Origin of the sequence: Pseudomonas grandcourensis (genome assembly GCF_039909015.1) — a bacterium.
Classification (GTDB): domain Bacteria; phylum Pseudomonadota; class Gammaproteobacteria; order Pseudomonadales; family Pseudomonadaceae; genus Aquipseudomonas; species Aquipseudomonas grandcourensis.
Window position 1 is genome coordinate 3824647 of record NZ_CP150919.1, and the last position, 115343, is coordinate 3939989.

At 58.3% G+C, this 115343-nt stretch carries 94 protein-coding genes and 6 pseudogenes (2 of these 100 only partly in view); 45 read left to right on the forward strand and 55 right to left on the reverse strand.

Features of this window, described 5'->3' with window-relative positions; genetic code table 11:
* Together AABM52_RS17050 and AABM52_RS17055 are read left to right on the forward strand one after the other, a co-directional pair.
* Positions 1-222, forward strand: a pseudogene (locus AABM52_RS17050) (group II intron maturase-specific domain-containing protein); it begins 473 nt to the left of the window's first position.
* Positions 223-326: 104 nt separating this feature from the next.
* Positions 327-548, forward strand: a pseudogene (locus tag AABM52_RS17055) (transposase domain-containing protein); the annotation flags it as partial.
* A 180-nt stretch (positions 549-728) separates the two neighbouring features.
* On the opposite strand, the gene AABM52_RS17060 reads toward AABM52_RS17055, so the two are convergent.
* The 7 genes from AABM52_RS17060 to AABM52_RS17090 form a co-directional block, all read right to left on the reverse strand.
* On the reverse strand, positions 729-1037 hold the full coding sequence (locus AABM52_RS17060; RefSeq protein WP_347907049.1) for a hypothetical protein: 309 nt from the start codon (positions 1035-1037) through the stop codon (positions 729-731).
* A gap of 44 nt (positions 1038-1081) precedes the next feature.
* Entirely contained in the window at positions 1082-1795 is a 714-nt protein-coding gene (locus AABM52_RS17065; protein WP_347907051.1) for a YafY family protein, read from the reverse strand.
* Positions 1788-2042 (reverse strand): helix-hairpin-helix domain-containing protein, encoded by a 255-nt coding sequence (locus AABM52_RS17070; RefSeq protein WP_347907053.1) that lies wholly within the window; start codon positions 2040-2042, stop codon positions 1788-1790. Before AABM52_RS17070 ends, AABM52_RS17065 begins: the two co-directional genes overlap by 8 nt.
* Positions 2043-2283: 241 nt before the next feature.
* On the reverse strand, positions 2284-2895 hold the full coding sequence (locus AABM52_RS17075; protein ID WP_237235708.1) for a hypothetical protein: 612 nt from the start codon (positions 2893-2895) through the stop codon (positions 2284-2286).
* A gap of 786 nt (positions 2896-3681) precedes the next feature.
* Positions 3682-4218 carry a dihydrofolate reductase family protein gene (locus AABM52_RS17080; protein WP_347907055.1) on the reverse strand — a complete coding sequence of 179 codons (537 nt, stop codon included), beginning with the start codon at positions 4216-4218 and terminating at the stop codon, positions 3682-3684.
* Between the two features lie 491 nt (positions 4219-4709).
* Complete coding sequence (locus AABM52_RS17085) at positions 4710-6248, reverse strand: IS3 family transposase (RefSeq protein WP_347907057.1); 1539 nt, start codon at positions 6246-6248, stop codon at positions 4710-4712.
* Positions 6249-6484: 236 nt separating this feature from the next.
* The gene (locus tag AABM52_RS17090) at positions 6485-7075 is read right to left on the reverse strand and encodes a helix-turn-helix domain-containing protein (protein ID WP_347912642.1); all 591 of its coding nucleotides are present in this window, start codon (positions 7073-7075) and stop codon (positions 6485-6487) included.
* Positions 7076-7242: 167 nt separating this feature from the next.
* On the opposite strand from AABM52_RS17090, the gene AABM52_RS17095 reads away from it, so the two are divergent.
* The 6 genes from AABM52_RS17095 to AABM52_RS17120 all read left to right on the forward strand — a co-directional run bounded on the left by AABM52_RS17095 (position 7243) and on the right by AABM52_RS17120 (position 12649).
* A complete protein-coding gene (locus AABM52_RS17095) occupies positions 7243-8343 on the forward strand; it encodes an alkene reductase (protein WP_347907059.1) in 1101 nt (366 codons plus the stop codon).
* A gap of 74 nt (positions 8344-8417) precedes the next feature.
* Positions 8418-9206: an SDR family oxidoreductase gene (locus AABM52_RS17100; RefSeq protein WP_347907061.1), complete on the forward strand. Its 789-nt coding sequence runs from the start codon at positions 8418-8420 to the stop codon at positions 9204-9206.
* Between the two features lie 96 nt (positions 9207-9302).
* Positions 9303-10172, forward strand: coding sequence for an alpha/beta hydrolase (locus tag AABM52_RS17105; RefSeq protein ID WP_347907063.1), 870 nt, complete (start codon positions 9303-9305; stop codon positions 10170-10172).
* A 45-nt stretch (positions 10173-10217) separates the two neighbouring features.
* Positions 10218-11216: an NADP-dependent oxidoreductase gene (locus tag AABM52_RS17110; RefSeq protein ID WP_347907065.1), complete on the forward strand. Its 999-nt coding sequence runs from the start codon at positions 10218-10220 to the stop codon at positions 11214-11216.
* 276 nt (positions 11217-11492) lie between these two features.
* Complete coding sequence (locus tag AABM52_RS17115) at positions 11493-11876, forward strand: efflux RND transporter permease subunit (protein ID WP_347907067.1); 384 nt, start codon at positions 11493-11495, stop codon at positions 11874-11876.
* Between the two features lie 143 nt (positions 11877-12019).
* Positions 12020-12649 (forward strand): LysE family translocator, encoded by a 630-nt coding sequence (locus AABM52_RS17120; RefSeq protein WP_347907069.1) that lies wholly within the window; start codon positions 12020-12022, stop codon positions 12647-12649.
* Positions 12650-12709: 60 nt separating this feature from the next.
* Here the strand turns inward: AABM52_RS17120 and AABM52_RS17125 are convergent, their stop codons facing one another.
* A complete protein-coding gene (locus tag AABM52_RS17125) occupies positions 12710-13261 on the reverse strand; it encodes a DinB family protein (protein WP_347907070.1) in 552 nt (183 codons plus the stop codon).
* Between the two features lie 114 nt (positions 13262-13375).
* Positions 13376-14272, reverse strand: coding sequence for a LysR family transcriptional regulator (locus AABM52_RS17130; protein WP_347907072.1), 897 nt, complete (start codon positions 14270-14272; stop codon positions 13376-13378).
* A 116-nt stretch (positions 14273-14388) separates the two neighbouring features.
* Here AABM52_RS17130 and AABM52_RS17135 point away from each other — a divergent pair, with 116 nt between their 5' ends.
* From AABM52_RS17135 to AABM52_RS17150, 4 genes are all read left to right on the forward strand, one after another.
* Positions 14389-14808, forward strand: a complete 420-nt coding sequence (locus tag AABM52_RS17135) for a nuclear transport factor 2 family protein (protein WP_347907074.1) — start codon at positions 14389-14391, stop codon at positions 14806-14808.
* A 3-nt stretch (positions 14809-14811) separates the two neighbouring features.
* The gene (locus AABM52_RS17140; RefSeq protein WP_347907076.1) at positions 14812-15879 is read left to right on the forward strand and encodes an SDR family oxidoreductase; all 1068 of its coding nucleotides are present in this window, start codon (positions 14812-14814) and stop codon (positions 15877-15879) included.
* A gap of 170 nt (positions 15880-16049) precedes the next feature.
* Positions 16050-16592, forward strand: coding sequence for a histidine phosphatase family protein (locus AABM52_RS17145; protein WP_347912643.1), 543 nt, complete (start codon positions 16050-16052; stop codon positions 16590-16592).
* Positions 16593-16784: 192 nt separating this feature from the next.
* Complete coding sequence (locus AABM52_RS17150; protein WP_347907078.1) at positions 16785-17978, forward strand: MFS transporter; 1194 nt, start codon at positions 16785-16787, stop codon at positions 17976-17978.
* Between the two features lie 283 nt (positions 17979-18261).
* Here the strand turns inward: AABM52_RS17150 and AABM52_RS17155 are convergent, their stop codons facing one another.
* Positions 18262-19170 carry a carbohydrate kinase gene (locus AABM52_RS17155; protein WP_347907080.1) on the reverse strand — a complete coding sequence of 303 codons (909 nt, stop codon included), beginning with the start codon at positions 19168-19170 and terminating at the stop codon, positions 18262-18264.
* 160 nt (positions 19171-19330) lie between these two features.
* Positions 19331-20896 (reverse strand): carbohydrate porin, encoded by a 1566-nt coding sequence (locus tag AABM52_RS17160; RefSeq protein WP_347907082.1) that lies wholly within the window; start codon positions 20894-20896, stop codon positions 19331-19333.
* A 167-nt stretch (positions 20897-21063) separates the two neighbouring features.
* On the opposite strand from AABM52_RS17160, the gene AABM52_RS17165 reads away from it, so the two are divergent.
* The 6 genes from AABM52_RS17165 to AABM52_RS17190 all read left to right on the forward strand — a co-directional run bounded on the left by AABM52_RS17165 (position 21064) and on the right by AABM52_RS17190 (position 27901).
* On the forward strand, positions 21064-22338 hold the full coding sequence (locus AABM52_RS17165) for an ABC transporter substrate-binding protein (RefSeq protein ID WP_347912644.1): 1275 nt from the start codon (positions 21064-21066) through the stop codon (positions 22336-22338).
* Between the two features lie 21 nt (positions 22339-22359).
* On the forward strand, positions 22360-23322 hold the full coding sequence (locus AABM52_RS17170; RefSeq protein WP_347907084.1) for a sugar ABC transporter permease: 963 nt from the start codon (positions 22360-22362) through the stop codon (positions 23320-23322).
* Positions 23319-24161: a carbohydrate ABC transporter permease gene (locus tag AABM52_RS17175; protein ID WP_347907086.1), complete on the forward strand. Its 843-nt coding sequence runs from the start codon at positions 23319-23321 to the stop codon at positions 24159-24161. The genes AABM52_RS17170 and AABM52_RS17175 overlap by 4 nt, the downstream gene beginning before the upstream one ends.
* A gap of 27 nt (positions 24162-24188) precedes the next feature.
* On the forward strand, positions 24189-25334 hold the full coding sequence (locus AABM52_RS17180) for a sn-glycerol-3-phosphate ABC transporter ATP-binding protein UgpC (RefSeq protein WP_347907087.1): 1146 nt from the start codon (positions 24189-24191) through the stop codon (positions 25332-25334).
* Positions 25331-26833, forward strand: a complete 1503-nt coding sequence (locus AABM52_RS17185) for a glycoside hydrolase family 32 protein (RefSeq protein ID WP_347907089.1) — start codon at positions 25331-25333, stop codon at positions 26831-26833. The genes AABM52_RS17180 and AABM52_RS17185 overlap by 4 nt, the downstream gene beginning before the upstream one ends.
* A 75-nt stretch (positions 26834-26908) precedes the next feature.
* Positions 26909-27901: a LacI family DNA-binding transcriptional regulator gene (locus AABM52_RS17190; protein ID WP_347907091.1), complete on the forward strand. Its 993-nt coding sequence runs from the start codon at positions 26909-26911 to the stop codon at positions 27899-27901.
* A gap of 285 nt (positions 27902-28186) precedes the next feature.
* Here AABM52_RS17190 and AABM52_RS17195 read toward each other — a convergent pair whose 3' ends face one another.
* The 8 genes from AABM52_RS17195 to merR all read right to left on the reverse strand — a co-directional run bounded on the left by AABM52_RS17195 (position 28187) and on the right by merR (position 37275).
* The gene (locus AABM52_RS17195; RefSeq protein ID WP_347907093.1) at positions 28187-29599 is read right to left on the reverse strand and encodes an aldehyde dehydrogenase family protein; all 1413 of its coding nucleotides are present in this window, start codon (positions 29597-29599) and stop codon (positions 28187-28189) included.
* Positions 29600-29603: 4 nt separating this feature from the next.
* On the reverse strand, positions 29604-30653 hold the full coding sequence (locus AABM52_RS17200; RefSeq protein ID WP_347907094.1) for a homoserine dehydrogenase: 1050 nt from the start codon (positions 30651-30653) through the stop codon (positions 29604-29606).
* Positions 30654-30829: 176 nt separating this feature from the next.
* Entirely contained in the window at positions 30830-31267 is a 438-nt protein-coding gene (locus AABM52_RS17205; protein WP_008003746.1) for an Lrp/AsnC family transcriptional regulator, read from the reverse strand.
* A gap of 22 nt (positions 31268-31289) precedes the next feature.
* A complete protein-coding gene (gene thrC / locus AABM52_RS17210) occupies positions 31290-32669 on the reverse strand; it encodes a threonine synthase (protein ID WP_347907097.1) in 1380 nt (459 codons plus the stop codon).
* A 16-nt stretch (positions 32670-32685) separates the two neighbouring features.
* Entirely contained in the window at positions 32686-33576 is an 891-nt protein-coding gene (locus AABM52_RS17215) for a LysR substrate-binding domain-containing protein (RefSeq protein WP_347907099.1), read from the reverse strand.
* A gap of 60 nt (positions 33577-33636) precedes the next feature.
* Positions 33637-35067, reverse strand: a complete 1431-nt coding sequence (locus tag AABM52_RS17220) for an amino acid permease (protein WP_347907101.1) — start codon at positions 35065-35067, stop codon at positions 33637-33639.
* A 151-nt stretch (positions 35068-35218) separates the two neighbouring features.
* Complete coding sequence (locus tag AABM52_RS17225; protein WP_347907103.1) at positions 35219-36496, reverse strand: cystathionine gamma-synthase family protein; 1278 nt, start codon at positions 36494-36496, stop codon at positions 35219-35221.
* 380 nt (positions 36497-36876) lie between these two features.
* The gene (gene merR, locus AABM52_RS17230) at positions 36877-37275 is read right to left on the reverse strand and encodes an Hg(II)-responsive transcriptional regulator (protein WP_347907105.1); all 399 of its coding nucleotides are present in this window, start codon (positions 37273-37275) and stop codon (positions 36877-36879) included.
* Between the two features lie 76 nt (positions 37276-37351).
* Between merR and AABM52_RS17235 the strand changes: the two genes are divergently transcribed.
* Positions 37352-37504 (forward strand): heavy metal-associated domain-containing protein, encoded by a 153-nt coding sequence (locus tag AABM52_RS17235; RefSeq protein ID WP_347907107.1) that lies wholly within the window; start codon positions 37352-37354, stop codon positions 37502-37504.
* Between the two features lie 85 nt (positions 37505-37589).
* Complete coding sequence (locus AABM52_RS17240; protein ID WP_347907109.1) at positions 37590-37814, forward strand: GDCCVxC domain-containing (seleno)protein; 225 nt, start codon at positions 37590-37592, stop codon at positions 37812-37814.
* Between the two features lie 297 nt (positions 37815-38111).
* Here AABM52_RS17240 and AABM52_RS17245 read toward each other — a convergent pair whose 3' ends face one another.
* The 4 genes from AABM52_RS17245 to nirB all read right to left on the reverse strand — a co-directional run bounded on the left by AABM52_RS17245 (position 38112) and on the right by nirB (position 42200).
* A complete protein-coding gene (locus AABM52_RS17245) occupies positions 38112-38633 on the reverse strand; it encodes a DUF3016 domain-containing protein (protein ID WP_347907111.1) in 522 nt (173 codons plus the stop codon).
* A gap of 76 nt (positions 38634-38709) precedes the next feature.
* Positions 38710-39150 carry a CBS domain-containing protein gene (locus AABM52_RS17250; RefSeq protein ID WP_347907112.1) on the reverse strand — a complete coding sequence of 147 codons (441 nt, stop codon included), beginning with the start codon at positions 39148-39150 and terminating at the stop codon, positions 38710-38712.
* Positions 39151-39252: 102 nt separating this feature from the next.
* Positions 39253-39639, reverse strand: coding sequence for a nitrite reductase small subunit NirD (gene nirD / locus AABM52_RS17255; protein WP_347907114.1), 387 nt, complete (start codon positions 39637-39639; stop codon positions 39253-39255).
* Positions 39639-42200, reverse strand: a complete 2562-nt coding sequence (nirB, locus tag AABM52_RS17260) for a nitrite reductase large subunit NirB (protein WP_347907116.1) — start codon at positions 42198-42200, stop codon at positions 39639-39641. The genes nirD and nirB overlap by 1 nt, the downstream gene beginning before the upstream one ends.
* A 935-nt stretch (positions 42201-43135) precedes the next feature.
* On the opposite strand from nirB, the gene AABM52_RS17265 reads away from it, so the two are divergent.
* The 5 genes and pseudogenes from AABM52_RS17265 to AABM52_RS17285 all read left to right on the forward strand — a co-directional run bounded on the left by AABM52_RS17265 (position 43136) and on the right by AABM52_RS17285 (position 49851).
* Complete coding sequence (locus tag AABM52_RS17265; protein ID WP_347907118.1) at positions 43136-43696, forward strand: lipid-binding SYLF domain-containing protein; 561 nt, start codon at positions 43136-43138, stop codon at positions 43694-43696.
* A 224-nt stretch (positions 43697-43920) separates the two neighbouring features.
* On the forward strand, positions 43921-45135 hold the full coding sequence (gene gltS, locus AABM52_RS17270) for a sodium/glutamate symporter (RefSeq protein ID WP_347907119.1): 1215 nt from the start codon (positions 43921-43923) through the stop codon (positions 45133-45135).
* Positions 45136-45301: 166 nt separating this feature from the next.
* Positions 45302-45610 (forward strand): hypothetical protein, encoded by a 309-nt coding sequence (locus tag AABM52_RS17275; RefSeq protein ID WP_347907120.1) that lies wholly within the window; start codon positions 45302-45304, stop codon positions 45608-45610.
* 160 nt (positions 45611-45770) lie between these two features.
* On the forward strand, positions 45771-47510 hold the full coding sequence (locus tag AABM52_RS17280; RefSeq protein ID WP_347907122.1) for a dipeptidase: 1740 nt from the start codon (positions 45771-45773) through the stop codon (positions 47508-47510).
* Between the two features lie 942 nt (positions 47511-48452).
* Positions 48453-49851: pseudogene (locus tag AABM52_RS17285) on the forward strand (glutamine synthetase family protein).
* Between the two features lie 164 nt (positions 49852-50015).
* Here AABM52_RS17285 and AABM52_RS17290 read toward each other — a convergent pair.
* The gene (locus AABM52_RS17290; protein ID WP_347907124.1) at positions 50016-54425 is read right to left on the reverse strand and encodes a response regulator; all 4410 of its coding nucleotides are present in this window, start codon (positions 54423-54425) and stop codon (positions 50016-50018) included.
* A gap of 51 nt (positions 54426-54476) precedes the next feature.
* The gene (locus tag AABM52_RS17295) at positions 54477-55634 is read right to left on the reverse strand and encodes a two-component system response regulator (protein ID WP_347907125.1); all 1158 of its coding nucleotides are present in this window, start codon (positions 55632-55634) and stop codon (positions 54477-54479) included.
* Between the two features lie 270 nt (positions 55635-55904).
* Here AABM52_RS17295 and AABM52_RS17300 point away from each other — a divergent pair, with 270 nt between their 5' ends.
* Complete coding sequence (locus tag AABM52_RS17300; protein WP_347907126.1) at positions 55905-56606, forward strand: EthD domain-containing protein; 702 nt, start codon at positions 55905-55907, stop codon at positions 56604-56606.
* A 57-nt stretch (positions 56607-56663) separates the two neighbouring features.
* Here the strand turns inward: AABM52_RS17300 and AABM52_RS17305 are convergent, their stop codons facing one another.
* The 5 genes from AABM52_RS17305 to AABM52_RS17325 all read right to left on the reverse strand — a co-directional run bounded on the left by AABM52_RS17305 (position 56664) and on the right by AABM52_RS17325 (position 62697).
* Positions 56664-57662 (reverse strand): 3-hydroxybutyryl-CoA dehydrogenase, encoded by a 999-nt coding sequence (locus AABM52_RS17305; RefSeq protein WP_347907128.1) that lies wholly within the window; start codon positions 57660-57662, stop codon positions 56664-56666.
* Positions 57662-58768 (reverse strand): NAD/NADP octopine/nopaline dehydrogenase family protein, encoded by a 1107-nt coding sequence (locus AABM52_RS17310; RefSeq protein ID WP_347907130.1) that lies wholly within the window; start codon positions 58766-58768, stop codon positions 57662-57664. The genes AABM52_RS17305 and AABM52_RS17310 overlap by 1 nt, the downstream gene beginning before the upstream one ends.
* Before the next feature lie 96 nt (positions 58769-58864).
* The gene (locus AABM52_RS17315) at positions 58865-59839 is read right to left on the reverse strand and encodes an AraC family transcriptional regulator (protein WP_347907132.1); all 975 of its coding nucleotides are present in this window, start codon (positions 59837-59839) and stop codon (positions 58865-58867) included.
* 85 nt (positions 59840-59924) lie between these two features.
* Positions 59925-61286 carry an MFS transporter gene (locus AABM52_RS17320; protein WP_347907134.1) on the reverse strand — a complete coding sequence of 454 codons (1362 nt, stop codon included), beginning with the start codon at positions 61284-61286 and terminating at the stop codon, positions 59925-59927.
* Positions 61287-61446: 160 nt separating this feature from the next.
* Complete coding sequence (locus tag AABM52_RS17325) at positions 61447-62697, reverse strand: OprD family outer membrane porin (RefSeq protein ID WP_347907136.1); 1251 nt, start codon at positions 62695-62697, stop codon at positions 61447-61449.
* 553 nt (positions 62698-63250) lie between these two features.
* Here AABM52_RS17325 and AABM52_RS17330 point away from each other — a divergent pair.
* The 3 genes from AABM52_RS17330 (at position 63251) to AABM52_RS17340 (ending at position 67215) form a co-directional block, all read left to right on the forward strand.
* Positions 63251-64288: an AraC family transcriptional regulator gene (locus AABM52_RS17330; protein WP_347907137.1), complete on the forward strand. Its 1038-nt coding sequence runs from the start codon at positions 63251-63253 to the stop codon at positions 64286-64288.
* A 428-nt stretch (positions 64289-64716) separates the two neighbouring features.
* Positions 64717-65736, forward strand: a complete 1020-nt coding sequence (locus AABM52_RS17335) for an AraC family transcriptional regulator (RefSeq protein WP_347907139.1) — start codon at positions 64717-64719, stop codon at positions 65734-65736.
* A 447-nt stretch (positions 65737-66183) separates the two neighbouring features.
* A complete protein-coding gene (locus AABM52_RS17340; protein WP_347907140.1) occupies positions 66184-67215 on the forward strand; it encodes an IS110 family transposase in 1032 nt (343 codons plus the stop codon).
* A 696-nt stretch (positions 67216-67911) separates the two neighbouring features.
* Here AABM52_RS17340 and AABM52_RS17345 read toward each other — a convergent pair.
* The 3 genes from AABM52_RS17345 to AABM52_RS17355 form a co-directional block, all read right to left on the reverse strand.
* Positions 67912-68676 (reverse strand): DeoR/GlpR family DNA-binding transcription regulator, encoded by a 765-nt coding sequence (locus AABM52_RS17345; RefSeq protein WP_347907142.1) that lies wholly within the window; start codon positions 68674-68676, stop codon positions 67912-67914.
* A gap of 83 nt (positions 68677-68759) precedes the next feature.
* Positions 68760-69674 carry an ROK family protein gene (locus AABM52_RS17350; RefSeq protein WP_347907144.1) on the reverse strand — a complete coding sequence of 305 codons (915 nt, stop codon included), beginning with the start codon at positions 69672-69674 and terminating at the stop codon, positions 68760-68762.
* Positions 69671-70855: an SIS domain-containing protein gene (locus AABM52_RS17355; RefSeq protein ID WP_347907145.1), complete on the reverse strand. Its 1185-nt coding sequence runs from the start codon at positions 70853-70855 to the stop codon at positions 69671-69673. Before AABM52_RS17355 ends, AABM52_RS17350 begins: the two co-directional genes overlap by 4 nt.
* A gap of 71 nt (positions 70856-70926) precedes the next feature.
* Between AABM52_RS17355 and AABM52_RS17360 the strand changes: the two genes are divergently transcribed.
* From AABM52_RS17360 to AABM52_RS17380, 5 genes and pseudogenes are all read left to right on the forward strand, one after another.
* Entirely contained in the window at positions 70927-72420 is a 1494-nt protein-coding gene (locus AABM52_RS17360; protein ID WP_347907146.1) for an APC family permease, read from the forward strand.
* A 71-nt stretch (positions 72421-72491) separates the two neighbouring features.
* Positions 72492-74090 (forward strand): choline dehydrogenase, encoded by a 1599-nt coding sequence (locus AABM52_RS17365; protein WP_347907147.1) that lies wholly within the window; start codon positions 72492-72494, stop codon positions 74088-74090.
* An 88-nt stretch (positions 74091-74178) separates the two neighbouring features.
* Positions 74179-75843 (forward strand): glucose-6-phosphate isomerase, encoded by a 1665-nt coding sequence (gene pgi / locus AABM52_RS17370; protein ID WP_347907148.1) that lies wholly within the window; start codon positions 74179-74181, stop codon positions 75841-75843.
* Positions 75844-76460: 617 nt separating this feature from the next.
* Positions 76461-77891 (forward strand): annotated as a pseudogene (locus AABM52_RS17375) (IS1182 family transposase).
* 278 nt (positions 77892-78169) lie between these two features.
* Entirely contained in the window at positions 78170-78595 is a 426-nt protein-coding gene (locus AABM52_RS17380) for a GNAT family N-acetyltransferase (protein WP_347907149.1), read from the forward strand.
* A gap of 304 nt (positions 78596-78899) precedes the next feature.
* On the opposite strand, the gene AABM52_RS17385 is transcribed toward AABM52_RS17380, so the two are convergent.
* The 6 genes and pseudogenes from AABM52_RS17385 to AABM52_RS17410 form a co-directional block, all read right to left on the reverse strand.
* On the reverse strand, positions 78900-79727 hold the full coding sequence (locus AABM52_RS17385) for a nitrilase-related carbon-nitrogen hydrolase (protein ID WP_347907150.1): 828 nt from the start codon (positions 79725-79727) through the stop codon (positions 78900-78902).
* A gap of 79 nt (positions 79728-79806) precedes the next feature.
* Positions 79807-81024, reverse strand: a complete 1218-nt coding sequence (locus AABM52_RS17390; protein WP_347912645.1) for a M24 family metallopeptidase — start codon at positions 81022-81024, stop codon at positions 79807-79809.
* A 165-nt stretch (positions 81025-81189) separates the two neighbouring features.
* Entirely contained in the window at positions 81190-82092 is a 903-nt protein-coding gene (locus tag AABM52_RS17395; protein WP_347907151.1) for a polyprenyl synthetase family protein, read from the reverse strand.
* 16 nt (positions 82093-82108) lie between these two features.
* Entirely contained in the window at positions 82109-83569 is a 1461-nt protein-coding gene (locus AABM52_RS17400) for an amino acid permease (RefSeq protein WP_347907152.1), read from the reverse strand.
* A 169-nt stretch (positions 83570-83738) separates the two neighbouring features.
* The gene (locus tag AABM52_RS17405) at positions 83739-84767 is read right to left on the reverse strand and encodes a helix-turn-helix transcriptional regulator (protein ID WP_347907153.1); all 1029 of its coding nucleotides are present in this window, start codon (positions 84765-84767) and stop codon (positions 83739-83741) included.
* Between the two features lie 447 nt (positions 84768-85214).
* Positions 85215-85562, reverse strand: a pseudogene (locus AABM52_RS17410) (Lrp/AsnC family transcriptional regulator); the annotation flags it as partial.
* On the opposite strand from AABM52_RS17410, the pseudogene AABM52_RS17415 reads away from it, so the two are divergent.
* The 7 genes and pseudogenes from AABM52_RS17415 to AABM52_RS17445 all read left to right on the forward strand — a co-directional run.
* Positions 85562-85689, forward strand: a pseudogene (locus tag AABM52_RS17415) (3-methyl-2-oxobutanoate hydroxymethyltransferase); the annotation flags it as partial. The pseudogenes AABM52_RS17410 and AABM52_RS17415 overlap by 1 nt on opposite strands.
* Before the next feature lie 55 nt (positions 85690-85744).
* Positions 85745-85993 carry a hypothetical protein gene (locus AABM52_RS17420; RefSeq protein WP_347907154.1) on the forward strand — a complete coding sequence of 83 codons (249 nt, stop codon included), beginning with the start codon at positions 85745-85747 and terminating at the stop codon, positions 85991-85993.
* A gap of 485 nt (positions 85994-86478) precedes the next feature.
* Positions 86479-87879 carry a GABA permease gene (gene gabP, locus AABM52_RS17425; RefSeq protein ID WP_347907155.1) on the forward strand — a complete coding sequence of 467 codons (1401 nt, stop codon included), beginning with the start codon at positions 86479-86481 and terminating at the stop codon, positions 87877-87879.
* Positions 87880-87980: 101 nt separating this feature from the next.
* The gene (locus AABM52_RS17430) at positions 87981-89102 is read left to right on the forward strand and encodes a GlxA family transcriptional regulator (protein ID WP_347907156.1); all 1122 of its coding nucleotides are present in this window, start codon (positions 87981-87983) and stop codon (positions 89100-89102) included.
* 73 nt (positions 89103-89175) lie between these two features.
* Positions 89176-90297, forward strand: coding sequence for a Re/Si-specific NAD(P)(+) transhydrogenase subunit alpha (locus tag AABM52_RS17435; RefSeq protein ID WP_347907157.1), 1122 nt, complete (start codon positions 89176-89178; stop codon positions 90295-90297).
* Between the two features lie 11 nt (positions 90298-90308).
* The gene (locus tag AABM52_RS17440) at positions 90309-90659 is read left to right on the forward strand and encodes an NAD(P) transhydrogenase subunit alpha (RefSeq protein WP_046042645.1); all 351 of its coding nucleotides are present in this window, start codon (positions 90309-90311) and stop codon (positions 90657-90659) included.
* Positions 90656-92092, forward strand: coding sequence for an NAD(P)(+) transhydrogenase (Re/Si-specific) subunit beta (locus AABM52_RS17445; RefSeq protein ID WP_347907158.1), 1437 nt, complete (start codon positions 90656-90658; stop codon positions 92090-92092). The genes AABM52_RS17440 and AABM52_RS17445 overlap by 4 nt, the downstream gene beginning before the upstream one ends.
* An 81-nt stretch (positions 92093-92173) precedes the next feature.
* On the opposite strand, the gene AABM52_RS17450 is transcribed toward AABM52_RS17445, so the two are convergent.
* The 14 genes from AABM52_RS17450 to AABM52_RS17515 form a co-directional block, all read right to left on the reverse strand.
* Complete coding sequence (locus AABM52_RS17450; RefSeq protein ID WP_347907159.1) at positions 92174-93277, reverse strand: GlxA family transcriptional regulator; 1104 nt, start codon at positions 93275-93277, stop codon at positions 92174-92176.
* A 678-nt stretch (positions 93278-93955) separates the two neighbouring features.
* The gene (locus AABM52_RS17455; RefSeq protein ID WP_347907160.1) at positions 93956-95620 is read right to left on the reverse strand and encodes an arylsulfatase; all 1665 of its coding nucleotides are present in this window, start codon (positions 95618-95620) and stop codon (positions 93956-93958) included.
* 57 nt (positions 95621-95677) lie between these two features.
* Positions 95678-96472, reverse strand: coding sequence for a cyclase family protein (locus AABM52_RS17460; protein ID WP_347907161.1), 795 nt, complete (start codon positions 96470-96472; stop codon positions 95678-95680).
* The gene (locus tag AABM52_RS17465; RefSeq protein WP_347907162.1) at positions 96456-97454 is read right to left on the reverse strand and encodes an NAD-dependent epimerase/dehydratase family protein; all 999 of its coding nucleotides are present in this window, start codon (positions 97452-97454) and stop codon (positions 96456-96458) included. The genes AABM52_RS17460 and AABM52_RS17465 overlap by 17 nt, the downstream gene beginning before the upstream one ends.
* 10 nt (positions 97455-97464) lie before the next feature.
* Positions 97465-98448, reverse strand: a complete 984-nt coding sequence (locus tag AABM52_RS17470) for a fumarylacetoacetate hydrolase family protein (RefSeq protein WP_347907163.1) — start codon at positions 98446-98448, stop codon at positions 97465-97467.
* Positions 98445-99026: a cupin domain-containing protein gene (locus AABM52_RS17475; RefSeq protein WP_347907164.1), complete on the reverse strand. Its 582-nt coding sequence runs from the start codon at positions 99024-99026 to the stop codon at positions 98445-98447. The genes AABM52_RS17470 and AABM52_RS17475 overlap by 4 nt, the downstream gene beginning before the upstream one ends.
* A gap of 13 nt (positions 99027-99039) precedes the next feature.
* Entirely contained in the window at positions 99040-100287 is a 1248-nt protein-coding gene (locus tag AABM52_RS17480) for an MFS transporter (RefSeq protein ID WP_347907165.1), read from the reverse strand.
* Positions 100277-102748: an MMPL family transporter gene (locus AABM52_RS17485; RefSeq protein ID WP_347907166.1), complete on the reverse strand. Its 2472-nt coding sequence runs from the start codon at positions 102746-102748 to the stop codon at positions 100277-100279. Before AABM52_RS17485 ends, AABM52_RS17480 begins: the two co-directional genes overlap by 11 nt.
* 4 nt (positions 102749-102752) lie before the next feature.
* Positions 102753-103847, reverse strand: a complete 1095-nt coding sequence (locus AABM52_RS17490) for a YCF48-related protein (RefSeq protein ID WP_347907168.1) — start codon at positions 103845-103847, stop codon at positions 102753-102755.
* A 62-nt stretch (positions 103848-103909) separates the two neighbouring features.
* Positions 103910-105298, reverse strand: coding sequence for a DUF1329 domain-containing protein (locus AABM52_RS17495; protein ID WP_347907169.1), 1389 nt, complete (start codon positions 105296-105298; stop codon positions 103910-103912).
* 12 nt (positions 105299-105310) lie between these two features.
* Positions 105311-107008, reverse strand: a complete 1698-nt coding sequence (locus AABM52_RS17500; RefSeq protein WP_347907170.1) for a DUF1302 domain-containing protein — start codon at positions 107006-107008, stop codon at positions 105311-105313.
* 56 nt (positions 107009-107064) lie between these two features.
* On the reverse strand, positions 107065-108189 hold the full coding sequence (locus tag AABM52_RS17505) for an FAD-dependent oxidoreductase (protein WP_347907171.1): 1125 nt from the start codon (positions 108187-108189) through the stop codon (positions 107065-107067).
* Positions 108190-108276: 87 nt separating this feature from the next.
* Positions 108277-108687, reverse strand: coding sequence for a Rieske (2Fe-2S) protein (locus AABM52_RS17510; RefSeq protein WP_347912646.1), 411 nt, complete (start codon positions 108685-108687; stop codon positions 108277-108279).
* A 9-nt stretch (positions 108688-108696) separates the two neighbouring features.
* Positions 108697-109635, reverse strand: a complete 939-nt coding sequence (locus AABM52_RS17515) for a VOC family protein (RefSeq protein WP_347907172.1) — start codon at positions 109633-109635, stop codon at positions 108697-108699.
* Positions 109636-109912: 277 nt separating this feature from the next.
* Here AABM52_RS17515 and AABM52_RS17520 point away from each other — a divergent pair, with 277 nt between their 5' ends.
* Together AABM52_RS17520 and AABM52_RS17525 are read left to right on the forward strand one after the other, a co-directional pair.
* A complete protein-coding gene (locus tag AABM52_RS17520) occupies positions 109913-110875 on the forward strand; it encodes a LysR family transcriptional regulator (protein ID WP_347907173.1) in 963 nt (320 codons plus the stop codon).
* A gap of 59 nt (positions 110876-110934) precedes the next feature.
* The gene (locus AABM52_RS17525) at positions 110935-112092 is read left to right on the forward strand and encodes a prolyl oligopeptidase family serine peptidase (RefSeq protein WP_347907174.1); all 1158 of its coding nucleotides are present in this window, start codon (positions 110935-110937) and stop codon (positions 112090-112092) included.
* 76 nt (positions 112093-112168) lie between these two features.
* Here the strand turns inward: AABM52_RS17525 and AABM52_RS17530 are convergent, their stop codons facing one another.
* On the reverse strand, positions 112169-112555 hold the full coding sequence (locus tag AABM52_RS17530; protein ID WP_347907175.1) for a nuclear transport factor 2 family protein: 387 nt from the start codon (positions 112553-112555) through the stop codon (positions 112169-112171).
* Positions 112556-112814: 259 nt separating this feature from the next.
* Between AABM52_RS17530 and AABM52_RS17535 the strand changes: the two genes are divergently transcribed.
* Both AABM52_RS17535 and AABM52_RS17540 read left to right on the forward strand, forming a co-directional pair.
* Positions 112815-114164, forward strand: coding sequence for an amidohydrolase family protein (locus tag AABM52_RS17535; protein WP_347907176.1), 1350 nt, complete (start codon positions 112815-112817; stop codon positions 114162-114164).
* A gap of 11 nt (positions 114165-114175) precedes the next feature.
* Positions 114176-114622: a heme-binding protein gene (locus AABM52_RS17540; RefSeq protein WP_347907177.1), complete on the forward strand. Its 447-nt coding sequence runs from the start codon at positions 114176-114178 to the stop codon at positions 114620-114622.
* Here the strand turns inward: AABM52_RS17540 and AABM52_RS17545 are convergent.
* Positions 114607-115343, reverse strand: partial view of a LysR family transcriptional regulator gene (locus AABM52_RS17545; RefSeq protein WP_347907178.1) — the 3' portion only. The gene runs 199 nt beyond the window's last position; the window shows 737 of its 936 coding nt (coding positions 200-936); the start codon falls outside the window, past its right edge — the gene reads right to left on this strand; the stop codon is at positions 114607-114609. The two genes, AABM52_RS17540 and AABM52_RS17545, sit on opposite strands and share 16 nt — an antisense overlap.

The following is a 115343-nucleotide window of genomic DNA, read 5'->3' on the forward strand; positions in this document are numbered from 1 at the left end:
ATGCTTATCTCCCCAAAGGGTCGAGCCAAGCTGTATAGGGTGTGGCTACAGCAAGGCGGCCGCTGCTGCGCATGCCTTAAACCGGTCACCAAAGACACACCATGGCATAGCCGCCATGTTGTGAAGCAGAGTCACGGAGGGACGGATGCGGCCGCCAATTTTGAGATCTACCACCTGCGGTGCCCAAGGGATGTGCAATTTGCCAATGTCGACGATGTATAACCGGGTGCCCAGTAGCGCCTTAGCAGAGGCTTGAGCCGTGTGCTGGGAAACTCGCATGCACGGTTCTTAGGGGGTTGGACGCGGGCAACCGCGTCTGACTACCCGACAATCAAATCCGGCCGTGGGCTCTTGGACGCTCGAACTGGCTGTTCGCGGGTTCGTTACGCAGCGGCAAACGTGCGGCGGCGATCATGAGTTTGATCCAGTCGGCGCGGCTCAACGGGCATGATCCGTATGCTTACTTGAAGGATGTTCTTACACGCCTGCCGACGCAGCGTGCGAGTGAGATTACCGAGTTGCTGCCGCATAGGTGGGCGCCCGTTTAGTCACGCAAGGTGTGAGGGCGGACGATACGTTTTTTCGAAACGGTTTTACCAGACAACGTCAGTTTGCAGCCCGGAACCTAGCAATAGGTGATCTGAGAACACTTACACTGGAAGTGACGACACCGATGCCTGACAGCAAAGGCATCGGTGTCTCTTGCCTGCTCTGGCAGTCCGTCGGGGTCAACTCATCTCTGGAACGAGGTGACTCATGAACGTCAGGTTTTCAATAGCGTGCATATACTCAGAGAATCTCGGATCTCCATCGTTGAACGCCTTTGCCACTTTTTGTGCATTCTCAAGACTGTCCCACATTGCTAAGTCCGCGAAGATTCGGTCGTCGCTCATAGGGCAGTAGGCGCGGTACTCGATCAAACCAGAGAAGGTCTTTAACGTTTCACGAAGCCCTGCGCGGAGCACAGGCACTTGCGCAACGCATTCCGGTTTGACCTTGAAAATGGCTAATTCGAGTACATGAGATGAGCGCTGCATAGGGATGACCTTCTGTGTGTTAGGGAGTCCCAATTATCAGTGCCTCATACTGACAGCGTAGTGTCAGTAGTGGTGATCGCTTTCCACTGGCTTGCCTGGTGCTTCATATACGCTTGGAGATCAAGGGCAGGATTGTCGGGTGATGGTTGTTGGGCAATAGCGATGGAGGCTATGCGATCAACCCGAAAATCGCGGTAAGCCGCCTTGGCACTACACCAGCTTCCAACCGTCCACTTTCCTCCCCAGTAGAAAAGGCCAAGGGGAGAAATGAGACGTTGCGAAACCACACCGTCCAAGCTGGTATAAATTATCTTCAGCGCCTGAGCGTTTTCGATCGCATTTCGAAGGATTGCCAGATGGCCACGCGTCAAGGAAGGTATTGTTCCAAGTGCCCTGATTTTTGCCGAGCTGGGGTCAACTTTGTGATGGACTATGGACGCTGAGATTTTGCTCAACAACATCCTTGCAGCAACACCTAGATCGTTATCGGCGGAAGCTGAAAGCATTTCCATCCCGAGCATCAATGCATCCAGTTCGAGCTTGTTCAACGTTAAAGGCGGCATCTCAAAATCGGCATCCAAGGCATATCCCACGCCAGCGGTACCATAGATTGGGATTCCACTGAAGGAAAGGTCGTCGATGTATCGATAGATTGAGCGAACGGAAACGCCAATTCGGCTAGCCAGTCGTTCAGCAGAGATTGGCTGATGGACACGAATCAGATTTACCAATTGAAATAAGCGATCAGCTTTACGCACCAGGTGTGCTCAACTGAGAGTCCTTCGCAAGCTCAATGGCCGCGTTAATGGCGGCCCGAGCTTGGGGGCTATTCTTCCAGCAAGTCGATCCCACTGCTGACGATGCCTGAGCCAGGATGTCACAAACATTCGCTTTGCTGAGCACAGCTAGCGAGTCAATGCCCATCTGCTCAAGGCGAGCGATAACGGCCGGCCCCACGCCCTTTAGGGCCAACAAGGCATTATGTTCCGCCAGTGGAAATGGCATCCGTAAACTCCTGTTATCGGCCAATGAACCGGAGTTTGCCCGACGAGAGAGGGTATCTCAATAGATGGACTCCATCGCCCTAAGCGTAAGCATCAGGAAGGTGGGTTCGGCAGACGGACGATGCGGCTGCCAACCCAACGCGCGAGTGAGATCGAGCAACTGCTGCCGCATCGATGGATACCGACCTGACTAACGTAGAGCGATTCGGTCGCACGCTTGTCGGAAGCAAGCTATCGTCTGCTCAATCTGGCAATGCCTTAGCAATTGCCGCTTCAAGCATAGGTTTGGCTGCGTCATGCAAGAGTTGGCCGTGAGCGCCTACGACATGTTCGAAATCAAGCCTCAGAAGCCTCTCGAAGTCGGCGACAAGGCTGCCCCCCTCCGGCGTGACGCGTTTCAGCCAAGGGCCGCCAATAAGTAGCGTCAGCTTAAAACCCATCATTCGCAGTACGCATCTGCTAAGGAAAGTCGTGTAACTCCAGTCGGCCCAATATTGAATGCTATCCGTGGCGATGAGCAGTTTTAGATTCTTCAGCAAAAGGCACGCCTCAGGGTATTTGGCCGCTTCATACACGAAAAACTGTGCATCAGGCATCGGCGGAGACGCTGCGGCGTTGATCACATGGTTTGCCATAGGCACCTTGTAAGTCTCCGGTCGAGATTGGCACCAGAACTCCGCCTGATATCGGTCAACGTAAAACCGATCGTCTAGACCATGGAAATCTCCTAGACGCAGGACATGGCGAACATTACCTAGCGCATCCAGCTGACTAAGTGCGGCATCGCTCAGGCGCACCGGGTTGATGAGGGTCAATTCATCGCCACTTTTGACTATGACCATGTTTCGGTTCATACGCATTCCAGGGCCAATCCTGATGCTGCCATGAACTAGGTAAACGTTGTGGAAAATAGGAGTGATAGGGTCATGGGGGAACGCGGGTGGGTACACTGACAATTCCTTGTGAAGTTATCCTTACTCACTGCTTGGCGAATCCTTATCAACCCAAGCGTGACGACCGTACCTTACCTTGGGACGTCCTACGCATCCATAGCTGACCCTGCCAGCAATGTTCAGGATCCTATCTAGACCGTTGCGCGGTGAGGTTCGGGGCGACTGCACCTCATTGCAGATCCTGCTTAGTACAGGTAGGCGCCTTCACCGGACGGTTACGTGCAAGGTGTTTGCCGTGAATCCCCGTGGGTTTCTCCGGGCACATTCAACTGCTGGTTTTAGCTGTTATTTACCGGGTGCGACGGGCAGTAATCGGCCAGGAGCCATCGGTGGGCGCAGGGTTCCTCAAACTCCTACCCTTCCCTTCAGGCCTCCCCAAACGGTCCAGTAGGTGATCCAGTGCCTGCTGATACTGTTGTTGAATAATCTGGGTCTGCGTCTGCTTACCTTGGGCCGAGGCAAGAGCCAGGCCACTGCCATAGGCGTGATCAACGAGAATATCGCATCACAAGATGGGCTCGGCCGTGATCTCTGCCAGCAACATGGCCAGGCGGTTAGTGATCTGGCGGGTCACCCCGGCAAGGGCGCGCATCGTCAACTATCGCACCCCCGCCGTCATCCAGCAGAGATAGCGCCGTGGACAAGATGTCATCTCGCGCCCCCCTTGCCTTGGATCGAACGTCCTCGTCATGGGGCCAACCGATAGGTGGACTGCACCAAACCCGAAGGAAAGCAGCGGCTGGATACCAGTTTCAATTCAATGTCCTGCTGAAGGGCCCCGAACAATGGCCTTCCCGAGCCGATCAGCACGGGAACCGTGGTAATCACCATATCGGCGACTAACCCATCGCGCAGGAATGATTGCACCAACTGCCCGCCATCGACATAGACCCGACGCACACCTTGCCTCGCCAGTTCCGCCATCAGGTCCCCCGGTGCAAGATTGGAAAAACGCAGCTTGCCCTTCAGCGCCTCGGGCACTGGCGAACCGGCCAGCTGTTCAGACAGCACCACTACGGGCCGGTCGTAGAACCATGTGTCGAAGGTCAGCACCTTCTCATAGCTCCCCCGCCCCATCACAATCACATCCTTGTTGGCGATGAAGTCTGAGTAGCCATGATCCTCGGTTTGATCATCGCGCTGCAAAAGCCAGTCGATGTCACCATCGGGCCTGGAGATGAAGCCATCCAGACTGGTGGCGATGAAAACATGTGCTGTGACCATCAGGATCTCCTTATTTATACGGCGTAGATTAATGCATGATCATAAGCCGAATAAAAAGCTCGCCTTCGCTTGCTAGCGCTCATAGGTACGGCCCGCAAAGACAGGAGCAACACCCTTAGCGATGCGGAATCCCATCAAAACCCAGGGCAATTCACAAGCTCCCAAGATGGTGGCAAGGCCAAGACTAAACCGCTTCACGAACTCAGAGACAGCCAAGAGTGCCGTCGCGGTCGTTGAGCTCCAGTCTCTACTCTGAGTGTCCGGTGCGATGCGCCCAAGTCTTTCTGGTGACCGGCGACAATGGAGTGATTTCGGCCACTCACCAAATCTACGTGTCCGACCAATCGAAAGTTGTCAGCTAGGCAGGCTGCCTTTTATAAGCGCTGCAAATGTTCCAGCAGCTTCAACCTCGCTGTGGTCACCGCGAACCATCGCTGTTGGCGCCGGCGCCGAATTGATCTAGTGGGGATGCGGACAAAAACTTGGACTGGTTATGCCGCGAAGCCCAGGCTTTCACGATACTCAATGGGACTGAGCGCGCCGAGGGAAATCTTGATTCGTTTTTCGTTGTACCAGCGAATGTATGAATCCAAGGCCTGAATGAACTGCTCGATGCTCGTTGACTGCCAGTTGCGAGGATAGAACAGCTCCGTTTTCAGTCGGCCGAAGAAACCTTCACAAGCCGCGTTGTCAGGTGAGCAGCCTTTGCGCGACATCGAACGAATCAGCTTCGCATCAGCGATGCGCGATAGCCAGCCGGGCCAGCGGTAGTGAGCGCCACGATCGGAGTGAACAACAGGCCGTTTATCGTTGCTGGCCACCGTTTCGACAGCGGCATCCAGCATCGTGTTCACAAGCTCGCCGTCGGGACGCGTGCCGATCGACCAACTGATTACCTTCCCATCGAAGCAGTCGATCATGGGGGACAGGTACACCTTGCCGGCTGGGATCTGGAACTCCGAGATGTCGGTCAGCCATTTCTCATTCGGAGCTAGGGCCGTGAAGTCGCGGTTGAGGAGGTTTTCCGGCGCCGGACTGATCTCCCCGAGGTAGGAACCGTATCGACGCCGTTTCGGCTTGGCGACGACTAGGCACTCCTGCTTCATCAAGCGCTGCACCACCTTCTCTGAAAGGCGCACACGCTGCCTGCTCAACGAAGCTCGCATCCGACGGTAGCCATAGCAACGATGATTGCGCTCGAATATGTCCGCCATGGCACGACGCGCTTCGGTGTACTTTTCCGCGACCTGCATTCGGGCTCGATGATAGAAATAGGAGCTTCGGGCCAAGCCCAACGCGTCAAGCAGCTCTAGCAAGGAGTACCTCTGCCTTAGGGCATCAGCCAGCAATGTCTTCTCCCGATTGGTCAGGACTTGCCGGTTGATGCCCGTCTCTTTTTTTATGAGTTCATTCGCCCTCATCAACAGGTCATGTTCAAGCTGCAAACGGCGAACATCGAGCTGGAGAGATTCGAGTTGCCGCTGCAACTCCTCTCGTTCCGGTGACGATGAGGGTTCAAGCCGACACTTCATGGATGGGGATACCTCTGGGCCGAGTAGCTGGTTTTTCCAGTTGTACAAGGTCGGCCTGCACACGCCCAGCTTTTGAGCCAGGGCTTTCGCACTTTCTTTTCGCGTGCACAGCGCGATGACCGCTGCCTGCTTCACCGCTGGCGGCCGGGCTAACCCGTCTGAACGACCGACAATACGCGTATGCAACTCGGGGTGCATTTCGTAAATCCAGGCACGCAACGAATCCCGCGCGGGGTAGCCCAACGCCTTGATGGTAGCGGCGATGTTGCGACCGTATTCGAGATAGTGCCCGACAGCCTTTTCCCTTTGGGCCAGTGAGTACTTCGACTTCGAGTTCTCGTAGCCACGCGGCAGGTCGAGGCATCGCTCATACTCTGCGTGCCAGCTCTTCAAAGAGTTCTTCGTCGGGTAGCCCAACTGACGAATAGTTGCCCCGGTTCGCTTGCCCAGTTTGATGTAGAGCTTGACCGCTCGGATACGGTCTTCGTATGAGTACATGAACTACCTCCAGGTAGTCCAAGATTTCCGCCGCATCCCCAGTTGCCGAAATGTCACTGACCCAGCCTGATTCCTCGCAAACCATTGCCTGTTCTGGATTGGTGCCTATTTGAGGTGGGTCAGTCTTAATCGGCACTTGGGTCAATTCGGCGTCGGCGTCAACATATCAGCCAATCCGCTGAAGAATTTTGGGCGAAGTTGAGAGACTGCTGAATATCGTTCACGGAAGATGGTGCCTACTTTCCGGGGCAATGCTGAGCCAACGGCAATGACGCAATTATCTCGGCGTGGCAAACCTCGAGTATTTCATCAGCCAGAGAAGAATCATCTGGGCAGGCGCGCGACAACATGACCGCACCGATTGCATGCGCCAGCATGTCGATCATTTTTGCCCGTACCCCATCCTGCGGCGCGTCTTGACTCGCTTTGTACTTTTCTTCGAGCGCTGCCAGCGTGCTTTCTACCCCGCTGGCAAAGGTGGCTTTCAACTCATCTGATTGACGCGCAGCGTCTCCACAAAGGGCCGCCATGGTGCAACCGCTGCCCCTGCCGTCTCGGTGATCCCTGGACACATAAAGATCGACGAATTCAGCAACGTCGAGACCTTCGGAACTGGTCAGCGAATGCGAAAGACTGTTCGCTGCCGCTTCAGCCATCAAATCAGCCTTGGAGCCGAAGTGCTTGTAGAAACCGCCTTGCGTAAATCCGGCTGCTGCCATGAGTTCAGCCACCCCCACGCCATCGTAGCCACGCTCGCGAAACAGCTCTGAAGCCGTCTCAACGATGTGAGCTCTATTGGCGAGCGATTGCGCCTTGGTGATCTTCATTTCCTGCGCCTCTGCATCTAAAAGCAATGCCCTCATCATACTCTGATGTCGATCATAATCAAAAGCATTGACAGTTTTGAGCATGATCGACATCATAAATACACCAACGCGAATCTTCCCTGGCACGGCGCATGTCGCCTTCATTAATCAACGAGTATGGAACCGATATGAACGATAAGACGTTATTTGAGCCGTACACGCTCGGCTCGCTGACACTGTCCAACAGAATCGTGATGGCTCCGCTGACGCGTAACCGTGCGGGAGAAGGCTTCGTCCCGAGCGAATTCGCTGCAACCTATTACAGCCAGAGAGCCTCTACAGGCCTGTTGATCTCCGAAGCCTCGCAGATCTCGCAGCAGGGACAGGGCTACCAGGATACGCCCGGTATCTACACGCAGGCGCAGATTGATGGCTGGCGCAAGGTCACCGATGCCGTCCACGCAAAAGGCGGACGAATTTTCCTGCAACTGTGGCATGTCGGACGCGTATCGCACGTTGACCTGCAGGAGAACGGCGCTGCCCCGGTAGCACCCTCCGCTCTCCGTCCCGCAACCAAGGTCTTCGTCAACAATAGCTTCGTGGACGTTTCAGAGCCGCGAGCGCTTGATATCAGCGAGCTACCCGGGATCGTCAATGATTTTCGCCAAGCCGCGGCAAACGCCATCGCTGCGGGATTCGATGGCGTAGAGATCCATGGCGCAAACGGCTATTTGCTGGATCAGTTCGTCAAAGACGGTGCCAACATCCGCACTGATGCCTACGGTGGCTCGATTGAAAATCGCGCTCGCCTACTGCTGGAAGTGACGGCGGCGGTCGTAGCCGAGGTCGGTGCAGAACGCACAGGCATCCGTATATCGCCAGTTTCGCCAGCCAATGGTGTCTCCAGCAGCGAACCGCAGGCCCAGTTTGACTACATTGTCGACCAACTAAATGCCTTGGGCATTGTGTACCTCCATGTGGTCGAAGGCGCGACTGGCGGGCCGCGCGATGTTGCGCCCTTCGACTTTGGTTCTTTGCGCCAACGCTTCAAAAACACTTACATCGCCAACAATGGCTACGACGTGAATTTGGCCACCTCTCAACTCAACGACAACAAGGCTGACTTGATCGCCTTTGGACGTCCTTTCATAGGTAACCCGGACTTGGTGGAGCGCCTTAAAACCGCTGCCTCTTTGTCGGCATTCGATCCTGCGACCCTGTATGGCGGCGGTGCAGAAGGCTACATCGACTACCCAACCCTTGCTGAATCCAGTACCCGTCACGGCTAAAAATCACGTCTACGTACGTCCTCCGGACACCACGCATGACTCGCCTATCGATATCCGAAACTGAGGATCAATTCATGAGCATCCCTACCACCGTTCTCATTACCGGCGCTTCCACTGGCATCGGCGCTACCTATGCCGAGCGCTTTGCACAGCGCGGGCACGACCTCGTACTGGTTGCCCGCGACAAAGGGCGGCTGGATGCTCTTGCAGCGCGGCTGCGTGAGAAACACAACGTCACCATTGATGTTCTCCAGGCTGACCTGACCCAAATCAGCGATCTGACCACGGTCGAGGCTCGCCTGCGCGACGACGCCAGCATTGGCATCCTGGTGAACAATGCAGGCGCCGCACAATCCGGCAGCTTTATCGAACAATCCACCGACAGCGTTACTCAGTTGGTTACGCTCAACACTACCGCACTGGTACGGCTTGCCAGCGCCATCGCCCCACGCCTGGCACAAGCCGGAGACGGAGCGATTATCAACATAGGCTCGGTCGTTGGCCTGGCACCGGAGTTCGGGATGACGGTCTACGGCGCGACCAAGGCTTTTGTGCTGTTTCTATCACAAGGTATGAGCCTGGAACTTTCGCCCAAAGGCGTCTACGTGCAAGCCGTTCTGCCGGCAGCCACTCGCACCGAAATCTGGGAGCGAGCGGGCATCGATATCAATACCCTCAGTGACATCATGGAAGTGGGTGATCTGGTCGATGCGGCGTTGGTCGGTTTTGATCGTCGCGAGCCCGTGACCATTCCACCCTTGCAGGACGCCGCACGTTGGGATGCATTGCAGGGTGCACGTCAGGGCTTGCTGTCGCAGATCAGGCAATCCGATGTCGCCGAGCGTTATCAAGCCAAGGCGTAATCATCGTGCAGCAGGCGCTGGTGAGCAGCACTCGATTTAAAAGCGCCTGCAACACAGTCTCACTTGCAGCTTTTCGACCCGCAGCACGGGGCAAACATGCACATTCAAGACACAAAACTTCATCCCGGATCGCGCACGCCGTTCGTCAATGCAGCGAACAAATGGATCAAGGTCGAAGGAACAGCGTTCGCTTACCGTGACATAGGCCCCAAGGGTGAGTTGCCGCTCGTTCTGCTTAACCATTGGGGCGCAGTGCTGGACAACTTCGACCCACGGATCATCGATGGGCTCGCAAGCACCAGGCGCATCATCACCACTGACTATCGGGGCATCGGCGCATCAGGTGGCACGGCCCCTGCGACGGTCAGTGAAATGGCAAGCGATGCCATCGCTTTGATTCGTGCGCTGGGTTTCGACAAGGTCGACCTGCTGGGTTTTTCACTTGGAGGGTTCGTGGCCCAGGAAATTGCCCTGAGCGCCCCTGACCTGGTGCGCAGACTGATTCTGACCGGCACCGGGCCTGCTGGCGGCACCGGCATCGACAAGGTCTGGTCAGTGTCATGGCCATTGATGCTTAAAGGTTTGCTGACGTTGCGCGACCCGAAGACCTACCTATTCTTCACCTCGACGGTCAATGGTCGGCGAGCCGCCAGGGATTTTCTGAATCGCCTGAAGGCGCGCAGGAAAGATCGCGACAAGAATCCGACGCTAATCGCTTTTATGCGGCAGTTGAAAGCCATTCACGCGTGGGGCAGACAGCATCCGCAAAACCTCAGCCGCATACAGGTACCGACGCTGATCGCCAACGGTGATGCTGACATCATGGTTCCAACAGTGAACTCCACCGACTTGGCAAAACGGATCCCGAATTCACACCTGATCATTTACGAAGACGCCGGGCATGGCGGGATTTTCCAACATCATGCCGACTTCGTGGAAAAAGCAACGGCATTCCTCGATACCTGAGGGTGTTCCGCCATTCCCATTTGAAGCTATAAGAGTTGACTCATCATGAAGGCATTTTTAATCGACCGTTATGGCAAGAAAGCGGGACGTATTGGCGAGGTTGCTGCTCCCGAAGTGGGTGATCATGACGTTCTGGTCCAAGTGCATGCGACAAGCGTGAACTTGCTCGATACGAAGATCAGCACAGGCGAATTCAAACTGATCCTGCCGTATTCATTCCCGCTGATATTGGGAAACGATCTGGCTGGGGTCGTGGTTAGCGTAGGATCCGCTGTGCAGCGCTTCAAGCCAGGTGACGAAGTCTACGCGCGCCCTCCTCAAGAGCGCATAGGTACGTTCGCTGAGCTCATTGCAGTGAAGGAAAATGCGCTGGCGTTAAAACCCCAAAATATCAATATGCAAGAAGCCGCCTCCCTCCCCTTGGTGGCTCTGACGGCCTGGCAGGTGTTGGTTGAAACAGCCAGGTTGAAAAAAGGACAGAAGGTGTTTATCCACGCCGGCTCCGGTGGCGTCGGCACCCTCGCCATCCAGCTCGCCAAGCACCTGGGCGCCTTCGTCGCGACAACCACCAGTACAAATAATGTGGATTGGGTCAAGGCCCTGGGAGCGGACGTTGTCATCGACTACAAGAAGCAAAATTTCGAAACCGTTTTGCAGGACTACGACGTCGTATTGAACAGCTTGGGCGCTGATGAACTGGAAAGGTCGCTCACCATTCTGAAGCCTGGGGGCCAGCTCATCTCCATCTCGGGGCCGCCGACGCCACAGTTCGCCCAAGAGCAAAAGCTGTCCTGGGTATTGGGCCTGGTCATGCGTATGTTGAGCAGCAGTATCCGCAGAAAAGCGCGCAAAAAAAATATCAACTATGCGTTCGTATTTATGCGTGCCAGTGGTACCCAGCTGGATGAGATAACGGCGCTCATCGAGTCCGGCATTATAAAGCCGGTGATCGACCGAACCTTCCCTTTCGAATCGACAGCCGAGGCGTTGAGCTATGTCGGACAAGGAAGATCAAAAGGCAAGGTAATCATTAATATACGATAACTACCCGCCTCCACTCTATGACGAGAGTTCAGATTGAGCAGCATGTCTTGGCATCCCGATGCCATGTATGTCAGCAGCTGTTGGCGTCGACGCCTAAATGACCCAATCACCGAGATGTCACTGACCCAGTCTGATTCCTGGCGAACCAATACCTGTGCTGGAATTGTGCCGATTTTCAGATGGGTCAGTCTTGCGTCGGCACGTGGGGCAATTCGGCATCGGCGTCAACACACTATCGTTCTGCTGTTGATGCTGTAACTGCAGAACTTCTCCCGCATGTGGACGGTGGTGCTGAGCGCGCCGCTGGGCCTGATCGGCATGGTGCCGGCGCTGCTGGTGTTCCGGTTGCCACTGGGTTTCGTCGCGATCCTGGGCATCATCGCACTGGGTGACACGATCATGCGCAACTCGGTGATCCTGATCGACCAGGTACAAACCGAAATCGCTGAAGGGCGCGACCCGTGGAATGCTGTTCTGGATACTGCCATTCACCGGGCCCGTCCGGTGATGCTAACGGCGCTGGCCACCGTGCTTGCACGCTGCATGGTTCAAGGTGGGTCGCCAGACGGCCGCTGGTACCCTGCCGGTGAGCTCGCCATCGCTCAGTTGGCGCGAGCCACCGGCATCAAGTGCTGCGACCGCTGTATGACGTTTTGTTAGTCAATCTGTATCTAACTTTCTCCCTTTGGCCACCCTACTATCGTCCGCTCCATCCAGGTGCATACCTCAGGGATCGCGAAAGCCGTTTTATACAGATTTAGCGGAGCTTCCAATTCGTTATCTCTTCTTTTAGGAGTTACGCCATGCCCGAACTGTCCAACCTGCTTGCCTACGGCCTGATCTCACTCGGCATGGTGCTGACTCCCGGCCCGAACATGATCTATCTCATCTCGCGATCTATCTGCCAGGGACGAATGGCCGGACTGATTTCCCTGGGTGGCGTGGCATTGGGTTTCGTCGTTTATATGTTTTGCGCCGCATTGGGCATCACAGCCCTGGTCCTGGCGGTTCCCTATGCGTATGACGCCCTGCGACTCGGCGGCGCGCTTTATCTGCTCTACCTGGCCTGGCAAGCGGTCAAGCCCGGCGGCCGTTCTCCGTTCCAGGTGCGCGACTTGCCCAAGGACAGCCCGCGCAAGCTGTTTATGATGGGGTTTGTCACCAACCTGCTGAATCCCAAAATCGCGGTCATGTATTTGTCGCTGCTGCCCCAGTTCATCGACCCCGCCGACCACGGCAGCGTGCTGGCGCAATCCATCGTGCTTGGCTTTACGCAGATCGTCATTAGCGTGAGCGTCAACGCCCTGATTGCCGTCATGGCTGGCTCCATTGCGACATTCCTCGCAAGCAGGCCCGTGTGGCAGACCGTGCAGCGTTGGCTGATGGGGACGGTCCTCGCGGGCCTGGCCATGCGCATGACCGTCGAAGGGTGACGCTAAACCGGGCTGTTTGCGGTTGGCGCATCGGGCGCGCTGGAAAAAGATCCGCGCGGGTTAGCGAAAGCCCTCGCTGGATCGGGATGGGATGAGGACGACTAAATCTGTATCACCTATGTCGACACCAGCCTGTGAAAACAGCGTAGTAACCTGGCCACGGTGATGGGTCTGATGGTTGAAGAAATGCATCACCAAGCCGTAAAAGTCCTTGTCGGACACGACACCCTTCAAGCTGGCGTAATGGAGGCTGTGGTCCAGATCGGACTCTGTAATAGAACTGGCCCATTCGACGATTATCTGATCAAGCCTCTCTCGATACACTGAGAGTTCTCGAATAGTAGAGAACAACGCTTGGTCAAGGTTTTTCGGATCAGAAAGTCGCCTCACCGGCTCCAATGCCGAGTGGTTCGCTGGATGTTTGGCGAATCGCTTTAGCCACACAGTGTCTCCGGCTGCCACGTGGTTTAGCGTCCCGAGAATCGACCTGAAGAACGCTTTTCTATCAGCTGAGAGCTCATCATCGGACAAGCACCTGGCCGCTCCATAGATCTTTTCGTTCATCCATTTGTTATAGGTCGCCATCAGGCATATATGGCCGGTACGGCTCATGTGCTCATCCTTTGAGTGGGTATTTGACAAGCGCTCCACGCTCACCGCAAAACCCAGTCTATTGCACGGTGACCCATACGCAGAAGAGATCGTTATTGTTCCGATACTCACGGGTCACCCCCCCAAGAGGTAACCTTCGACATTTTCCATGGATAGGGCTTCGAGCAGCACCTGCTCCAGGATGACAAAAAAACATTTGATGTGGGCCTGCTTTAATGCCTGAGGCCGGGTCACCAGATAGACCTCCATATCTGGAAGGTGGAGATCCGGGAACAACCCGATCAGATCCTTCGCCAGTATACGGGGCAGTACGGCCACCCCCATACCTCGCCTCACCGATTCGAGCTGCACGGCGAACGAATTCACGCTGATCTGCGCGCGGTCCAGACCACCGGCCTTTGCCGCACGCATTTGCGGCAACATGTCCAGCGGGGGAAGCAAGGCAACATTGACCGCCGTGGCCGGGGTCACCCCTGGAAACCGCTTCAGATAACCTGCATCAGCGAAGATACCGTAGGCGAGCCGGCCTATTGGTCGATAAATCAGCGACGGCTCACCCAGATGAGCTGTACGTACAGCAATGTCTGCCACGCCGCGGACGATCTTGTGAAAGTCGGCTGTGACCATCAGCTCCACCGAGCAACGCGGGTGCAGAGAAGTGAAGCGCCCCGCGGCCTCCAGCACACAAGACGAGAAACCCTCTCCTGCACTGACCAGGACACTGCCAGATAGCTCTGTGTGCAGCTCGGATATGCCAGCAGCGGTTTGACGCCTCAAGCCCGCTTCCGCCGCCAGGGCAACTTCCACGAGGGATTGGCCCCGCGAGGTCAACCAGCATCCTTCAACGCCCCGCTCGACGAGTGGCTCGCCCAGTGCGACCTCAAGTTGGGTCAGGCGGCGGGACACGGTAGACGCCGCGATACCCAGCAACTGGCCAGCTTGAAGGAAGCTGCCACGCCGCGAGACTGCCAACAGCAGACGAAGATCGTCCCAATTTGCTTGCAACGCCATGCGTCTTCTCCTCCCTGGTCTGCATATGTGCAAATCCATTATGCAGTAGTCGCTGTTTTTCGGCAGAGGCCTCAAAGGTATATCTACAGGCCCTCGAAACGAATGGAATGGACTGTATGACTACTGGCCCCAACGACTATGCGGAACGCGCCTCAAGAGCCTTCAATCGTCGTGATGTGGAGGCGATGCTTGCGTTGGTTTGCGAAGACTTCATCTACCTCGATGGTATGGGGATTCAAACCGGTCGCGAATCCATGCGCAAACGAGAGACTGCGCTGTTCGAAGCGTTCCCTGATGCCCAAGTGACCTTCACCCCATTCATGGTCGCTGGCGATCTTTTGGCGCTAACTGCCAAACTGACTGGCACCTTCGCCGCCCCCTTGGTGCTGCCAGGCCGGGTGATTGCACCCCATGGACGCCACATTACCGTGCACTACGCCGCACACTTCACCTTCAGAAACGGACTGGCCATCCGTGAAGAGGCCTTCTTCGACAGTGCGGTGTTGATGCCGTTAGCCGAACAGGGTGAGGGTTGAGCCATGCGCAGCGCATTTGTTACTGGTGCAACCGGTTTGCTGGGCAACAACCTGGTGCGTGAATTGGTCGCTCGTGGCTACACGGTTAAAGGCCTGGTCCGCTCAAGAGCCAAAGGTGAACAGCAGTTCAACAATCTTCCGGGGGTGGAGCTGGTCGTGGGTGACATGGCCGATGTCGACGCATTCGCAGCATCGCTGCAAGGCTGCGATACGGTGTTTCACACCGCGGCATTCTTTCGCGACAACTACAAGGGCGGCAGCCACTGGAAAGAACTCGAAAAAATCAATGTGTCTGGTACGCGGCGCCTGCTTAACCAGGCCTACCGCGCCGGTATACGACGGTTCATCCATACGTCTTCCATTGCCGTGCTCGACGGCGCACCTGGCTCGTCCATCGATGAGACATGCCTGCGGGCCGACGCCGACGCGGATGACTACTACCGCAGCAAGATCCTCGCCGACCGTGTCGTCCTGTCGTTCCTGGAAGCACATCCCGAGATGCATGCCTGCATGGTCCTGCCCGGTTGGATGTGGGGTCCTGCCGACATTGGCCCGACCTCCTCGGGACAATTGGTCAACGATGTCGTGAACGGCAAGTTGCCCGGGCTGATCCCTGGCACCTTCTCCGTTGTAGATGCCCGTGATGTGGCATGGGCGCTGATTGCTGCCGCCAAACAGGGCCGACGAGGTGAGCGCTATCTCGCGGCGGGCCGGCATATGACGATGCGTCAGCTGGTCCCTGTTCTAGGACGTATCGCAGGCGTCAAGACACCCGTTCGACAACTACCGCTGCCCTTTCTATACACCTTGGCGGCTATGCAGGAGATCTATGCGCGCCTGACCGGCAAGCCCGTCCTGCTGAGCATGGCCACGTTGCGCCTGTTGATACGAGAGGAGTACCGCACCTGCTTCAACCACCGCAAGAGCGAGCAGGAGCTTGGCCTGAGTTTCCGGGCGCTAGAGCTGACAATCACTGACACCGTGGCGTGGTACCGCGATCACGGCTGGTTTGAAAACCACAGTGCGCGTGCCTCGAAGAAAAAAAGCTCATCCGTCATGGTCGACAACTGACTTTCGCAGAAGGGATTATCGTCTAGTCCCAAAGCCGATGATCTCGAGCCTCATTGTGCGGTTTTATGCGGGTACGCGAGGCGTACCTTGAGTTCCCGAAACCGCACTTCCTGGTCATTTACCACACACCAGAACAAGGACGTCAATTTGTGAACAGGGAAATAATCCTGATGCGTCACGGCCAGCCAAAACTGGCCGCAACCGACAAAATCTCAGCGCTCGAGATGAAAGACTGGATCGAGCAATACAACCGATCCGAAATTACCCACCACCCGGTCCCGCATGCCAGTATGCAACTCGCCGCAACCGCCACGGTGATTGTTTCAAGCAGCGCGCCTCGTGCGCTGACCTCCGTCCAGGCGCTCGGCCTGAAGCCTGCACTGGTCGACGCACTTTTCTGCGAAGCACAACTACCTTGTGGTCATTGGAAACTGCCACGGCTATCGCCGTTTACCTGGGCATTTATCCTTCGAGTCTTATGGCTGTGCGGTTACTCACGCAACGTCGAATCCGCCGGCACTGCGAGGATACGCGCCAGCACGGCAGCTAAACGATTGCAGTCCCTTGCCAGCGATGGACCGGTTCTGCTGCTCGGTCATGGCTTTATGAATCGAATGATCGCCAATCAACTGGTGGCCGACGGATGGGCTCGCCAAAAACGTAACGGCAGCCAGTATTGGAGTGCGACCGTGTATCAGTACGGCGGTGTGTAAGAGGCGCCAACTGGTCGGCGAACCTGGCCATCATGACGCGGGCTATCAAACCCGCTGTCGGGAGGCCCTTGTCGATGATCTGCGCGGTACCGGCGCCTGGATATCGAAAGGAGCAGCGCGGCCATTAGCTTTCATAGATAATCGGCACGCTGCAGCTGCATTAAGGGACGATTCATTCAAGGGAGAGAAGTCGTGTCAGCCACATCTGGGAACAGCAACATTTTTCGACTGGCAACCGCCCAGGCATTGGCGGGTGGTAACTCAGTCATCGTCTATGCAACCGGCGCTATCGTGGGAGACATGCTTGCACCGGATAAAGCATTGGCGACGCTGCCTATCTCCATTTTTGTCGTGGGCATGGCGAGCTGCACGCTACCTGCCGGTGCCATTGCGCAGCGCTATGGGCGCAGTCTCGTGTTTATGCTGGGAGCGTTGTGCGGCATCCTGATGGGAGTGCTGGCTGCGATTGGCATTTATTTGTCTTCCTTCTTCATTTTCTGTGCTGCGATGCTGTTTGGTGGCGCTTATGCCGCTGTGGTGCTGACGTTTCGTTTCGCCGCCGCAGAATGCGTTCCAGAAAGCAGGCAGCCCTGGGCGCTTTCAATCGTCATGGCTGCCGGGCTAGTGGCGGGTGTACTAGGTCCACAGACGGTCACCTATACGATGGACCTGTGGGAGTCACACCTGTTTATCGCTACTTACGTTGCAGCCGCATTAATGGCGGTGGTTTCGGCGGCGGTACTGCTAGGTGTCGATTTGCCACGCCATGAGGCAGCTGTTCGTACTCCAGGTCGCCCGCTTGCGGTGATTGTTCGGCAGCCTCGACTCATCAACGCCATGCTCTGTGGCGTCATAATTTACACCTTGATGAATTTCCTGATGACTTCGGCCCCACTAGCAATGAAGCATGAGGATCTTTCACTGGAATCATCGAACCTGGCATTGCAGTGGCACGTCATTGCAATGTACGCACCCAGTTTTTTCACTGGACATCTGATCCGCCGTTTTGGAGCAAACCGCGTTGTGTTGATGGGGTTGATGTTAACCGGCGCCTCTATTGCTGTCGGGCTTGCCGGCGTGCAGTCCTACCACTTTTATCTATGTTTGGTGCTTCTAGGGATTGGTTGGAATTTCGGTTTTGTCGGTGCCTCTGCGCTCGTCCTTCAGTGCCATAAAACAAGCGAAAGAAACAGTGTCCAAGCGCTCAATGATTTCATTGTCTTTGGCGCCATGGTACTCGGCTCGTTTGCATCGGGAGGTGTATTGAATCGATACGGTTGGACCGTTATCTGTGCGCTTGCCTTTGTACCTGTGCTCGTTGCGATAGCGACGTTGATGCTGAGCGAGCATCGCGTCTGGCGTTCAATCCAGGAACGCACAAGCTAGTTCCGCGGGACTGGATTAGCCTCCGGACCATGATTCGACTCACGCTGGATAACCGGTTTTGCGCAGTGGCGATGGCGAGCGCACCTTGTCTCCGCAATGATCTCAACGCCAATACCGAGCAACTTTCGCTCGTGCGTAATCATTGAGCCCCAGAACCCCGACTTGATCGCTAACTGAACTTGCCTGGTTTTTTTGGAGAGCTTGCGAGCTCAGCAACGCTTGTGGCCAGGGTCGGCGCCGCGTCTTTTTTACTTAGACAACTCCTCGGCGTCGGCAACCATGGTCAAGTATGTTTTAGCAGCTGCAGCAAACCTTCCACATCAGCTAGCGCTGGAGCATGGGCTCCGGCATGACGGCAAGATATGGATGCGCAAGCCGCTGAAAATTGCAGGCGCTCTCTCAAGTCCACGATCCCCAGCAACTGCGCAGCCAGCCAACCAGCCATACAAGCGTCTCCTGCTCCAACCGTGTCTTGCACCTTCACGGCAATCGCCGGCTGATCGAGTTGGCTGTCCGGGGTGTGGAGAATCATCCCGTGTTCCCCTCGGGTAAAAAGGATCTGCGCCTGAGGATTAAGAGCGCGAAGCTCATCCATTGCCTGGTGTTCTGTCAGCCCTGGATAAATTTGCCGAAGGTCTTCATCGGAAAGCTTAATCATGTCAGCAAGGGTGGTCATCGTAGGGAAGGTCTGCTCCCGATAATGGCTATCCATTAAATTGCGCCAGTTCGGATCATAGCTAATCCGTTTACCGGCCTTTTTGGCCTGCTGAGCAATTTTAACCAGCTTGTCTGCGAGTGGCTGTCGAGCCAAACTGATGCAGCTGAAATGACACAGCTCTGCATGGTTGATCCATCCTTCGGGCATCAGATCCGGATCAAAAAACAGATCGGCATCTCCAGCAAAAAAGTATCTTGGAGGACGGCTCGATGCAACGATGGCAACCAAAGGATCTCGGTCTACCCGTTGGATAAACCTCGTATCCAATCCTGCCGCTTCCGAGTGCGAAACTATCTCGTCACCCAGTGAATCCATGCTCACCGATCCAGCAAAAGCGCTGCTAACACCCAAGCGACTTAGCGCTCGTGCAACGTTCCAGGGAGCACCACCTGGGTAACCCTTCCACTGTCCAGGAGTGCCTTGGACAAGATCGGTCAGGGCTTCGCCAAACACTATTGCGCGAGGCAATACCATCGTCATTTCCTCAATTTGTTGTCGTAGGGAACTGCTGGCTGATCAGCTTCGACCGGTAATCACTTACTCAATGAGCTTTGATGAAAGGCAGGGGTTGTTGAAGTTAGAGAAGTTTTCATAGCCAACCTCAAAGCAGATGTTGGCCGAACGCGTTCAAATATTAAAACCAGGTTTCCATTTGAATACCGTATTGCCATACACCTCCGGCTTTGAAGTCCGTCATGCCAAAGGAGTCTGTTGTACTGAATCTGTCCAGATCCGAAGACCAGTTCATGAAGCTTGCGAACACTCGCAATTCGGGACGTGTAAGAAGATCTCCAACCTCGGGTTTGAATGTCGGGGCGACAGTGAATTTCCAAAAGTTACCGTCGACCGCATTACGTTGTAGATAGTCCTTCGGGTCGAGGTTCATGGTTTGCCAGCTTATTTCGTAGGCCATCTCGAAATTGCTGTTGATTTTGTTAGCCAATCGCACGTTCAGGGTCAGCCAGCGGTAGTCGTCACCCTTGACGTATCTATCCTTGCTCTGTTCGGCCAGCAAGCTGGGGCCGATACGCCAGTCAGACGCAAGGGGTGTCTCACCGTAAAGTGCCAGACGCAGAGCGCGGGCATCATCAATCAGTTCACCATCCGAGCCGACGTTCTTGACCTCAGCTCCCAGACCTTGCCCATAGAGCAGCGCCGTTTTGAAGAAGCCTTCTCTGCCGAAAAAGTTTTTCTGGTGATTGGCCAGCATGCTGTGCAAGCCGGAATCCGCAGGCGTCAAACCCGCCGCATTGGTGCGGGTAGCGAAATCGTTTTTCTTTGCGCCGATGGCATTGAACATCCACTGCCACTGGCCATCCTCGAAGAACTGGTTGGAGGTCAGGATGTAGCTTTCCACATCGGCACTAAGATCGCCTTGACTGAAATCCCCGTAGTTACGCCCGATCAAAGAGTAGTTCGAACGCCAATTCTTGTTCATCTGCATATCGTAGATTCCACCCCCGGTGCCGGCCAGATAGACAACGTCCGAGTCCAGCCAGTGGATATCGAAATTATCTCTATCGAATCGCTTGCCTGCCCACAGGGTGGCGTTCTCGAACACTGAATTGCCCTTGAACGCAGCGACATGGTCAAGCGCTGTGAATACCTGGCGCACGTTCAGTTTGCTTTCGTCGGCCGTCCAGTCATTGGAACTTTCCACACCATCGGCGATGGAGACCGTGAATTTGGAACGGGTGCCGTTTTGCGCATAGATTTCTTTCGACAGGTCTATACGCATGTAGGTGTCGTCCTCGTTACCGAGTCGCCCGACTGCACCACCGACTGAACCGGCAGGAGTTTCATAAGGGCCGCCACGACCACCACCCAGCCGATCGTTGATCAGCAATCCGGAGCGGGCGTAGCCGTTGAAGCTGAACCCATCAGTGAGGTGTCCGGTACTGCCCTCTTTCTCCAGGCTTTGCTGACGGGCCTCGAGTTTTGCCAGTCGGGTATCCAAAGCAGGCGCCGAAATTACTGCCGCAGTAGACGCGGCGGGCTGCAAGGGAGCAGTGGCGAGTTTGATCTGCTGCAATTCCCTGGCAAGTGCCTGGGTTTGCTGCTCGGCTGCGGCTGCACGCTTTTCCGCGGCGCTGGCACGGGCTTCAAACGCGGCCATGCGTTCTTCCAGAGTCGCGGCCTGAGAGGTTACCGCCGAGGTGCCGAGCACGCCTGCGAGTAGCCAGCTTGATGCTTTCTGCATGTGGATTTCCTGTTTTGTTTTTATTGTTTTGTTCCCGCGACCGGCCATTTTTCATGAGTTGCGAATTGTCGCAATCGACGAAAAAAAAGATGCCTCATCGCAAATACGCTGATACATTTGGCGATGTTAACGTTAACTTTTCTAAAAACAAAAATAAAGAGGGCTTTATGAAACTGCTCAAATCTCTCCTTCCAGCAGCACTACTCACCCTCTGTGCCGGGCTTCCGTCCGTCTCGAGTGCAGCCGATTTGACGATCTCCTGCGGTGCCGTGGGTGCGGAATTACAACTCTGCAAGGAGGCTGTTGAGGCATGGTCGAAACAGACCGGCAACCACGTCGAGGTGGTTTCCACACCAAACTCGGCGACCGAGAGGTTGTCGTTCTACCAACAGATCCTCAGTGCGCAGTCCTCCGACATCGACATCATTCAGATCGATATGGTGTGGCCAGGGATGCTGGCCAAACATCTGCTGGATCTGCGCGAGGCGCTTCCCGCCAACGCGACCCAAGGCTACTTCCAGGCACAGGTGGATAACGCCACGGTGAACGGACGGTTGGTGACGATGCCGTGGTTCACCGACTCGGGCCTGCTGTATTACCGCAAGGACTTGCTCGAGAAGTACAACCAGCAGGTTCCCCAGACCTGGGAGGAAATGACCGCTACCGCCAGGAATATTCAACAGGCCGAGCGCACTGCCGGGAATCCCAATGCGTGGGGTTACATCTTTCAGGGGCGCGCCTACGAGGGCCTGACGTGTAATGCACTGGAGTGGATCAGCAGCCAACCGGAAGGCGGACTGGTCAATCCACGAGGTGACATCGTGGTCAACAGCCAGGCTTCAAGAACAGCTTTGACCCTGGCGAAAAGTTGGGTGGGAGACATCTCCCCGCGTGGCGTACTCAACTACACCGAGGAAGAAGGTCGTGGCGTATTCCAATCGGGAAATGCGCTGTTCATGCGTAACTGGCCTTATGTCTGGGCTCTGGTGCAAAGCCAGGACAGTGCCGTAAAAGACAAGGTCGGGGTCGCTCCCCTGCCCCGCGGCGGCGAGACCGGCAGCCATGCCTCCACCCTCGGTGGCTGGGGCCTGGCGGTATCGCGTTACAGCGCCCATCCAAAACTTGCCGCAGAACTGGTGAGCTACCTGACCAGTGCCCAAGAGCAAAAACATCGTGCCCTGATAGGCGCCTACAACCCGGTGATCGAGTCGCTGTATCAAGACCCCGAACTGCTCGCAGCAATGCCTTATTACGCTCAGCTCCACAGCATTCTCAACGATGGGGTCATGCGCCCTGCCTCAATCACTGCCGATCGCTATCCACGGGTCTCCAATGCGTTCTTCGATCGAGTGCATGGCGTGCTGGCGGGCGAGTTGCCTGTCGATCAGGCGCTGGCCGAACTGGAAAGCGAACTCACGCGCATCAAACGCCGGAACTGGTAAGCCACAAGGAAGGAAATCACCATGTCTGTCTCTACTACCCATGCCCCCTGTGACGAGTTCCTGCTCGCCCGGGAAACGCCTGTGCAGCGTCGTCGAGTACGCGCCGCCTGGCTGTTTCTGACGCCGATGTTGCTGTGTCTGGCCCTGGTGGCGGCCTGGCCGCTACTGCGGACATTCTGGTTCAGCCTGACCGATGCCAACCTGGCGGACACCAGTGGCGGATCCTTCGTAGGCTTGAGCAATTATCTGTTCCACAACGGTTCCAATTGGTCGGGCATCCTGGTCGATCCACAATGGTGGAACGCGGTGCGCAACACGTTGCATTTCACCGTGGTGTCGGTGGGACTGGAAGTCGTCCTGGGGCTGCTGGTGGCGTTGCTGCTGAACATCAAGTTCACAGGCCGTTCCCTGGTGCGTGCGATGATTCTAATTCCCTGGGCGATTCCTACCATTGTCTCGGCAAAGATCTGGTCATGGATGCTTAACGACCAGTTCGGCATCATCAATCACCTGATGCTGAGCCTCGGACTGATTGACGCTCCGTTGGCCTGGACGGCAGATGCGGATCTGTCGATGTGGGCGGTCATCATCGTCGACGTCTGGAAGACCGTCCCTTTTGTCACGCTGTTGATGCTGGCTGCCTTGCAGATGTTGCCGAGCGATTGCTACGAAGCCGCAAGGGTCGACGGCATTCATCCGCTGAAGGTGTTCTGGCGTGTCACGCTTCCACTACTGATGCCTGCATTGTTGGTGGCGGCGATCTTCCGCATCCTCGATTCCCTGCGGGTATTCGACGTCATCTATGTGCTGACCTCGAATTCTTCGAGCACCATGAGTATGTCGGTCTATGCCCGCCAGCACCTGGTGGAGTTCCAGGATGTTGGCTATGGCAGCGCGGCCTCGACTCTGCTGTTTCTGGTCGTTGCGGTCATCGCCATGCTTTATCTCTACCTCGGACGCCGTCAACTGGAGGTCCGCTCATGAGCCAGCGCCTACTAAAAAAAGCGCTGTTACGCCTCGGGTTTTGGTGTTTGATCGGGATTTTGCTGCTGTATGCGGTCTTCCCTTTCTACTACGCCATCGTGACGTCGCTGAAGCCATCCAGCGCCTTGTTCGAGGTGAGCTATTGGATCGATACACCCGACTTCTCCAATTACGCGGCGGTACTCCATCAAGCCTCATTTCTGCGAGCTATCGGTAATTCGCTGGTGGTTGCGCTGTGTGTGGTGACACTGGCGCTGTTCCTCAGCCTGACCGCAGCCTATGCCTTGGGCCGGGTGAAGTTCCGTGGGCGTGGCACGGTGTTGATGATGGTGCTTGGCGTGTCGATGTTTCCCCAGGTCGCGGTGCTGTCGGGGCTGTTCGAAGTGATCCGCGCGCTGGGCCTGTACAACACGTCCTGGGCGTTGATCCTGAGTTACACGATTTTCACCCTGCCCTTCACCGTCTGGGTGCTGACCACATTCATGGGGCAACTGCCACATGAACTGGAAGAAGCGGCAATCATGGATGGCGCTTCGCCTTGGGTCACGCTTACCCGGGTGCTACTGCCGCTGCTATGGCCCGCACTGGTCACCACTGGCTTGTTGGCCTTTATCGCCGCATGGAACGAGTTCCTGTTTGCCCTGACCTTCACCCTCACAGACACGCAACGCACGGTGCCGGTCGCCATCGCCTTGATTTCCGGCGGGAGTCCTCATGAGCTGCCTTGGGGGCTGTTGATGGCCGCATCGGTGGTGGTCACCGTCCCACTGGTGATTCTGGTGCTGATCTTCCAGCGCCGAATCGTTTCCGGTCTCACTGCCGGCGCGTTAAAGGGTTGATGCCCGACAACTACAAGGAACAGCATCGTGATCAAGTTGAAGCTAGACAACGTGAACAAACAATTGGGCGGCGTGCGGATTCTTCGCGACGTCAGCCTGGAGATCGCTGCGGGTGAATTCGTGGTGTTCGTTGGCCCCTCGGGCTGCGGCAAGTCGACCCTGCTGCGACTGATCGCCGGACTGGATTCGATCTGCGGCGGCGACCTGCTGATCGACGGGCGACGGGTCAACGACCTGGAGCCGCGCGAGCGTGGCGTCGGCATGGTGTTTCAGTCTTATGCGTTGTACCCGCACATGAGCGTCTACGACAACATCAGCTTTGGTCTCAAACTGGCCAAGACTGAAAAGAGCAGCCTGCGCGAGCGTGTGCTGAAAACAGCGCAAATCCTTCAATTGGACAAACTGCTGCAACGCAAGCCAAAAGAACTGTCTGGAGGGCAGCGCCAGCGTGTGGCAATGGGCAGAGCCATGGCGCGTGAGCCGGACATTTTGTTGTTCGATGAGCCGCTCTCCAATCTGGATGCATCCTTGCGGGTGCAGATGCGCAACGAAATCGCCCGGCTGCATGATCGACTGGGCTCGACGATGATCTACGTCACTCACGATCAAGTGGAAGCGATGACCCTGGCCGACAAAATTGTTGTGCTCAATGGCGGTCGCGTAGAGCAGGTTGGCTCACCGCGCGAACTCTATGAGCGCCCGGCGAGCCGCTTTGTCGCCGGTTTTCTCGGTTCGCCCAGAATGAACTTTCTGGCGGCACGCCTGCATGCCCCGGGTGAAACCAGCCTGGTCGATACTCCCGTCCTGGGTATGACCTCCCTGCCCTTCGACAGCTCGAACCTGGCGGCGGACGCCCCGCTGAGCCTGGGAATTCGCCCGGAACACGTGTCTCTCAAAGCGGCGCAGGGAACTGCCGGCGTCGTCGTGACCGGGGTCGAATACCTGGGCAGTGAAACCTATGTGCACCTCGATACAGGTCAGGACGAGCCACTGATTTGTCGTTGTGAAGTCAACGCCGGATGGCAGGTGGGCGATCAGGTCGAGCTGCAGCTGGAGTTCGGCAATCTGTACCTGTTCGACGCCGACGGCACGGCCTTGAAGCGCCACCCACACGCCATTGAAACCCTGCCGGATGACGTCTCTCTACGCTCAGTCCGAGCACGCGCCCTATGACCTTGTCTTTGAATACCATGAGCGATCCAATGTCTTCTTCCCTTGACCTTGCGCAGCGCGCACTGGGTGACGGCCTGTCTCGCGTCATCCAGGATTATCGACCCGGTTATCATATTTCCCCCCCGGCAGGCTGGATGAACGACCCTAACGGGGTAGTGTACTTTCGTGGCGAATATCACGTTTTCTATCAGCATTACCCCTTCGACGCGAAATGGGGCCCGATGTATTGGGGCCACGCCAAGAGTGCCGATCTGGTTCATTGGCAGCACCTGCCCATTGCGCTGGCACCCGGCGATGACTTCGACCGCGACGGATGTTTTTCCGGTAGCGCTGTGGTGTGTGGAGATACCTTGGCACTGATCTACACCGGACACACCTGGCTGGGGGAAGTGGGTGACGAACGCTCGATCCGTCAAGTCCAGTGCCTGGCCACCAGCACCGACGGCATCCGGTTCGTCAAGCATGGCGCCGTCATCGAGAACGCGCCGCAAGACACGATCATGCACTTTCGTGACCCCAAGGTATGGCAGGAGGATGACTATTGGTACCTGATTGCCGGCGCGCGTCTGGGTGATAAACCGCTACTGCCGCTATACCGTTCCACGGATCTGCACGCCTGGGAGTTCCTCGACTATGTGTCCAGCGGCAGCGAGGGCGATGGCTATATGTGGGAGTGCCCGGATCTGTTCCGACTGAACGAGCGCGATGTGCTGCTGTACTCCCCCCAGGGCATGCAACCCGAGGGTTACGAACGGCTCAACAAGTACCAGACCGGTTATCGAGTGGGCCGACTCGACAGCGAATGGCACTTCACCGGCGGGCCTTTTATCGAGTTGGATAACGGCCATGATTTCTATGCCGCGCAAACGCTATTGGCCGCCGATGGTCGGCGCCTTGTGTGGGCATGGCTCGACATGTGGGAAAGCCCGATGCCGAGCCAGGCCCATCACTGGTGCGGCATGCTCGGTTTGCCGCGCGAACTGGAACTGTGCGCAGATCGCCTTTGCGTGTATCCGGCACGGGAGCTCATCGCTCTGCGCATGACGCTATTGCCTGGTACACCGTGGTGGGAGGAGTCGGGAACCCGGTGCGTGCCGCAAGTGAATGGCGATATGCTCGAAATCCATGTGCATCTGGATCTGCTCGGCTGCACCGACGGCCACCTGGGAATCGCGTTGCGCTGCAGCGACGATGGCCATGAACAAACCCTGCTCTACTACGATGCGGCGTTGCAGCGTCTGGTACTTGACCGCAGCCGCTCTGGTGCGCAAGTCACAGGCCAGCGCAGCGTGTCGATAGACCCGACACAAGAGCGACTGGCACTGCGTGTATTCCTCGATCGCTCGTCCATCGAGGTGTTCGACGAAAACGGGCGCTTCAGCCTCAGCAGTCGCCTCTATCCGCGGCCCGACAGTCTGGGCGTGAAGCTGTTTGCCAGCGGGAGTGGCGGGCGTGTCTCGATTCCCAAGGCATGGCCTCTCGACTCTGGATGGCTGTGAGCATCGTCATTCGAGTCGCGAGAAGCCCGGGCCCTGTGTCATGATTCTGCGTCAACCTGACCGGGCTCGCCTCGCATGACTTCAGTGAAAGACGTTGCACAGCTGGCCGGCGTGTCCCTGATGACGGTTTCTCGAGCGCTCAATAATCCGGAAAAACTGAGCCCCGAAACCCTTCTGCGGGTGCGTCGCGCCATTGATGAACTGCAATTCGTACCGAGCCTGTCGGCGCGCAAGATGCGCGGCGACAACCTCCAGTCGCGAACCATCGGTGTGTTCGCGCTGGACACCGCGACCACACCGTTCGCCGTCGAGTTGCTGCTGTCCATCGAACAGACCGCGCAGCAAGCCGGCTGGAATGTGTTCATCCTTAACCTGTTGAGCAACCCGCCCACCGACCAGAACATCGACCTGATGTTGTCGCACCGCCCCGACGGGTTGATCTTCAGCGCCATGGGGTTTCGCCAGGTGTGCATTCCCGAGCGATTGAAGAGCAAACCCCTGGTACTCGCCAATTGCCTGGCCGATGACAGTCGCCTGGTGAGTTATGTGCCAGACGACGAAGCGGGGCAGTATCGAGCCGTACATCACGCGTTGAGCCAGGGCTATCGGCGCCCTCTGTGTATCAATCTGCCAAAACAGAGTCTGGCCTGGAACCTGCGACAAAAAGGTCTGCAACGTGCCTGTCAGGCATTCGGGCTGTCGCCTGACGCACTCCTGCAATACGACCTTTCCGATCATGACGCCTATGGTGAAACCGCAGCCATCCTCGACCGGCACATCATTGAGGGTCGTCCCCAATTCGACATTCTGATCTGTGGCAACGACCGCATTGCCTTTTGTGCCTATCAGCTATTGTTGGGCCGTGGCCTGAAAATTCCCGACGATGTCGCCGTGCTCGGCTACGACAACATGATCGGTATTGCTGAGCTGTTCATCCCGCCGCTGACCACGGTGCAACTGCCGTACTACGAGATCGGTCGCAAGGCTGCCCGGCACCTGATCGAGACCCTCGATGTATCGGGAACCCAGCCAGTTGATTGTCCATTGGTGGTTAGGGCATCGCTATAAGATTCAGTTAATTCGGTGATAGCGCGCCCGCTTGCTTTCGATTTGCCACTGGCCTGTCACCGACCGCTTATGGCCCAAAGGGTCAGTCACGACATGCACAAAATGGCCAGAAGTCGTCATTCTTCAGAACTCACCGCCCCTCAGATCGCAACAGACGCTTTCTTGGCGACTATCAGCTCAGTGGAAATATTCAACTTCTTCTTTCTCCCCATTCAGCAAAACGCATTGGGCCGGTGACCAAACCGACCCAATGCCATACGAACTGATCCATTTACCGCGAATCGACTAGCCCAACGTGTTCAAACACACCACCTTGGGTTGAGTCATTTCCTCGTAGGCAAAACGCACCCCTTCCCGGCCCAGGCTACCGTACTTGGAACCGCCAAACGGCATCGCATCGAAGCGGTAGTCGGAAGAGTCGTTGATCATCACTCCCCCGGCTTCGATTCTCCGCGCGGCGCTCATCGCGGTTGCCAGATCATTGGTGAAGATCCCCGCATGCAGGCTGTATTCGGGTTCATTGGCCAACGCGATGGCTTCATCGAAGGTTTCGAAAAGCTGCAATACCACCACCGGAGCGAAGACTTCATTGCGCCAGAGTCGACTGGCGTGATCGACGTTTTCCAATACGGTGGCGGCGTAGCACGATCCTGCGCGCCGATGGCCGCAGAGCAACGTGGCGCCCTCTTGCAAGGCCTCGTTCACCACTTGCTCGGCATTCTGCGCGGCTTGCGCAGTAATCATCGGGCCGATATCGGTATCGGCCTGCAACGGGTCGCCAACCACAAGCGCACGGGCCTGGCTGACGAATCGCTCTCGGAACGCTTCATAAATCGACGCCTGAATCAGCAAACGCTGAGTGCCTACGCAGTTCTGTCCCGCTGCCCAAAAGGCTCCGGACACGCAACTCTCGACAGCCGCCTCAAGGTTGCAGTCGCCCATGACGATTACCGGCGCATTGCCGCCCAGGTCCATGGCCAGTTTCTTCAACCCGGCCGTGCGGGCAATCTGCTCTGCGGTGACGAAACCGCCGGTAAAGGAAATCATCCGCACCTCACGGGCGGAGACCAACGCCTTGCCCAGTTCCGCGCCGCCGGTGGCGACTGTAACCACTGATTCAGGCAAGCCTGCTGCGACCAGATAAGACACCAGTTTAATGGCCGACAATGGCGCAAGCTCGGAGGGTTTGAGAATCACCGCGTTACCGCCCGCAATGGCCGGACCGAGTTTATGCGCCACCAGGTTCAACGGATCGTTGTACGGCGTGATCGCAACGATCAGCCCCAGAGGCTCACGGGAAAACCAGCCCTGACGCGATTCGGAACCTTCATAAGCATCAAAAGGCACCACCTCCCCGGCATTGCGCCTGGCCTCCTCGGCCGATAGCTTGAGTGTGTTGACGCAGCGTTTGACCTCCTTTTCCGCCTGTTTGAGGGTCTTTCCGGCCTCGTCGACGATCAGCCTGGCAAACACGCCGGCATCACGTTCGATGTTGATTGCGGCTTGCTCAAGAATGCGAGCCCGACGATGACGCGCCAACGCGGCGCACGCCACTGCACCACTGCGTCCCGTCTCCAACAACTGCGGAACTTGCGACGCACAGACATTCGTTACGCTGCCTATGACGGAACCGTCATAGGCGTTAAAGACTTCAATGGGCGGCTCTACGATATCCAGAACCAGGCGCGATAATTTCACAGGCTTACTCCTGGTTGCGTGCAATGGATTGATGGATGCTGATGATGTCCGAGAGCAGCGCAAACGCTGTTTCCGTACGCCCGGCTCCCGGCCCCGAAACCGTTACCGCACCGAGCAGTTGCGAGGTAAACGACACCGCATTGGTCGCGCCGCCAACACTGGCCAGCGGATGGTCGTTGTTCAAAAGCCGCGGTTCGACACTGGCACTGATCGAGCCGTCGGCATGGCGCATCGCCGCCCCGATCAGCTTCCAGCGAGCGCCGTCCTGCCGGGCTTTTTCAATGTCGCCAAGGCTGAGGGACGAAATGCCGCTGCACGTGACGTCGCTGACCGTAAGCTTCGCGTCCAGCAGTTCATTCGCTAGGATCACCACCTTGAGGCGTACGTCATGACCCTCGACATCCGCCGTCGGGTCGGCTTCGGCGTAACCCAGCTCCTGAGCCTTGCTGACGGCCTCGGCAAACCCCAGGCCGCCTTCCATGCTGGTCAGCACGAAGTTGGACGTGCCGTTGAGAATTCCTTCAAAACCGACAATGGAGCTGCCTGCCAGTGCCTGCCTGGCCAGGCGAATCACCGGCGTGCCGCTCATGACCGAGCCTTCGTATTCAAAGGCGACATGCTTGCGTCGAGCCAGTGCCTTGAGTTCGGCGCCGTGCAAGGCGATCGGGCCCTTGTTGGTGGTGACGACATGCTGGCCACCCTCAAGCGCCCAACGGCAGAATGAAGTCGCCGGTTCACCGTCCACCGGGTTGGTAAACGTGGCTTCAACAATAATGTCCGCGCCAGAATCCTTGATCACCGCCTCATTGAGGGCTGTGACGTCGCCACCCGACAGTTGCGCCAATGCACCTTTGACTGCCGGCAATTGGGCGAGCACATTGGCGTCCAGCCCTTCGCGGCCAATCACCGAGCCGAGAAACAAGTCAGTCACACCGACGATTTTCAGGGTGAAACCCAGTTCTGTTTTCCACTGTTCGTTACGATCGGCAATCAGCTGAGCCAATGCCCGGTTAACACCACCAAAGCCAACCAGCGCCAATTTGTATTCAGTCATTTTGTTATGCCCTTGATCCGGGTGATGGGTTGTCAGGCACTAGGTTAGGGCTGGGCCCAGGGCAGTGAAATAGGCCAATTTGCTCTATTTTATGGGCGTTTTGACCAGTGCCTGGGCAAAGCTTCAGGCATAAAAAAAGCCAACGCGGGTTGGCTTTTGGCAGCACGAAAAATGGGTTAAACGACAGATGACAGCACGAAGGAGGTCACGGTGTTTTCTACTCCAGGCAACGCGGCAATTTCAGTCCAGACCTTGTGCACCCGCTGTGGGCTCGCAGCACCCACCCTCAGCATCAGGTCGAACTCGCCGCTCATGACATCGCACTGGATGACTTCCGGAATTGCCCGCAGCGCTTGCAACACTTCCGCCCCCCGCATCCGGTCGTAGCGGTAAACGAAAATCACCGCATTGATGTTCGACGTGGCTTGTCGCCCCTCCCCCGTGCGTACCGTATATCCCTGTATTACCCCGTCGCGTTCAAGTCTTTCTATGCGCTGGCGCACCGCATTGCGTGACAGATTGACCTTGGCCGCCAGTTCGGCGTGTGCAGCCCTGGCATTGAGCTGTAGTTCCGCGATGATGTGTTCATCGAGAGGGTCCAGAATTCGCTTCACTTGGCCTCCTGTTGGCGCGCCTTCACAGCGCTCCGAGCAGCTCATGGATGGTGTCGAGCTCGTCCGGTTGAATCCGGTAAACCTGCGCCTGTCCTTGCGTCGCGACCTCAGGTTGCAACCCCGCCACACTGATGCCCAACTCGCCAAGCAGTGCCGCCGACTTGACCGGTGAGATTTCCCCCAGGGTCACCATTGGCGCCACCAGGCTTCGCCGATACAACCGGGCGGCCAGTACCCCAGTTGCCGTATGCGGGTCGATGACGTATCCCGTGTCGCGATACAGCGAGGTGATTTCTGTCAGCGTCTGCTCATCACTGACCGCGTAGGAGTCGATGATCATCCGCGCCTGCAACCAGAACTCGTTGGCGATGACCATCTCGCCGCCGGACTCGAACCCCTCCATCAGGGCACACACCGCCTGGTCGTCACGTCCGTATAGCTCCCACAGAAAACGTTCCAGATTGGAAAAGATCGACAGGTCCATGGCAGGCGAAAGCGTCTTGTTGGCTCGTGTCCTGCTGTAGTGGTTCTTCTGAAACAACTGGTGCAACGCGTCATTCTGGTTGGTCGCAACAATCATCTGGGTGATCGGCAGGCCCATTTTTTGCGCGATGTAGCCTGCATACACTTCGGCAAAACTCGCCGCAGGTACGCTAAAACCGATCGGACGCTGGCCGCCTCCCAGTTGCAACACGGCGTGGAAGTAAAACACCAGTTGAGCCAACACACTGACCCAGTTACTGGAGTTGAAACTGATCACCTCGTACTGCGCATACGGCCATTGTCGGAACAGCCGGGTGACGATGGTCTGGCACTCGTCAAAGCTGCCGTTGACCGCGAACTGATGAACCCTTGGGTGCGCCGCTGCTTGCAGATGCTGGAGTTGGTCCCGGGGTACGCCCGCCTCCGGGTAAAACACCACTACGCAGGTGTCCTCGCAGCGCTTGAACGCCTCGATGGCCGCCAGCCCGGTATCGCCGTTGGTGGCACCGATCACCACCCCGCGACGCCCGCGCTTGCGCAGAAAATACGACACCAGCCGTGCCTGCAACTGCGCAGCAAAGTCCTTCGAGGAGCGAGTCGGCCCGTGGAACAGTTCCAGCACCCACTCGTTACGATCAACCTGATGCAAAGGCGCCAGGGAGCGATGCCTGAATTGGCTGCCGGCCTCTTTGAGCATGCGCTTGAGGTCTGTCTCGGGGATCGTCTCTCCCACAAACGGACTGATCACCCTGTAGGCCAGTTCGTCATAGGGCAAGGTCGACCAGTTGGCGATGTCCTGCGATTCAAACAGCGGCAGTTCGAGTGGTACGAACAGCCCACCGTCCTCGGCAATGCCAGACAATACGACCTGTTCGAAGTCGACCTGCACGGCCGAATTTCGGGTACTCACATAACGCATGGTTGGCTCCGGCCATTCATTTGAAACGATGTGCCTGCTCGACCAGCCAGGTGGAAAACATCACCGCGTCGGGGTGCTGCTCGGCCCCGGAACCGCGCACAAGGTAAAAAGACTCGCTGGCTTCGATACGCTGGGTAAAGGGTTCGACTAACCGTCCATCCTGAAGCATCTCCTCCACCATCGAGGACCGCGCCAGGGCGATCCCCTGCCCTAACTCGGCCATGCGCAAAGTCGAGATCAATGTGTCGAACTGCATGCCGGTCGAGGAGTCGACGGTGTCCGCACCGACCATGTTCAACCAGTACCCCCAACCCTCTTCGTAACCCAGAACATGCAACAGTGGATGGTGCGACACGTCCGCGGGGACCGTCAGCGGCGACCTTGTCATCAGGTCCGGCGAGCAGACCGGGAACAACGTGTCCCAGGTCAGGCGCTGCGACACCAGGCCGGGCCATTGACCGTGGCCCCAGCGAATCTCCATGTCATCCTCACCGTCCAGCTCCTTTACCCAGATATTGCTGATGTAGCGGATATCGACATGCGGATGCGCCTGGCTAAACCCCGCCAGCTTGGGCGCCAGCCAATGCACGAAGAACGCCAGGCTGCCACGCACCTTGATCGGCCGACGTTTGTGCTGGCCAAAAATCTCGTTGGTCCCCACTGCCAGCCGCGTGATCGCATCCTGTACCACCGGCAGATAAGCCTGACCTTCCTCGGTCAGTCCCAAGCCACGGGGCAAGCGCTTGAACAGTGCCACCCCAAGATGGCTTTCCAGTTGGCGGATCTGCTGACTGACTGCGCCCTGGGTCAAAAACAGTTCTTCGGCGGCATGGGTGAAGTTCAAACAGCGGGCGGACACCTCGAATGCCCGCAGCCAGTTCAATGGGGGTAGCGTCTTTTGCTTCATGGCTTGAACCTCCAGGACGCCCCCTCCACCGAGCACGCTTGCCCATCCCGTCGACGCTGACTAGAACGCGTCGGACGGTTGTGCCAAGGGGGCAACCGACAAGCGTCGCTCGCGGCTTTTGCGGGTAATGTAATACACGAAGTAGCACCAGGCGATGAAGGGCAAACCGAAGTACAACGCCACACGTTGCTCCGGATCGAACGCAATCCCGACACACGCCAGACTGCAGCAGACCAGCGCTCCCAACGGCACCCATGGATAACCCCGGACACGGAATTTCAAGTCGCGGATGTCACCGCCGTTGGCCACATAGTGACGGCGAAAAGCAATCTGGCTCGCAGCGATGCTCATCCAGACCACCACGACCGCCAATCCGGAGATCGACACCAGCGCCAGATAGATGGTGTCGGCGGCAAACACACTGCTGAGCAACGAGGCAGCCCCACCCGCCATGCTGACGATAATGGCGTTGAGCGGCGTGCCCATACGTGTCAGGGCCGAGAATCGCTTGGGCAGGTGACCCTGGTCACTCAGCGTCCAGAGCATCCGTGACGCGGCATACAACCCGGAGTTGGCGGCCGACAGCAAGGCACTGATGATCACAAAGTTCATGATGTCTGCCGAATATGGAATCCCGATGTAAGTGAACACCGTGACGAATGGACTCTCTACCAGGCCGGCCTGCTCACGGGGTAACAGCGTCGCCAGGACGAAAATGGTCCCCACGAAAAAGATCGCCAGGCGCAGCACCGTCGTGCGAATGGCACGCGGCACGTTGCGTTGCGGATCCTTGGTTTCCCCAGCGGCAATACCGATCAACTCAGTGCCAGAGAACGCAAAAGACACCGCCAATAACGTCATGGCTATCGGCATCACTCCGGTAGGAAAAAGTCCTTCGCGAGTGAAGTTGCTCAACCCGATACTGTGGCCCTGCTCGATGTGCAGCAGACCGAGAATCGCGCCACCGCCGATCATTAGAAACACTATTACGGTCACCACTTTAACCAGTGACAACCAGAACTCGGTCTCAGCGAACAGGCGCACCGAAATCACATTGGTCAGAAACACCAGGCCGGCAAACAGCGCACTCCAGATCCACACCGGTGTATCCGGGAACCAGCGCGCCATTAAGATACCGGCGGCGGTGAATTCAGAACCGATGGCCACCGTCCAGGTCAGCCAATACAACCAAGCCACGGTATAGCCGGTACCAGGCCCGAGAAAACGGGTGGCGTAAGTACTGAATGAACCGGTTTCCGGCATCTGTACCGCCAGTTCGCCCAGGCACATCATCACCATGTAAACCATGAGCGCACCGATGATGTAAGCGATCACCGCGCCCAAGGGACCAGCCTGGTTAACCGTATACCCGGACGTGAGAAACAGCCCGGTACCAATGACGCCGCCTAATGCCAACATCACAATATGCCGCGTCTGCATTTCCTGTTTAAAACCGGAATGTGTATTAAGTTGTTCTTCTTTTATGGACATGGTTGTTCTCATGAAAGTTATTAGGGCACGAATTAACATCTGCAATGATTCACTCGGCAGAGTAAAAACAGATCGCCACTAAGTTTTATTATTATTCCACTTCATGAACGCCCCACTCACATCCTTGTAGCGAGGTATTAGCGTTAAATCTTCAACCTGCTATGTCGACGCAATTTTCATTGATTGAACGTTGGGTGTTTGCTTGTGCGAGTTCGTTGCCCGCCCCCCTGACAAATGCGAATGCCTGTTTCAGGTCGTCGAGCAGATCATCGGTGTCTTCGATGCCGACAGAGACCCGCACCAGCCCTTCGGAAATACCCAGGGCCAGGCGTTCCTCCAGCGTGTTCTCGACATGGCTGGTGGTGCGGGCCGGACCGTAGATGGTTTCCACCGCACCGAGATTGCCCGCGCAGTGGGCGAATCGCAGTCGTGGCAACAGCACCTTGACCGTGTCCATACCGCCCACCACGACAAAACTGACGATTGCACCGAAGCCGGACATTTGCGCGCACGCCACCGCATGATTCGGATGGCCGGGCAAACCCGGATAATTGACCGACTCCACCAACGGTTCGACGCAGAGGTACTCTGCCAGTGCACGGGCGCTGCGTTGCTGCTGACGCATGCGCAGCACCAACGTTTTCATGCCGCGAATGATCATGTAGGCGGAGAACGGGTCGAGCGTCGCACCGTTGATTTCCCGGTAATGACGCACCTTGGCCATCAGCGATTCGCTACCGCACACCAGGCCGCCAAGCACGTCGCCGTGGCCGCTGAGAAACTTGGTCGCACTGTGAATGACCACGTCCACACCCAGCGCCAAGGGGTTCTGATTCAACGGCGTGGCGAAGGTGTTATCCGCCACCACAATGGCACCGACGCGCTTGGCCGCAGCTACCAGACGCTCGATATCGAGTATTTTCAGCGTCGGGTTGGTCGGTGTTTCCAGATACACCAATTGGCAACCCTTGGCGATTTCGCGTTCGATTTCTTCGTGATCAAACGTCTCGCACAACGTCACGTTCACACCGGTGCGCGGCAGGAACTCTTCGAAAATCTTGTTGGTGCCGCCATAGCTGTCCTTGGTCGACACCACCCGATCGCCATGGGCCAGGAAGGTGTAAAGCACACTGCTGATCGCCGCCATCCCGCTGCTGAAAGCCACGGCAGATTCGGCCAACTCCAACTCGCGAATCTTTGCCTCAAGGGTCTCGACCGTCGGGTTGCTCATGCGGCTGTAAATAAAGCCGGGCGCCTTACCCAACGCTACGTCGTACCAGACGTCGATGTCGTCGTAACCATATGCAGCACTGACTACGATGGGGGTTTGAGTGGCGTTGTAGGGATGCCTGACTTGCTCCCCACCCCACACTGCACGGGTTCCCGCGCCCGCATTCACAAACCCTGCGTTGCCTGGTTTTTTATTCATAAAGACTACTCGCACTGAGGGTGGCGAATGTTGAGTCACTCACCGGATCTGGCGGCCAATATAGTAAAAAGCCGCGCCACCGAGAAACGATGTTATCGGTGCCAAAGGGCCGCTTTTTTTAATGGCTGTGATTGCGTGGAGCCAGGTCAATTGCAGCCTTTCACCACAAGGCGGAGTACGGCGGCTGGTCAGGCACGGAGGCGGTGTGATCAGGTAACTGAATTGTCGGACAAGCCGGGTAAGGTGGCGCATCTTTTCTCTGCGGTGTCCACATCGCAATGACAGAGCTGATAAGAACCGTAGCTCAGGTGCCCCTTATTCAGGGCTTTGTCGTTTCTGGGGTTGGTACGACACACAGAGCGCCACCACGAGTGGCAGCATCACTCCCTGTTCAGCACATCGATGATAGGGCAAGCGGCCCCGCCGTCGCCTGCATCGCACTCCAGCACCAGTCCGCCCAGTACCTGCCGCAGTGCGGAAAGGTCGGCCATCTTTTGCTCGATCAGGGCCAGCTTGCGCACGGCCAGTGCCCGAGTCTCGCGACAAGTGCAGGCCGCATCAAGTGTCAGCAGCGTGCCCACCTCATCCAGCGTGAATCCCAGCGCCTGCGCCCTCTTGATGAAGCGCAGCCGTTTGACCTGCTCCGGTAGATAGCATCGATAACCGCTGAGCGGTTTTGGCGGTTCATCCAGCAAGCCGCGTCGCTGGTAATAGCGAATAGTCTCGATGTTCACCCCGGCAGATTCCGCCAACTTGCCGATACTCAGCCCTGTCGCCATCACACGCCCCTTGATTCTGTACCCAGGTACGGAGTGTAAAGTGACCCTAGGTTAGATCAGTTCAAGGGAGAAAACGATGGCTCAGGCTCCAGCGGAAACCGTCAGGCTCGACGGTCGGAACATGACCTGTCCGGTCTGTCCGATGGCGCTCAAGAGTTCGCTGGAGCAGTTGTCCGGCGTGCGTACCGTCAAGGTCAATTTCGCCGAGAAAATGGCCATCGTCACCTAAGCCCACAAAAAAGCCGATCCTGACGCGTTGACCCAGGCGACGACGAAAGCGGGTTATCCCTCCACCGTGCACAAGTGAGGCAAGCATGAGCGCCGTCATCCTCCAATCCGTGTTGACCTGCCCGCATTGCGGTTTCGCCAAGCAGGAAGCCATGCCCACCGATGCCTGTCAGTTTTTCTACGAATGTGGCAGTTGCAAAACCCTGCTACGCCCGAACCCCGGTGACTGCTGTGTGTTCTGTTCGTTCGGCACGGTGAAGTGCCCGCCGATTCAGGAGCAGCGCGGATGCTGCGGTGCGGGCTTGATCTGAGTTTATCCGGTTTGTCAGACGCCCCTGACGCGCCTCAAACCGTGGTTATGGGAGGTCATTGTCATGTGGAATCACTCTCTGGTGCTCGTGGTGATCTACCTGACTATCACCCTCTGCATCGGCTGGCTGTATACCATTGTGCGGCTGTATTGGCTTTGATCCGATTGGTCAGTCCGCATTGGGTACCGTTTTCGGCAGGTAGCTTTGTCCCGATCACAGTCGTTGGGGAATGGCTGCAATGGGTCGCACGCCCCCCTTCGCGACATACCGGACGGGTGATTCAGAGTGCAGGGCGGTTCAATTCAACCCGCTCTGATGTTGCCCGGCGAATTGTCTGTGGAACCAGTCCGAGAGCATGGCCTTCTCGGAGTAGAGCCTGTCACTTCTGTTGGCACGCCCCGGACGCTGGAGGTAGAGCTGATCCATGACCCTGGCGTCGGCCTGGCTCACGATCTGGCCGTTTTGTTTGAGCACGTAATGTAGATCGATGCTCGGCCAGGTGATGTCGCGCATGAAGCGCACCTCGTAGGCATCAGGCCTCCAGGGTTCATAGCGACCGGCCAGGTCGATGTTGCGTATTTCGATTTGCAGCTGCTGGCCGGGTGGCAGGTACCGCTCGCCAAGCTTCTGGATGTAGCTGCGCAGCTCTTTCATGACATAAGGATCGGCACCACGTTCATAGCCCGGACTATCAAGGCTGGCATCGCTGAATTTTTCGGGGTCCTTGAAGACGACTTCGACCGAAGTCGCTGCGGTGGCAAGCGGCACCATAAACAGCGCCAGCAGTGCGATCGAGGTGTAAACGGTAATTGAGCGCATGGCTCACCTCCAGGTGCAGCGCTTTTCAATGCAAGCTTAGTTTACACCTGAGGTGATCCACCCTGCCCCGGTCGCTTTAATGCCCGCGAATGTAGTGTTCCAGCTGCCGGATCAACTCGGTCTGCTCGACGATGGCCTCCTTGACCAGATCACCAATCGACAACAGACCAATCAGTTGGTCGCCCTCCACCACCGGTAGATGGCGCAGATGACTGTCGGTCATGACCGCCATGCAACGCTCGATGCTCTGCTGACTGTCTGCTGTCACGACGGGTGCGCTCATGATGGCCCGCACCGGCGTGCCGACCGAAGAGCGTCCCTGTAGAACGACCTTGCGCGCATAGTCGCGTTCGCTAATAACGCCGACCACCTGCCCCTCCTCCATGACAGGCAGGGCACCGACATTTTTCTCGGCCATTATCCTCAACGCTTCAAGCACCGTCTGGTCTGGCGCGATGCTATGCACCCGCCGGTTCTGCTCGGCCTTGAGTTTCAGCAGTTGTGCGGCTGTTTTCATACGAGCCTCCGATAGTGTTTGTCATTGATCATCGACTCCGCCGGAGCCTGGCATGAAGCATTAATTGAGTAAGCGTTCAGCCCCCGGCGAAACCCAATGTGGTCAGGCCACCGCGACCTCCACCCGGCCTGCGTTCAGGCGCACCGGCCAGACCCGCAGGCGCTGCTGCGGATACTCCAGGCAACTGCCGTCCTCAAGGCGGAAGTGCTGTTTGTAGAGGGGCGAGGCAATCACCAGATCGCCCTTGATACTGCCGATCAGCCCGCGACCGATGACATTCGCCCCGGATTGCGGGTCATGGTTATCGATGGCATAGAGGGTCTTGCCTTCGGCATCCGGCAGGTAGAACAGCGCCACCTGTGCACCGTCGAGCCAGGCGACGACGCCGGAGTTACTCACCAGATCCTCCTGGCTGCACACCGCTTGCCAGGCATCGGGATTGACCAGGGAGGAACTGGAACAGGCGCGCTGGGTATCGGACTGGCTCATCAGGCAATCTCCTCGATGACAGGGATAAGGTGGAGTTCAGAGGCCATGATCGGCCGGCGCTGACCGCGTTCCTGGACAAAATGGATGTCCGGGTCCGGGCGCTGATCGTTGACGAAGGTGCGGAAGCGCTTGAGTTTTTCCGGGTCCTTCAGGGCGTTGGCCCATTCGCATTCGTAGCGGTTGACCACCAATTGCATCTGCGATTCGAGCTCAAGGCCAAGCCCCAGGCTGTCGTTGATGACCACATCCTTGAGGTAATCCAGGCCACCCTCCAGGCTCTCGCGCCAGACCGAGGTGCGCTGCAACTTGTCGGCGGTGCGGATGTAGAACATCAGGAAGCGGTCGATGTAGCGGATCAGGGTCGCGTCATCGAGGTCGGTGGCGAACAACTCGGCGTGGCGCGGGCGCATGCCGCCGTTACCGCACACATAGAGGTTCCAGCCTTTCTCGGTGGCGATCACGCCGACGTCCTTGCTCTGCGCCTCGGCGCACTCACGGGTGCAACCGGAGACCGCGAACTTGAGCTTGTGCGGCGAGCGCAGCCCCTTGTAGCGATCCTCGAGGGTCAGGGCCATTTGCACGCTGTCCTGCACGCCATAACGGCACCAGGTGCTGCCGACACAGGACTTCACCGTCCGGGTCGATTTGCCGTAGGCGTGCCCGGTTTCAAAACCCGCTGCAATCAGCTCGGCCCAGATGTCCGGCAACTGATGCAACTGAGCGCCGAACAAGTCGATGCGCTGCCCGCCGGTGATTTTGCTGTAGAGGTCGTATTTCTTCGCCACCACGCCAATCGCGATCAGCTTGTCCGCCGTGATCTCCCCCCCGGCGATGCGCGGCACCACCGAATAGGTGCCGTTTTTCTGCATGTTGGCCATGAAGGTGTCGTTGGTGTCCTGCAACGGCACCAGCGACGTGTCCATGATCGGCTGGTTCCAGCACGAGGCGAGGATCGAACCCACCGCCGGTTTGCAGACGTCGCAACCGGTGTGGCCACGGCCATGTTTGGCCAACAGTTCGTCGAAGGTGATCACGCCCTCTACCCGTACCAGCGCATAAAGCTCCTGCCGGGTGTAGGCGAAGTGTTCGCACAGGCTCTTGTCGACACTGACGCCACGGGCAATCAGTTCATGCTCGAACACTTGCTTGAGCAACCCGGCGCAACCGCCGCAGCCGGTACAGGCCTTGGTCTGCGACTTGAGCTGGCCCAGGTCGGTGCAGCCGCCGTCGATAGCCGAACAAATGGAGCCCTTGGTGACGTTATGACAGGAGCACACCGTGGCCGACTCGGGCAGCGCACCCGGGCCCAGGGTCGGCGCGCCTTCGGAGGACGGCAGAATCAGGCCGGCGGGTTCTGCTGGCAAGGCGATGCCGTTCTGCATGTATTGCAGCAAGGTGTCGTAATAGCTGTTGTCACCGACCAGCACTGCACCGAGGACGTGCTTGCCACTGACATCCACCACCAGGCGGCGATAGCTGGCGCTGGTTTCGTCGATGAATTGATAGCTGCGCGCACCCGGGGTGTTGCCGTGGGCGTCGCCGATGGAGCCGACATCCACCCCCAGCAGCTTGAGCTTGGTCGACATGTCGGCACCGGTGAACGGCTCGGCGACTTCGTTGCACAGGCGGGCCGCGACGCTGCGCGCCATCTGGTAGCCCGGCGCGACCAGGCCGAACAGGCTGCCGTTCCATGAAGCGCATTCACCGATGGCGTAGATGTTCGGGTCGCAACTGAGGCACGTGTCGTCGATCACCACGCCACCGCGCGGACCGATCTCCAGTGCGCATTGACGGGCCAGCGCGTCTTGGGCGCGGATACCGGCGGAAAACACGATCAGGTCGGTTTCGAGGAATTCGTCATTGGCGAAGTTCATGCGATAGCGGTACTGCTCGCCCGCGCTGATCGATTGCGTGGCGCGGGACAGGTGTACACCGACGCCCAATCGTTCGATCTGCGCCTTGAGCGCCTGGCCACCGAGGTCATCGAGTTGTACCGGCATCAAGCGCGGCGCGAATTCCACCACGTGGGCTTCAAGGCCCAGGCTCTTCAACGCGTTCGCGGCCTCCAGGCCCAGCAAGCCACCGCCGACCACCACACCGCGCCGGGCATTGGCCGCCGCAGCCCGAATGGCATCGAGGTCTTCCAGGGTGCGATAGACCAGGCGCGATTCACCTTCGGCGCCTTCGATTGGCGGAACAAACGGAAAAGACCCGGTGGCCAGGACCAATTTGTCATACGTGACGCAACCTTGCGCGGTGACCACCTGGCGACGGACGCGGTCGATTTCCAGTACCGGCACACCCAGGTGCAGCGTAACGCCGGGCGTCTGGTAAAGCGACGCATCGGACAGCGCCAGCGACTCGGCATCACGACCGGAAAAGTACTCGGAAAGGTGCACACGGTCATAGGCACGCATCGGCTCTTCACTGAAGACGTGCAGCCGGTAATGGTCAAGCGCTCCCCGCTCGATCAGTTGTTCGACACAATGATGTCCGACCATGCCATTACCGATCACGATCAGCGTTTGCATCTTGTTCAACGTGGCAACATTGGAATTCATAGAAAGCACCCAGCCCGAGCCCATCACGGTTTTAAAAGCAAAAAAAACGCCTGAAACCTTTCGGTTCCAGGCGTCTTTGCCTGTTCTTTTGCGGTGTTGAAACCAGGCATCTATGCCTGATCCACCGATGTTGCCCACGACCTGTCCGGCCAATCGATCGTCGTTGACCGAGGGGGCTGTCCACACGAATGCTCTCCAGGTGGACCTGATGACAGCCTTGCAGCCTTTGTGCCAGTCAGCGACAGAGAGACTTCAACTATCTGCAAACATGGACTCTTGAGCCAAGGGGGATTGTCACGACGCTGGAGCTGTCGCAGGTAAAAGCGCTTTGCGGCGCTTCCGACTGGTGCACGATGTTGCCCATGGCGCTTTATAAAAGTGCATGGACAGCTCGATTCCACAGCCCGTCAGCACTCAAGCCTGTTTCTGGTAGCGATCAGCTTTTCCTGTCAGCCCTGTCATGTCGTCGTCACATCCACCAAGCACAATGGGATCAGCCAAAAGGATTTGGCCCATCTACAGAGAGCCCGACCGACGCCGGGCTTTTTTCATTGCTACGACATGCTTTTCACGAAACGCTCACAAGATGGAGCGCAGATTGGAAGCACAAAAGGATTTGACCCCAAACAGAAGGCCCGCCATTGCGCGGGCCTTTTGCTGCCTGCATTGAACGTGTGACGAAGCGATTTCAATCCTTCGCAAGGTGAAACCGGGCCCGAAGCAGAACTGACAGCGAACCCGGCCGTTACGCAGTGGTCATAACAGCTGATGGCAGCGCAAATGATCAGTGGCCCAGTGGCCCACTTCATTCAGGAGCGATGCTTGCGATTCACACATTTCAGGGTGCACCGGATAACCTCAGTGGGTTCGGTTCCTGCTTGACGCAGGCACTTGCCGCTGCGCTCATCCCCCTGCTCCCTCAGCGGAGTACGCAAATGACTCAATCAATGCGGTTCTTCCTATCGTTCTTCCTCGCGATTGCAACCTTGGCATCGACCGGTTTCCTGAACAATGCCGCAGCGGCCACCGCCGAGGATCTCAATGCCGACGCTCGACAAGCGTTGCAGACGCTCTACAAGACCCATCCATTCTCCGAAACCATCTCGCACCAAGCCAAGGCGGTGCTGGTTTTCCCGAACATCATCAAGGCGGGTCTCGTGTTCGGCGGCAGCTATGGCGAAGGCGTACTGATGAAAGGCTCGAAAGTCGAGAACTACTACAACTCCGTCAGCGGTTCATGGGGGCTGCAGGCCGGCGCCCAGTCGTACGGCTATGCGGTTTTTCTGATGACCGATAAAGCCGTGAAATATGTCGCTGAAACCAAGGGTTGGGAAATCGGTGTGGGGCCAACGGTTGTCGTGGTGGATGAAGGGGCCGCGAAGAACCTGTCCAGCTCGACACTGAAAGATGACGCCTACGCGTTCATCTTCGACCAGCAAGGATTAATGGCGGGGGTCAGTATCGAGGGAACGAAGATCTCTCTGATCAAGCGCTGAAGTCAGCGTCTGACTGGCCATCGGGAGCGTGATGGCGGCCTGTGCCAAACCGGATGGGTTTTTCCGTTTAGGCTAGGCTGTCCTCACCCCTGGCGCACAGACGCACCTGATGACTGGGAAGCTATCTGGACGAGCAAGGCTGTTTCGACCGTTCATTGATACAGGTCTAAACATTGAACGAGCGAATCCTGATAATGATTTTCCAGTTTTTAGGAAGGCCTTAAATGACTTCACAGCTCTTCCAGGTTCACGGCCTCGTGAGTTTTACACTCGCCATCCTCCTGCTTTTCCTCGGCAAGACCCTCGTCCAGCACAACACCTTTCTGCGTCAATACTGCATCCCGGAATCGGTGGTTGGCGGCTTCGTCTGTGCGGCGGTGACGTCCTTGCTGTACTTCGGCCTGAACATCCAGATCGAATTCGACCTGCAAGTTCGCGACACCCTGCTGCTCTATTTCTTTGCCGGCATTGGCTTGAAATCGGACATGCGCCAGCTGCTCAAAGGTGGGCGCCCGCTGCTGATCCTGCTGTTGCTCGCCGCCGCGTTCATTCTGCTGCAGAACTCCCTGGGCATGGGAGTGGCCGAGGCGTTTGGGCTTGATCCCAAGGCAGGCTTGATGGTGGGCTCCATTTCCCTCACGGGTGGAGTGGGCACCACCCTGGCCTGGGCACCGCTTTTCGTCGAAAAACTGGGCATCAGCAACGCCCACGAACTGGGCATCGCCAGCAACACCGTCGGCCTGATTGCCGCTTGCGTCATCGGCGGCCCTATCGCCAACCAGTTGATACGCCGTTATCAACTGACGCCGTCCAGGGATGCGGAGTTGGAAGTCGGCATTCTTGAGCAACAACCGGGCAAGGCGCTGGACTACTACGACGTGCTCTGGGCCTGGATGTGGCTCAACCTGACCCTGATGGCCGGTTACGGGCTCAACCTGCTGCTGGTCGATGCCGGCATCACCCTGCCCAAGTTTGTCAGTTGCCTGTTCGCGGGCATCGTCATTCACCACCTCGTTCTGGCCTTTGTGGGTGATCAACGACTGAAAACCTGGAGCGGTGCCAGCCTGGGCCTGTCGTTGATCTCCGATATCTGCCTGGGCATGTTCTTGACCATGGCCCTGATGGGGCTTCAGCTATGGCAACTCAGCGGCGCGTTGATGTTCATTCTGTGCGCATTGACCCTGCAAATCCTGCTGACGGTCGCCTATACGTATTTTGTGGTCTTCCGCTTTATGGGGCGCAATTACGAAGCCAGCGTGATCGCTTCCGGATTCGGCGGGATTACCCTCGGTTCCACGGCGACGGCCATCGTCAACATGTCCACCGTGACGCAAAAGTACGGTGCGGCGCACCAGGCCTTCCTGATCGTGCCGTTGGTATGCGGCTTTTTCATTGACCTGGTCAATGCCGTGATCATCAGCATGTTCAGTGGTCTGTAGCGACCTCAACTCGACTCTCGGACGGCCAGGAACACTGAACTCAGGAAAGCAGACGAAAGGAGCAGCAGGATCGATGCCGCAAGGATAGGCTCAGAGTAAGAGTGTGCCCAGCCCTGATCTGGCCAGGTGCGATCTCTAATACGCCTCTTGCTACAGGGGAACCGGGATGACGGGACACACTGTGCGCCAATGCTCGTCATGGATCCTGTTATCCCTGCTCGCCATCGACCTGGCACTGACAGCGGGATGTTCAGGCAAAGCCGCCACGGCTCGATATCCAGATCATCCAGCCCCAAACACTGGTTCAACCTGCTTTGCAGAGGCCCTCCCCACTGTCGGCGAAGGCGGCCTCGCCTGGGCCGACACCTTGGACATGGCTCGCCAGAAATCCCTGGATAATTGCGCCCGTTATGCAGGCCGATCCGGCGGCACGCCGAATACCTGCCACGTGGTGATGGCGGAATGTAAGCATTGATAGAGCGGTTTTTCATATCTGCGCCGCTTTTGCATTTCTGTGCGACAGATCCCACTTCAGGGGCTCCCGTTTCATACGCTCGTGGTGTTAGTTTTGAAAAGTTTCTGATCGACCGATCAGATATTTCTTACAACCCGCCTGCAAAGGAATGCCCCCAGCAATGGATTTTTCCCTCAAGCACCTGGCTGCGACCACCCTGGTGCTCGCCAGCCTTTCGTCGTTCACCACCGCTGCCCACGCCAACATCACCCCGCAACAGAGTGCGATCATCCTCAAGACCTTCAGTGATGCGTCGGTCAAGGATTTCCGGCAGTTCCTGGGAAGCCTGGCCAAGAGCGATATCGCCAAGACCGACGACCTCGGCCCGGCCATCCGTGCCTTCCTCGGCAACAAGACGCTTAGCGCTGAGCAGCAAAACGAAATCCATCGTTTGCTTGGCCTCTATGCCCGGGTGAAATACGGCAGCGCGGCCACCGAAACCCTGAAGGAGCTGGTGGCCATTCCGACCGTGCGCGTGGAAGGTGTTGACCAGCACGACAACCCCGAATTCCTCAAGATCGCCGAGAAGATCAAGGGCCTGGCCCAGGCGTTCAACCTGAATTTTCGCAACATCGACAACCGCGTCTACGAGATCTCCCTGGAAGGCAGCGGCGATGAAGTCGTGGGCATCCACGCCCATGCCGATGTGGTGCCGGTGACGCCGGAAAACTGGGTGTTGCAGGACGGCACCCGCCTCGATCCGTTCAAGGTCACCCTGATCGGCGATCGCATGTATGGCCGCGGCACCGAGGATGACAAGAACGGCATCGTGGTGGCGCTGTACGCCATGAAGATCATCAAGGAAGAGAAGCTGCCGCTGGCCCGCAACTTCAAGCTGCTGGTGGACACCACCGAAGAGACCACGGGCGACGCCATCCCCTACTACTTCGAACGCAACCCCACGCCCAACTACAACCTGGCGCTGGATGGCGGCTACCCGGTGGTGATCGCCGAGAAAGGCTACGGCACGGTCATGGCCAGCTTCGCCAAGCGCGCAGCGCAAGGCAAAGGCGCAGAAATCACCTCGATGACCGGCGGCCTGGCCACCAACCAGATTCCGTCGACATCGGTCGCGACCCTGGTGACCGACAAGCCCGCCGAACTGGCCGCCAGCCTGCAAAAGGCCGGCACCGAGTATGCCAAGCGCAATGGCGGCAATTTCGAGGTCGCCGCCAAGGTCGACGGCAAGGGCGTCAAACTGACGGTCACCGGTGTGTCCGCCCACTCCTCCGAGCCCGAGTCAGGCGTCAACCCGGTGGCCAGGATGCTCGACTTCATCAGTGGCCTCGACGGCAAGGTCGCGCTCAAGCACAACCAGATCACGGACGCCGCCCGCTACGCCGCCGACAACTGGGGGCTGGACTACCTGGGTGGCAAGTTGGGGGTCGGTTTTGCCGATGAATTCATGGGCCCGCTGACCACGTCCCTGACCTATGTCGGGATGGATGACAAAGCCTTCAAGCTCGCGGTCAACCTGCGCGTGCCGAAGGGCAAATCCCCGGAAGTGCTCAAGTCCGAAATCGCCGCAAAGCTGGACGCCTGGAGCAAGAAGACCCGCATCGCACCGGCCTTCGACCTGTCGATTGCCGAACCGATGTACCGCAACCCCGAGGGTGAATGGGTCAAGGCCCTGCTCGCGGTGGCCAGCGAAAACCTCGGCATGGAACACAAGTTCGGAACCTCCGCCGGCGCCACCTCCGTGCATGAACTGCCCAACGGCGTGCAATTCGGCCTGGCCATGCCGGACGTCAAATACACCGGCCACAACGACAACGAGTTCAAGACCACCGAGCAGTTCATGCTGGACTTGCAGATCGTGACCGAGATGATGGGCCGCATCGGGCAATTGCCGAAACTGTGATCCCCCTTCGGACCCGCCGCCCTGGCGGGTCCTTTGCCTTCACTTCCATTCCCAAATCACCTGCCGCCCCCTGTAGGAGCGAGCCTGCTCGCGAAAAAACCAGAGGACGCTGCGGTACGTCTGGTTTCCCGCGCCATCGTTGGCCTCCATCGCGAGCAAGCTCGCTCCTACACAGTCTGATGAGCAATCCTCATGAACCCTTGCCGATTTACCCGTCTAGTGCTCATCCGTTAGCTCGCTTACTGATTTCCCAGCGGTCCTGCACCCAGCCGACATCACTGACGTGCAGCTTGACCATCTCTCGCGCACCGGCAATACCCGCATGGAGTGCTTCCAGTCGCGCCCTGGGAGTTCTCACTGTTGCTGGGGTTCCGCCTGTCACGGCTGATTGTTTCAGGGCGTTAAGCTTCTTGTCATGACAGGCAGCTCGAGGTCGATCGCTGCCTTAAGTGACAGGCAACAAACGGCCACAAGCAGTCATCAGGTATGCAGAAGTCTTTTGGGTGCTGCAGGTGAGCCTGCTTTGAGTTGACCAGCAAATATTGGGGGCGATTGCCGCTGGTTTTCACTGTAGAACACGGTCCCCGGCGCATTGCTGCAGTTGTTTAATCAAGCAATAACCAAAGGTTCACAAATGCTGATTTAACGAACCTTCAAACGGTGGGAGTATCCCGAACCATGATTTCGCTCCTGCGCTTGATCCGTCGTCAGCTAAGCCCTTCCTTCCCGAAGGTGCGAGCCCGTCCGTGCCAAAATCCCCTGCTGCATATCATTCTGGCCTTTTGGGCGCTGTGGCATTGCCGTCATGCGCGCCCACCAGATGCAGCCCTCGCGTTGATTTGAATGCGTTGGCCGAACACGGCCGACCTCAATCCAATGAAGACCAGCCTGCCGCTAACGGTAGGCGGTCCCCGTGCGCCCGATGGCGCAAGCGAGCGTCCCATGCAATTTGCCAGTGTGCAGCAAGCCGAGGATTTCCTGGCGCAGAACCCTGATATCGAGATGTTCGAGCTGTTCATCCTCGACGCTAATGGCGTGCCTCGCGGCGAGCTGCTGCAGCGTGAGGAATTGTTGACCGTTTACCAACGCGGGCGCTCCTTGCCCAGTGCCATGCTCGGTATGACGCTCAACGGCGATGACGTCGAAGACTCGGGGCTGGCCCGGGATGTGGGCGATTTCGATTGCCGCGCCTACCCACTGGAGGGCAGCCTGGATGCCCACGCGGCTGATCCCTACCGCTGCCGTGCAAGTCTGCATGCACCCCACCGAAGGCATGCCGGCCACGGTAGCCGACCCACGCCATCTGCTGGTCAAGGTGATCGACGCACTCAAGGCCGATGGCTATAACCCGGTGATGGCCTGCGAGCTGGATTTCTACCTGCTCGACCAGCAGCGCGACAGCCAGGGTCGGCCACAACCGACACTCGACGGTGACGTCGCTCGCCGGCGCAGCTCCAAGGTCGACGGCCTGCGTGAACTGGAGCAGATCGAACCCTTTATGGCGGATTTGTATGCCGCGTGCATGGCCCAGAATATCAGGGCGCGCACCGCGATTTCCGAGTACGCCCCCGGCCAGGTGGAGATCACCTCGGAGCATGGAGACGCGCTATGCCAGATGGAGATCACCCTCTTGCATCGGGACGCGCTATCGGCCATGGACCAGGCCATTCGCTACAAGCGAATCGTCAAAGGCGTGGCCCAAAAACATGGCCTGCAGGCCTGCTTCATGGCCAAGCCTTTTGACCACTTGGCGGGGACCGGCATGCACATGCATGTGAGCCTGGCCGATTCCGAGGGCAACAACCTTTACGCCAGCGAAGACAAGGCCGGTACTGCGCTGCTACGTCGGTCGGTGGGCGGTATGCTGGCCCTGATGCTCGACTCTTTGCTGTTGTTCTGCCCCAACGCCAACTCCTACCGCCGCTTCGAGGCCAATAGCTACGCGCCGCTCGCGTCGACCTGGAGCATCAACAGCCGCACCGCCAGCCTGTGTGTATCCACTGGCCCGGCTTGTACACGGCACATCGAGCATCGAATCTGCGGCGCCGACGCCAACCCTTATCTGGCAGCGGCAGCGATTCTCGCCAGCATTCATCACGGGATCAGTGAAAACGTCGATCCGGGCGAGCCGGTTGAAGGCGACGGCCACACTCAGGCCAAGGGGCTGCTACCCACCGACTGGCTGACTTCACTGCAGGCGCTGGAACAATCGAGCTGGGCACGCGACGCCTTGGGCAAGGCATTTCTCGGCGTCTATCTGGCAGTCAAACGCGCCGAGTACCGGCAATTCATGGCCGAGTTCGGTGAGCAAGACTGGCGTTGGTACCTGACCCAACCCTGACCGGCATTCATGCATGAGCCCGGTCGATGGCCGCCTGATACGTTTCGTAGAGGCCGTGACAGTCCGCTGCAGGTCGTTTGTTGCCAATTTTTGACTGGCAGTAAGCGGCTGTGGATTCACCCGCTCTCATGCGCATGAGCCATGCCTATCCACCGACTTAACGATCAGGACAGGTTTTCCAGCAACTCCAGCGCCTGATCGAAATCGAAGCACTCCGCTTGCCGCACAACCCGAAGCAACTGCTCGCTCATCCGCGGGTCTGAAGCCAGCCCCTGCAGTTTGAGCAAGGCGGTCAGCGCCTGGGTGTCGCTCTCGGCCAGCAGAGACCGGACGTGGGCCAATTGCGCATGCCATTCGCTGCCCGGTGGCGCGCTTGATGAGTCTGCGGACGTTGTCGGCTCGCCGAATACCGATAAGCCTTCCAGCACCGTTGTCAGGCAACGCTCAACCTCCACCAGCCGGTCAGCCAGGTCCTGCTCCGCCCCATCGCTCGCCCCATCGTTCAGGCAGGCCTGCTCCAGCGCGCCGGCTGCGTTCGCCACTTCAACGGCACCGATGTTGCCCGCCGTACCGCGCAGGGTATGGGCCAGCCTGGCCGTCGCCGAAGGATCGCCCTGGCCTCGGGCAGCCAGGAACTCGGCGCAAAAAGCCTGGTGGCTGGAGCGGAACTTGCGCAGCAAGCGCAGATAGAGTTCGACCTTGCCCATGCAGGTACCCAGACCCGCTTTCAAATCAATACCGGGAAGGCTGGCCGGCAGGCTCGCCAACGGTACCGAGGCGAGCGGCGAAACGTCGGGCGACATCGCGCCACGATCAGTTCGTGGATGTATCCACCTGGCCAACGTGGCGAACATGTCGTCGACGTTCAAGGGTTTGGTGATGTGGTCGTTCATGCCGCAGGCCAGCGCCCGCTCACGGTCCCCCGCCATGGCGTCGGCAGTCATGGCGATCACCGGCAGAGTCGCCCAGCGGGGCTGCTCACGTATCTTGCGGGTCGCAGTATAACCGTCCATCACCGGCATCTGGCAGTCCATCAACACACCATCGAAGTCTGCGTCACGCTCCAGTTGCTCGAGCGCTTGCGCGCCGTGAATGGCCACGCACAGCTCGATCCCGGCGCTCTCCAGCAGTTCACAGGCCAGCTCGCGGTTCAGCTCATTGTCTTCCACCAACAGCAGTCGCGCGCCACGCAGGCTGGCCATGGCGCCGGCGCTTTGGCCGAATCGCTCACTGGCCCGGGTATCGGCCTGGGGAATCTTGCCGAGCACCGTGCCCAGCGCCTCAAGCAACGTAGACGGCGTTACCGGTTTGGTCAGTACCACCGGCAAGTGAATACCGTACCGGTTGGCCTCTTCGCGGGCCTCCTCGCGACCGAAGGCAGTGACCATGATCACCGACGGCGTTTGTGCCAGTTTGGCGGCCTGCATCTGCCGCACCGTTTCCACACCGTCCATGCCTGGCATGCGCCAATCCATCAGCACCAGGTCATAGGGCAGCACTTTCGCTTCGGCGTCCACCAGCATGGTCAGTGCGGCCCGGCCACTTTGCGCGACGTCCACCTCCACGCCAAAACTGCGCGCCATGCTGGAGAGGATCTCGCGCGCGGCGGCGTTGTCATCGACCACCAGCACACGGCTGCCGAGCAACTCGTCGGCGGTCACCATGCGCCGTAGATGACTGTCGCGCTGCACCCCCAGGCTCACTTCGAAATGGAAAGTGGAACCCAGGCCCGGTTCGCTCTCTACCCAAATGCGCCCGCCCATCAATTCCACCAGATGCCGGGAGATGGCCAGGCCCAACCCGGTGCCACCGTATTTGCGGGTGGTGGTGCTATCGGCCTGGCTGAAGGGTTGAAACAGGCGCGAGCATTGCTCGGCGTTCATGCCGATGCCAGTGTCACGTACCCAGAAATGCAACTGCGCCTGCTCTCCTGCCGCGCCCCGCTGCTCTACGCCGAGCACGATCTCGCCCTGCTCGGTGAACTTCGTCGCATTGTTGCCCAGGTTGATCAGCACCTGGCCAAGACGCAACGGATCGCCGATCAAGGCGGTCGGCAGTTCGGCATCGGTGCTGAACAGCAACTCCAGGCCTTTGTCCTCGGCTTTGAGGCCAATCATGCTGGCAAAGCCGTCGAGCACGGCCTCGAGGTGGAAGGGAATGTGCTCCAGGTGCATCTTGCCGGCCTCGATCCTGGAGAAGTCGAGGATGTCGTTGATGATCACCAACAGGTATTCCGCCGAGCGATGGACCTTTTCGATGTAGTTGCGCTGGCGGTGGTCGAGTTCGGTGCGCAAGGCCAGGTAGCTCATGCCGATGATGGCGTTCATCGGTGTGCGGATCTCGTGGCTCATGGTGGCCAGGAAGTTGCTCTTGGCCCGGGTCGCCTCTTCCGCGGCCTCCCGTGCGCGCTGCACCTCGGCCTCAGCGGTCTTGCGGTCGGTGATGTCAAAGTACCAATTGGCCCCCATGCCCCGCTCCCCCAGCGTCATCGTGATGGCCGAAACCAGTACGTCGAAGCGCTCGCCTCCAGCACGCTGCAGGGTGGTCTCGAAGTTCAGCACTGCACCTTGCGCTGCTGCTTCGAGAAAGCGCTGGTGTGCCTGCGGGTCGACCCAGAACTGCGCCGGGTCCGTGCCTTCGAGTTCAGCCAGACGAGTCCCGAACAGACTGTCGAACTGCGGATTGCAGTAGGTCGGACGGCCGTCGACGTCCCTGATCACCATGGCCACCGGGCTGCTGTCGAGGACTGCGCGCAACTGTGCCTCGCTGGCCTTGAGTGCCGCCTGCAGATGACGGCGTTCACTCACGTCGCGCACCGACGCGCACACGCAGACTCCGCCCCCTTCCAGGCTCGGCAGACGTGACAGGCTGATCTCTGCCGAGAACAGACTTCCGTCTTTGCGCACGCCTTGCAGGTCGTCCAGGTTGGCCCCCATCTGACGGGTTTCGCCGTGGGCCATGAAGCCCTTGCGCAGCGCCTCGTGGCGCCCGCGACTGGCCATCGGCACCAGACGATCGATGGTCTCGCCGAGCAGCTCACCAGCGCTATAGCCGAACAGCTGATCCAGTTGGCGATTGGTGCGCAGGATTTGCCCTTCGGAATCCACGACCAACATGCCGTCCGGCGCCGCTTCGATAATCCCGCGATACCAGGCCTCGGTGGCGCGCAACGCCGATTGCTGGGATTCGAGCGCCTGCGCCTGCTGCTCCAGTTGCAGTGCCTGCTCCGCCATTTCATTGGCCTGGCGCCGGGTCTCCGCCAACAGGGTCTTGACCGCCTGATTGCGCTCCAGAATCGCCATGGCCGCGGCCAGGCGTGGGGTGGCTTCCTGCAACAGCAGCAATTCACGCTCGCCCAAGGGTTCCAGGCCAGCCAGCTCAAGCACGCCCAGCAGCCGCTCACCACGGACAATGGGTTGCAGCAGCAGGCAACGGGCCGGGACCTCGCCAAGGGGCGAACGCAAGCGCCAGTATTGCTCCGGCATCGCCTGAAACTGACGGGGCACGCGATCTACCGCGCACTGCCCCAACAGGCCATCGCCGAACTTGACCTGCGCCTCGGGTGGCCGCTCGGAGTCGGTGGCGTAGCGCCCCATCAGCAACAACGTGCCGGCGTCCTCCTGTGCGCTGTACAGCACCCCCTGGCAGATTCCGTGCAGGCCGGCCATGCATTGCAGGAACACCTGCGCCAGTTCGGCCGGGGTTTCTGCCTGCTGCAGATCGACCTGCAATTGGGCGGTATGGGCCTTGATCCAGCGCTGACGCTCAAGTTGTTGGGACTCTGTCTGCAGTTTGGCGATGGCCCGCGCCAGATCGCCGGTTTCGTTGTTCAGGTCGGTGTGGGGAATCGGTTGATCGAGCTGCCCGGCGGCCAGGTGGTCTACCGCCACCCGCACCCGGTTGAGCGGGTGGCGGATCGACTGGCTGACGACCCAGGACAACAGCAGTGCCAGCGACAAGCCACCGAACAACAGTACGTAGGTCAGCATGGTGCTGTGTTCGGCAAACTCGGCAATGTCCTTGGCCGTGTCGCGAATCGAGGCTTCCTTGATCTGGGCGATCGCGTACAAAAGGCCGTCGGCCTGCTGGGCGAGTTGCTGGAATTCACTGCTATTGAGCAGCACCAACGCCTTGTTCTGCTGGCCTTGGTCGATCAGTACAAAGGCCTCGTCGCTATGACGCTGCAACTGTTGCAGCAGCAGGTCGAACTCGGCGAGACGCGCCAAATTCTCCGCACGCCGCAGGGTCACTTTGGCGCGGGCCACCGCCTGTTGCAGGCGCTCCTGGATGTCCTGCAACTGCTGCAGGGACTCGACGCGAATCTGCGCACTGTCGGTGCCCACTGCGCGCTGCAATGCTTGCATCATATGGGGCAATTGCACACGTGCTTCCTGCAAGTGCTCCATGCCGACCAGTTCCTGCAGATAGAGGTTCTGCATGTCCTGCTTCAGCGATTGCTGGGTGCGCAGGCTTTGCACGCCGAGCACCAGCACCAACAGCAGCAGCGCTGAAAAACCCAGGATCAGTTTGTGAAGCAGCGCGAGGCGCTCAAGCAGGGTACGCAATCGAGCCATGACTATCCTCGTGGACCTGATGAAAACACTGGTAAAGGGGCAATTGCGGGTTCACGGAGTCTGCCCGAGACGCTCCAGGGCCGCCCGCTTGCCGGCCATGTCCTGGTCGGTATCGGCGAAACGCTCGGCAATGGTCTGGAACTGCTCGAGGCAATCCATGAAGGCATCGCAGATATCGGGGTCGAAGTGCGTGCCCCGCCCCTGACGAATAATCTCGACGGCCTGCGCGTGGGGCATCCCCGCTTTATAGACCCGACGACTGATCAAGGCGTCGTAGACATCCGCCACCGCCATCAACCGGGCGCTGACGGGGATGTCGTCACCCGCCAGCCCTTGCGGATAGCCACTGCCGTCCCATTTTTCCTGGTGACTGTAGGCAATTTCCTTGGCCAGGCTGAGGAACTCGGCGCGAATGCCGAGCTGATCCTCGGCATGCTGGATGGCGTCACGCCCCAGCGTTGTATGAGTCTTCATGATCTCGAACTCTTCCTCGGTATAGCGTCCAGGCTTGAGGAGGATATGGTCGGGAATGCCGATCTTGCCGATGTCGTGCAGCGGCGCCGACTTGAACAGTAACTGGATGGTGTCCTCGGTGAGAAAGTGGCTGAAGCGCGGATGATCACGCAGATGCTCCGCCAGCACCTTGATGTAATGCTGGGTGCGCCGGATATGGTTGCCGGTTTCGTTATCGCGGGTCTCGGCCAGTGAAGCCATGGCCTGTATGGCCACATCCTGGATCGCAATCACCTCCCGAGTCCGGCGCTCCACTTCCTTTTCCAGATAGTCATTGTGATCACGCAGGAAGTCTGCCGCCGCCTTGAGCTTGAGCTGGGTATCCACCCGCGCCAGGACCAGCGCCGGCCTGATCGGTTTGGTGATGTAGTCGACGGCCCCTAGCTCCAGGCCATGGATCTCATCTTCGGTCGCGGCCATGGCCGTCAGAAATATGATCGGAATGTCGCGGGTACGCGGGTCGCGCTTGAGCTGCTGCGCCACTTCATGGCCGGACAGCCCGGGCATCATCACGTCAAGCAGGATCAGGTCCGGGAGCGTGTCGCCCTGCAGTACGCGCAAAGCCTTTTCACCGCTATTGGCGGCCTTGACCCGGTAGCGATCCTTGAGCAGATCCGTCATCAACATCAGGTTATCGGGCGTGTCATCGACCACCAGCAGGGTCGGCGGACTGTAATGACTCTGTTCGGCGCTCATGGCGGGTGGCTCCCTTGCCTTAAATAGATATCCCAAGGCAACACTTCCGCTGCCACCCCGGCGCAGGAAAGCTTAGCTGCAGTTCTCCAAGGCTGCCCGGCGTCGAGCGGCGGAGCCATTGCCCTCATAGTGCGGGTCAATAGTCTGTTTGGGGTATTACCCGGGGCTGACCTTGATTGACTATGACACCAGGGATTTTCGGTCATCCGGATGGACCAGCCAGCACGACCGCGGCCCCATCCATCAACCGCAACGAGGAGCTTGATAGCTATGGAAAAAGTCATCTATCTGCTGTGGCGTGATACCCAAGTCAGTCCTGATACCTTCGCCCATCGCCTGCGCAGCGAGGTTGCCGGGCAATTGCAGGCACTCGGTGCCCGAGGTGTGCAATTGAACCTGGCCGATGCCGATGTGCAGCCAGCCACCGGCCTGCGCCAGGAAAACAACCGACCATTGCCCGATGGCAGCCTGTCGCTGTGGCTGGACAGTGCCAACGGCCCGGCTCGTCGCCCTTTCGATAACCTGATCAGCGCGGCAACCGCGCGCATGGCCGCCTACCTGGTCTGCGAGTCGGTCGCCATCGCCAATACCCGCTTCCCTGCAACACCCGGTGAGCGTACCCACGGCTTTGCCCAACTGGCCCTGCTGGCCCGCCCTCCACGCCTGACCCCCGAGGCCTGGCTGGACATCTGGCGCAACCATCACACGGCAGTGGCCGTGGACACGCAAGCCAACTTCCAGTACGTGCAAAACCTGGTGGTGTCGGCACTGACCCACGGTGCCCCACGGATCGATGCCATCGTCGAAGAATGCTTTCCGCCAGCGGCCATGACCGATCCCATGGCCTTTTTCGATGCGGCGGGCGACGAAGCAAAATTCCAGCGCAACCTGGCGGCGATGATGGACAGTTGCAGCCGCTTCATCGATTTCGACAAGATCGACATACTGCCCACCAGCCAGTACTGCCTGTAGGGCCGGGAAATCGTCAAGCGTGAAGCGTGTCAGGGCCCGACCTCCGGGCCCTGATGCTCAGGCCTGCTTCAAGGCGCCATCGAACGCAGGCGTCAGCCCCGACAACTCCAGCTTGCGGACAAAGTCGCCGAGACGCTGCTGCTTGTAGGCGTCCACGTCGATGTCACGGTAGTCGTAGAAGCCCTGGCCATCGCGCAAGCCATTGCGGCCGTTTTGCATGTTGTCGGCAATCACCTGCGGCGATTCGAAGCGCGGTGACAGCGCGCCACTCAGGTAGCGCGAGGCGTAGTACAAAATGTCGCCGCCGCCCCAGTCGATGAACTCAAGCAGGCCCAGTACCGAGAAGCGCAAACCAAAGCCGACGCGCACCGCGGTGTCGATATCTTCCGCGCTGGCCACGCCCTCTTCCACCATCCGTGCGGCTTCGTTCATGACCAATGCCTGAATGCGCGGCACGATGTAGCCAGCCACCGGATTGCACACCACGGGCACCTTGCCGATGCGCTTGAGCAGTTGCAGCAGCCGTTCGACCACCTGCGGACAGGTCGCTTCGCTGCGGCTGACTTCCACCAGCGGCATCAGGTACGCGGGATTGAGCCAGTGCGCGTTCACGAAGCGCGCAGGCGTACTGACCATTTCGCTCAACTCGGTGACCAGGAATGTCGACGTCGTCGAGGCGATGATGGTCGAAGCCGGGACATGCTCGCTGACCCAGGCGAAGGTCTCCTGCTTGACCGCGATGACTTCCGGTACCGCTTCGAACACCAGGTCGCACCGGCGCAATGCCTCAGCGGCCTCGGATCTGGATTGCAGCGTCAGCCGGGCTAACGCAGTGTCCGCCTGATCTCCCTCGAGCACACCAAGGCGTACCAGCATCTGCAGTTCGCTGCGGATGTTGTTGTGCACACGCTCGAAGTAGCCATGCCGCTCATCCTCGGCGCGATCCTTGATATCGATGAGGGTGACCGGCAGGCCCGCATGGATGAACGCCAGGGCAATGCCCTCGCCCATCCGGCCGGCACCGACCACGCTGACTTGGGGTAGCGCGGCGTTCATCAGTTGTAGCCCTTGGTCAGCAGTTCGGTCATCTGCGCCCGACTCAGCGTGGCCAGACCGAGGTTTTCCAGGGTGCGACCCTCCGCATAGAGATCACGACCGGCGACGACCGAGGCAATGCTCAGCAAGCCCTGCGCCACCGGAGTCGGCACACCGGCCCAACGACCGACGGACACCAGGAAAGACAGGCCCAAACGGGTGTCTTCGAGCATGTAGCGGTGCTTCTGCAAGTCGATGTCTTCGCGCCAGTCGCCGCTGTCGGTCAGCTTGCCATGGGCACCGCGACCGTACATCCACTCGTCGCCTTCGGTGGTGTTGTAGTGGTCAGCCAGCGGGAAGTGCGGCGCGCCGTAGGTCAGTGCTTCACGCACGGCCATGCGCTCGGCATCCAACTGGTTGGTCACGCGACGAATCGACGGTTGGGTGCCTTCGTTGTGAATGTCCCAGGCCTCGAAATGCTCCAGGGGACCGGCGTTCATCATGATCAGCGGCGGATGGATGATGGGGCCGGCGTTCATCAGCGCACCGCTCAGGGCGTCTTCAATCGGTTCGACGCTTGGGTAGGCTTCACGCAGCACCGCGAAAGCATGCTCGGACAGGTTGCTGGGGAATACGCCAGTCGGCAGGCGGGTGGCGTAGCCGCTGATCACCAGGTCGCTGGCACCATGTTTGCGGACCAGGTACGGCAGCGTACCGGTTTCAGCGAAGGCGACTTTGCTCCGGTTGCCCGCATCGGCCATGGCCTTGGCGAACACGAAGCTGCCGAAAGTGCCCGGCGGCAGGAACACCACCTGACCGTCGTGCAGGTGCGGCGCCACATGTTTGGCCAGGTCTTCGTGGGAGGTCGACGGCAGCGGGATGATCACCAGTTGCGCGTCGGCCAGGGCTTCGGCCAGGTCGTCGGTGAACGAGAGCTTGTCGCCTTGCTGGCCGACGGACAATTTGCGAGTGCCCTTGTAGTCCTTGATGGTCAGGCTGCCGATGGCCAACAGCTCCTTGAGCGCGGCGGAGTCTCGACGCCACAGGCGGGTCTGGTGCCCCTTTTCAGCCATTTCGACAGCAGCGGCGTAACAGCCGTGACCACCACCCAGCACGGTAATATTCATGCAGATACTCCTTTTTGTTAGAGACTCGATCCTATCGAGCCGCACCGCCGCAGACTCATCCGATTGCGCAGCCGACTGACGGATTGCGCAGGAGTCTCAATGCTTCTGCCGCCGCAACGTGTCCGACGGCAGACAGCCATAGCGATGCCGATAGGCGCTGGAAAAATGCCCGAAGCTGTTGATGCCGTGACGCAACAGGATATCGGTGACGGTCTCGCCGGCCCTGCCCTGTTTGAGCGACTCGTGAATCACCGCCAGGCGACGGTCGCGGATGTACTCGACCGGTGCCTGCTGGAGGAACTGGTTGAAGCCGTTTTGCAGGGTGCGCACCGATACGCCGCACAGTTCGCTCAAGGTCGTCAGGCTGATCGGTTCGTCGAGGTGCTCCTCGATGTAGTCACGGGCCTTTTTCACGTGGTGCGGCAGCGGCGCGCGCGAGTCGATCAACAGATCCGCCGAGTAGTTGTGCGGCAGCTGTGTGAGCAGCAGTTGCATCAGGTATTCGGACAGGCCGCTGGCGAGACGCGAACCGTCTACGCCGCTGCCGTACAGCCGGCAGATGTAGTCCAGGGTGTGATAGAGGCTGACGACGCCGACGCCCAGGTGATCGACGCTGACATCAAAGATCACCGACTGACGCAGGCTGCGGCCGAGCAGGCGTTGCAGTTGCGTCTCCAGGGCATCACGGTCGACGCGCAGGATCAGGTTGCGGCACTCGCCATCGGTGACGATGCGGCTCTGCGCGAACGGCGAGGAAACGCTCAGGTAGCCCGACTGCATCGCCGCGCTGCGCCGCCCGTGGGCCACCTCGCAATGCCCCTGCAAGGTGATGCGAAACAGATACTGATCGGCAATGTCGCCGATGGTGATCTCCACCGGCGCGCCATAGCGCAGGTCGAGCAGCGCCGAATCGCCGAAGAATACGCCGTTGAGCCGGGTATAGATCGGCTCGTCACGCAGCACATTGAAACTGTGCGGGCACAGGTATTGGCTGACCTTGTCCTTGATCTCGCGGTAATCGGCCGAGCTGAGCAGGCTGTGCCGTTCCAACAGGTGTACATCATTCAACATCAAGGGTTCTCCTGACCTGGAGCACCTCGGCCCCGCTCCCTTTAACAGGAGCGAGGCCGGGGCGCCGATCGTGGACTATGACCAATCAAGCCCGGGTCGGGTGTTCACGGGCATAGCTTTCGCGGAAATGACGGCAACCACGCCATAGTAGAAGTACGGTCAACGCCGACGCGCCACAGATCACCAGCGACATCGACGACCCCACCGCCGCGGGCGATCCGAAGTAGCGGTCGGTCAACAGCGCCACCAGCGTGGTGCCCAGGCCCAACCCCAGCAGATTGCTGATCAGCAGGAACACGGCCGAGACCTGCGCACGTACCTGGTTCGGCGCGAGGATCTGCATCGCCGCCGTGGACGCCGGCATCGGGAACGAAGCGAAGAACATCGCTGGCACCAACAGCGTCACCGACAGCCATAGTTGATCGACTTGAGAGAACAGCACGGCCGGCACCGCCATGCCGAGGGCACCGATGACGCCAGTGCGCATCGCAGCGTCCTGATGACCTTTCTTGGCCAGGTAGTCGGTGAGCCATCCACCGAACAGCACCCCGGCGGTGTTGGCCACCAACAGCACGGTGCCGAGCATGTAGCCCGCCTCCATTGGCGACAGGCCGAACTTGCGGATGTACAGCGCCGGGCTCCAGCTCATCAAGCAGAACAGGGCCATGGCGTAGAACGAAAAGCCCAGGTAATGACAGGTGAAGGTGGCACGGTGGCGGCCGAGGAAGCGCAAGCCATCGCTCATCGCGACCTTCTTCGCCCGACCCTGCGCATCGACCTGCAGGCCTTTGCGCGCCGGGTCGCGCACGGTGAGCCAGATCAACAGGCCGACCAGCATGCCGGGCAGACCGACAATGAAGAACGCCAGCTGCCAGGCCTTCATCGCGCCGAGAAAGGCGACCTCAATGGTGTTCATGTCCTTGAGCATCGCGATCACATAGCCGCCCACCAGGAAGGCCAGGCCACCACCGACGAACGAACCGATCGAGTAGATGCCCACTGCGCGGCCGAGCTTTTCCTTGGGGAACATGTCGCTGAACATGGAGTAGGCCGAGGGCGACAGGGCCGCTTCGCCGACGCCGACGCCAATGCGGGCGAGGAACATGTGCAGGAAGTTCTTGCTCATGCCGCAGGCTGCAGTCGCCAGGCTCCAGAACACCACGCCGACGGCGATGATCTTCGGCCGGGAGAAGCGGTCCGCCAGGTAGGCGATGGGCATGCCCATGAAGGCGTAGAACAACGAAAAGGCCAGCCCGTGCAGCAAGCTGAACTGAGTGTCGCTGATCTGCAGGTCGGCTTTGATCGGCTCGATCATCAGCGCCAGGATCTGCCGATCCACAAATGAAAAGATGTAGGCGATCATGCACAGGCCTACCACGTACCACTCGTAAATGTAGGTTTTCTTCTTCTGCCGTTGCAGGACCGCGTTATCGACCTGGATATTCACTAGTGTTTGCTCCTCTTGGAATCCGCTCATGCGCGCAGCGCGCCGGGTGACGGTGCACAGCGCACCGACTGGGAAGTTGCGGGGCAGATGTAAAGGACAAAGGGTTCGAACATGGTCAGGCCTCTTATTGTTATGGGGTCAATCCCTGGATGGACCGGGCTTACCAGAACTTCCAGGTGTAGGTCGTGGCGACACGGAATTCGTTGTAGTCGTAGCCGTACTTCTGTTTCACGTCGATGTTGCGCAGGTCCAGCCCCAGGCCTTGCAGCGCCCCGCTCTGCACCACGTAGCTGAGTCCCAGAAAACGTTCGCTTTCCTGGTTGTCGCTCAGGTTGTTGCCACGGTTCCAGTTGGTACCCTTGATGTAGCGGGTGTAGAGCTTCAGCCCCGGCATGCCCATCCCGGCAAAGTCATAGCTGTAGCGCGCGCCCCAGGACTTTTCACCCGGGCGGACAAACCCCAGGGACGACCAGTGCACCAGGTAAGGTTGCGGGATAAAACCGTTCATGGTCGGGAATACGCTGTCACCGAGCATGCGCTGGTAACTGAGGCCAAACATGTGGGCGCCTTTGAGCAAGGAGAACAAGCCGCCGTAGGAACGGTTGTCGATTTCACCGTTCAAGGCATTGCCATCTTCATTGTTATTGAAGTAGCGCAAGTCGGTCTTGAGTTTGTATCCACTACCCAAGTCAGCCATATGCATCAGGCCAAAATAGTGTTGCTGATAAATATCGTGCAACACACCATAGAAATAACTGGCTTGCAAGTTCTTGGTAATGTCGTAAGTTGCGCCACCGAAGTCCAGGCCGTCACTGTCGAGATTATCGGTGGAACCAAACTTGTACAGCTTCTCGTGATTGGAAGATTCCCGTGTCACGGCAGACCAGAACCGGCCACCGGTCATCGTCAACCCATCGACTTCCTTGGACTCGACCACCGCCCCTTGATAGATCGTATCCAGTTGCCGGCTGGCGTCATCGTACGCCACCGGCAATTGAGGGCGAAGGTCACCGACCTTCAACTCGGTTTTGCTGTAGCGCATCTTGAAGGTTGCGCCAGCACGACTGTAGTCATCGGCCGTCTGCTGGTCACGGACGCTGTAGGGCAGCGAACCGTCGTTGCCCGACGAATCCAGGCGCACAGCGTACTGCGCATCCACATCAAGGCCGATCGCCAGGGCCGTGTCGGTATAACCGGAAGTAAACTGCGCATCGAAACCCTGAGACCAACTATGCACTTCAGAAACCGGCGCATTGGTATTGGTGTAGTTACGATGCAAGTAGAAGTTGCGTGTATCCACTTTCAAGTGACTGTCATCAACAACATCGGCATAGGCTGCCAATGGCGAACAGATAATTCCCAATACGCCGGCAATACCGAGCCCACGGCAAGATTGTTTTACCTGAAACATCTAACTTCTCCACATCTGTATGTGCTGGGCACTGTATTTATAGGAGCAGATTCGAACTAAAAACTAAAAATGCCGGCAGCCGAACACCGAGCCTTCTTGCGCAGGAAGGCGGATTGCATCAGGGATATAAAGGACGATGGGTTCGAGCATTGTCAGGCCTATTGTTGTTATGGGGTAAAACGCCAGGCGGGCTCAATGGAACAGTCCGCCACGACGACACGCCTCTTGTCTACCCAAGGTAAGCCAGCAGGCGCCGCGCCGATATCGAGATGAACAGCATCCGTTGGGGGGAAAACTTCAACCCGGCTAAAGGTTTCCCTTAGTCGACTCGAACGCGCAGGGCACACAGTGGGAGATGGCAAGCCTGTTTTGCATAAGCCTTCCTTCAGCGAGGTCTTGTTGTTGGATGGGCCTAAACTAGCGATTGCACTGCCTGCCAACCTCCCCGATTGCGCAGGCGATTCTCCAATTGCGCAGCATGATGCAGGCCGCCTGAGTACTGCACTAAGCTTCTCAGGACATAATCTGGTGAAACCGGGACACGAGGCCAGGCATGTATACCTTGACGCGAAGCGCCAGCCTTACCGACTTTGAGCAGGTGGCCCGTTCAGTGGGGCTCGATCCATTTCGTATGTTGCGCATGGCCAGGCTACCGGCCAGTGTCCTCGACGATCCGAACATCATGGTCAGCAGCGATTCGGTAGGTTGGCTGCTGGAGGAGTCAGCCCGCCTGTCCGGCCAGGAGTCCTTCGGACTGCTGCTTGCGCAAACCCGGCAGCTTTCCAACTTTGGCATGCTCGCGCTACTCCTGCGCGAAGAGCCAACACTTCGCGCAGCCTTGCAATCCTGCTTTCGCTATACGCGCTTGCATAACGCCGGTGTGCAATTGTGGCTCGAGGATGCAGGCGACCTGACCCTGCTGCATGTGGGTGTGAACATGCGGGGCCATCATGGCGTCTGGCGTCAGGCGATTGAAACGGCAACCGGCATCATGCTTCGGACGTTGAGCGTTCTGAGCGGCCATGCCTTCCGGCCGGTAAGGGTCAGTTTCACTCACGAGCGACCTTCCAGCCTTGAAGTGCACCACCGTGTGTTGGGTACAACTATCGAGTTTTCCCGGGAATTCAATGCCATCGTTTGCCGCAGGCGCGATCTGGACATGCCCATTCCCACGGCCGACCCCGCGTTGCATCGGGAGGTGAAGCGATCGCTGGACATGCAGTTGGCCAATCTGCGCGACGAACCGGCGCAGCGGGTACGCCAGATCGTCAGGATGCTGCTGCCAAGCGGACTGTGCTCTGTCGATGCCGTGGCCCAGCATCTCGGGATGCACCGACGCACCCTCAACCGACACCTGGCGGACGAGGGAGAGAGTGTCACGACGATCATCAATGCTGTACGCGCCGAACTCGCCGAAGAGTATCTGGCCAACAGCAAGCGCCGATTGTATGAGGTCGCCGAACTCCTCGGCTTTTCCTCTGCCGGTGACTTTTCACGCTGGTTCCGTAGCCGTTTTGGCAAGACGCCCTCGGCTTGGGCCGTCTCCTACCGAGCGAGCAAGACGGCACCCGGGCCTATATCGCCTGCATAAAAGGCGACTCAAGCCTGCTGGTCAGCCACGTTGCCTGAACCTCGCACGCCCCCACGTTTCTGACTTCGCCACCCCTCCGCCAGCGTCCCAATACGCGAAGATTCTGTCCCATAAGGCTCATTGCATCGCTCTCGCGCTACCTACTATGGGTCAGTGGCCCCTGCTTCGTTGATGGGGGCCACAGCATCTACCGGATACACGTAAACCGCCCGGGATCCTGGACCCTTGATGGCTCCAGCGGTTTGTGGATCCGGGTCCGCCAACCAATTCGATGGTGATGCGAAAAATACGATCCTGAATCTGATCGCGCTACTTGCAGTCCTCCACCGGGATCGCCCCGGGAGCCACGCAAACGTCATCAGAACAGCGCCTGATCGCGCAACACATCTTCAATGAAACGTCACCATCGGCCGAGGGAAGTCCTACGCATGCCCACGCTTGTTCGCGCCGCAGTTTTGACCAAATACCTGGAAGTTACCCAGGACCTGGGATTCGACCCGCACGACATCCTGGCAGTCGCCGGCCTGAACAAGGCTCAGCTGCAAGACCCCGAATCCCGCATCCCCATCGATGCCGCCGTGCGTCTGCTGGAAGATTCGGCCATCGTCAGCGGTTGCCAGACCTTCGGCCTGAGCATGGCCGAGTCGCGCCAGTTTTCGGACTTCGGCGTGGTCAGCCTGCTGCTCAGTCATCAACGTACCCTGCGCGATGCCTTGCAGGTCATGGTGCGCTACCGTCATCTGATGAACGATTCGCTGGCCATCTTCGTTGAAGAGTGCGGCAAGATGGTGATCATTCGTGAAGAGATGGTCACCGAGTCGCCAATGCCCAGTCGCCAGGCCACGGAGCTGGCCATCGGTGTGACGTTCGGTCTGTGCTCGGCCCTGCTCGGCTCGCACTGGCGCCCTTACAGCGTCAACTTCATGCACCAGCCACCGGACAACCTGTACCTGCATCGGCGCGTGTTCGGCTGCAACCTGGAATTCGGCAGCGAGTTCAATGGCATCGTTTGCCCCGCCGCCTGCCTCGACATGATCAACCTCAATGCCGACCCGACCATGGCCCGTCATGCCCGGAGCTACCTTGACTCGCTGCAAAGCCCCGAGAGCACCTCGACGCTGTTCGAAGTGCGCAAGGCCATCTACTTGCTGTTGCCCATGGGCCGCGCCACCCTGGAGCAGATCGCCCAGACCCAGGGGATGAACGTGCGCACCCTGCAACGTCGCCTCAAGGACCACGGCTGTGCCTTCAGCGACCTGATCAACGATGTGCGCCGCGCCCTGGTACTGCGTTACCTGGAAAACCCGAACCACTCGCTGAGCCACATTGCCGACATGTTCGGCTTCACCATGGCGAGTTCCTTTACCCGCTGGTTCATCAACCAGTTCGGCATGCCCCCGGCGGTGTGGCGCAGCGCGCAGAAACAGTCCGGCGTCCCACGGCGATGAGGCGCTAGCACTTGCTGGAAAGTTGGGCAAGAAGCGGATGGTCGAGCGCTTCGAGGGTTTGCTTGGGTTGTACTGGACAACTGAGTGGGATGGGAATTTCGAGACACTGGAGGAACACTTCAATCGCAAATTCCAGAAAGAGCTGTTTTATGTCTAGCACACCATTCGTGGAATATACGGAGAGGTCCCCCAAGATTTCCCTCAGATCGAAAGCGTTTGCCCTGAACCACCCGATTCAGGCCAAGCATCAAATAGTGGTATCGATTCAGTGGTCTGCTTTTTTTGTCGTTTTCTGCCTCAAGCGATGGGCCGCTCCTGGCCGTTTTCTGTCTGCGATGATCTGCTGAAATCGGCCAGAAGCAATGGGATGGACTCCTCCTCACTTCGGCATCTTGAGTGCCAGACTGAAGGTGCAAACCACAGTCAACCGTGAGAAGGAGTCCACACATGAAGCTTATGCGCATTGGGGTCGACCTGGCCAAGAACGTGTTTCAGATCCACGGAGTGGATTGTCATGAACAACCAATCTGGCGGCAGTGCCTGCCGCGCGATCGCTGGCTGCAAACGGTGCTGGAGAAAATCGAACCCGGCTGTGAAATCGGTATGGAGAGTTGCGGTGGAGCCCATCATTGGGCGCGACAACTACAGGCACGCGGATTTCGGGTGAGGCTGATCGCGCCTCAGTTCGTCAAACCGTACGTCAAGAGCAACAAGAACGACGCCAACGATGCCGAAGCAATCTGTGAAGCCATGAGCCGCCCCAGCATGCGCTTCGTCGCCATCAAGACGATTGAGCAACAGGATATCCAGGCGACGCATCGCATCCGAGCCGGCTTGATCGAACAGCGGACGGCCAAAGCCAATCAGATCCGTGGGCTGGTTGCCGAGTACGGCCTCGTCGCTCCGAAAGAGTTACTGATGCTACGTCGTGCCATACCGTGCTGGTTGGAAGAGGCGGATAACGGTTTGACCGTACGCTTTCGTCATTTACTGGATGGCTTGTGGGGCGACCTTCGCACACTGGATGAACGCGTGGGCGAACTCGACAGCGAGATCTCGGCAATCGCGGCAAGTGAACCAACGGCCGTCCGCTTGCAGCAGCTACGCGGGGTCGGCCCGATGATAGCCACCGCACTCGTTGCTGCCATTGGTGATGCTCGACAGTTTGCCAATGGCCGGCAGTTAGCCGCCTCGCTAGGCCTGACGCCGAGGCAACACAGCTCCGGCGGTAAAGATCGACTGCTGGGCATCAGCAAACGTGGCGATGCTTATCTGCGAACGCTGATGATCCACGGTGCACGATCGGCACTACGCACGGCCAAATTCAAAGACGACCGGCTCAGCCAATGGGCCGTTCGTTTAGCCGAGCGCTCACATCCCAATGTGGCGGCTATTGCGCTCGCCAACAAAACTGCACGCATGGCTTGGGCGATGCTACGCAACGGCACTGATTACCAACCGGATCGGGCAGCGGCCTGACCCATTTATCCAAGGAGAAGCACCTCTACACCACGATTGCGAAGCAACCCGAACAATGGCAAACCGGTCGAACCGGCGTTGGCAAAACCCTCTAATGACCAGGTGCGTAAAGCACGTAGAAGCAATTGGGAGCCGACGCGCGAATAGCCCATCATGGCCCTGCATCGAATCGATGCTGAAATCAGAGGCCGAATATACGTGTGCAGTCGGCACGGGCGCCAAAGCGAAGGGGGCTTGCAATGAGGAGGAGTCCATATACGGTCATTCAGATTGCCTACGAAATCAGCGGCGATTCAGAGCATTGCGCAATAGTGCTTGGTGTCAAATCACATCCGAGTTGTGCCCCAAAGCTCGATTCCTCGAAGTATCCGGTCCCTGTGGCAGAGGTATCCTTCAGTAATTTTTCCTGCTCAGGCTCGGAATAACCAGCCTGCAAATCGGCTTCCAGTTTGACGCGTTAGCTCTCCAGCATATGGATACCGACAGTCATTGCAATGTCGATGTACATCGCCAGCGTCGAATGTTTGGCAAGGCCAGGATGTTTTTTGAGCGTTGATATAAAGCCCCTACCGTTGATTCCAAGTGTAGGGGACAGGGTTCGGAAGTGAATTCGCACTCGCAGGAAATGCGGCGCAACCTAACGCATTTTCTGCGTCAGGTTTAGATAATCTGCTAGGAGGTCATTCTACCCGTGACCTAGCGGACGGACACGACCTCAAGCTTGTCGGCATAAGTCTGCCGATGCTTGATGATGTGCTGATCATCCGTAATGACTTTAGTGATGGCGTCGAGGCTGCAAACATGTGAAAAAGCTTTGTATCCGAGCTTCGAGCTGTCGGCCAAGACGATGGTCTGATTTGCTGAGGCAATCATCGCTTGCTTGATCGGAATTTCGACCGTGTTGATATTAGTGATACCACTTTCGGGGTGCACGCCTTCGGCCCCCAGGAAAGCCCAATCGGTGTGGATGTTCTCGAATTTTTGAACGGTGTCGGGCCCCACCAACGTAAAGACGTTGTTGAGCATCATGCCACCCGCGACATGCAGTGTAATGCTGGGGTGCTGGGACAGTTGCATCGCGATCATCAGGTCGTTAGTAATGACCGTAATGTTCTTGCGCGCCTTCAAGGCCAGCGCTAACTGAAACACCGTTGAGCCATTGTCGAGAATGATAGATTGACCATCCTCGATATAGTCCAGCGCGGCCAGGGCAATAGCGGCTTTACCTTCTTCATGCATGTTGCGCCGTACGTTGTACGGCGTATCACCCTGATGGGCGTCCTGGGAAGGGAGAACGCCGCCGTGGGTACGGATCAGTTTGCCGCTGTTCTCCAAGAATGACAGGTCCCGGCGGATGGTGGAACTGTCGACCGAGAACATTTCGGATAACTCTGCGGCATTGACGTAGCCACGTTCTTTTATGAGTTCCACGATCTGGAGTCGCCGTTCGGACGCTGTCATTTTCTGCTCGTTTACTGAAAGGGATTGCACGATTGCGTGCAAAGAGTAGCCATTTAACCCCTTCAACGCAAAGGAGCCGACCGTCAAAACAGAAGCGCAGCGCCCATGGCCCCTGCCCCGTCACCCAACGCGGATTTCACAATGCGCGTGCTTAGCTCGAAGCCTTTTGAACGTACCAACGAAGCCTGGACCGCGTCTTCGTATAGCGGAAAAAGCTGCGCCGCACTGCCGCTCAACACCGTCAGATCAGGCCCGTAGAGGGACATCAACGCACCCAGGCCCCGGCCGACCTGATGCCCGTACTGCTGAAACAACCGGGCGATCCGGGAATCGTCCTGACATAGGTCTCTATAGAATCCCAGGTCATGTTGCTCATAGGCGATCCCGGGCACCAACCTTGCCAGTTCGACCTGCAACCAGGTACGTGAAGCCAGGGTTTCCCAGCAACCGAACACACCACAGTAGCAAGGCGTGTCTGAGTTGCTGACGGGAATATGCCCGCCTTCAGGGTGCGCGCCGATTGCCGTTCGCAACGGCTGACCACCGATCAGCAAGGCGACGCCGACACCGGTTCCAAGCGTCACGGCGAGCATTCTGCGACTGCCAATACCGGCCCCCAGATGAAACTCGCCCAAGGCCGCCGTTACCGCATCATTATCGATACGCACCGGCACCTGCAGATGCGCCGACAATTCTGCCACCAGCGGAAATGCGGAAAAGGTCGGGAGCGTGCTGGGATTTTCAATGACTCCAGCCGCGGTATCCACCGGCCCGCTGGCACCAATGCCCAACGACATCAGTGTCTTGTCATTCGGCACAAGTGCGCGGACGTGGCGAGCCAACGCCAACGAGCGCTGGTGGCGCTCGAAGCGTTCGAAGGACGATGTGGGCAGCGTGACAGCGCCGATTTCACGACGATCCTCGAGGATGACCACGCGAATACCGGTGCCGCCGATGTCGACACCGGCCCGAACGCCACCCTCAGCTGCCCCACTCATAGTTTCACCGTGATTTTATTGCCATAGAGGAATTCGCCCGGCACCAGGCCCCGGGCTCGCGCAAAGGTCACTGTAAAGTGCTGAACATACAGAATCCCGGCGATCAGGCGGGTTAATTCATAATGCCCGGCAGTGGGCAACAGTTGGCTCTGAGCGTAAGCCTTTGGCCCGATGGTCACCACCGTCGTGCCGTTGGCGAGCAAATCTTGGGCGAGGGTATCAAGCGTGCTGTCAGTGCCGTCGCCGATCAACACGGCAATCATTCCCGGGCCTGAGGTTTCCAGCGGGCCGTGGCGAAACTCTCCACCCAAATACCCTTCGGCCATGACCTTGCAGGCTTCCTTGAGTATCAATGACCCCGTCATCGCCGTGGCACCGTCTGCGCCTATACCTACCAATGCCAGGCGTGGCTCGGCGTTATCGAAAGCGTGGTCGGTCAACTGTTGAACATGCTGGCGGTTGTTGATCAGGCTCGCCATGTGCTGCCGGAAACCATTCAGTGTCGCCAGTAGCGGTGCTTCACTTTCGCCCCGCAGCGCCAGAGCGATGCGGTATTGCGCGACCAGGGTGTTGATGTAGCTTTTGGAGCTGACCGTCGCCTCGTCTCCGGACTTGAGCGCCACCAAAATATCGCAAGCCTGCGCCAGCGTGCTGTTTTCTGCGTTGGTGACCCCAATTATCGTTTTGGGCCGTTTCGTCCCGGTCAATTGCCCCAGCAGGGAGACGATTTCCCCGCTCATGCCTGACTGCGAAGTCGCCCACAGCAAGGTGCTGGAGGTGATCAGTTGCGGGAAATCCAGCAAGCGTCCCGCATCGATGCGCCACACCGGATAGCCACGGGCAGCCAGGTCGCGCTCGATCGGCAGCGCGGTGTAATCGGAAGACCCCATGCCGGTGAGAATGATGCGGTCATAGGCCGTCAGGTCCAGCTCAGCCAAGGCTGCCGGCAGCTCATAAGCCAGCTGGTCATCCAGCGCGGCAATCTGATCGTTAATATCGAGTTCATAAGGACTGGCAGAAAAAGGCATCAGGAAACTCCAGGATCGATGTGCGTGTTTTTCAATGCTATATGCACGCTTTCGTGCAGTCAATGCACATATACCGCCATAAATCCGATCTATACACCTGATACCGCCGAGCAAATACACGATAAAGGGTATTGACTGCACGTTTTCGCGCATCAATACTCGCAACCTCAGAGGCCCGGTGCGCACTACCGCTCCTCGTACCACAATAAGATGAGGAGATATCGATGAACGACGATCACCCCCACTCGGCGCCGGCCACCGGCTTGCAAAGTAACTCTGTTGGCCTGGTCACCGTGCTGATGCAAAGTATTGCCCAGATCGCCCCCGCTGTCGGCGTGCTCACCACTATTGCATTCAATACCCAGCAAGCAGGGCTCGGTGCGCCTTCGGCGTATATCGCGGCCTTTATCATCGGTTTGATCGTCGCCGTGTCCCTGGCGCAATTGGGCAAGCACTTTCCCTCCGCAGGTGGTTTCTATACCTACGTCAGCGCGACGGTCGGTCCGAGCGCCGGCTTCATGGTCGGCTGGCTCTATTCCTGGATTGTCGCGCTGATTCCCGGTGGCCTCGCAGCCTTTACCGGGTACGTTTTGCAAACTGAAATCAGCAAAAACTATGGGATAGACATACCGTGGCAGTACATCGCGGGTGCGATCCTGCTGGTGGTAGGCTACATCGCCTACAAAGGCATCAAGACCTCCGGAAAGATGCTAACCGTGCTGTCGGTGGTAGAAATGTTGATCGTTGCGGGATTGGCAGTGGGCGGGTTGATATCTCCAGGTGACGGCGGCGTGTCGCTGGCAGGTTTCAATCCGGCCAACAGCACCAGTGCCCATGGTTTTTTCCTCGCGGTGGTGTTGTCTATTTTTGCCTTCACCGGCTGGGAAGGTGCAGCGGCAGTGGCTGAAGAAGCACGCAACCCACGCAAGGTCATCCCGCAAGCAATCATAGGCTCGCTGATTCTGTTGGGTATCTATTACGTGTTCTGTGCCTGGGGCATTCAGACCGGCTGGGGCATTGAGCACCTTGATACGCTGGCCGACTCCAAGGACAGTCCGGCGTTTGCTGTCGCTCACCGGCTTTGGGGCAACGGCTGGATTCTGATTCTGCTGGCGCTGCTTAACTCCGGCATCGCGGTGTGCATCGCCTGCACGGTGGACTCGACGCGCAACTGGTACGCCATGGCCCGCGCGGAAGCGATTCCTGGTTGGTTGAAAAAAATTCACCCCGTGCACCGCACTCCGCACACGGCAATCCTGGCCCAAACGATTCTGGCGTTGATTGTCGGGCTGGTGGGCGGCAGTTTCATGCAACCCGACCAGGCCTTCTTCATGCTGGCGACACTGGCCACCATCATTTACGTGTTCGTCTACTTCATGGGCAACATCGGGGTCGCTCGTTTCTTCACGACCGTCATGCGCAAGGACTTGAATGTCATCGTGCATATCATCTTTCCAATCATCTCAACCATCGCGCTGTTTACCGTTCTTTACTACTCACTCGTGCCGCTACCGGAGCCACCGGTGGGTTATGCACCGATCGCTTTCATCGTGCTGATGGTTCTCGGCTTGTGGCGCCTGATTCACCTCAAGCGCAGCGGCAGCAACACCTGGAAGACGCTGTCCAGGTACGTGGCAGAGAGCGACAGCCGCGCGGACGCTCCGTCGCAACAAACGTCACCCGCAGCGAGCTCACTTTCTGGGGCACGCAAAGTCTGACGCCTTGATTCAAGGCAGCCCCGGCTTCACGGGGCTGTTTCAGCCAAATATGTCTTACCGAGTTACTCAAGATGGTCAATAAGCTTAACGAATTCGATTACGTCATCGTCGGTGCAGGATCGGCAGGCTGTGTCCTGGCCAACCGCCTGACCGAAGACTCCAGCGTCACGGTCTGCTTGATCGAGGCCGGGCCCAGCGATAAAAGCATTTTTATCAAGATGCCCGCCGCCCTGACCTTTCCCATTGAAAGCGATGTATTCAACTGGAAATTTGAGAGCGAACCCGAGCCCGAACTGCATGACCGGGTGATCGGCCAAGCCCGCGGCCGCTGCCTGGGCGGCAGTTCATCGATCAATGGCATGGTCTATGTCCGGGGCAGCGAAAAGGACTATGACAACTGGCGCACGCTGGGTGTCTACGGTTGGGACTTTGCCGATTGCCTGCCTTTCTTCCGCAAGATGGAAAGCTTCGAAAATGGCGCAGACCCTGCGCGCGGTGCGGATGGCCCGATCACCGTGGTGCGCAGCAAGGCTGACCACCCGCTGTATCAATCGTTTCTGGACGCCGGCCAGCAATTCGGTCTGGACGACGCCGGCGACTACAACAGCGGCAATCAGGAAGGCGTGCACGTCACCCAAACCACCATCCGCGATGGCGTGCGTTGCAGTACCAGCCTGGGCTATCTGAAACCGGCGATCCGTCGGCCGAACCTGACCGTTCTGACCAACTGCCTAGTCAAGCGGGTGAACCTGGAAGGCAGTGTCGCCAGCGGTGTCACAGTGCAGCACAAGGGCGAGCAGAAAATCATCCACGCTGCCCGGGAAGTCGTGCTTTGCGCCGGCACCATCGGATCGCCTCATCTACTGATGCTGTCGGGTATCGGCAACCGCGACGATCTGGCCGCCCATGGCGTGATATCCCGCGTGCACTTGCCCGGTGTCGGTTCCGACTTGCAGGATCATGTGGTCGCGCCGTTGCGCTTCAAGTCACCCTCGGGCGTATCCATTTGCAAAGAGTTGAATACCTTCGGTCGATTGAAGCTTGGGGTGCAATGGTCGTTGTTCAAGACAGGCCTGGGGGCAACGCCGTTCTTCGAAGTGGGCTCATTCTTCAAGAGCAGCGACCATGTCGACTACTTCAATATGCAGCATGAGTTCCTGCCCTTCCTGGCGGACTTCCAGTCCGGCAAGGTGCACATCGCCGACGGCTTCCAGTACTTCGTCAGCCAGATGCGCCCGCACAGTCGCGGCAATATCACGCTGCGGTCGGCGGATCCACGCCACAAGCCGGTGATTCGCTTCAACTACCTGACCGATCAGCGGGACGTTACGCAGATGGTCGACGGCATTCGCAAAACCCTGCAAATGGTCGAACAGCCGGCCTGGTCGCGTTATCGCGGCGAATCGGTGGACACGCCCGGGCTCAACGCGACGGACAGCGAACTGGCCGCGTGGTTACGCCAGGTGGCCAACACCGAGCACCATCCTACCAGTACGTGCCGCATGGGTGTGGACGACATGGCTGTCACCGACAGCCAGGGCTGCGTGCATGGCGTGAGTCGCCTGCGAGTGGTCGATGGCTCCATCCTTCCACGCGTGCCAACGGCCAATATCAATGCACCGATCATCATGGTGGCGGAGAAAATTGCCGCCGCAATGTGCGCCCGCTGAAGAGCGGCCCTGCCCAGCCGCGACGTGAAAATCGCGGCCGGGCGTATTGGCGATACCTCGCGACATTTGCATAAGGAAACCCGCAGCGATGGCGTACTACCGCACTCCTCACGACGTGACCACTCTGCCTGCCTGGCAAGCGTTGAATGACCACCGCCAAGCCATGCAGGATTTCAGCATGCGCGAAGCCTTCAATGCCGATCCGCAGCGTTTTACTCAATTCACCCTCAGCAGCTGCGGCCTGTTTCTCGACTATTCGAAAAACCTGATCAACGCCGAGACCCGCAATCTGCTGGTGGGCCTGGCCAACGAAGTCGACCTCAAGGGCGCGATCAAATCGCTGTTCGATGGCGAAATCGTCAACTCTTCCGAAGGTCGTCCGGCCCTGCACACGGCCCTGCGCCGCCCGGTCGGCGACAAGCTGTCGTTCAACGGCGTCAACGTGATGCCCGAAGTGCACAAGGTGCTGAACCAGATCACCGACCTCGTCGGCCGTATCCACGACGGTCTGTGGCGCGGCTACACCGAGAAGCCGATCACCGACGTGGTGAACATCGGCATCGGCGGCTCCTTCCTCGGCCCTGAGCTGGTGTCCGAAGCCTTGCTGTCTTACGCCCAGAAAGGCGTGCGTTGCCATTACCTGGCGAACATCGACGGCAGCGAATTCCACGAACTGGCCATGAAGCTGCGCGCCGAGACCACGCTGTTCATCGTCTCGTCGAAATCCTTCAACACCCTCGAAACCCTGAAGAACGCCCAAGCCGCCCGTGCCTGGTATCTGGCCCAGGGTGGTTCGGAAGCCGAGCTGTATCGCCACTTCATCGCGGTATCGAGCAACAACGCCGCCGCTGTGGCGTTCGGCATCCGCGAAGAAAACATCTTCCCGATGTGGGACTGGGTCGGCGGGCGCTACTCGCTGTGGTCGGCCATCGGTTTGCCGATTGCCCTGGCCATCGGCATGTCGAACTTCAAGGAATTGCTGTCCGGTGCCTACACCATGGACCAGCACTTCCAGAGCGCGCCGTTCGAACAGAACATGCCGGTGCTGCTGGCCTTGCTCGGCGTGTGGTACGGCAACTTCTGGGGCGCGCAAAGCCACGCGATCCTGCCGTACGATCACTACCTGCGTAACATCACCAAGCACCTGCAACAGCTGGACATGGAATCCAACGGCAAGAGCGTGCGCCAGGACGGCAAGCCAGTGTCCACCGACACCGGGCCGGTGATTTGGGGCGGCGTCGGCTGCAACGGTCAGCACGCCTACCACCAGTTGCTGCACCAGGGCACCCAACTGATCCCGGCCGACTTCATCGTGCCGATCGTCAGCTTCAACCCGGTGTCCGACCACCACCAGTGGCTGTACGCCAACTGCCTGTCGCAGAGCCAGGCGCTGATGCTCGGCAAGACCCTGCCCGAGGCCGAAGCCGAACTGCGCGACAAAGGCATGAGCGAAGACGATGTACAGAAACTCGCGCCGCACAAGGTGATCCCGGGCAACCGTCCGAGCAACACCCTGGTGGTCGAGCGCATCAGCCCGCGTCGCCTCGGCGCACTGGTGGCGATGTACGAGCACAAAGTCTTCGTGCAAAGCGTGATATGGGGCATCAATGCCTTCGACCAGTGGGGTGTGGAGCTGGGCAAAGAGCTGGGCAAAGGCGTCTACAACCGCCTGGTCGGCAGCGAAGAAACCCCGGCGGACGATGCCTCGACCCAAGGCCTGATCAACTACTTCCGCGGCCGTCACCGCGGTTGATGCCCATACAGCCCTTATAGGAGCAGTGCTACCGATGATGCGTTTGCCATGCAATATTTAAATTGACCGGCTCAACGCCATCGCCAAAAAGCTCGCTCCTAAAGGCGGTTGGCCAACGTAAAGACGGCCATTGCAGTGGAATCCAACCGCTCCAGCGATGAGCTCCCTAAGCGACAGCCACGGTGAATACGCGAACAATCCACGGAGTCGCGAGTATCGTCTCCGCAGAGATCAGCAACAGATCCTCCGTAACATTTAGCACCGCAACCATCACTTCACCGAGCGGTAGGTTTCTGATCGTGGAGCGGTGGTCTTGGCGATTGTGGGTAGGGACTATCAAGCAAACGCGGGAACGATCTGCATTGTCTCGGCAGATAACCGGCAAGCGTTTGACAATGCAGTCGCGGCTACGACGGCATGCTGAGAGTCAAAATAAAATTCAAACGAGTAACTCTGAGCAGACGTGGGGTTTCACCTCTGCCCTATGCTGCTCGTCGTAGCCGAGCTATGGGGCGATGGCCGCCCTTCGCGACGGGCAGAAAACGGCCCAGAGTGTGTAAAAACGCCTTCGCGAACACTTGCTATGATTTCTGAGGATTTCATCGCAGGGATCGCCCATGAAGCGCTTTATCCAAGGTGAACATCGAGGCCAAGGCACCTTACTTCCCGAGAGCCTCGACGACTACGTCAGCGATACCAATCCGGTGCGCGTAGTCGACGTCTTCGTCGACGAACTCGACCTGGTCAATCTGGGTTTTGAAGGTGCCATTCCAGCCGATACTGGCCGGCCTGCTTACCACCCCGCATTCTTGCTGAAGATCTACATCTACGGCTATCTCAACCGCATCCAGTCGAGCCGACGTTTGGAGCGAGAAGCCCAACGCAACGTCGAGCTGATGTGGTTGACCGGGCGTATGATGCCGGACTTCAAGACCATCGCCAACTTCCGAAAAGACAACAGCAAGGCCATCCGAGGCGTCTGTCGCCAGTTCGTCGTGCTGTGTCAGCAATTGGGACTGTTCGGAGAACATCTGGTCGCCATCGATGGCAGCAAATTCAAAGCAGTCAACAACCGCGACCGCAATTTCACCAGCGCCAAACTGAAGCGGCGAATGGAAGAAATTGAATCGAGCATCAACCGTTACCTGACGGTACTCGATGCTGCCGATCGGCAAGAACCCACAGCTTCCGAGCCAAGTGCCGTGCGGCTGGAAGATAAAATCGCCAAGCTCAAAACTCAAATGAAGGAGCTTCAAGCGATCGAAATCCAGCTCAATGAATCGCCGGATAAACAGGTCTCACTGACCGATCCAGACGCCCGTTCCATGATGACGCGCGGCACAGGAATCGTCGGCTACAACGTGCAGACAGCGGTCGATACGCAGCACCATTTGATCGTTGCACATGAGGTGACCAACGTCGGTTCCGACCGCGATCAACTCAGTTCAATGGCCAAACAGGCCCGCGAGGCCATAGCGTCAGATACGTTGTCGGTGGTGGCAGACCGAGGTTACTTCAAAAGCGAACAAATCCGGGCCTGTCACGATGCAGGCATCACCGCCTATGTGCCCAAGCCGATGACCTCTGGAGCCAAGGCTGACGGGCGTTTCAATAACGATGCCTTCGTCTATGACGCGGCAAAAAAACGAATACATTTGCCCGGCTGGAGAGGCGCTGATCTGGCACTATTCCTACGTTGAAAAAGGCCTGAAGTTGCATCGTTACTGGAGTTCGAAATGCCAGGGTTGCGTGTTGAAGTCGCAATGCACCCCGAGCACGGAACGACGAGTTGGACGCTGGGAGCATGAAGACGTATTGGAGGAGATGCAGCTTCGGCTGAGCAAAGCACCAGAGATGATGCGAGTCCGAAAACGGACGGTTGAGCATCCCTTCGGGACGCTCAAACAATGGATGGGTGCGACGCACTTCCTGGCGCGAAAGCTGGCTGGGGTGAGTACGGAGATGAGCTTGAACGTGCTCGCCTACAACATGAAACGGGTGATGAAATCATGGGTGCTAACGGTTTGATGACGGCACTGTCGGCCTAAAAAGGCTGATGTTGGACCATCCCAGAAGCTGTAAAAACGGCGTTGACGTGTTCCAGGTCGCGACTGATGCGATCCGCGGCATTGACTACGCAATCGCTCAGTCAACGAACGTCGATGATCGAAAGCAATGAGGTCATGAGCGTTTTTACACACTCTGGGCCAGAAGCAGCCGTCCACTCCATCAAGAACACACGATTGATGCATTTACTGATTCACCATGGGGTGACAGAAATGGGCTACCTTATTGACCCATTTACTCGTAGCTCAGGGAGAGCGCCATGTCTGTGGAAATCCAGCTTTCGGAAAATGCGACTGATGCAGAGCGTCTAGGAATTTTGAGTCCATTACTGGCCCATAACCTTTCCAACGGTGGGGACGACGCCCATGAGACATTTGCCCTGTTGCTACGCGACCCTGACAGTAACGAAGTTATAGGCGGGCTGTACGGCAAGGTCTCCTATCAATGGCTGCTCATTGATCTTGTCAGCGTTCCCGAGTCGATGCGTGGCCAAGGTATCGGAGAACGGCTAATGCGCATGGCCGAAGATATCGCCAAGAAAAAGAACTGCACTGGCATCTGGCTGGAGACCTTCAGCTTTCAGGCACCAGGCTTTTATCAAAAACTGGGCTATAGCGAATTCGGACGCCTGGCAGACTATCCACCGGGACATACGCGGCTCTATTTTCAGAAGCTCTTGCGCTGACAACGTTTTGATCTTTGCCCGATTAGCTGCTTCATGGCACACCACAATCGGCTAATTTCAGCCAACGCTGCTATTGGTCGAGAGCGGGCAAAATCCGGGCAACATCAACAGCTCAAAAACGCCCAATCACCAAAAAAAAGAGCGCCTACCCAGCGCCAATTTTTCCTTCGCTGTACGCAGGTTGGCAAACCGGGATCGGGAAACTGGCAGACCCGAAGTTCTCCCGCGTGCTGCATCCCCAAAAACGCTCGCCCATCTGCTGCCGGTTTTATACGTTCGCACGACCCATTGGGCAATTGAATGATTACCCCGGAATGACGCTGACTGTGTTGGCAACGCCGTCTTCGCTAGAGGTCCGTTCGACGCCCAGTGGAGTGGCACGTCGGTCGCGTAAATAGCGATAACTTTTTCGGCTTTCTTCAATCCTCCTGCGGTCCAGCGTGACGCTGACAGGATGTCCGTCGGTGGACTCGACCAACACGTTTCCAAACGGATCAACGGCGACACTCTCGCCAGCAAACGACAGGCCCTTGCCTTCACCAATCCGGTTCACCAGAACGGCAAAACATTGGTTTTCCGTGGCGCGGGTGATCACGGCGCGACGGTGTACCGGGCCGTAGGGGTCCATATTGCCGTCCAGCACCAGGATGAGGTCGGCGTCCAACAGGGCCAGCGAGCGGGCAGTCTCCGGAAACTCGATGTCGTAGCAAATGAGCATGCCCACGCGTAACGAGGCAATTTCACACACCGCGTACTGCGAGCCGGCATCGAAAACGCCCCAGTCCGTATCGGGCCAGAGATGAGTCTTGCGGTATTTGAGAGCAATGCGCCCCGATCCATCGACCAGCAACGCGGTGTTATACGCCCGCCCGTCAGCCACCTCGCAAAAACCGAAAGCGATGGCGGTATTGCTATTGCGTGCCGCCTCCTGAATGAGTCGGATGGGCTTGCCACGGGTCGTCAGCCCAACGGTGCCAATCTCATCCTTGGTTGGAAAACCTGAGAGCGTCGTTTCCGGAAACACGATTAAATCCGTATCGATCGGAGCATTGCGGATCATTGACAGCATGTTGCTCAGGTTGATCTCGAGCTGTGCGTCCGCGATGGGCAGTTGTGCCAGCAAAATGTTCATGGGGGCCTCCATAAAAAAGGGCACCGCACCTGGGTCGATGGGAGCGGTGCCCTGAAACATCAAACAGTGCGACTAGCGATCAGAACCAGAAAACGGGGGTCGTCGTCAGCAACTCGATTCCGGTCCGGGTGACGATAAAGTTCTGCTCCCACCCAACGCTGCCGACACCTTTTCGCGTCATGAAGGACTCCCCGGAGGCGACCATCCCCTCTTCGAAAATATCATCTGCCGTGACCGAGTCCCGGTTGATGATCGGGTGTTCCCACATGGAGCCGTTGCCGTGGCCAAAGTACGGCCATTGCTTGGCGGCCAGATCCTCTTCTTCGGCCACCCGTGCCTGCACACGTTCGGCCTCGCCCACCACGTCGAGCACCCGGGCGCCGTGTTTCACGGAGTTCATCACCGCCTCCGTGATGGCGTAAGAGTCGATCAGCAGCGAGCGCTGCTCCGAGGTGGGCTTGCCGCCGCAGACCAGCGAGCGTCCGGGGTCGAGCCAGTACCCTTGATGCGTGGGCCCATAGATCCAGGTCCTGACCATATCGCCCTTGCTCGGCGCGCCCATGGAATACCCGTACATGGGGTCACGCTCGAAGAACTGACTGTCCTCGTCGTTGCCGAAGTTCACTGGAATCCGCAGCCAGCCTCCCCCGCGACGCGTAAGTTCATAAGCGCCCTCTGCCGCCGCCTCGGCTGCAGTCTTGCCCGCGTAAAGGCTGTCGCACACGCGGTACAAGGCGCTGGAGACCATCTGCCCCGCTTCGCGAAACATGTCCAGCTCTCGCGGGCTCTTGATCCGGCGGCAACGGCGGATCAAGTTATCGTCATACTCGAACTGGATACCCGGCGTCTGTTCCGCGAGCTGCCTGGCGTACTTCATCGGCAGATTATCGGACCCGACGAACACGACGCTGCGATGCGGCTTGCGCGCGTTCAGAGCCTTGGCGACGCTGCTGATCGGGTCGTCACTGAAGAAATAATCGCCGCAGCGCACCATACGACGACGCACTGTCGCCACGTCGGCATGCAGTTCAGGTTTCTTTCCAGGCTCCAATATCACACAGCAGAAACCTCGTGCGTTCCAGATTGGAGAATCCGGTTCCTGGCCAGAGTGTTCCGACCAGAAGTTGGTCAGCCAAAGTGTTTCCATGGCCCGCTCATAATGGCCGGCTGTCTTTCCCCAGACAATGGCCAGCTCATAACCCTGCCGGCGCATTTCATCTTCCACTTTTTTCCAGCGACCCTCATATTCATCCACTGGAAAATAACCGTCAGGGTAATTCATTCTTTCGATTGTCATCACGATTACCTCAATCTTTGTTTTTATACATAAGTGCGCCGAATACTGATCAGCGTTCGAGCGCCGTAGCCGTCATATTCAGCCCATGACGGGAGAATTCAAATACTGCAAATCTGCACTATTGCTATCGTTGTTAAATTAACGAAGGAACGAACGTTCGTATCGCTAGAGATCGCGTTCCACGACAACATGTGCAAGTTGTCGAAGTGCATCGGCTTCCGGGCCAAATGCATCCAGTGCCATTAACGCCCCCAGCTGAAGTTGCCAGGCATAATGCCGCGCCCCCTCCAATCCCAATGAAGAAACAGCGGTGGACTTGTCAGCGTGCTGGTCCACGTGAACCGCTTTCCCCAGGGCAACCCGATCTCCGACGACATCCAGAATGTCGTCGCGCACTTGAAAGGCTCTGCCGATCTGTTCGGCGTATTTTCTCAAGGCCACGAAGCGATTCGTTTCCACGGTTGCTCCACTTGCCATTGCGCCCAGCACGACGCTGGCCTCGATCAATGCGCCGGTTTTCAAACGCTGCATTTCGGCGACTTGCTCCAGAGTCGGTCGGGCACCAGCCAGCACTATGTCGAGAAACTGGCCGCCTGCAAGACCGGCGGGGCCAGCCGCCCTGGCCATGACCGCCACCATTTGCAGCCGAATCCCGGCACTCACCGCTGATGGTTGCGCCAACGATTCGAACGCCAGTGCCTGCAAGGCATCCCCCGCGATCAAGGCCGTACTCTCGCCGTAGGCCACATGCAACGCTGGCTTCCCTCGACGAACGAGCGCGTCGTCCAGTGCCGGAAGATCGTCGTGTATCAAGGAATAGGCGTGCATCAGCTCCACCGCGCAAGCGACACCGTCCGCAGCGTCAAACTGCCCTCCCATGGCTTCACACGCACTGTAAGCGAGCATTGGCCGCAAGCATTTACCCGGTTCAAATACGCCGTAAGTCATGGCGTTATACAGTTTCTCCAGTGAAGGACTGGCGTGTGTCAGTAGTTCCCGTAATCCATTGTCCAGTCGAGCGCGAAGTATCAGATATCTTTCGTTGTCCACGGCTTTATGTATTCGCATCACCGGCTCGCCAGATTTATTCGTTATCCGCGACGGCAGCGCTTAACGTGGAGTGCGTATAAGAAGGTGAGGCCCATTTCGAATAAATAACCCAACCCGCCATCGCCAGGAAAACAATCATGATCGGCACCGCCCAGTTTTCGTACCACGAAAGTTCTGGATAACGAGGCCACGAAATATTGACCGCTTCAAATAGAGTCCAACCGGTTGCCGCGAAGATGGTGGGAATACTCAAGATACCCAGAGAGAACGACCCCTCTCGCCAGTCGCCTTTCAATACGCTTACACACGCCCCCACCAGCGGGAATGCGAAGGCGAGATAGAATCCGGCAATACTGAACGCCAATAACAGCGGATAAATATTGGTAAAAGACAACATGAACAATAGTGCCGATAACCCGCCCGTTAACAGAAAGGCGCGCGTTGGCAATTTGTCGTCCCCACTCAATTGTCGCAGGAAATCCGAGCAGGGAATGGTTCTGTCCCGAGCGAACGCCCAAATGACCCGCGATACCGAAGCCTGAATGCCCAGCATGCACGCTAGAAATCCGATGATGAACAGCACCAGCATGCCCTTGTAAGCGATCTTCCCTAAATGAGTGATCAGCGTCACCGTGACAGGGTCGCTTCCCGCTGGGAACTCCAAGGTGGGCAACGCCAAAATCAGTGAAAACGCTGAGAACGCCACCACCGCGCCAACCGACAGCAGGCAAAACAGCATCGCCTTGGGCACCGCCCTTTCAGGATCTTTGACTTCTTCAGCGACGGCACCGGCGCTTTCAAAACCCACGAATGCCCAACCGCAGTAGGCAATGGCGAGCGCTACTTTCGAAGAGAAAAACCCGGAGATACCTGGTTCCGGCCAGGCAAAGACCTGAGCGTCGGGCATCAGGATGGACAGCGCGTTGACTTTGAATTCCACCAGCAACAGCACGCCGATGCCGACCGAACCGATCACTTCGGCACCAATGCACAGCCAGACGATGGTCGAGAAAATCTTTCGGCCTTGGGTATTACCCCACGTGGCGAATGCGATGAGAAACAGGGCAATCGGCACACTGATCATCTTGTCGGTCGCATCTATGCCGAATAGCTGCGCCACGAATCCCGCGCCGCCAAGGGCTACCGTTGCAATGGTGATCGGCAGTGTGCAGATGTAAGTCCAGCCTGCAAACCAGCCAAAGCGACTGCCGAGCAGGTACTTGGACCACTGATAAATACTGCCCTCATAGGGAAATCTCGATACCAGCATGGCGAAGACCAACGCCACTAACAGTTGCCCTGCCATGGCCACCACCAACCCCCACCAGAAGGCAGGACCGACCGTCACAATGCCGATTCCGAAGATGGAGTAAAGCGCCACAATGGGCGATATGAAGGCAAAGGCCAGGGAGAATGTGGAGGAAAAGTTAAGTTCACGCTGGAGGTGATGACCCTTTTCCTGACAATTGTCCTTGCCAACCGATGTGCTGTTCATGAGCATACTCCCGCCGCTCGCGTAATCCGCGAGTCTTCAAGTTCATATTGTTATCGTTGTAGGCCGGCCGCTGAATGACCGTTGTTGCGGGGATGCGTGCCGAGCCTTGAAGGCGATGTTAGCGCTCGTCACCGACTGTACCAATAGTGCTAATCTGCACTAGCCACCGTTATGACTGCCCGAACATGTGCATCATGAACAAAGAAAATATTTCCCGTTCACTGGTGATGTCGAGCTTGGCGTACAAGCGCTGTTTATAATTTCTGACCGTCCCCAGACTAAGATCCAGTTTTTCTGCAATCACGGGCATCGAATACCCGCGCAAGGTTTTTTCGACCAGTTGTCGCTCGCGCGGGCTGAGGTGATAAGTATCATAGAATTTTTCGAAGAACTCTTTTACATCCGTTTGTATATACCCTTCACTTTTCTGCTCGAGAAATACTGCTCTGACACTCGTAGCAGAAGCGGATACATTCCTGGAATATTCCCAGTGGGCAATCAAGCCCTCAACATGAACTGCGATCAGTTCAGGCTGACTCAATATGAATTCCAACGTTTCGTTTCCGAAGGCATGACCGGCCAAGGCGTGCCAGGCGGGGTTTTGGTAGATGATCCTGTTATCACCGCCTAACGTGAGAACGCCGACCTTTCCATTCCCAAACAGGGCGCCGAGACCCTCCAGAAACTCCGTTCGCATGTGCGCGGCATGCGCAGCGACGATGATCGGGTACAGGGCTGTGAAAAAGGCGATTTCATCCTCATTGAACAGGGTGTACTCGCGATCGAAACAGAACCCCAGATAACCCCCACCGATGACAGGCAGTATCAGCGTCAGCTCGTCCAGAATCTGCCCCGACTTGAATATTTCATCGTAATAATCATTGGAATCATCCTCGTTTTGCATGAGGGAAAACGTGACCACAGAGGGCACACGATCTTCAGTCACTAACCGAAGCAGAGGGTCGATCCTGTAGAGGTGACTCATGTATTGCTCAACCGCCTCGTGGCTCAAAGACGTGTTGACAATGAACTCGGGGGCAGAAAACCTGCTGTACTTGATAGCCAGCCAACGCTCACAGTCAATATATTGTCCCAGCGTCTCCAGCACGATGGCATAAAAGCCCTGATGCCCCACAGCATCGACAACCGCCGCTATTGCTGCTGCCACACGCTTGTGATCACGGAAGACTTCATTCATGGGATCTCCGATTTTGCAAATGCCTTATCGCTTCAAGCATAGCCCTTTCACAGTGCCGCATGCCCACCAAACAATGCACATAACCGATGGCTCCAGCACGATACATCGATGGTATTTTTTGAAAAATTATCGGGCAATACAGTATCCACCTGTGGTGATAAAGAAAGGCGTCAGCTAACGACAATCAACCACGCACACATCGGCAACTACTAAGCCACGTTAATTGACAGAACGAAATCTGCAATAGTGCAACATGACACCATTGACTTTTTATCAAGAGGCAATACAGCGCAGCGATTTAAAAGTTTACCTCTTAAGTAACGCAGAACAGATATGGGACCGTGATTACATAGGCGAGTAAGCTTTAAGAACTTCAATCTGGACAAAACATAAATTCATCACTATCAAGAATACTGTCAAACGCAATTCAGTGAAGGGCAGCGCGAATCACAAAGGTAGTGGTCGATCTTGAATGACCCGCTTCATGACCAGGGTCGAGGTCAGCCGTTGCACATTAGGTAATCGAAAGGTCTCATCATAAAGCCTTTGAAAGGCTGGCAAGTCCTGTGCAATGACGTGCATCAGGTAGTCCGGTTCGCCGAATAATCTCTGCGCATCCACCACCTGAGGTATATCAATGAGCGCCGTCTCGAACGCTTCGACAGCTTGGCGGTCACCTTCTCTCAGCGTGGCAAACACCATGGCGGAAAAATTCAGCCCCAAGGCACCGGGATCAAGCTGTGCTCGATAGCCCAGCAAAACACCAGACTCCTCCAATGCCCGCACTCGCCGATGAGCATCAGTTGGTGGGCTATCGCGTACAGGGCCAGGCAAAGATGCGCAGCGTTTGATCGACCGTGCCAAAGCGTTTGAAACCGCCGGCGCATTCGCTGTTTTGATTGAAATGGTGCCCGGTGATGTGGGTCGAGCCCCGAGCATATTTTTTAATCTCCCGCTCTCACCTTCAAGGAATCTTCATGAAAAGCCTAAGAGAACGCGCCGCCGAAGGTCTGCAGGTTGACCCGATCACCTGCCACTGGCTCATCACTGACATCGATGAGCGAGGCCACGCAAAAGCCGAAGTTCGGATATTCAACGCAGAAGGCATCACGGTACTGGAGGCGGCGACCACGGGTGCGTTGCCAAGACCTGAACAACGCGAGCGACTCACTCAGATGCTCTCTGAGGGAGATCCCACCCATGGTGCTGGTCGGTCCACGAGTTGAGTGACTGAAATGGTCAATCTCGGTCATTCGTGGACCGCTGCTTTTGGTCGTTTTCAGCCGGTCGCGACAGACAGTAATCATCCAGTCCGCTCGTCCCAGAGAGATCTCACGACCCTCGTCTCGAAACCTTCTCGCCCGCTTAAACCTTCCAGGCTATCCCCATCCGTTGCTGCCTTGGCAGAATCCTCAACAAAACAAATTGATTGCGCCCGGCCATTTCATGACCGATTGGTATTCAACGTGAACGCTAAATTGGCACGTGTCGATATCAGGCAAGGAGGTGGCGTGAACAGGTAACTGAATTGTCGAACAAGCCGGGTAAGGTGACGCCTTCTTTTCATAGAAATAACCACATCGCGACGATGGGTTTGATAAGAACTGCAGCGTTTGAAGGGTGCCATTTTCAGGAAGAGGCAGCAGGAAACGATGATGATCCGTTGCCCCCTTCAATTCGCTTAAATGTCGATCAGCAGAGAAAAAAACCAATGATTAGCCCGAGCTCCAAGGATTCGAGTGGCCAATTGGCGCAGGGCTTCAAGCCTCGTCACGTAACAATGCTGTCTATCGCCGGGATTATCGGCGCTGGTTTATTCGTTGGCTCAGGACATGCCATTGCAGCTGCTGGCCCGGCCGTCCTATTGGCGTACCTATTTTCAGGCCTGCTCGTCGTTCTGGTCATGCGCATGCTCGGTGAAATGGCGGTGGCCAACCCGGACACCGGCTCGTTCTCCACCTATGCCGACCAGGCAATAGGTCGTTGGGCAGGCTTCACCATCGGTTGGCTGTACTGGTGGTTCTGGGTACTGGTGATCCCTATCGAAGCACTGGCCGCCGGCCATGTGTTGAACCAGTGGTTTCCCCAGATCGATGCCTGGCTGTTCGCCCTGGTGTCGATCATTGCGTTGGTGATCACCAATCTGTTCAGTGTATCCAAGTACGGCGAGTTCGAATTCTGGTTCGCCATGGCCAAGGTGGTGGCGATCATCGGTTTCATCGGCGTGGGTTTTGCCGTGCTGATGGGCTGGGTTCCCGATCGGGACGTCAGCGGATTGAGCGGACTGATGGCCGAGCATGGCGGGTTTGCCCCCAACGGCCTGTCGGCGGTAGTCGGCGCTTTCATCACCATCATGTTCAGCTTCATTGGTACTGAAGCTGTGACCATCGCCGCCGCCGAATCCGACAATCCCTCGCAGAACATTGCCAAGGCCACGCGTTCGGTGATTTGGCGCATCGGCGTGTTCTACCTGTTGTCGATTTTCGTGGTCATCTCCGTGGTGCCCTGGAACGATCCGCTGCTCGCCCAGGTAGGCTCCTACCAGCGGGCACTGGAGATCATGAACATTCCCCACGCCAAGTTCATGGTGGACGTGGTGGTGCTGATCGCCGTGGCCAGCTGCATGAACTCCTCGATCTACATTGCTTCGCGCATGCTGTACTCGCTGGGCCGTCGTGGCGATGCGCCGAAGGCGCTGAAGGCGACCTCCTCCGAAGGCGTGCCGCGGGCAGCAGTCATCGCCAGCACCGTGCTGGGCGCAGCGATCACCGTTTGGAGCTACTTCATGCCCGCCGGGCTGTTTGACTTCCTGCTGGCCAGCTCCGGCGCGATTGCCTTGCTGGTGTACCTGGCCATTGCGGTGTCGCAGCTGCGCATGCGCCGGATGTTGCATCGGCAGAACGTTGAGCTGACCTTTCGCATGTGGCTGTTTCCATGGCTGACGTGGCTGGTGATCGTGTTCATTTGCGCAGCACTGGCAGTCATGATGATCACCCCGGAGCACCGTACCGAAGTCAGCACAACCATTGGACTGGCGCTGGCGATTTCCTTTATCGGCCTTGTGACGTCGCGTCACCCTGCGCAGGCTGCGAGGGTGACGTCAGTGGGATAAAACCAAGGAGTTATTTGCGCCAAACCTGATACTCCCTACGCCAAGGCTGGGGGGTATTACAAGCTCCTGCGTCTCAGGCCGTAATCGCTCTTTGTGAGGACATGACCACGATGTCATCGAACTCCACCGTGTCCGACGGTACGACTCAATCCGTTGGTTTTCTGCTGTTGGATAAATTCACACTTATTTCCCTGGCGTCTGCAGTAGAGCCACTGCGCATGGCCAATCAGTTGTCGGGGCGGGAGCTATATCGCTGGCATACGTTCAGCCCCGATGGAGTGCCTGTCTGGGCCAGTGACGGCGTGCCAATCACTCCGGATGCTTCGTGGAACAATCCATTGGTGGCGGACACTGTAATCGTGTGCGGTGGTGTTGGAATCCAGAGCGTGATTACCCGCGAGCACATTACCTGGCTGCAAGCCCTGGCGCGTAAATCCAGGCGGTTGGGAGGCGTGTGCACCGGCAGCTGGGCGCTCGCAAAAGCCGGGCTGCTCGATGGCTACGAGTGCAGCGTGCATTGGGAATGTTTGGCTGCAATGCAGGAAGCTTTCCCGCGAGTCAGCATCAGCGCGAGCCTCTTTACCCTCGACCGGAACCGATTCACAAGCTCCGGCGGAACAGCGCCAATGGACATGATGTTGCACCTGATCGGCCGCGATCATGGCCGTGAATTGTCGGCTGCCATTTCGGATATGTTTGTCTACGAGCGCATACGCAACGAACAGGACCATCAGCGCGTTCCGCTCAGGCATGTGCTGGGAACTCATCAGCCAAAGCTGCAGGAGATCGTCGCGTTGATGGAGGCCAATCTCGAGGAACCGATCGACCTGGATAACCTTGCAGAATACGTTGATCTGTCACGTCGACAGCTGGAACGGCTGTTTCAGAAATACCTCCAATGTACGCCGTCACGCTACTACCTGAGATTACGCCTTATTCGAGCGCGACAACTGCTTAAGCAAACATCATTGTCGATCATAGAGTTGGCGTATGTATGCGGTTTCGTGTCCACACCACACTTTTCAAAATGCTATCGCGAGTACTTTGGTGTTCCACCAAGCGACGAACGTTCCGGCTCTGAAATGAGTCGAAAACCGGCAACGCTTGCGACTACGCAGCAGTCTTCGACTAGTCCGCTGACAGCGCTCGACCAAGCACGAAACGAATCGACTTTTGCCAGTGTTCGGATGATTGATCGTTTTGATTTGGCGCAATCGTGCTGATCGGCCGTCCCTGCCGCCCCCATTCATCCGTAGTGCATGGGTTTACTCTATAAGATCACGCAGGAGATTTGACGTGCACATTGGTGTTCCTCTCGAAACCCAGACCGGTGAAACACGGGTTGCTGCAACCCCGGAAACCATCAAGAAGCTGATCGGCCAGGGCCATAAGGTCACTGTACAAAGCGGCGCCGGCATTAATGCCAGCGTTGTCGACAGTGCCTATGAAGCCGCAGGCGCAAGCATTGGCAGCGCCAATGACGCGTTTGGTGCAGAGCTGATTTTGAAGGTGGTCGCACCCAGCGACAGCGAGTTGGCGCTGATTAAAAGCGGCACCGTTGTAGTGGGCATGCTCAATCCGTTCAGCAATGAAACCATCGCCAAAATGGCCGAGTGCGGGATTACCGCCTTTGCCCTTGAAGCCGCACCTCGTACCTCCCGCGCCCAAAGCCTGGATGTGCTGTCCTCGCAAGCCAACATCGCCGGCTATAAAGCCGTGTTGCTGGCAGCTCACCACTACCCTCGTTTCATGCCTATGCTGATGACCGCTGCTGGCACCGTGAAAGCGGCCCGCGTGCTGATCCTCGGTGCCGGCGTGGCTGGTTTGCAGGCCATCGCTACCGCCAAACGCCTGGGTGCTGTGATCGAAGCGTCTGACGTGCGTCCTGCGGTAAAAGAGCAGATCGAGTCCCTCGGCGCCAAATTCGTCGACGTGCCTTACGAAACCGATGAAGAGCGTGAATGCGCCGTCGGTGTCGGCGGTTACGCCCGCCCGATGCCGTCCAGCTGGATGCAGCGCCAGGCCGCCGCGGTGCACGAACGCGCCAAGCAGGCTGACATCGTTATCACCACCGCGCTGATTCCCGGCCGCAAGGCGCCGACGCTGTTGAGCGCGGAAACCGTGGCACAGATGAAGCCGGGGTCGGTGGTCATCGACCTCGCGGCCGCCCAGGGCGGCAACTGCCCGCTGACCGTGGCCGATCAGGTGGTCGTCGAAAATGGCGTGACCATCGTTGGCCCGACCAACCTGGCCAGCGCCGTGGCGGCTGACGCTTCGGCGCTGTACGCACGCAACCTGCTGGACTTCATGAAACTGTTGTTCGATAAAGAAGGACAACTGGTGATCAACCTTGAAGACGATATCGTCGCCGCGTGCCTGATGTGCCGCGACGGCCAGATCGTGCGCAAGAACGGCTGAGGATAAAAACAATGGAAGACATGCTGATCTCTCACGGTATCTACAACCTGATCATCTTCGTGCTGGCTATCTATGTCGGTTACCACGTGGTCTGGAACGTCACACCGGCACTGCACACACCGCTGATGGCGGTCACCAACGCCATCTCGGCCATCGTGATCGTCGGCGCCATGCTCGCCGCCGCCCTCACCGTGACCCCGCTGGGCAAGACCATGGGCACCCTGGCCGTGGCCCTGGCTGCGGTCAACGTGTTTGGTGGCTTCCTGGTGACCCGCCGCATGCTGGAAATGTTCAAGAAGAAAGCGGCCAAAGCTCCGGCTGCAAAAGCCGCAGCAGTCAAGGCTGAGGTGCAGCAAGCATGAGCATGAACCTGGTTACCTCCCTGTATTTGATCGCCTCGGTCTGCTTCATCCAGGCGCTCAAGGGCCTCTCGCACCCCACCACGTCGCGTCGTGGCAACCTGTTCGGCATGCTCGGCATGGGCCTGGCGATCCTCACCACGGTCGGCCTGATCTACAAGCTGGGCTCCGAGTTGGCGCAAGACGGTATCGTCTACGTGATCATCGGCCTGCTGATCGGCGGCACTGCCGGTTCGATCATGGCCAAACGCGTTGAAATGACCAAGATGCCCGAACTGGTCGCCTTCATGCACAGCATGATCGGCCTGGCCGCGGTGTTCATCGCCATCGCGGCGGTGGTCGAGCCGCAGTCGCTGGGTATTGTTGCGCAACTGGGTGACGCGATCCCGGCCGGTAACCGCCTGGAGCTGTTCCTCGGTGCCGCCATCGGTGCAATCACCTTCTCCGGCTCGGTCATTGCCTTCGGCAAGCTGGCCGGCAAGTACAAGTTCCGCCTGTTTCAGGGCGCACCGGTACAGTTCAGTGGCCAGCACAAGCTGAACCTGCTGCTGGGCCTGGCCACACTGGGCCTGGGCGTGACCTTCATGCTCACCGGTGACTACACCGCTTTCGCCGTGATGCTGGCCCTGGCCTTCGTGCTCGGCGTGCTGATCATCATCCCGATCGGTGGCGCGGACATGCCAGTGGTCGTGTCGATGCTCAACAGCTACTCCGGCTGGGCGGCGGCGGGTATCGGCTTCTCGCTGAACAACTCGATGCTGATCATCGCCGGCTCGCTGGTGGGCTCGTCCGGTGCAATCCTCTCGTACATCATGTGCAAGGCGATGAACCGCTCCTTCTTTAACGTGCTGCTCGGTGGCTTTGGCAATACGGCAGATGCGGCCGGCCCGGCGGGTTCGAAAGAAGCCCGTCCGGTGAAATCCGGCTCGGCTGACGACGCGACCTTCCTGCTGACCAACGCCGACACCGTGATCATCGTGCCGGGCTACGGCCTGGCGGTGGCCCGTGCCCAGCACGCGTTGAAGGAACTGACCGAGAAGCTGACCCATCGCGGCGTGACCGTGAAGTATGCGATCCACCCGGTTGCCGGTCGCATGCCCGGCCACATGAACGTGTTGCTGGCCGAGGCCGAAGTGCCTTACGACCAGGTGTTCGAGATGGACGACATCAACTCCGAGTTCGGCCAGGCCGACGTGGTGCTGGTGTTGGGCGCCAACGACGTGGTCAACCCGGCCGCCAAGAACGATCCGAAATCGCCGATTGCCGGCATGCCGATCCTCGAAGCGTTCAAGGCCAAGACCATCATCGTCAACAAGCGCTCGATGGCCAGCGGCTACGCCGGTCTGGACAACGAACTGTTCTACCTGGACAAAACCATGATGGTGTTCGGCGACGCTAAAAAGGTCATCGAGGACATGGTCAAAGCCGTCGAGTAAGTCCTGCCTCAGCGCAACACTAAAATGAAGCCCCTCCCCTATCCTGCGAACGTCACGCCTTCGCAGGATAGGGGTGAAGATTTATAGACGAACGCTGGCAAAAGTTGACTCGTTACGTGCCTGGCTCAAAGCTGACATCGAACCGGCCAACGGCGAGAGCACCAATGCTTGCGGCAGCGGCATCATCGCCACCTGCTGCGCGGTATTGGAACCGACGCGCTCGTCACGCGGCGGAATGCCGAAGTATTCGCGGTAGCACTTGGAGAAGTGCGGCGTGGACACGAAACCACAGATCGAAGCCACTTCGATGATCGACATCGGCGTTTGCTTGAGCAACTGTCGCGCACGGACCAGACGCAGTTTCAGGTAGTAACGCGACGGCGAGCAGTGCAGGTACTTCTGGAACAGCCGCTCCAGTTGGCGACGGGATACATCGACATACACCGCCAGTTCGTCCAGGTCGATCGGCTCTTCGAGGTTGGCCTCCATCAGCGCGACGATTTCCTGCAACTTCGGTTGATTGGTGCCGAGCATGTGCTTGAGCGGCACGCGCTGGTGATCCTGTTCGTTGCGGATGCGCTCGTAGACAAACATTTCCGAAATGGCCGCCGACAGCTCACGCCCGTGATCACGGCTGATCAGGTGCAGCATCATGTCCAGCGGCGCGGTGCCTCCGGAGCTGGTGAAGCGGTTACGATCGAGGGTGAACAAACGGGTACTCATTACTATCCGCGGGAAAGCTTCCTGCATCGCCGCCAGGCACTCCCAGTGCACGCTGCAATCGAAACCATCGAGCAGTCCGGCGCAGGCCAGGGCCCAGCTGCCGGTGCAGACCGCACCGAGGCGGCAGGCCTTGCGGGCCTGGCTTTGCAGCCAGGATACGTGTTCACGGGTAACGGTGCGCTGGATGCCGACGCCACCGCAAACGATGATCATGTCCATTGGCGGGGCTTTGTGCATGGAGGCATCGGGGGTGATCTGCAGGCCGTCACTGGCCCAGACCTGGCCGCCGTCGACGGTGAGGGTGGTCCAGCGATACAGCTCGCGACCGGACAACTGGTTGGCCATGCGCAGGGGTTCCACTGCGGAGGCCAGAGAAATCAGCGTGAAATTGTCCAGCAGCAGAAAGCCGATGGATTGAGGCGCACGGTTCTGGGGTTGGGCCCCGGTGTTGAACGTCGTCATCGCGGTATCTCCTCGCACAAAGCGGGTGATTGGCCTCAGGCAAAGGCTCTTTTTATTATCCCACCCAAAAGTTGGTGGGTTTGTTCCTATTCAACAAGCAAAGCTCATACCCAATTACATAAGTTTGAGCGGATCCAAAAACGACATCATCCAATGTCTCTATGCTGAAGGTTTGCAGGGCGGGAGCCATAAGGAAACGCTTGAGTTTGTGCCTGCGTTCATCAACGCTGTGCATTTTTGTAGCATATACGCGAGAGATGTCTATAAACGACAACTTACTTGTCACCGACATCCGCGTGTCGGTTTTTGAATAAAATAATGACCAATGCCCCGATTTGGGCTGGCACAAGGGCCGGTTTGTTCAATCTGAACGCAGGCTAAGGCGAGCATCAGCTTCACGCCCTGAGGAAGTCGGTCCGCCCAAACTGCCTGCTCATTGGCTGGTGAAAACGCCTTTTTTTTGCACGCGGGTACGTAAAATCCGAGTCCGGAAGCCTCTGCCAAAAGTAAAGATTTCAATCTCGGGCGCGTACTTTTCTGATGCGCAAACCATGGCCGACTTTTTCAACAGAATCGGTCGGTAGCTGCCCTTCGCGACAGGCAGTTATCTGTTCTATCCATATCGAGAGCAGTCTTCAACACTGATCGCTCAAAGCATTACTTTTCCGTAGCGCAGTATTACTGAGACGACTGCCCGGCAAAAACAACACCCACCTTATTTGCATACTTCAACCATGCTTCCTTCAGCCGTTGCACCGTCTCTGGTTGGTTGGCAGCCAGGTCTGTGGTTTCGCCACGATCCTTCGCCAAATCAAACAATTGCCATTGCAATGGTTGCGCGTTTTCGCCAAAGCCTGCCTGGGGTCGAAGGCCCAACAACTTGATATTGCCCTCTCGATAATAAGCGTTGCCGAACAGCTCTCCAGCCAGGCTGTCATCGCTGTGCGGGCGTCCATTACCGGCAAGCATTGGCAGCATTGATTTACCGGTGATCGGGTGTTTACCCGTGGCCGTTAGCGCTTGGTTTGGCAGTGCGATACCCGCCAGTTCCAAGAAGGTCGGTGCCAGGTCATCAACCCGCGCAACACCGCGCTCCACCCCTTGACGACGTAGTGTCTTGGGCAGTTGGATTATCGCCGGCACGCTGATGCCTCCCTCTGCGGTGGTGCCTTTGAACAAATGGAATGGAGCGGCGCTGACCTCAGCCCAACGCAATCCATAGTCGATCTGAGAACCCGGCCGGCCGAGATTGCCCAAGCTGTTGTCAGTGTGCGTGCCCGGTGGATAGAACTGTGCATGGTTCTCGCCCGCCGCGCCGTTGTCCGACATGAACACGATCAAGGTATTGTCGTATTGCCCGCTCTGACGCAGGTAATCGATCAATCGGCCGATGTTATGGTCGAGGTTGTCGACCATGGCGGCGTAGATTTCCATCTTGCGCGCTTCAACACGCTGCTGCTCAGGGCTCAACTGTTGCCAGCCCGGTAGCTTGGGATTCACCGGTAGTGGCTGCGCAGGCTGGGCATCACTGGCCATGATGCCGAGATTTTTCATGCGCTCGATCCGGGCCAGGCGCACGCTGTCATAGCCTTGATCAAAACGTCCCTGGTACTTGTCGAGGTATTCCCTGGGGGCTTGCAGCGGCCAGTGCGGCGAGGTGTAAGCGGCATAGGCAAAAAACGGCTTGCCGTCCTTTTTGCTGTTTTGCAGGTAGCTGATCAGCTTGTCGGTGTAGAAATCCGTGGAGTAAAAGTTGTCCGGTAACGCCACTGCCTTACCGTTTTCGCGGTAGTGCACTTGCTCAAGCTTGCTCGGCTCGACACTGGAAGGTTTAAAGTGCGATGCACCGCCCTCCAGCAAGGTGAAGGACTGCTCGAATCCCCGCTGATCCGGCCCTTGATCCGCCTCCAGGCCCAGGTGCCATTTACCGACCATCAGCGTGCTGTAGCCGCCTTTTTTCAGCAGCTCTGCAATCGAGTACGAGCGCTGGTTCAGATACCCCTCGTAACCCGGCTTGCCACGTTGAAACGGTTGCAATGCTTCAGCCATGGTGCCGAGCCCGGCGAGGTGGTTGTCGGTGCCGGACATCAGCATCGAGCGCGTGATCGAACAGGTCGGCGCCGCATACATGTTGGTGAACTGCAAGCCGTCCCGGGCCAGTTGATCCAGGGTTGGGGTGGTGATGTCGCCGCCATAACTGCCCAGGTCGGAATACCCCAGGTCATCGGCCATGATCAGCAAAATATTGGGCTGCGCCGAATCAGCGCTGGCCGCCAGGACCAGGTTACTACCCAGCGCCAGCACGGCCGCCAGGAATGTTTGAGGCAGACGCAAAAGAGGCATGCTTTTATCTCTTATTGTTTTGGTTCAAGGACTGTTTCTGCTTTTCCCGCAGGCGCCCTACTCTTCGAATATCGCCACCGCCCGCACAAACCCGGCCGACGCATGTTTGATCTTGTAAGGAAAACACGACACTTCGAAGCCACTGGACGGCAGGGATTCCAGGTTGGCGAGTTTTTCCATTTGCCCATAACCGATATCGCGTCCTGCCTTGTGCCCTTCCCAAATGATCGAGGCGTCGCCGTCGGCTGCAAAGCGCTCACGGGTGTATTTGAACGGCGCATCCCAACTCCAGGCATCGGTGCCAACGACCCGCACCCCACGTTCCAATAGATACAACGTGGCTTCACGACCGATGCCGACGCCGGCATCGAGATATCCCGGCTGGCCGAACAGCGCGCCGGCGCGGGTGTTGATCAGCACGATGTTCAGCGGCTGTAACGCGTGGCCAATTCGCGCCAGTTCAGCTTCGATCTCGTCGGCGGTCACCACATGACCATCGGCCATGTGCCGAAAATCCAGCTTCACGCCCGGTTGCAGGCACCAATCCAGCGGCAGCTCATCGATGCCAAAAGCCGGCTGCCCGCCATCGGTGGTCGAAGCGTAATGCCAAGGCGCATCCATGTGCGTGCCGCTGTGGGTGGTGATGTGCAGTCGCTCCGCAGCCCAGGATTCGTTGCCCGGCATCTGCTCAAGTTGCAGGCCCGGAAACATCGCGGCCATTTCCGGCCAGCCTTGCTGGTGATCCATGTAATCGATCTTCGGCAGCAACGGTGGCGGATCGGTGTAGGGGTTATTGTCGAGGGTGACCGAGAGGTCCACGAGACGACGTTTTGGCTTAGTTGGCTGCGACATGAAAGGTGTCTCCGGTCAGCGGCAAATGTCTGGGATTCGAAGGGTTGAGGGCGTTGCGAACCAGCGTGGCCGCGTTGCGGTCGTGGTTGAATCCAGCGGCCCGCGCCTGGGGTGTTTTCAAGGGCGGCATGCGTCCGAACAACGCTTCCAACCGGGTGTCCGGCGCATGGGTGATCAATGCGCGGCGCTCCTGCCCATAGCGCTCGGCCAATGCATCGATCACCTGGGCAATCGATAAGTGCAACACCGGCACCTGCCACACCCGTTGCGCCCCGAGCAAGTCGCCATCGAGTTCTGCGGCGTGGATCAGGTTGTTCACGCAACAACGGGCGGACATCCACCATGCGGTCGCCTCTGCAGAGACCGGGCATTGATAGGACTCACCCTCGGCAAAAGCCCGCATCAGGTCGCTCATGAATGCAGAACGCAACCCATTGGGTTCGCGAGGTCGGGCGACGATGCCTGGCAAACGCAACGCACGACCGTCCACGTCTGCGCGCCGGGCAAGATCGCTGATGGCGCTTTCCACCATGGCTTTGTGGGTGCCATAGGACAATTCGGGACGCAGCTCGGCAGTCTCGTTCATGCGTGCGGGTAGAACACCCCCGTAAACCGCGACGCTGCTGGCGTACACCAGAACAGGCGGCTGGCTTTTGTTGCGCAGCTGGTTGAGCAACTCCAGGCTGGCCAGCAGGTTGACCTGGTAGCCGAGTTCGTACTGCTCTTCTGCTGCGCCACCGGGAACACTGACCAGATGGAACACCACATCAATGCCGTCGGCCAAGACCCGACGCATCAAGGCCTGGTCGGTCACGCTGCCGAAATGACGGCGAAGACGGGCGTCCTCCGGCAAGCCCTGCAAGTCTTTATCCAGCACCAGCAACGAGCCAATGGCCTGCCCGCGCAAGCTGCCCAGCGCCAGCAGGCAACGCACCAGCTCCCGTCCGACAAAACCATTGGCACCGGTAATCAACACACGCATATGCCGCTCCTCAGCCTTGAGCCTGAACGATGCATTGATCGATTGCGCCGAACAGCGACTGGCCATCGCTGCCGATGACATCCATGTGCACGCGGTCGCCAAAGCGCATAAAGCCGGTTTGCGCGGCACCCAACTCGATCATCTCGATGGCGCGGCGTTCGGCAATACACGCCGATCCCGCGCTTCTTTCGGCATTGGAGACCGTACCCGAACCGATCAGCGTGCCCGCACGCAGCCTGCGTGTGAGCGCGGCATGGGCGATCAACTGGCCGAAACTGAAGTTCATCTGCCCGCCATGGGGATGACCAAACCATTGGCCATTCCAGTGCACCTGCAAAGGCAAATGCACACGACCGTCGCGCCAGGCATCGCCCAGTTCGTCCGGGGTGATGGCCAGCGGCGCGAAGCTGGACGACGGCTTGGCCTGCAAGAATCCAAAGCCTGTGCGCATTTCCCGAGGGGCCAGGGCGCGCAAACTGACGTCGTTGATTTGCAAGATCAGCTTGATGTGTTGCTGCGCCACCTCGGCGGCGCAGCCCATGGGCACATCATCCACAAGCACCACAAACTCGCCTTCAAAGTCGATGCCCTGGCTCTCGCTCGGCAGCGCGATATCGTCGCGCGCGCCGATGAAATCATCGCCCGCCCCCTGGTACATCAGCGGCGTGTGTTCGACGCCGTCGATGGGATCAAGGTTGAACGCTTTCTGCATCAGCGCACCGTGGCTGAGAAAAGCCGAGCCATCGCACCATTGATAAGCGCGGGGCAATGGCGCCATCGCCTGGGCGGGGTCGAAGGCAAAAGCGTCTGTCGCCTCGCCCGCATTCAGCCGAGTCGACAGCGCCTGCAAGCGCGGTTCGGTGCGACTCCAGTGCTCGATGGCTTCTTGCAAGGTGAGCGCCACGGAACGGGCATCCAGCGCCCAGGCAAGATCCCGCGAGACCACGACGAGCTGACCGTCGCGGCTGCCGTTTTCCAGGGTGGCGAGTTTCATGCCGACGCTCCCTTGTCGTTGCTCAACTCAGCGGCGAATCGCCCGTCGAGCAGGATGAAGACCATGCGCACCATTGCTTCGGTGCGGTTGCTCCAAGCGTGATTGGTGCCGCGTTGAACCACCACATCGCCGCGTTTGAGATGCACCTCTTCCTCATCCAGCACCAGCCACACTTCACCTTCGGTGACGATGCCGTAATCGAGGGTCTCGGTGCGGTGCATCAATTTATGTTTGGAGTCGCGTTGGCCGGTGCCTGCATGGGACTCGCCTATTTCGGCGAACACCGCAGCGGCCTCTTCGGCGCTGACCTGGTTCTGCATGCTGTCCGGTGGAATATCCACCACGCGGATGACGCTGCCCTGTGGCCCGGGACTGAGTTGCAAGGGCTTGCTGCTGGGGTCACTGGCGTTGTCGAGCAAAGCCGGGCTGGTGTTGCTGTTCCACAGTTCGTAAAACACGGTGCCCGGCACGGCCGAAAGCGGGAACACGTTAGGCGTCGGCCCGTTGCTGGCGACGATGGCCTGGCCCTGCTGATCGTGACCGGTGACCACTCGTTTGAATTCAGGAAGCACTTGCATGGATAATCCTCGTTCAGTTTTCGTCGGCGATGGTCGTGCCACCGGCCACAACATTCGCGTGGTGCGACAGACCGCCGAGCCGGGGTACGGCCAAACAAGACAGCGCCACCAGCAGTTGCAGCCCACCCACAATGGCCAACGCACGGGGCAGCACCATGGCGTCACCATGGGTCACGCCGAGAACCACCAGGGGGCTGATAAATTCGCCGGCGAAGATGGCCGCGGTAAAACACCCCGCCGCCCGCCCGCGTTGATGGAAATTGACTCGCGCCATGATCCAGGTGATCAGCGTCGGCAACATCAAGCCAATGCCCAAGCCGTTGATGGTCACAGCGACCACGACCTGTACATGGGTCAAGGCGTCAGCCATCAGCAACCCGCCGATACCCGCCAGCACATAGGCGATCAGCAGCATGTGGTGCCCACGCATCCCGCTGAACAAACGAAAACTCAGCGCACCGACCAGCACGCCCAGTTGGTTGGCGCCCATGGTCATACCAATTTGTTGCGGGGCATCCACTTGCAGCAGATTGAGCAGATAACCGGCCTGCACAGGCACAATAAACAGGCTCAAACCTGCCAGCAGTGACAGCACATACATAGGCGCAAGCGCACGCCACGGAAACTTCCCGGTTGGCAACGGCTGTATGGGTTGCTCGGGCTGCGGGCGGGCCTGTGGTTCCCACAACTTCCAGGCCATCAGCGGCAGGAAAATCAACCCCACGGCGTACAACGCAAACGGCGTACGCCAGTCGTTCTGCCCAAGGAAGCCGCCCAGCGCGATAAACACCGCAGCCGACAACGACGTGGCAACCATCTGCAAGGCAAACAGACGCTCGCGCCTGGCGCCGCTGTAGTAGTCGCCCATCAGCGTGGTGCAGCAGGTCATGATGCCAGCCTCGGCCAATCCGATGCCCGCCCGGCTGAGCACGATGGCCTGCAGCGAGTCGAGCCAGAGCGGCAGCACGCCGCAAAGGACATACAGGAACATGCTCGCCAGCAACAAGGGCTTGCGCCCAAGGCGGTCGGCGATCAGTCCGGCGAAGGGCGCCAGCAAGGCAATCACTAACGCTGGCAGCGTCAGTACGACGGGGACCAGCACGGCGCTGCCGTCGACGCCGGCAAAATGCGCCTGCATCCGCGGCAACACCGGGGCCAGCAACACCGCGCCCAACACCGGCAGACAGCTGCCCAGCAGCAGCAACAACGACTGCGCCAATCCGGCCTGCCGGACGGGTTTGACGAAGGTATCAGCGACCATGGCAGTGCTCCTTGAAGCTCAGGTGATGAACGTCCGCAACCACCGCAGGCTCAGAACCCGCCATGTGGGTCACCGCCATCGGCACAACGGTGTCGTGTGCCTTGCGTGCCGGTAACAGGAAGTACGCCAGCGCCGGCAGCAACACCAATGCACCGACCATGTTCCAGACAAACATGAAAGCTAGCAGCACGCCCATGTCGGCCTGAAACTTGATGGACGAAAACGTCCACGTCGCCACACCGATGGCCAACGTGATCCCCGTCAGCATCACTACCTTGCCGGTGGAAACCAGTGCGCGGTAATAGGCTTCGGACAGGCTCGCCCCTTGGCGCAGATGACCCAGGAGAATGCTCATCACGTACAACGCGTAGTCGACCCCGATGCCGACGCCCAAGGCGATGACCGGCAGCGTGGCGACTTTCACGCCGATGTTCAGCCAGACCATCAAGGCTTCGCAGAGGATGGAGGTGAGCATCAGCGGAATCACCGCGCAAACCGTCGCGCGCCAGGAGCGGAAGGTGATCAGGCACAGCACAATCACTGCGCCGTAGACCCAGACGAGCATTTCGCGATTGGCTTGTTTGACCACAATATTGGTCGCCGCTTCGATGCCGGCGTTACCCGCCGCCAGCAGGAACTTCACCTCGTCGGTGTTGTTCTCGGCGGCAAACTTTTCCACATGCTCGACCAGGCGGGTCAGCGTCTCGGCCTTGTGGTCGGTAAGGTAGGCGTACAGGGTCAACAGGCTGCAATCTTCGTTGTACAACCCCCGCGGCGCGCTGGCGGTGATCATGTTGAGCATCGCTTGGTTGTTCTGCAGCTCGTACCACTTCGGGTTGCCTTCACTGAGCCCGACCAGCATGCGCCGGTTCAGCAACGCCAGCGAGTTGGTCGAGTCAACGCCCGGCAAGGCGCGCAGCTGCCAGTCCAGGGCATCGACCTTGGCCAGAATGTCGTAGCGCGCACAGTTGCTGGCAGGGGTTTTTACCATCACCGCGAACAGGTCGCTGCTGGCGCCATAATGACGGGTCAGAAAGGCATCGTCCTGGTTGTAGCGCGAGTCCGCACGCAGCTCTGGGGCACCGGCGTCGAGGTCACCGATTTTCAGTTGCTGGCTGACCAGAAAGCCAACGGCTGCCAATGCAAGGCTGATGGCGACGCACAGGCTGGCCCAGCGCCGATGAGTGAACAGATCCAGAAAACGCCAGAAGGCATGGCGCGTCAGCCCGCTTTGCTCGGCCTGTTCGCTCTTGAGGCTCAGTTGTGCGGCACGCGGCGTCACGCCAACATAAGAGAGCAACACCGGCAGCAAAATCAGGTTGGTGAAAATCAGCACGGCCACGCCAATGCTGGCGATCACTGCGAGGTCCTGAATGACCTGGATCTTGATCAGCATCAGTACCGCAAAACCTACAGCGTCACACAGCAGCGCTGTCAGCCCGGCGAGGAACAGGCGCCGGAAGGTGAATCGCGCAGCCACCACCCGGTGCATGCCACGCCCGATGTCCTGCATGATGCCGTTCATTTTTTGCGCGCCGTGGCTCATGCCGATGGCAAACACCAGAAACGGCACCAGCACGGAGTACGGGTCCAACTGATAGTTCAGCAATGGCAGCAGACCGAGCTGCCAGACCACCGCCACCAGCGAGCACAGCACCACCAGCACCGTACTGCGCAGGCAGCGGGTATACCAGAACAGCACCGCAGTGGTGATCAGGATCGCGACGGCGAAGAACAGCAGGATCTGCTTCAGGCCGGCAATCAGGTCGCCGACTTTTTTCGCGAAACCGGTGATGTGAATCTCGATGTTGGCGCTTTGGTAAGTGCTGCGCAGGGTCTCCAGTTGTTCGGACAAGACCGCGTAATCCAGCGGCTTACCGTCGGTGGTGTTGGCCAACAATGGAACGTAGATGATGCTGGAAGTCTGGTCGAGGGCCACCAATTGACCGAGTTCATTGGAGCGCTGCACATTGCGCCGCAGTGCGTCGAGGTTGGCTGCGGTACCGCTGTAGTCGTCCGGGATCACCGGACCGCCATCCAGGCCATCTTCGGTCACCGCAACCCAACGGGTGGCGGGCGTCCAAAGCGACTTCATGTAAGCCCGGTCGACACCCGGCAGCAGGTAGAGTTTGTCGCTCAGGGTTTGCAGGGTTTTTAGGTACTCGGCGTCATAGATGTCGCCATGCTTGTTAGCTACCACGATGCGCAGCGCGTTGCCTAGACCCGTGAGCTGCTTCTGATGCTCAAGGTAGTTCGCAATGTAGGGTTGCTGTGTCGGGATCATTTTTTCGAAGCTGGCATTGAGCTCGATACGGGTGGCCTGATAACCCAATACCAGGGTCGTCAGCACACATACCATCAGGACCCACAAGCGGTGGTTGAACAGTGTGCGTTCCACCACTGAACCGGAGCGTGGATCGAAATTCGCCAGGCTTGCCGTGGCGTTGTCGAAAGACTTCATAACCTCACTCCGAAGCGGTGGCGATTGACGGCGATACGCGCGTCAATCCAGTGAAACCCGCCAGCGTCAGGCTGCCATCGGCGGCCTGGATGACACTGGAGACGGGCTTGCCGAGCGGTTTGCCATAGGGCATGAGCGTTGCGCCCGGCTGGTTGTGGGTGCGAAACAAGGCTCCGCTCTGATTGACCAGCAACAACTGGCCGTCGTCGGTACGGATGGCATCGCTGAAAGACACCGGCATCGTGACCGGCGCAGGCTGGAAGCTCTGGCCCAAGTCACTGGAGACAAACGCATTGCCCTTTAACCCGGCCACCAGCAACTCACCGTCGTCGCGCATTTGCACGGTGAAAAAGCTGCCCGCATAGGGGCTTTCCAGCGGTGTGAACGATTTTCCGGCATCGTCCGAGCGAGCGAGGTAGCCCTGCTCGCCGGCGAGAAACCAGTGTTGCCCCTGTTGAGTGATCGCCGACAGATGCGCGCCCATTGGGTTATCGATCTGCCCCATGATGGATTGCCAGGTGGTGCCGCCATCGTCGGTGCGAAAGGCCAGGCCGTACGCCCCCACGATCAGGCCGTGCTGGGCATCAACGAATTGCACGGCGAGAAATGGCTTGTCAGCCCCCTCACCAGTCAGTCGTTCAGCCGTTTGCACGCGCGCGGCGGCGGTATCCTGGTCGTTGGCCGAAGGCAGTTGCTGGCGAGCATCTGCCAATTCGAGTTGTGCAGCACGCAGGCCATCCAGTTGCACAACCCAATGTTCTCCCCCGTCATGGGAGGCCAGCACCACACCCGCATGCCCGACGGCCCAACCCGTCTGGGCGTCGACGAACTGCACGGCCGTAAGGCTGACCGAAACCGGCACCGCGGCTTGACGCCAGCTGACGCCGTTGTCATCGGACAGCAACACAATGCCCCGCTCACCCACCGCCACCAGCCGCGCCCCCGCCCGTGCAAGGTCCAGAAGCACCGCGGATTTCGCTTGCGGCGCCTGCATCGCCGGGGTGTCGAGCACGTCGCCCACCGCAGCGGCATGCGCCAGGCTCAACGGCAACGCCATAAGCCACATCAGCCGACCAACCACCTGACAGATTCTGTTCATTACCGACCTCGACAAACCTTTTGAAACCGGATCACGGTTCGCAAACCGCGATCCGGTCTGTCTCAACGAACTCCGGCACCCGCCATCGCCGCCGGCGAAAACTCTGAGGCCTTGTAGCGATCCACCATGCCGTACTGCTCGGGCTGACCGGTGTAGACGTTCTGGATAAACCAGGCGCCGGAGGTCAGGTCGTAAAACCCCGAAGACAATTGCGCTTGCGCAGGCAGATCCGGGAGTACCGCCGGCAACGACCACAGGGTCTTGGCCAGTTGACCATTGGCGTCCCAACGGTCGCCGAGCATGGCTTGCCAGGTGTCCTCATCGAGGTAATAGCGGCCCTTCGGCAACTGGTGACGCTTGCCCGGTGCCAGGTCCGCTTCCACAACCCAGACCCGGTGCAATTCCCAGCGCACGTAATCCGGGTTCATGTGGTGAGCGAGGAACAGGTCTTCAGGTTTGGCTGCGGTTTGCACTTTGTTGGTGTTGTAGGGGATGTACATCTCCTGCTTGCCCACCAGTTTCCAGTTGAAGCGGTCTATGCGGCCCTGGAATACGCTCAACTCGTCGAACGACATCACCCCGGCGGTCGCCGGGGTCGGCGTGTCGCAGCAGGCATTCGGCAGCTTGCGCACGCGACGCTGGCCAGTCAGGTAAACGTGCGCCTGGGACAGGTCACCGTTGATGTTGGTGCGGCCCATAATCTGTTCGCCGGCGCGCAATGGCGGACCGACGTTGAGCAGCCGGAACAGCCAGTAGTCACCGGCAAACGACTCCGGCGTCCCTTCCTGGTAGTAGTACGGCATCTCCTGAATGGCCTGGCCATCGGTGGTCATGACCTGCTTGCCGTCGGCCGTCATCAGGTAGTGCCGAAAATGCATCGACACCGAGGTACCGCGCCAATTCAACACGTGGTTCCATATGGCTTCGGCGCCGTTTTTCGGGATCGGAAACGGGATGCCGCCAAAGGCGCCTTCAGGTACCGGACCGGCGCTGCTGTCTACCAGTTTGGCGCGGGTGGCGTTTTTCAACGTGTTGTCATACACCCATTGCGGCGCAGCGGCGGTGCGCCGTGTCGGGTAAACGTCGATGCGATAAGTGTCCGGGAAACGTTTGAACATTTCCTTGGTGCCATCGCTGAGTTTGCCAGCGTATTGCGCCAGGTTTTTCGAGGTAATGCTGAACAGCGGCTTGTCTGCGGCGAACGGATCGGACCGCTTGCCGCCTTCCTTGAACGAAGGATCGACCTTGGTGTAACCACCGTCCCAGACAGGAATCGAGCCGTCGGCATTGCCGGCGCGCTCGGCCCCGAAAGGCGTGAGGTTTTTCGACAGTTTGGCCGCGTCTTCCGCTGTCGCAGCCCCCGCCATCTGACTGCAAATGGCCAGGCTACCGAGCAGTGCGAAGCAAAGCGTTTTGAGCTTGAACGCTCCGGTTTTCTTGTTGTGGGTCATGCGCAAGTCCTCTTAAAACGTGGTCTTGACGGAGAAAGCCAGGTAATCCCGATCTTTCAGCGATTGCTTGTAATTGAACTGGCTTGCGGCGTTGAGGTTGGTGTCCTCGGCGCCGTAGTAATGTGTGTAGGTCAGGCCAGCGGTGACGCGATCCAGATAGGTCGCGGTGATACCGATGTTCATGTCGCCGCCGTTGTCCGGGCCAAAGGAACTGACCACCGCCGATTTGCCCAGCGGGAAGTAGCTGAGGCCGATCGGGATGCTGATATCGATGCCGGAAAAAAACTGGCGGTAGGTCGGGGTGTAAACCACCTTGAACCCGAGTCCGTCGTCGGTGGCATTGGGGTCCAGGGCGGCCCGGTTTTTGGTGACACTCAGCAGTCGGTTCCAGGCGATCTCACCAACCAGCCCCGACTCCCTGGCGATGAAGTTCGGCCCGAACGAGGCCAGGACGTTGAGGTTGACGTGGGCGGTACGGCCGACGGCGTAGAGGGCATCGTCATCGTTATCAGCGACTACGCCGGGCAGGACGGTTTGACCGTTGGAAACCAGCGGCATGTTCCAGCGCATCGAGGCTTCACCGGCGAAGCTGTATTCGTCGACCGTGGTGGAAAAACTGGCGCCAAACGCGCGAATGTCCTCCGGGTACACCCAGTAGTATTCGCCGATCTGGCCGGTACCGAAGTTCGGCGCACCGGTGGAAGGCTTGAGGTAAAGCTTGGGGGTTTTGTCGTGGTACTGGATCGCGTACAGGCCGTACTCGACCGTTTCTGCGCTGTATTTCAACTGCAGACCGCCCTGCCCTGAACTTCTGGCTTCCTTGTCATTGCCATGGAAGAACGCCGCCGGGCTGCCGGGATTGCCACCGAGGAACGCAGGAAATGGCGCCCCCACGATCAAGCGTTCGTTGCCTTCACCAATAGTGTCACTGGTGGAGAAATAACTACCGGCACCCGGCAGGCGCGTCTCTTCCCATTCCAGCTGGTAGAAGGCGCCGAGCGACACGTCATTGGTCAGTTGGAAAGTACCCGACAGTTGACTGACCGGCCGGGTGATTTCCTTGAACTGGGTGTTGGGTACCGACTGCGCTTTCACCACGTCAACCGGCGCCATGCCACCGGCAATGCCGTTGGCGCCGAAGAACAGGCTCTCGCCCCAGATCAAGCCGTGGCGACCGGCACGTATGGACGTGGCGTGATCGCCCAGCTCGCCGTTCCAGTAAACAAACGCATCGAGCAGTTCGCCGTCACCGCCGTGCAGGTGGCGGGTGTCGTCGGTGAATTCGTCGTAGGCCACCGAACGGGCGTTGGCTCGCGCAGGGTCGTCGTTATCGTTGTCGTGCTGGTAGGCGGTGTCGTACCAAGCGGCGCCACTGAGGCGTGCGCCGACGTTTTTGAACGACATGTCCAGTTCGGAGAGGATGTCCGTGCGATTGGAAATCAGGCCTTTTTTGAACGCCCGATCGCCATCGTCCTGGTTGAGCGAGACCTGCCCCTCGGTCAGTTTGCTACTGGGATTCTGGGTGCGCCATGCGGCGCTGTACTTGACGGTGTTATCCCATCGCAGGCTGAAATCCGGATTGCCGGTATCCACCTGAAAGGCGTGTGCAGCCTGGCTGCAAAGCACCAACACTGCGGCCAACGTGAAACCAAAGGGTGCAGACGTGCAGACCGGGCGGCGCGCAAGCGTCGCAGTCATGGAGCTAACCATCGCGTTAACCTCTTGTTTTTATAGTGGTAACTGCTGTGGGTGACGGCCTTGTCGAATCAGATCGGCTCAGCCGTGCGCGCAAGCATTTGCTTGACCAGGCCGATGCGGTCGAATTCGCGGTCGTGTTGCATTTCCTTGTCGCCCGCCAGCACCGAGCTTTCGCTGATGAACTTGCAGCGCTCGAAACGGCGTTCCATGAAGCGCTGGAGAATTTGCACAACGCTGCCATCGCCAGTCAGTTCTTCACTGAGCACGATGGCATCTTCTATCGCCATGCCGGCCCCCTGTCCGAGGTGGGGCGTAGTCGCATGGGCGGCGTCGCCGATCAGCAAAACGCGGCCGCGGTACCAGGGCTCATTGACGAAAACCACCTCCATTGGTTTGTAAACCACTTGGCTGCTGTCGGTGATTTGTTCACGCAACTGACCGACGAGACCGGAAAAACCTTGCAAGCGCTGACGCATCTGCTCGGCCAGCGACTGCGGGTCCATCCAGGGGTTGGACGGTTCGTGGGAGGTGAGGAACAGGTACATCAAGTCACCGGCCAGCGGCACCAGGCCGGCGTTGCCGTCAGCGCTCTGATAGTTGGCGAGGTGATCGATTTGCGGGTCGCGCGGGAAGTTGTAGCGCCACACCGATTGGCCGGTAAACCTGGGTGTATAAGTGTCACCAAACAGCAAATCACGCACTTTGGAGAACAAACCATCGGCACCCACCACCAGGTCATAACTACCGCGGCTGCCGTCGGTGAACAACACGTCGACGCTGTCGCCCTGGTCATTCAGTGTTTCTACACTGAGTCCAAGGCGTACTTTGGCGCCAAGTTCCAGGGCCGTTTCACTGAGGACTTTATGCAGTGCCAGACGTGAAATACCGACGTTCGCCGGGTAGGCAGGCCCTGCCAGGCGCTGGCCCGGGATGCGTGCCAATTGCTGACCGGCCGGGCCATAGATGGCGACGTCTTCAAAGGCATACGCCGCATCGAGATAACCGTCGAGCACGCCCAGCTTGGCCATTTCGCGAACGACGTTGCTTTGCTGGATGATCCCGACACCGTAAACGGTCCATTCTGACTTGAGTTCGATCAGGTCGACTTCAATGCCTTTGCGTCGCAGGGCAATGGCCGCGCACAGGCCACCAATACCACCGCCCACGATCAGAACTTTGTTCACTGCACTCATGGTTTTCTCACTTTTTATTCTTGTGATTCGATGCAGCGCCGGGCACTGCGTCGTTAGGTCCAGCTTCCCGTCAAAGCAGGGATTTGACTAATCGCGAGTAGGGATGCGATGTATCGCCAAACGCGATACCTCAACCGATCCTGATATCGCCGCCTTTACAGGCATTTCCAGCACCACCCAGCCCTCCTCCAGACGCCATGGCAGCGTGTGCAGCCGCTGGCCCAGACACGGGCCGTAGACACATTCGCCGGTGCCAGGAAGAAACTGCGCCCCGTGGGCGTAACAGACGATCAGCTGGCCATCAGCCGACAAAAACCGGTCCTTGCGGTACTCCAGGCGCACGTCCAGATGCGGGCAACTGTTGCGATAAATCCGCACCTGCCCTTCGTGCACCAATGCAAAAATAGTGTCCCTGCCGAGCTGCAATGGATCGAACCCGCGCGCCTGCCCTTCTGCCAATTCGTCCATCCGGCACAGGGGGAAATCGCTGTGACTTATCACCTGCACTCAGCCTTGCTTGGGTGGCGGGCCACCCGGTGCCCACTTCTCTTTAGAGGTGAACAGGAACAGCTGAGAGTTATCGGCCGACAGTGGTGCGCGGCGCGCCTCCCAGGCGTCATCGTGTTTGTCCATGTCGGCGTCGTATTCGATGTGGCAGCCCAGCGGACTGTTGAAGTACCAGAACCAGTTGGAGCCAAAGAGGTGACGGCCAGGCCCCCAGAAACTGGTCCAGCCTTTTTGCTCGAAGCGCGTACCGGCCAACAACACTTCAGTGCCGCTGCCCATGTGAAAGGTGAAGTGCTCGCAGCCCTTCATGTGTGGGGGGGTCTGGATCATGAACAGGCAATGGTGGTCATCGGACCCCGCCGGACGCATGAATGGCCCTGCCCCGATGAAAGTGTCGGTGGTTCGAAAGCCCAGGCGTTCGGCGTAGAAGGCTTCGGCCTTGGCGGCATCCGGGACGAAATACACCACGTGCGACAGCGTGCGCGGCGTGGCGCTCATCTCGAGGGTGATGCCTGGTTGGTTAAGCGGACGTTGTGGCGCGTGGCCGGCGGCGTTGGTCAGGTCATCCGGGGCGTTGAAGGACTTGCGAACGCTGACCTGGAAAGCGATGGCAAACCCCATGTCGTCGACAGTGTGCAGCACACCGTTTTCACGGGTGACCTGACGATCTCGCGCCAACTCGTCTTCGATGGCGTCAAGGTCAGCCGCGCTGGCGACGCCGTAGACGGTTTCGCGAATCGACGGTGCCGGCCCGATGGCAATCGGCAGCGTTGGATCGTCCGCACGGCGAATAATCACGGCCGTACCGTCCAGTGCTTCAAAACGCCCACCGCTGCTGTCGACGTCAATCGGTGCCAGGCCGTAATCACACAGGCAATCGGTACAAGCTTGGATGTCATCGACGCCAAAGATCAGGGCATCAAGGCCAATGATGTTCATCGCTACCACTCCATTGAAATTAGTATCCGGAAGCAGGCACCGAGGGCTCGACAGGCCCATCAGCGATGCATGGAATCCGGTGGTGGTGTCGGCAGTAAGTCCGACTGCGGCGAAGATTGCCGTGCGGTTTGGCAGCTGACTAATCGCGAGTGAGGATGCGACCTATCGGCAAACGCGATACCTGAGTGCGCGGGATATCGGCACACGGGCGGGGTTGACGTGACGATGAATTAACCGGAATGTATCGCGAAAATAAATACAAAAGCGGACATGCCTGATGCGTTTCAACCACCTGGACCTGAATCTGTTGGTCGCGCTCGATGTATTGCTCGAAGAGCAGAACATCACCCGCGCCGCCGAACGACTGCACATGACGCAGTCCGCCACCAGCGGTGTGTTGGGACGCCTGCGAACCTATTTCGAAGACGAACTGCTGGTGCAAGTGGGGCGTAAAATGCAGCCCACGCCTTACGCGCAGGAGCTCGCCAAACCCATCCGCGAAGTGCTGCTGACGATCCAGTCGTCAATCACCGCCAAGCCGGTGTTCGACCCCACGACCAGCAAACGTCACTTCCGCCTTGTGACCTCGGATTACCTGATCAGCGTGCTGTTTGCCCAAGTGATTCAGAAAATCCATCAGGAAGCGCCCAACATCACTTTCGAGATGCTCGGCCCAAGCGACAATTCCGGAGAGTTGCTGATTCGTGGTGAGGTTGACCTGATGATTGTGCCTGAGCGCTATATCATCGAAGGCCACCCGCACAAACTGTTGTTTGAAGAAGAACACGTCTGCGTGATCTGGAAAGGCAATACCCAGGTGGGCGACAGCCTGACCCTTGAGCAGTACATGGACATGGGGCACGTTTCTGTCGGTTTTGGTCGCAGCCGCCACTTGAGCATCGAAGAGTGGTTTATGAACCAATACGGTTTCAACCGCCGTATCGAAGTCATCACCAACGACTTCAACACGCTGCCGCAGCTGGTCGTTGGCACTCAACGCATCGCCACCATGCACCAACGTCTGGCGCGGTTGTACGCCGAGCATCTGCCCCTTCGCATCCTCAATACGCCGGTGAAGATTCCGGTCATGCGCGAGGTCATGCTCTGGCACCGCAGCGTCGACGGCGACCCCATGCACCGCTGGCTGCGTGAACGCATCAGCGAATTCATCCAGCATCTTGAGCGCCATCATATCGCCGCCCGCGATACCTCCCATCCCGAGTCACGATTGGCCAATTAGCCGGGGCGTCCTTAACGTGCCTTGTGAACGACAAGGCAACCACAAGGACAACAACAATCATGTTCCGTTACTTCCCGACCAATTACGTGTGGAATCTCTCCGTCGACCTGGCCATCGAGATGGGCGCCCGTATGGGCGAAATTGAAGAGATGTGCGCACCGCTACAGGAAGCCGCCCAGCAACCCGATGCCGCTGGAACCAAGGCGTTTCGCGAAACCTGGGCGAAGATGGCCGACAAACTCTGTGGCCTGGCCGAAGAAGATGAAGGCCATGGCCGACTGCTGTCCGCGGGCGAAAAATACAACCGCGCCGCCACCTACTACCTTACCTGCGAACGTTTGCAGGCCCACGGCGCGCCGGGCCGGACAGAGCTGTACCAGCGCTTTTTGCAGACGTTCAAACGCGGTATCGAACTGTCTCGCGAGAACTGTGAGCGCGTAGAAATCCCCTACGAGGGCAAACATCTTTCCGGTTTGCTGGTACGTGCCGAAGGTGTGTCCGGTCCGGCACCGATCCTGGTGCAGGTCAATGGACTGGACTCAACCAAAGAAATGAAATATCGCGTCGGGCTGCCAGCCTGGCTGGCGAAGCGCGGTATCTCATCGTTGATCATCGACCAGCCCGGAACCGGTGAAGCGCTCCGATTGCATAATCTGGTCGCCCGTTTCGACAGCGAGCATTGGGCCAGCCGGGTGGTCGACTGGCTGGAAAGCCGTAGCGACGTGGATGCCAAACGCATTGGCCTGGAGGGCGTCTCGCTCGGCGGCTATTACTGCCCGCGTGCGGTGGCGTTTGAACCACGGTTTGCGTGCGGTGTGGTGTGGGGCGCCAACCATGACTGGCGCGATGTGCAAAAACGTCGCCTGGAAAAAGAAGGCAGCTTCCCCGTTCCGCATTATTGGGCGCACGTGTGCTGGGTGTGGGGGGCGAAAGATATGGATGAGTTCATGGCCATCTCCGAAAACGTGCACCTGGATGGCGTACTGGACCGCATCAAGGTTCCGTTCCTGGTGACCCACGGTGAAAAGGACTCACAGATTCCATTGAAGTGGGCACAACGCACCTACGAGCAACTGGTCAACAGCCCCAAACGTGAGCTTAAAATCTTCACCGAACGCGAAGGTGGCGTGCAGCATTCCAGCTTCGATAACAGCATCAACGCGGGCCATTACATCGCTGACTGGATTGCCGAAACGCTGGGTGGCCACACCGCATAACGAGCTTCACGAAGCACAAAAAACGCCGGAAAGCCTTGGGGCTCTCCGGCGTTTTTTTATTGATCGGGAAGCGGGTTCAGTTTGGCGCCCGCGTGCCATGGAACGAGATGATCTGCCACCCCTGCGCACCGTACGCCCATATCTGCGTGGCAAAGCCTTCACCACGAATCAACTGGTCACCACCGCGCTTGCGCAACGTGTTGCACTGCGGTCCCGTCATGACCGCAAGATGGTCGCCATAGAAGCGGATCAGCAGTTCGCCGCGCTCAATATCCAGATACTCTACGGCGCTTTTCGCGTAGTCCAGATACTCCGCCTTGCCTTGTACCAATCCCGTGGTGTGTACGTACACCAGATCATCGGCGAACAACTCTGCCACACGCGAATAGTCTTCCTCTACCAATGCCCGGCGGCGCTCTTGCTCAAGTGCCAGCAGTTCAGCTTTTACAGTTGCGGTGGTCATGGGGACTGCTCTCTGTGGATGAAGAGCGCGCACCATAGCCCCCCGATCAGACTCATAAAAAATCGCCGATCACGATGCCAACCATCGTCACTCGCGATACCCGGCCCTTGCTGTTATTCATCGCCGCAAAGCCCCGACAGCGCTGAGGTGCAGCAGCTATTGACGCCATCAATACGCAAGCATTGATGCAAGTTGCTGGTGGCGTGAACGGACCTGCCCTAGCTTCGCTTTGCATAACAATCCGCAAAGTGAAAACGCCATGCCTGCCCTACACCTGAAATGCCAGACCTTGTTCGACGGTACCGGCCTGCAAACCCGTCAACAGCAAACCCTGGTCGTGGAAAACGGCCTGCTGTCGTATGTCGGCCCGACCGCCCTCGCGCCGCAGCTGCAACCGGGAGACACCCTGCTGGACGCCGGCGATAATTTTGTCATGCCGGGCCTGGTCGATGTGCACACCCATTTGGCCTTCGGCAACGCGCAGAGCGAAGAAGATATTGATATCTGGACCAGCGACGAATTCCGCGCACTGCGTGGCATGTTTTTCGCCCAACATGTGCTGGCCGCCGGCGTGACCAGCATGGTCTGCCCGGGCGATAGCGGCCAACTCAGCATCGCTGTGCGCAACGCGATCGCTGCCGGTTTGTTCGAGGGCCCGCGTATTGCCGCCAGCAGCCGGGTTATCACCAATCGACAGAGCCTCAACGACTGGTTCCCGAGTCGCATGGGTACGCCGGAATATTTCACTGCGCGCCTGGTCACCAGTCGCAGCGAAGCGTTGGCTGAAATCCGCAAACAGGCCAAGGATGGCGCCGACCTGATCAAGATCGCCATGGACGGCACCCACCGCCGCCCGAACGGCGAAATTATCGCCGCGTTCACCGCCGAAGAAACCTATGAGATGGTCGAAGAAGCTCACCGCCTGGGCTGCAAAGTGGCGACCCACGCCTATGGCCGAGAGGCTGTGATGTACGCCGCACGCGCCGGTGTCGATCTGGTGTTCCATGCCTTCTACATGGACGACGCCTGTATCGAGGCTTTGCTCGAAGCCGGCAGCATTCTCGCGCCGACCATGACCTTCCCGCAAAACACCGTGGACTTCTGCCAGCCCCACGATCCGGCCATCAGCACCGGTTACGCCGGCTACTGTGCCCGCACCCTGGAAATCGGTTCGGCCGTGCTCAAACGTGCCAAGGCCGCAGGCGTGCCTTTCGCGTGTGGCAGCGACAGCGGTTTTGCGGTAACACCCTATGGCGAGTGGCACGCTCGTGAGCTGGAACTGTTGGTCACCCGGCTGGGCTTCACACCCGCAGAAGCGCTTTATGCCGCCACCAACGTTGGTGCGCGCTGCATGCCACGCGGTGAGACCATCGGCTCCCTCGAAGTGGGCAAGCAAGCAGACTTCCTGTTGCTCGACGGTTCGCCGTTGCACGACATCCGCATCCTGCAAGACCGCTCTCGCCTTAAAGCCGTGTACAAGGCTGGCCAGTCCGTGCGCATGGAGCGCAGCCCCTACAACCCCAAACAGGTCTCTGATTTCAACTCGCTGAAATGGACTGATCTTTACACCCGGGACCGCGTGGCCCAATTGGGCAAGTGGGCACAATGAGGACCAACACCATGCAGCAACTCGACCTGATGACCGCCACCAACATCGCCAGCTACGCCATCCGCATCGCTCGGGAAACGGGCATCAACCCTCTTGCCGTGGCCGTGCTGGATAGTGCAGGTCATCCGCTGGCAGTCTTGCGTGATGAACATGCCAGTTTCCTTCGACCACAGATCGCCATCGGCAAGGCACGGGGTTGCTTGGGAATGGGCTTTGGCGGGCGCGAACTTGCCCGGCGCGCACAAGCGATGCCGGCGTTCTTCGACGCCATCAACAGCCTGACCGGCGGTGAGGTAATTCCCGTCGCCGGAGGCGTGTTGATTCGCAATGCCGAGGGACTGATCATGGGCGCCATTGGCATCAGCGGCGACACTTCGGACAACGATGAACGATGTGCCGTGCAGGCTATTGAACAGGCTGAGCTGGTAGCGGATACCGGTGATCAGTTGGCGCGCTGATCAAGCAACGCGGCCTGCGCCGATAACAGGCCGCGAAACCACAACATTGCCGGGTCATGGTGTTGGTAAGGATGCCATTGCAGTACCTGAACGGCGTCGGGAAATGCCAGCGGTGCAGGGTGAATACGCAGTGGATAATGTTTAGCGAAGCGCTGCGCCTGGCGGCGAAACACGGTGGCGATCCGAGTAGTACCGACGATGAATTCGGGCATTAACACGAAGCTTTCAAGGGCCACTGCCACTCGGCGATGAACGCCCAGCTCATGCAAGTGCGCTGCATCCATCGCCAGATTTCGACCATCGGCAAACTCGCGAACCACGTGCTCCGCCTCGCAATAGTCGGCCAGGCTCAAGCCTTCGGCGAACCGGGGTTGCCGAGCGCAGACGATGCAACAGAGCTCGTCGTTCATCAGCGGTATATGGGGGTAAGCCGGGTTCAATCGCCGCTGAGGCACAATCACACAATCGCTGCGGCGATAGTCGAGCGCTTCGCTGACCACGTCACCGTCACGCGGCACAGGCATGTCCCGCAGACTCAATCGCACGCCAGGTGCGATTCGGGCCAACTCAAGACTGACAGCTGGCAACAGGACGCCAGCCACGTAGTCGGAAGCCACCAAAGTGAAGTGCCGAATGCAACTGGCCGGTTCAAAGTTGACCGGTGAGTCGACAATCTCACGGGTCAGAGCCAGCGCTTCACGCACTTTCGGAAGCAGTTCCA

Bases quoted from the DNA above. Each gene is read 5' to 3' on its own strand.
- AABM52_RS17060 (WP_347907049.1), bottom strand. From the start codon at position 1,037: ATGCAGCGCTCATCTCATGTACTCGAATTAGCCATTTTCAAGGTCAAA.
- AABM52_RS17070 (WP_347907053.1), bottom strand. From the start codon at position 2,042: ATGCCATTTCCACTGGCGGAACATAATGCCTTGTTGGCCCTAAAGGGC.
- AABM52_RS17075 (WP_237235708.1), bottom strand. From the start codon at position 2,895: ATGAACCGAAACATGGTCATAGTCAAAAGTGGCGATGAATTGACCCTC.
- AABM52_RS17080 (WP_347907055.1), bottom strand. From the start codon at position 4,218: ATGGTCACAGCACATGTTTTCATCGCCACCAGTCTGGATGGCTTCATC.
- AABM52_RS17085 (WP_347907057.1), bottom strand. From the start codon at position 6,248: ATGTACTCATACGAAGACCGTATCCGAGCGGTCAAGCTCTACATCAAA.
- AABM52_RS17090 (WP_347912642.1), bottom strand. From the start codon at position 7,075: ATGAAGATCACCAAGGCGCAATCGCTCGCCAATAGAGCTCACATCGTT.
- AABM52_RS17095 (WP_347907059.1), top strand. From the start codon at position 7,243: ATGAACGATAAGACGTTATTTGAGCCGTACACGCTCGGCTCGCTGACA.
- AABM52_RS17100 (WP_347907061.1), top strand. From the start codon at position 8,418: ATGAGCATCCCTACCACCGTTCTCATTACCGGCGCTTCCACTGGCATC.
- AABM52_RS17105 (WP_347907063.1), top strand. From the start codon at position 9,303: ATGCACATTCAAGACACAAAACTTCATCCCGGATCGCGCACGCCGTTC.
- AABM52_RS17110 (WP_347907065.1), top strand. From the start codon at position 10,218: ATGAAGGCATTTTTAATCGACCGTTATGGCAAGAAAGCGGGACGTATT.
- AABM52_RS17115 (WP_347907067.1), top strand. From the start codon at position 11,493: ATGTGGACGGTGGTGCTGAGCGCGCCGCTGGGCCTGATCGGCATGGTG.
- AABM52_RS17120 (WP_347907069.1), top strand. From the start codon at position 12,020: ATGCCCGAACTGTCCAACCTGCTTGCCTACGGCCTGATCTCACTCGGC.
- AABM52_RS17125 (WP_347907070.1), bottom strand. From the start codon at position 13,261: ATGAGCCGTACCGGCCATATATGCCTGATGGCGACCTATAACAAATGG.
- AABM52_RS17130 (WP_347907072.1), bottom strand. From the start codon at position 14,272: ATGGCGTTGCAAGCAAATTGGGACGATCTTCGTCTGCTGTTGGCAGTC.
- AABM52_RS17135 (WP_347907074.1), top strand. From the start codon at position 14,389: ATGACTACTGGCCCCAACGACTATGCGGAACGCGCCTCAAGAGCCTTC.
- AABM52_RS17140 (WP_347907076.1), top strand. From the start codon at position 14,812: ATGCGCAGCGCATTTGTTACTGGTGCAACCGGTTTGCTGGGCAACAAC.
- AABM52_RS17145 (WP_347912643.1), top strand. From the start codon at position 16,050: ATGCGTCACGGCCAGCCAAAACTGGCCGCAACCGACAAAATCTCAGCG.
- AABM52_RS17155 (WP_347907080.1), bottom strand. From the start codon at position 19,170: ATGGTATTGCCTCGCGCAATAGTGTTTGGCGAAGCCCTGACCGATCTT.
- AABM52_RS17160 (WP_347907082.1), bottom strand. From the start codon at position 20,896: ATGCAGAAAGCATCAAGCTGGCTACTCGCAGGCGTGCTCGGCACCTCG.
- AABM52_RS17165 (WP_347912644.1), top strand. From the start codon at position 21,064: ATGAAACTGCTCAAATCTCTCCTTCCAGCAGCACTACTCACCCTCTGT.
- AABM52_RS17170 (WP_347907084.1), top strand. From the start codon at position 22,360: ATGTCTGTCTCTACTACCCATGCCCCCTGTGACGAGTTCCTGCTCGCC.
- AABM52_RS17175 (WP_347907086.1), top strand. From the start codon at position 23,319: ATGAGCCAGCGCCTACTAAAAAAAGCGCTGTTACGCCTCGGGTTTTGG.
- AABM52_RS17185 (WP_347907089.1), top strand. From the start codon at position 25,331: ATGACCTTGTCTTTGAATACCATGAGCGATCCAATGTCTTCTTCCCTT.
- AABM52_RS17190 (WP_347907091.1), top strand. From the start codon at position 26,909: ATGACTTCAGTGAAAGACGTTGCACAGCTGGCCGGCGTGTCCCTGATG.
- AABM52_RS17200 (WP_347907094.1), bottom strand. From the start codon at position 30,653: ATGACTGAATACAAATTGGCGCTGGTTGGCTTTGGTGGTGTTAACCGG.
- thrC (WP_347907097.1), bottom strand. From the start codon at position 32,669: ATGCGTTATGTGAGTACCCGAAATTCGGCCGTGCAGGTCGACTTCGAA.
- AABM52_RS17215 (WP_347907099.1), bottom strand. From the start codon at position 33,576: ATGAAGCAAAAGACGCTACCCCCATTGAACTGGCTGCGGGCATTCGAG.
- AABM52_RS17220 (WP_347907101.1), bottom strand. From the start codon at position 35,067: ATGTCCATAAAAGAAGAACAACTTAATACACATTCCGGTTTTAAACAG.
- AABM52_RS17225 (WP_347907103.1), bottom strand. From the start codon at position 36,496: ATGAATAAAAAACCAGGCAACGCAGGGTTTGTGAATGCGGGCGCGGGA.
- merR (WP_347907105.1), bottom strand. From the start codon at position 37,275: ATGGCGACAGGGCTGAGTATCGGCAAGTTGGCGGAATCTGCCGGGGTG.
- AABM52_RS17235 (WP_347907107.1), top strand. From the start codon at position 37,352: ATGGCTCAGGCTCCAGCGGAAACCGTCAGGCTCGACGGTCGGAACATG.
- AABM52_RS17240 (WP_347907109.1), top strand. From the start codon at position 37,590: ATGAGCGCCGTCATCCTCCAATCCGTGTTGACCTGCCCGCATTGCGGT.
- AABM52_RS17245 (WP_347907111.1), bottom strand. From the start codon at position 38,633: ATGCGCTCAATTACCGTTTACACCTCGATCGCACTGCTGGCGCTGTTT.
- AABM52_RS17250 (WP_347907112.1), bottom strand. From the start codon at position 39,150: ATGAAAACAGCCGCACAACTGCTGAAACTCAAGGCCGAGCAGAACCGG.
- nirD (WP_347907114.1), bottom strand. From the start codon at position 39,639: ATGAGCCAGTCCGATACCCAGCGCGCCTGTTCCAGTTCCTCCCTGGTC.
- nirB (WP_347907116.1), bottom strand. From the start codon at position 42,200: ATGAATTCCAATGTTGCCACGTTGAACAAGATGCAAACGCTGATCGTG.
- AABM52_RS17265 (WP_347907118.1), top strand. From the start codon at position 43,136: ATGACTCAATCAATGCGGTTCTTCCTATCGTTCTTCCTCGCGATTGCA.
- gltS (WP_347907119.1), top strand. From the start codon at position 43,921: ATGACTTCACAGCTCTTCCAGGTTCACGGCCTCGTGAGTTTTACACTC.
- AABM52_RS17275 (WP_347907120.1), top strand. From the start codon at position 45,302: ATGACGGGACACACTGTGCGCCAATGCTCGTCATGGATCCTGTTATCC.
- AABM52_RS17280 (WP_347907122.1), top strand. From the start codon at position 45,771: ATGGATTTTTCCCTCAAGCACCTGGCTGCGACCACCCTGGTGCTCGCC.
- AABM52_RS17290 (WP_347907124.1), bottom strand. From the start codon at position 54,425: ATGGCTCGATTGCGTACCCTGCTTGAGCGCCTCGCGCTGCTTCACAAA.
- AABM52_RS17295 (WP_347907125.1), bottom strand. From the start codon at position 55,634: ATGAGCGCCGAACAGAGTCATTACAGTCCGCCGACCCTGCTGGTGGTC.
- AABM52_RS17300 (WP_347907126.1), top strand. From the start codon at position 55,905: ATGGAAAAAGTCATCTATCTGCTGTGGCGTGATACCCAAGTCAGTCCT.
- AABM52_RS17305 (WP_347907128.1), bottom strand. From the start codon at position 57,662: ATGAACGCCGCGCTACCCCAAGTCAGCGTGGTCGGTGCCGGCCGGATG.
- AABM52_RS17310 (WP_347907130.1), bottom strand. From the start codon at position 58,768: ATGAATATTACCGTGCTGGGTGGTGGTCACGGCTGTTACGCCGCTGCT.
- AABM52_RS17315 (WP_347907132.1), bottom strand. From the start codon at position 59,839: ATGTTGAATGATGTACACCTGTTGGAACGGCACAGCCTGCTCAGCTCG.
- AABM52_RS17325 (WP_347907136.1), bottom strand. From the start codon at position 62,697: ATGTTTCAGGTAAAACAATCTTGCCGTGGGCTCGGTATTGCCGGCGTA.
- AABM52_RS17330 (WP_347907137.1), top strand. From the start codon at position 63,251: ATGTATACCTTGACGCGAAGCGCCAGCCTTACCGACTTTGAGCAGGTG.
- AABM52_RS17335 (WP_347907139.1), top strand. From the start codon at position 64,717: ATGCCCACGCTTGTTCGCGCCGCAGTTTTGACCAAATACCTGGAAGTT.
- AABM52_RS17340 (WP_347907140.1), top strand. From the start codon at position 66,184: ATGAAGCTTATGCGCATTGGGGTCGACCTGGCCAAGAACGTGTTTCAG.
- AABM52_RS17345 (WP_347907142.1), bottom strand. From the start codon at position 68,676: ATGACAGCGTCCGAACGGCGACTCCAGATCGTGGAACTCATAAAAGAA.
- AABM52_RS17350 (WP_347907144.1), bottom strand. From the start codon at position 69,674: ATGAGTGGGGCAGCTGAGGGTGGCGTTCGGGCCGGTGTCGACATCGGC.
- AABM52_RS17355 (WP_347907145.1), bottom strand. From the start codon at position 70,855: ATGCGCGAAAACGTGCAGTCAATACCCTTTATCGTGTATTTGCTCGGC.
- AABM52_RS17360 (WP_347907146.1), top strand. From the start codon at position 70,927: ATGAACGACGATCACCCCCACTCGGCGCCGGCCACCGGCTTGCAAAGT.
- AABM52_RS17365 (WP_347907147.1), top strand. From the start codon at position 72,492: ATGGTCAATAAGCTTAACGAATTCGATTACGTCATCGTCGGTGCAGGA.
- pgi (WP_347907148.1), top strand. From the start codon at position 74,179: ATGGCGTACTACCGCACTCCTCACGACGTGACCACTCTGCCTGCCTGG.
- AABM52_RS17380 (WP_347907149.1), top strand. From the start codon at position 78,170: ATGTCTGTGGAAATCCAGCTTTCGGAAAATGCGACTGATGCAGAGCGT.
- AABM52_RS17385 (WP_347907150.1), bottom strand. From the start codon at position 79,727: ATGAACATTTTGCTGGCACAACTGCCCATCGCGGACGCACAGCTCGAG.
- AABM52_RS17390 (WP_347912645.1), bottom strand. From the start codon at position 81,024: ATGACAATCGAAAGAATGAATTACCCTGACGGTTATTTTCCAGTGGAT.
- AABM52_RS17395 (WP_347907151.1), bottom strand. From the start codon at position 82,092: ATGCGAATACATAAAGCCGTGGACAACGAAAGATATCTGATACTTCGC.
- AABM52_RS17400 (WP_347907152.1), bottom strand. From the start codon at position 83,569: ATGAACAGCACATCGGTTGGCAAGGACAATTGTCAGGAAAAGGGTCAT.
- AABM52_RS17405 (WP_347907153.1), bottom strand. From the start codon at position 84,767: ATGAATGAAGTCTTCCGTGATCACAAGCGTGTGGCAGCAGCAATAGCG.
- AABM52_RS17420 (WP_347907154.1), top strand. From the start codon at position 85,745: ATGAAAAGCCTAAGAGAACGCGCCGCCGAAGGTCTGCAGGTTGACCCG.
- gabP (WP_347907155.1), top strand. From the start codon at position 86,479: ATGATTAGCCCGAGCTCCAAGGATTCGAGTGGCCAATTGGCGCAGGGC.
- AABM52_RS17430 (WP_347907156.1), top strand. From the start codon at position 87,981: ATGACCACGATGTCATCGAACTCCACCGTGTCCGACGGTACGACTCAA.
- AABM52_RS17440 (WP_046042645.1), top strand. From the start codon at position 90,309: ATGGAAGACATGCTGATCTCTCACGGTATCTACAACCTGATCATCTTC.
- AABM52_RS17445 (WP_347907158.1), top strand. From the start codon at position 90,656: ATGAGCATGAACCTGGTTACCTCCCTGTATTTGATCGCCTCGGTCTGC.
- AABM52_RS17450 (WP_347907159.1), bottom strand. From the start codon at position 93,277: ATGACGACGTTCAACACCGGGGCCCAACCCCAGAACCGTGCGCCTCAA.
- AABM52_RS17455 (WP_347907160.1), bottom strand. From the start codon at position 95,620: ATGCCTCTTTTGCGTCTGCCTCAAACATTCCTGGCGGCCGTGCTGGCG.
- AABM52_RS17460 (WP_347907161.1), bottom strand. From the start codon at position 96,472: ATGTCGCAGCCAACTAAGCCAAAACGTCGTCTCGTGGACCTCTCGGTC.
- AABM52_RS17465 (WP_347907162.1), bottom strand. From the start codon at position 97,454: ATGCGTGTGTTGATTACCGGTGCCAATGGTTTTGTCGGACGGGAGCTG.
- AABM52_RS17470 (WP_347907163.1), bottom strand. From the start codon at position 98,448: ATGAAACTCGCCACCCTGGAAAACGGCAGCCGCGACGGTCAGCTCGTC.
- AABM52_RS17475 (WP_347907164.1), bottom strand. From the start codon at position 99,026: ATGCAAGTGCTTCCTGAATTCAAACGAGTGGTCACCGGTCACGATCAG.
- AABM52_RS17480 (WP_347907165.1), bottom strand. From the start codon at position 100,287: ATGGTCGCTGATACCTTCGTCAAACCCGTCCGGCAGGCCGGATTGGCG.
- AABM52_RS17485 (WP_347907166.1), bottom strand. From the start codon at position 102,748: ATGAAGTCTTTCGACAACGCCACGGCAAGCCTGGCGAATTTCGATCCA.
- AABM52_RS17490 (WP_347907168.1), bottom strand. From the start codon at position 103,847: ATGAACAGAATCTGTCAGGTGGTTGGTCGGCTGATGTGGCTTATGGCG.
- AABM52_RS17495 (WP_347907169.1), bottom strand. From the start codon at position 105,298: ATGACCCACAACAAGAAAACCGGAGCGTTCAAGCTCAAAACGCTTTGC.
- AABM52_RS17500 (WP_347907170.1), bottom strand. From the start codon at position 107,008: ATGGTTAGCTCCATGACTGCGACGCTTGCGCGCCGCCCGGTCTGCACG.
- AABM52_RS17505 (WP_347907171.1), bottom strand. From the start codon at position 108,189: ATGAGTGCAGTGAACAAAGTTCTGATCGTGGGCGGTGGTATTGGTGGC.
- AABM52_RS17515 (WP_347907172.1), bottom strand. From the start codon at position 109,635: ATGAACATCATTGGCCTTGATGCCCTGATCTTTGGCGTCGATGACATC.
- AABM52_RS17520 (WP_347907173.1), top strand. From the start codon at position 109,913: ATGCGTTTCAACCACCTGGACCTGAATCTGTTGGTCGCGCTCGATGTA.
- AABM52_RS17525 (WP_347907174.1), top strand. From the start codon at position 110,935: ATGTTCCGTTACTTCCCGACCAATTACGTGTGGAATCTCTCCGTCGAC.
- AABM52_RS17530 (WP_347907175.1), bottom strand. From the start codon at position 112,555: ATGACCACCGCAACTGTAAAAGCTGAACTGCTGGCACTTGAGCAAGAG.
- AABM52_RS17535 (WP_347907176.1), top strand. From the start codon at position 112,815: ATGCCTGCCCTACACCTGAAATGCCAGACCTTGTTCGACGGTACCGGC.
- AABM52_RS17540 (WP_347907177.1), top strand. From the start codon at position 114,176: ATGCAGCAACTCGACCTGATGACCGCCACCAACATCGCCAGCTACGCC.